The following is a 115343-nucleotide window of genomic DNA, read 5'->3' on the forward strand; positions in this document are numbered from 1 at the left end:
GGGATGACGCTGTTCACCGGCACGATCGTGGGCCTGCAAGGCTATTCTTCCCTCAACCAACTGGGAACCGGCGCGCTGACCGGGTTCCTGTCGGCGTACTTCAACACCCGTGAGGTGGCTCCGCTTTCCGCTGGGCTGGCGCTCTCGGCGACTGTCGGTTGTGGATTCACCGCGCAGCTTGGGGCGATGCGGATCTCCGAGGAGATCGACGCTTTGGAGACGATGGCCGTGCCGAGCATGCCCTATTTGGTCACAACCCGAGTCCTCGCCGGGATCGCGGCCGTGATCCCGTTGTACGCCGTGGGTCTGCTGTCCTCCTATTTGGCCTCACGGGCCGTCACTGTCTACTTTTACGGCCAGTCTGCGGGCACGTACGACCACTACTTCCACCTGTTCCTGCCGCCCGAGGACGTGCTCTGGTCGTTCCTCAAGGTGATCGTGTTCAGCGTGGTCGTGATCCTGACGCATTGCTACTACGGCTACACGGCTTCCGGCGGACCGGCAGGCGTTGGCGTGGCGGTCGGCCGCGCGGTGCGGGCGGCGATCGTGATGCTGTCCATCTTGGACTTCTTTCTCAGCCTGGCGATCTGGGGTTCGTCCACGACCGTACGGATAGCCGGATGATAGGCCGGATCAAGTACCACGTGCTGGGACTGGTGTTCCTGGTGATCATCGCGCTGTTCCTGGCGTTGACGATCGCCGGGTACCGCAAGGTGTTCACGCCGGTGGTGATGGTCAGCCTGCAGACCGACACCGTCGGCAACCAGATGCGCGCCGGTGCGGACGTGAAGGTCCGCGGGATGATCGTCGGCGAGGTGCGGTCGATCCGTGCGATGGGCGACCACGCGGTGCTGGATCTGGCGCTGCAGCCGGACAAGGTCGACGTGATCCCGGCGAACGTGTCCGCGCGGCTGTTGCCCAAGACCTTGTTCGGTGAACGGTACGTGGCGTTGCAGGTGCCGCAACGGCCCGAGAGCAAGCGTTTGCTCGAAGGCTCGGTGATCCCGCAGGACCGCAGCTCATCGGCGATCGAGCTGGAACGCGTGCTGAACAACGTGATGCCGGTCCTGCAAGCCGTCCAGCCGGAAAAACTGGCGATGACGCTGAACTCCATCGCCACCGCGCTGCAGGGCCGAGGCAAGCAACTGGGCGAGACGTTGGTACAGCTCAACGACTACCTCAAGCAGATAAACCCGGCGCTGCCCGACCTGACCGCGGACATCCAACTGCTTGCTTCGGTCGCGGAGACGACCAACGAAGCCGCGCCGGACCTGCTGCAGGCACTGTCCGATCTGACGACCACGACCAAGACCATTGTGGAGGAACAGGCGAACCTGCAGCACCTGTTCGGCTCGTTGACCAACGCCTCGATCGATCTTGGGAACTTCATTCAGGTCAACAAGAACAACCTGATCAACCTCGTGGTCACGTCGAAACCGACGCTGGACGTCCTTGCCAAGTACGCGCCCGAGTATCCGTGCATGCTCGAGCAGATCGCCGACCGTGTCCCCGCTGCGGAAGCGGCGTTCGGCAAGGGACAGGCACACCCGAACATGATGCGGGTGACGTTGGAGTTCACCGGAAACCGCGGCAAGTATCTGCCCGGTGTGGACATTCCGAGGTTCGACGACAAACGCGGACCTCGTTGCTACGAGCAGGTCAAGCTGCCCGCGGTGTTCCCGCAGTACCCGCCGGGTGGGCCGATCAAGGACGGTTCGGTGAAACCGCCGCCGCCCCGCAACACCGGCGCGACCTCGATCATCCCCGGCTCGACTTCACCGCAAGCCGCGGGCGTGGAGAACACCAAGTCGGAGCTGGAACTGGTGTCGCTGTTACTGGCGCCGAAGCTGGGTGTTCGGCCGGACGAAGTGCCGAGATGGACCAGTTTCCTGGTGGCGCCGGTGTATCGCGGGGCGGAGGTGACTGTCGAATGAGGAGTGTCACCGGCCCGATCATCAAGATGGTCGTATTCGCGGTTGTCACGGTCACGCTGACGGCGTTGCTCGGTGCGACCATCGCGAACAGCAACTTCGGCGAGACGTCCGCATACCGTGCGAGGTTTGTCGACGCGTCCGGCCTGAAGATCGGCGATGACGTGCGCATTCTCGGCGTGAAAGTGGGGACGGTCGAGTCGCTTTCGGTCGTCGAGGACAAGTACGCCGAGGTCCTGTTCGACATCGACGCGGGTCGTCGACTGCCCGCATCGGCAACCGCGACGGTGAAGTACCGCAACCTTGTCGGGCAGCGGTACCTGTCGTTGGGGACAGGCGCGGGCAGTTCCCAGTTGCTCGAACCCGGCGGAACGATCCCGATCGAGCGCACGAAACCGGCGCTGAACCTGACTGTGCTGTTCAATGGGTTCCGGCCGTTGTTCCAGGCGTTGAGCCCGGCGGATGTGAACAAGCTGGCGTTCGAGATCATCCAGGTGCTGCAGGGCGAGGGCGGCACGGTCGACGGCATTCTTCGGCACACCGCGACGTTGACGTCCACGATCGCGGGCCGTGACAAGATGATCGGCGAACTCGTCAACAACCTCAACACCGTCCTGACCACCGTGAACGATCGGACCGACCAGGTATCGGACCTGATTCTGAGTCTGCAGCAGTTGGTGTCCGGCCTGTCGGGTGACCGCCAGCCGATTGGTGAAGCCATCTCAGCGCTCGGATCGTTGACCGATACCACCTCGGGCCTGTTGCAGCAGGCCAGACCAGCTTTGAAGCAGGACATCGGGTTGCTTGGCACGCTGTCCGAGACCTTGAACAAGCAGGAACCGTTGTTGGACGGGATGCTCAAGGGTTTGGAGAATCGCGCCGATACGTTCACTCGTGCCGTCAGTTATGGCAGTTGGCTGAATTTCTACCTGTGCCGTATGTCCGGGACGGTCGGGATCTCGGCGTTGAACCTGCAGATGTCCTTGCTTCCGGTGCCGACGACCGAGATGCCGGAGAGGTGCGGCCCGTGAAGCCTCTCAAGGAACGCAATCAGGCCGTGGTTGGTGCGTCCACATTGGCCATTCTGGTGCTGTCCACCCTGGCCGTGTTCTTTTCGGACGATCTGCCGATCATTGGTACAGGCACACACTATTCGGCGTACTTCAGCGAGGCCGCGGGTTTGGCGGACGGCAACGAGGTCCAGATCGCGGGTGTGAAGGTCGGCGAAGTGTCCACAGTGGCGTTGGCCGGGAACCAGGTGCGGGTCAAGTTCAAGGTCCGCGATGTCCGTCTCGGCGACCAGACCAAGGCAGCCGTCGGTATCAAGACCTTGCTCGGCGAGAAATACCTCGCGTTGGAACCTGGCGGCACAGGCGCGCAGGACCCCAGCTCGCCGATTCCGCGTAGCCGTACGACCACGCCTTACGACGTGAACGCGGCGCTCGGCGACTTGAGCAGCACAGTGAACAACTTGGACACCGCTAAGCTGGCGGAGAGTTTCAAGGTTGTCGCGGACACGTTCAAGGACACGCCCGAGCACATGCGTGGCGCCCTCGAAGGCCTTTCTGCCCTGTCGAAGACGATCTCCAGCCGGGATAAGGCACTTGCCGAGTTGCTCGGCAACACCAGCCAGGTATCCAAGACCTTGGCCAGCCGTAACGACCAGATCATCAAGCTGATCAACGACGGTAACCTGCTGCTCGCCGAGATCCAGCGCCGCAAGGATGCGATCACCCAGCTGCTCAAGGGAACTCGGGACCTCGCAGCCGAGCTGCGTGGCCTGGTCAAAGACAATTGGGCGCAGCTCAAACCCACTTTGCAGCAACTGGAGAAGGTGACTTCGCTGCTGCAGCGAAACCAGGACAACCTCAGCCGCGGCCTGGCCGCGCTCGCGCCGTTCGTCCGGATCTCGACCAACACGACCGGCAACGGACGCTGGTTCGAGGGCTATCTCTGCGGGTTGCTGCCGCCGTACATCAATCTCGGACCAGGCAAGACGAACGGGTTGACGATCAACCCGGACGGCTGCCTGCCGCCGATCTCATCGTCCGGAGGCGGCCGATGACCTTCCGGACCCAACGCGAGCTCAGCGCGGCCAGGATGGTCGCGACGTTGTGCGTGCTCGGCCTGATTTTGGCGGGCGGCTTGTGGTGGCTACTCAGGACTCCAGCCGGAATGCGTGTGACGGCTTACTTCGACAAGACCGTGGGTGTCTACTCAGGATCCGCGGTCCGCATTCTCGGTGTTCCTGTCGGTGAGATCGTCGACGTCCAGCCCGTGGGCTCGGAGGTCAAGGTCGACATGGTCCTTGACTCTGGAATCCAGGTTCCTGCGCAGGCAAAGGCTTTTATTGTCGCGCCTTCGTTGGTCAGCGACCGGTACGTCCAGCTGACTCCCGCCTACACCGACGGGCCGGTCATGGCTTCCGGCGCCGTGATCTCGCGGGCAGACACGGCATCACCCGTCGAACTCGACGACCTGTACAACAGCGTGAACAAGCTAACCACAGACCTCGGCCCCAACGGCGCCAACAAGGATGGTTCCGTATCGGAGCTATTGGACACTCTGGCCGGAACCTTGAAAGGTAACGGCCAGAACCTCAACGACACGGTCAAGCAGCTCGCCGCGGCCGCGGACACGTTGTCAGGTTCCCGGGAAGACCTGTTCGCCACTGTGGACAGTCTCGGCAAGTTCACCGAGGCCCTTGCCAACAGTGACAAAGCTGTGCACGACTTCTACGGACGACTCGCCGATGTCAGCACGTTCCTCGCGGACGACCGTGAGGAAGTCGCCGAGGCCCTGAGCTCATTGGCCGTGGCTTTGGGCGATGTCAAGGACTTCGTGGCGGAGAACAAGGACCTCCTGGCGTCCAATGTGGAGAAGCTGACCGGCGTGACCAAGGCCTTGGTCGACCAGCGGGCGGCGATCGCCGAGATCCTCGACGTCGCACCGGTCGGCGCCTCGAACCTGATCAACTCCTACGACGCCGCATCCGGCACGATCGGAGTCCGCGCGGACCTCAACGAGTTCACCCACCCGCCAATCCTGATGGTCTGCCGCCTGATCGAACAAGGCGCGCCCAAAGCAGTCCCCGCGACATTGACCGACATCTGCAAAAAACTGGCGCCAGTCCTCGACGGCACCCTGAAGCTCCCCTCGGTAGCCGAAACCCTAACCGCCCTGCAAAACGGCACATTGCCCCCGCTGCCAGTACCCCTCCTGGAGGTGCTGCGCCGATGACCCACGCCGTGTCCACCGTTCCAGCACACTGTGTCCACCATTCCCGAAGGCCGTGTCCACCGTTCCGGCACACCGAAATGCACGTTGCCCAGCCCTGCCGGGAATTTCACTGTGCGGCAAAGTGCATCTCACTGTGTCGGAATGGTGGACACACTCGCAAGCAACGGTGGACACGACGTTCAGTCTTGTTCCGTCGCGGTGGTGTGGGGATGAAGGTGATGCCGCTGGTGGTGGCGGCGATGGTGGCGGCTGGATGCACCGAGGGTGGGTTCGGCGGGCTGTACAACACCCCATTGCCAGGTGGGGCGGATGTTGGCGAGCACCCGTACACGATCACCGCTCAGTTCGGCGATGTCCTCGACCTTGTGCCGCAGGCCAGCGTGAAGGTCAATGATGTCTCCGTCGGCAGGGTGGCGAAGATTGAACTGACGCCGGACAACAAGATGGCCGTGGTGACCCTGGTGGTCAACGGAGCCGTGACTTTGCCAGCCAATGCGGGCGCTGAGCTGCGGCAATCCAGCCTGCTGGGGGAGAAGTACGTCCAGCTGCGTGAACCTGTTGGCGAGCCGCCCCAAGGCCAGTTGACCAATGGCGCGGTGGTCCCGTTGAACCGAACCAACCGCAATCCCGAGGTCGAAGAGGTTCTAGGCGCGCTGTCGATGCTGCTCAACGGAGGGGGAGTCGAGCAACTGAGGACGATCGTCGGCGAGCTCAACCAAGCGATGTCCGGCAACGAGAAGCAGATCCGCGAGTTGCTGGCCAACGTGAAGAACCTGGTGTCGACATTGGACGATCAACGCGGCAACATCGTGCGCGCGATCGATGGGTTGACCAAACTGTCCGGAACCTTGAAAGGCCAGACGGGCAACCTGACCAACGCGCTGGACAACCTGTCGCCGGGCCTGAAAGTCCTTGAACAGCAACGGACTCAGCTGACGGGGATGTTGACCGCGCTCGACACCTTGTCCGATGTAGCCGTGGACACGATCAATCGCAGCAAAGCAGATCTGGTCGCGGACCTGAAGCTTCTCGAACCGACCTTGCGCAAGCTCGTGGAGACCGGGGACAAGCTTCCGATCGCACTGGAATACCTGGTCACCTATCCGTATCCGTCCTATGCGGTCAATGCGGTACGGGGTGACTACTTCAATGTGGACGCCCGGCTCAGCCTCGACTTCACCGAGATGATCAATAACTTGTCCAACTCCGGGCAGACGTTGATCGCGCCGCCAGGTCAGTCCTATGGCGACAACACTGGTCCGCTGCCCCTGCCGATTCCCGTGCCGATCCTGCCGGATCTGTTGCCTCAGAACGGTGTGCCGCCCGCCAACCAGGGCCCGCTCGCGGGGTTGCTTGGCACATTGCTGGGAGGTGGCTGATGTTGACCCGGGCCGTCAAATGGCGGTTTGTGGCGTTCATCGTGATCGCGGTGGTTGCCGTGACGTACGCGGGTGCCCGATACGCCGGGCTGGACCGGTTGTTCGGGGCCAGTGGGTACGTGGTGACCATGCAGTTACGTGACTCGGGCGGGATTTTCACCAACGCCGAGGTCACGTATCGCGGAGTGACCGTCGGCCGGGTCGGCGAGATGCACCTGACTGACCAAGGCGTGGACGTCGAACTCGTGATGGAGACCGGACATGAGGTCCCGGCCGACACCAAGGCCACGGTGGCCAACCGGTCCGCGATCGGCGAGCAGTACGTGGACTTGCAACCTACGAGCGAACGCGGTCCCTATCTAGGCGAAGGGTCCGTGATCCCGAGTGACCGCACGAGCATTCCACCGGCGACCGAGACCATGCTGTCCAACTTGGACGGCCTGGTTCGAAGCGTGCCAGTCGATTCGTTGCGCACGGTCGTGGACGAGTTGAACACGGCATTCGCCGGGACCGGCAACGACCTCCAACTGCTGCTGGACTCCGCGGGTCAGTTCACCGCCACCGCGAGCCAGCACCTGCCCCAAACCACCGGCTTGCTGAGCACCGGGCGGACAGTCCTGGAACGACAACAGGCGGAAGCCCAGAAGTTGCGAGCGTTCTCCGACGGGCTACAAAAGCTCTCCGCCCAGCTGAAGACGTCCGATCCCGACCTGCGCAAGCTGATCCAGGTCACGCCGGTGGTGGCCGACCAGGTTGTGGACATCCTGCGGATGTCCGGCCCGGACCTTGGTGTGGTGTTCGCGAACCTCCTGACCACCACGACCATCACCACCAGCCGGACGGCCGCGATCGAGCAGTTCATGGTCGCGTACCCGGTGATCTCCGCGTTCACGCCGAGCACATCGCCGGACGGCACCGGACACCTCGGGATCATGCTGAACTTCTTCGACCCGCCGCCGTGCGTGAAGGGCTACGAAGGGACGAAACAGCGGTCCGCCAGCCAGACTGACCCTATCCCGGTCAACCGCAACGCCTACTGTGCCGAACCGCCGAACAGCCCAATCGGTGTGCGGGGTTCGCAGAACGCGCCTTTCGCCGGTGTCCCGAAGCATGTGCCGTCGGGTGGCCAGGCCGCGCAACCGCAGCTTCCCGGCGTGCTTTCGCTGAATCGCGGCGGTTCCGGTTTGCAGAATATCGGGCAGTTGCTAGGTTTGCCCAGGTGATCGGTCGGATTCTGGTTGTGCTCGCGGTGCTGGCGGTGGCCGCGGCCGGTTTCACGGGCTGGCGCTGGTGGCACGCTTCGGACAGCGCAGGGGCCGACTTGGCCTCGCAACGTGATGCGGTGCTCGCCTTGGGCATGCGTCAGGTCGTCGAGTTGAACACAGTGGACTTCCACAACCTCGACGCCGATTTTGATCGCTGGCGGGAGGCGTCCACCGGGCCGTTGCTCGAACGCTTGAACCGCAACCGGGACACTGACCGGCAGGCCGCTTTGAATGCCAGGACTGTCGCCAACGCGAACCCGGTCGTCGCCGCGATAACCTCAATGAACACGTACGACGGGACCGCGAACATGATCGCCGCGGTCGAGGTCGCGGTGAGCCAGAACGGTGCTCAGCCGACCAAGAGCGTGAGCCGGTGGGACGTGGACCTCGCGCGGACCGACATGGGCTGGAAGGTCAGTGCGCTGGAGGTGGTCGGGACATGAAGCCGACCATCGCGGGCATCCTCGGCGCCGTGATCATCCTGTTCGGCTGCGCGGCGCTCTGGTTTTCGCTGTCGCAGTCGCCGGGGCCTTCGAATACGGCTCTTGTTGATGTCGCGGGTACTCAGGCTGTGTCTGATCAGGTTGGCCGGGCGTTGCGCACGGTGTTCTCCTATGACCCCGGGCAGATGGATCGAACTTCGGCCGCGGCTCAGGAAGTGTTGACTGGCGCGGCGATTCATCAGTACAACACGGACTTCGAGGCGGCCAAGAAGCATGCCGCCGACACCAAGCAGGTGCTGACGACAGCGGTACGGTCGATCGGGGTGACAGACCTAAGCCCGAATTCCGCGCGGCTATTGGTCTTCATCGACCGGCAGACCGTGCAAGGGGATAAGCATGAATCCGCGGCGGCACAGCTGTTGATCTTCGCGGACAAAGAAGGCGAGACCTGGAAGATCAGCGACATCCGGTTCTTGTAAGGCCGGACGCTGCTAATCCCTCGTGAGTGGTTATCCGTGTTCTAACCCTGATAACCACTCACGAGGGCAGGTCTCTGGATATAGCTTCGGCCGTGGTCAGGAGGGGCGGCACCAGTTCTGTGTGCACGCTGTCGATCGGCCTGCTGACGTGCGTCGAGATGTTCAGCGCCCCGATCACCTTGCCCTTGTTGCGGATCGGCGCGGCGATCGACCTCAGGCCGTGCTCCAGTTCCTCGTCGACCATGCTCCAACCCTGGGCACGCACCCGGACCAGTTCCGCCTTCAGCTCCACCGGATCAGTGATCGTACGATCGGTCAACGCGGGCAGCGGAGTGTCGAGGAAGTCCATGTTGTCCTGTGCCGCAAGCATTACGCGGCCCATTGAGGTCGCGTGCGCTGGGAACCGGGTGCCGATTTCGATCATCACCTTCATGATCCGCTTGGTGGGGACACGGGCCACATAGACGATGTCCGAACCGTCCAACACGGACACCGAGCAGGACTCGTGGACCTCCAAGGCCAGTTTTTCCAGGTGCGGTTGGGCGACGTCGGGCAGCCCGAGACTGGACAGGTACGAGTAACCGAGTTCAAGGACCTTGGGGCGCAACATGAACATTCGCCCGTCTGTCCGCATGTAGCCGAGGTCAACCAACGTGAGCAGGAACCGGCGTGCTGCTGCCCTTGTCAATCCGGTGACTCTGGCGACGTCGCTGAGTGTCATCTCAGGGTGGTCGGCGTCGAACGCTCTGATGACCGCGAGGCCGCGTTCCAGTGACTGCACGAAGTCGCTCATCGTTGTAACGCCCGATCTATGAATTCGTCGGCCGAACCCAGGTACTCGGCCGGATCCAATGCTTTGTCGATGTCTGCTTCGGACAGTCCGACCCGTGGGTCCTTGAGCAACGCCTCGCGGAACGGGCGCCCGGACGACGCGATGTCCTTCACCACGCCCGCAGCCGCGGCTCGTCCGATTGACGGCGCCAGCGCGGTAACCACAGCCTCGGCCATTACAAGGCCGCCGGTCATGTCCACATTGGTCCGCATACGCTGAGCATCCACCCGCAGTCCGGTCAGCAGGTCTCGGGTACGGCTGCACGCTGTGCTTAGAATGCTGAACATTGAATTCAGTGTTTCCCATTCAGCGTGCCAGGCACCCGCCGCCCGCTCATGCTCCTGTGGCATCGCGGCGAGAATGGTCGACACCAACCCGGGAATCTGCTTGACCCCGGCGGTGATCAGCACCGAGCGGACCGGGTTCTGCTTGTGCGGCATAGTGGACGAGCCACCGCCAGAAGCCTCAGCAACCTCACCGACCTCGGTCTGAGCCAGCAACGTCACGTCCAAAGCGATCTTGCCCAACACCCCGGCCAGAACCCCAAGCGCCCCAGCAAGCTCGCCAACCCTGGTCCGATTGGTGTGCCACGGAAGCAAAGGCTCGGACAGGCCCAGTTCAGCGGCGAACAACCGCGGCACCTCGGTATTGCCGAACACGGACAAAGTCCCGATAGCCCCGCCAAGCTGAGCGGAAAACCGAAGACGCCTGAGGCTCGAGGCAGCCTCATCCAAAGCCACGAGCCACCCAGCGCACTTGAGCCCGAAAGTCGTCGGCAAAGCGTGCTGCATAAGCGTTCGAGCAATCATGATCGTACGCCGGTGCGAGTCAGCCAACCGGGCGCAAGCAGCTGCCGTAGCGTCCACATCGGCCAGCATCGAGCCAACAGCATCGCGAGCCAGCAGCATCGCGGCGGTGTCCATAATGTCTTGGCTGGTTGCTCCGAAGTGGACATACAGGCCGGCCTCAGCCGAAACCCGGCTGCGCATCGCCTGAACCAAACCAACCACGGGATTCCCCGGCCCGACAGCCGCTCTGCCAAGCTCGGCCGAATCAAAAGAGGCGGGACACTGCGAGATCTCAGCGGCGGCCGATGCGGGAATCACGCCAGCCTTAGCCAGAGCTACGGCCAGCGCCTTCTCGGCGTCCACCATGGCCCGCAACCAAGCCTGGTCGTCCCGTGCACCGAACAGTTCGTCGAACACGACGTTCAGCCTGCCAGCTTCCGCAACGCGGTCAACTCGGAGTCGGTCGGCGGCGGCGTCTCGGTCAACGATGGCGACACCTTCAGCTCCCAGCCCGTCGCCTCGATTGCCTGGGACACCTCGACTCCCGGATGGATCTGAGTCAACGTGAACTCGCTGTCGACCGGCCGCAGCACCCCGAGATCGGTGATGATCATCTGCGGGCCGGAACCGGTGAACGTGGACCGGTCACCCAAACCGACGGACGTGACGAAGTCGAGCTTGTCGATGAACGTACGCTTGCTTTGCCGGACGATGATCACGACTTCCTTGCACGACGCGGCGATCTCCGGCGCCCCGCCCGCACCGGGCAGCCGCACCTTCGGATCGGCGTAATCACCGATCACGGTCGTGTTGATGTTGCCGTGCTTGTCCAGTTGGGCCGCGCCGAGGAAGCCGACGTCGATCCGGCCGGGCTGCAGCCAGTAGTTGAAGATCTCCGGCACGCTGACCAGCGAATCCGCTGTCTCGGCGAGGATACCGTCGCCAATGGACAGTGGCAGCCGGTCGGGTTTCGCGCCAATGCAGCCAGACTCGTAGATCAGCACCAGGTCCGGCGCGTGCGTCGCGCGAGCCAGATTCGCCGCGGTACTCGGCAATCCGATGCCGACAAAGCACGAAGCGCCGTCGCGCAGAACCCGTGCAGCGGCAACGGTCATCATCTCGTCAGTCGTGTACGTCATCGAACGACCTCCGCAAGCCAGCTCTGGAACTGTTCACGATCGCGCCCGATGGCGTCCCACGCCTTGTAGTACTCGTTGTCCCGCACGTAGTAGTCGTGGGCGTACGACGGATGTGCGCCATCAGGGACATGAGCGACCGCAGTGACCACCCAGCTTGGCAGCGTGACCGCGTTCGGCCGGGGCTCCAGCGTGTCGACGATCTCCTCGACCGTGACCAGGGATCGTTTGGCCGCGAGCACGGCTTCCTTCTGCACCCCGGTAATGCCCCAGAGCTGCACGTTTCCCTTACGGTCGGCGCGCTGGGCGTGAATGATCGCCACGTCCGGGTTCAGCGCGGGCACCGCGGTGAGCGTCTCGCCGGTGAACGGGCACGTGATCGGCTTGATCGTGTCGGTCTGTTTCGGCAGGTCAGTGCCGGTGTAGCCGCGTAGCACGGCGAAGGGCAGGCCGGACGCGCCCGCGACGTAACGGTTGGCCATGCCCGCGTGGCTGTGTTCCTCGATCTCCAACGGCACCGGCCACGAATGCTGCACGGCGTCGCGGAACCGGTGCAGCGAACCGACGCCAGGGTTCCCGCCCCACGAGAAGATCAGCTTGCGCGCGCAGCCCGCGCCGATCAGCTGGTCGTAAATCAGATCGGGGGTCATCCGGACGAGGGTCAGGTCCTTGCGGCCCTGCCGGATGATCTCGTGCCCGGCCGCGAACGGGATCAGGTGCGTGAAGCCTTCGAGCGCGACCTGGTCGCCGTCATGCACCAGGTCGGCGACTGCCTCTGCCAGTGACGTTATCGACGCCATCTCAACTCCGTGTGCCCAGCGTAAGCAAAATGTGCACTATACGAACGAGTGTTCGCAGCACGAACATTGTCTCAGGATGAACCGGAGATGCCAAATGAGACGTACCTCACGGCAGAGGGGCGGAATGAAATGCGTCCGCTTTACGTCATACGGGTGAGGAGAGTGCAACTCGTGGGGGATACGAGTGCACACTCTGTGTGAAGGGAGAGGGGACCATGATCAACGCAACTGTGGGGGAGACACCGATCTTCGACGAACTGCGTGAGCTGTTCGGCAAGTGGGAGATCGAGGAACTGATCGGGCACACCGAGGAGAACTCGGAAAGCTGACCGCTCGGCGTGTCGATGAGGGCTCGACGCGGCCGATGAGGTAGTACGAAGTGCATGATTTCCACCGAATGCGTGCTGTGCAGTCGGGGGATCGACCACTGTCACGGCAGCCTTGTCGTGCACAGCGACGGCACAGCCGAATGCACTGACATCACCTGTCTCGAACTGGGAATCGGCACGCACGAGCTCGTGCTCGAGTGCGCGCAGCTCACCGGGGGCTGCGAGTGCGCCGAGGTACGCGTTACCGCCTGATGGCTTTGGGCCGCCAACCCATGGCCCGGGAAATGCCGTGACCCGCGGCTCGGACCGCGGGTACGAGCATGTGCGAGTCCGTTTCGATCGGGACGACGATCGACAACGCTGCGATGACGGTGTTTGACGCGTCCCGGATCGGTGCCGCGATCGACTGGGTGATCATCTCGATCTGCCGGTCACTCACCACATAACCGTCGCGCCGGGCGGTGGCGAGCACCTCACGCAGGTGTTTCGTGGTCGAGATCGTCTTATCGGTGAAGCGCTCAAGCGGCGCCGCGAAAACGCGTTCCCGCACGTCATCGTCGGCGTGCGCGAGCAGGATCAGTCCGACGCCGGTCGCGTGCAGCGGCATCCTGCTGCCCACCCTGGTCAGGATGCTGACCGCGCCACGTGCGGAGATCCGTTCGAGGTAGACCGCCTCAAGGTCATCTCGCACGGCCAGTTGGACGTTCTGCCGGGTTGCCTCGTAGAGGTCCTCAAGGAACGGCATCGCGCGCTCACGCAGGCTCAAACTGCCTGGTGAGAGCGATCCGATGGCCAGCAGCCGCAGGCCGATCCGATACCGGCCGTCCGCGCCGCGGGTCAGCCCGCCCCAGTCCGTCAGCTCCGCCACCAACCGATGTGTCGTGCTCAACGGGAGGTCGGCCTGCGCGCTGAGCTCGGAGAGTGTCAGCGCGGGCTTGGTCTCGGAGAACGCGTCCAGTAACCGGAAAACCCGGCTGGCAACGGACTGGCCTGTCATACCTTCAGTGTGCCTTCCGGCCAGTGGAAACTAGAGTCGCTGACGTGGCGATTTTCAGCAACTCTGCTGTCATGCGAACTCAGGTGGCCATCGTCGGGGCCGGACCGGCCGGGCTGCTGCTGTCCCATCTGCTGTGGATGGAGGGCATCGACTCGATCGTTCTGGAGAACCGCAGCCGGGACTACGTGGAGAAACGTGTCCGGGCTGGCGTGTGCGAAGACCCGACGGTCAAGCTGTTGCGGGAAGTTGGATTGGCCGAGCGGCTCGACGTGGAAGGTATGCCGCATCGCGGAATCGTCTTGCGGTTCGACGGCGAGGACCACCGGATCGCACTGACGGATCTGACCGGCCGCACGATTACCGTGTACGGGCAACAGGAAATCGTCAAAGACCTGATCGCCGCCCGGCTCAAGGCGGACGCGCAGATCCACTTTGAAGTATCCGATGTGGAACTGCATGACGTAACTGGCGACAAACCGCGAGTGACCTATATGGACTCTGACGGTGTCGCGCACGAGATCCAGGCTGACGTGATCGCGGGCTGCGACGGGTTTCACGGCATCAGTCGACCGTCTGTTCCAGACAGTGATCTGACCGTCTACGACCACGTGTACCCCTTCGCTTGGCTCGGTGTCCTTGTCGAGGCGCCGCCCGCGAACGACGAGCTGATCTACGCCAACCATGAGAACGGCTTCGCACTGCACAGCATGCGTACGCCGGAAGTGACCCGGCTCTACCTGCAGGTCGACCCGGCGGATTCGCTCGACCGCTGGTCAGACGCCCGGATCTGGGACGAATTGCAGACGCGGTTCGCCATCGATGGCTTCGCTCTGCACGAAGGTCCGATCCTGGAACGCCTGCTCTCACCGATGCGCAGCTTTGTGGTTGAGCCAATGCGCTACGGCCGATTGTTCCTCGCGGGTGACTCGGCGCACATCGTGCCACCGACCGGCGCCAAGGGGATGAACCTCGCTGTGCACGACGTGCTGGTGCTGTCGCGGGCGCTCAAAGCTTTGCTGTCCGAGGGTAACAGCGACCTCGTCGACTCCTATTCGGACACTTGCCTGCGCAGGGTCTGGCGTGCGGAGCAGTTCTCGTACTTCATGACCACAATGCTGCACCGGGACAATCACGCCGACGCGTTCCAGCACCGGTTGCGGCTTGCCCAACTGCGGTACACCGCGTCATCGAGCGCCGCTGCCACCAGCCTCGCCGAGAACTACGTCGGCCTGCCGTTTCCGTAGGAGGAAACCGTGTATCTACGCGACGCGCCCGGCACTCATCCGCCGCTGGACAGCCCGGGGTACAAGTCGACCGGGCTGCGGCATCCACTGCAGCGCCCCGTTTTATTGCCGCAGAAGCTGACCGAGATCACCGGGCCATTGCTGGGTGAAGGCCGGCTTGGTCCCAACGACAACGACCTGACCGTGCAGCATGCCGGTGAGCCACAAGGGCAGCGGATCATCGTGCACGGCAAGTTGGTGGACGGCAACGGAAAACCAGTGCCGAACTCGTTGGTCGAGATCTGGCAGGCCAACGCGGGCGGACGGTACAAGCACGCGCAGGACCGGTGGCCGAGCCCGCTTGACCCGAATTTCGACGGTGTGGGAAGGACGTTGACCGACGCCGAGGGCCGGTACACGTTCACCACCATCAAACCTGGCGCTTATCCGTGGCAGAACCACGACAACGCCTGGCGTCCGGCGCACATCCACTTCTCGGTGTTCGGACGGTCGTTCACGCAACGGCTGGTCACCCAGATGTACTTCCCGGACGATCCGCTGTTCTCCCAGGACCCGATCTTCAACTCGGTCCCGGACCCGGCGGCCAGGGCCAGGATGGTCTCGGCCTTCGACATGTCACGGACCATTCCCAACTGGGCCTTGGCTTTCTCGTTCGACATCGTCCTGCGTGGCCAGGACGCCACGCCGTTCGAGGAAGAGGTGGACGACGAATGACCACGCCTTCCCAGACCGTCGGGCCGTTCTTGTCCATCGGGCTTCCTTGGCCTGACGGCCCGACTGTCGTTCCCCTCGATACCCCCGGCGCGATCCGGATCGTCGGTACGGTGTTCGATGGTGCCGGGAACACCGTTCCTGATGCGTTGATCGAGACCTGGCAGGCCGATCCGGACGGGCATTTCGACCACCCTGATGACCCGTCGGGCCCACTGCGTAAGGAGTTCCGTGCTTTCGGGCGCTGTCCGACCGATGTGGACGGCAACTACTGGATCTTGACGTTGCCGCCCGGCGCGATCCCCGGACAGGCGCCGCACATCGACGTCTCGGTGTTCGCCCGTGGGCTGCTGAACCGAGTGGTCACGCGGATCTACTTCGCCGACGACGCCAGCGACCCGGTGCTGTCCAGTGTGGATCCGGAACGCAGGCACACGTTGATCGCGCAGCCAACCGAGGACGGCTACCGCTTCGACATCCGCCTGCAAGGCGAAGGCGAAACCGTGTTCTTCGACGTCTAGCCTCGTGAGTGGTTATCAGGGTTAGAACACGGATAACCACTCACGACAGACCTTCGCGGCCTGTGGAAGATATAGGGGCCCGGCGAGGCGCTTGCGCAGCCGGTCCCAATCGGACGGCGCGGCCATGCCGAAACCGGTCATGGCCGCACACAGTCCAACGAGAAGGTCACGCCTGCTCACCGTCTTGATTCATGACGTTAACCACAGTCGGACTACTCCGCGAGCGAAGCGTCCAGCGTGATGGTCGTGCCGGCAAGCGCCTTCGAGATCGGGCAGGTCTTCTCCGCGGTGGCCGCCAGCTCGGCGAACTTGTCCTTGTCCAGGCCCTCGACCTTGGCGACGAGCGTCACCGCGATCTCGGTCAGCTTGAAGCCGCCATCGGGGTCCGGACCGAGGGTGACCTCGGCGCTGACGTCCACAGTGCCCGGTGTGAAACCAGCGCGCTTCACCGTGCCGGTGAAGTTCATCGCCAGGCAGGACGAGTGCGCCGCGGCGATCAGCTCTTCCGGGCTGGTCATGCCGTCCGGGTCGCCGGTGCGGGCCGGGAAGGTGACACGGAACTGTCCAGCGTTGGACGAGTCGAGGGTGACGTTGCCGCCACCAGTCTGCAGGTCGCCTTCCCAGCGGGTGGTCGCGTCGCGGCTTGGCATGGTCAGTGTTCTCCTTCGTGTGCTGTGGTTCGGGCGGACGTGGTGACTCGCCGCAACAGATCCATGAGTACACCGAGATCCTGGTTGTTCAGGCCCAGTGCGCATCCGATCGCGGGTGGGATCTCCTGCGCGCGCTCGCGCATGGCGATCCCGTCCGGCGTCAGGCTCACCACGACGCTTCGCTCGTCGTCCGCCTGTCGCCTGCGTTGCACCAGCCCACGCGTCTCCAACCGCTTGAGCAGTGGGGAGACGGTGCCGTAGTCGAGGTGAAGGGCGGCACCGATCTGCTTGATCGGCTGGTTGTCCCGCTCCCACAGCACCAGCAACACCAGGTACTGCGGGTATGTGAGGTCCAGCTCGGCAAGCAGTGGCCGGTACACGTCCGTGACCGCCCTGGACGCCGCGTACAGCGCGAAGCATGCCTGCTCGTCGAGCAGGAGGAGGTTCCTGGCGTCCTCGGTCATGCCAAAACCCTAGCGCGCGATTACATCGTGTGCAAGGTAACCGCTTGGAAATGCCAGATGACCATCTGGGGGCCGGTCGCGGCGTACGCCGCCTCGGGAACCAACGCGGCCAACGACCAGGGCCAAACATCCCACGGACCAGGCTCTTCTGCCTTGTCGAGCATCGTGGCGCGCTGCGGTTCCTCGCAGCCGAGCAGCGTGAAGCCCGCTTGCAGGGACGCGCGCAGGTAGTCGCCCATCGAATGGCGATACGTGACGAGCCTGTGGGGTTCGCCGCGCGGCCCGCGGACGGTCGGGATCGAGCCGCGCAGGACACCGTCCGGGTGGATGTCCGCGATGACCAGGTGTCCGCCTGGCTTCAGCACCCTGGCGAACTCCGCGAAGATCGGCCCGAGATCCGGGTTGTGCGTCAACGCGAGGCCGCAGACGATCAGGTCGACCTCGTCGACCGGCAGGTGATGCAGGGTGCCTTCCAGGAACTCGCTGTCTGGCAAGCGTTTGCGGGCCAGGTCGAGCATCTCGGGTGAACTGTCCACACCGATCACCCGGTGGCCGAGTCCGGAAAGGATCTCCGCGTACCGGCCGGTGCCGCATGCCGCGTCCAAAGCGACTCCGGCAGGAAGGTCTTCGACGATCTTGGCGATAATCGGTACATCGATGGCGAAGGCCGCGTTCGCCGGGTCGTCGTATGTGGCCGACCAGGTCCGGTAACCGTCCACTGTGCTCACCGGAGTGACCTCGACAGCCTTGCTCAGCTGGTCGTTGTCCAGCAGTTCACGGACTTCCGCGAGTCTCGCTTCGACGAAGTCCCGATCGTGCTCGCCGATGAATCCCTGCAGCAGCGCGATTCCTTGCAAGCCGATGACATACGCCAACGGGTGTTCGTAGATCACGGGAAAACGCAAAACTCATTGCCTTCCGGGTCGGTGAGGAGATCGTGGTCGTCGTACTTCGCGACGAGAGTCGCCCCCAGTGCGAGCACCGCGTCCACGTCGCCGTCGACGTCAAGGTGCACGCGGTTCTTCACGGTCTTCGGCTCAGGCACCCGGGTCAGGAAGATCCGAGGCGCTCCGCCGTCGAGACGCTGGAGCAGGACGCTGGGATCGTCTTCAGGGGAGTCGATGCCCAGCCGGGCCAGTTCCGCGTCGTCATAGGGGGCGATTTCGTAGTCGTCCAGCAGGGCTGCCCAGAACCGGGCAAGTGAGGCTGGGTGCTTGCAGTCGATGACGATGTCACGCAGGCGGGCCATTCACCGCATGGTGCCAGCTGGAAACCGGACTGTCGCGCGAATTCCACCGGCAGGCCTTGGCGTCAGGTCAAGAGAGGCATTGTGGGCACGGACAACAGCGCTGACTATCGCGAGGCCAAGGCCGGTTCCGTTCCCGTTCAACCGGTCCTGGCTGCCGCGCCGGAACGGCTCGGTCAACGTCGCCAGTCTCGCGGCCGACACCTCTTGGCCCGTGTTCTCCACTGTCAACGTGTCCGAGGTCGTGCTGATCCAGACTTCCTTCCCGTGGGTGAAGGCGTTACGTACCAGGTTGTCGACCATCAGGTCCAGCAATGTCGGATCGCCGGACACGGTCAACGGCGCCAGTGACAGCGACGCACCCGGCGCCCGGACGAGGGAATCCACCCGGACGGTCTCGATCGTGGTCATGCCGTGTTCGCTCCACGCGAGTTCCAACAGGCCGTTGACCAGGCGTTCCTGCCGTTCCAGCACGGGCGCCAACGAGCCAGCGAGTTCACGCAGCGATGGCGGGGCATCTGGTGCGCCGGCGGCCACTTCGACCAGAGTTCGTTGGGTGGTCATCGGTCCGCGTAGTTCGTGGGCCGCGTTGGCGGCGAAATGGCTTTGGGCGTCGAAGGAGCGCTGCAGCCGGGCCAGCATGTCGTTGAAAGTCTCGGCCAGTTCCCGCATTTCGTCCTGCGGGCCGCTGACTGGGATACGTTCGTGCAGGTTCTGCTGGGAAAGCCGCCGAGCGGTGCCGGAGACGACGTGCACCGGCCGCAGCACGCGCCCGGCCAGCAGCCAGCCAAGCCCAGCCGATGCCACGGTCAGCACGCCGATTCCGATTCCGGCGCCGAGCATCAACCGGTCGAGCAGCTCTTGCCGGGCCTGGGCCTTCATGTCCACGCCAAGCTGGACTATCTGTGTTTTCTCGACCGTCTTGGGTTCCACGCGTGTTTGGTTCGGGGTGAACGTGAGCACGATGACGATCACGGTCAACACGGCGCCTGACAGGGCAATCAGGGTGGAGAACAACAAGGTCAGCCGGGTTCGCGCGGTGAGTCTCATCGGATCTGGTACCCCGCACCGACAACCGTGCCGATCACCGGCGGTTCGCCGAGTTTCTTGCGCAGTGTCCCGACAGTGGTGCGCATGCTGTTGGTGAACGGGTCGGCGTGCTCGTCCCAGGCACGATCGAGCAGTTCTTCGGCGCTGACCACCGCGCCATCCGCCGAAAGCAGCACGTACAACACGGCAAACTCCTTGGGGGACAGGCGGATGAATTGGCCGTCGCGGAATACCACGCGCTGTGCGGGGTCGAGCGTGATCCCTGCGCGGGTGATCACAGGCGCACGGGCTGGCGCGGACCGGCGTAACAACGCATGAACGCGGGCGACCAGCTCGTCGAACGCGAATGGTTTCGGCAGGTAGTCGTCCGCGCCGAGGTTCAGTCCGGAAACCCGGTCACGCACGGTCGAGGCCGCGGTCAGCATCAGGATCCGGATGCTGTCTCCGGCCAGCTGCTGGCAGACCTCGTCGCCGTGCACTCCGGGCAGGTCACGGTCGAGCACGACCACGTCGTAACGCGTGACCGCCGCGCATTCCAACGCCCGCGCCCCATCCACGGCCACATCGACGCTCATCGCGTGCCGCCGCAGGCCGCGTGCGATCGCCTCGGCCAGCACGGCGTCATCCTCGACGACAAGCACACGCATGTGCCCAGTAGACACCTGGGCGCATCAAAACGAGTTCAAGACTTTCGTGCACGCGTTGTTGATGGTTGTCCGAGCAGGGTGCGGGCCTATGAGAACAGTCATGTTGATCATCACTGCCGTGGTGCTTGCCGGATGCCAGTCGGCACCGGCGCCGGCCGCGCCCGGCAAGTCCGAGGAGATCAGCCGGGCCGCGGTCGGCTTCAGCCAGTGCATGCGCGACCGTGGCCACCAGGTGCCGGACCCGACTTTCAACGACGAGGGCCTGCCGGTGTTCCAGGAGCCTTCCGGCGAGGGCTATCAAGCTGACCGGCAGGAGTGCCGCAAACCTTTGAACGACGCGTTGATCGCGGCCGGCGTGCCGAACCAGAAGGGCTCGCCCGAGCAATGGCTTGCTTTTGCCCGGTGCATGCGGGAGAACGGCGTCGACATGCCGGATCCGACGCCCGAGAACCGGTTCGTCATCAACAAGGCCGTGTACGACTCGCCCGCTTGGGAACCAGCTGCCCAGGCTTGCGGTTCCCTTTTGCCGCCCGGGATGCGTAGTCTCCTGCAACCTCCTGGTCCCAAGGGAGGGAATGGGAAGTGAGGCTGTGGTTAGCGGCCGTGGTTTTGGTTTCTGGTTGCGCGAGTCCTTCTTTGCCTGCGCAGAAGGCGTTGCCTACGGTTCCGGTCACGCGTGGCGATCTGGTGTCTTCGGTCCAGCAACCTGGGCAGCTCGGCTACCTCGGGTCGGTCCAGCTCGTTGCTCAACGGCAGGGCACTGTCACGGCTATGCCTACCGTTGGTCAGGTGATTTCCCTTGGGCAGCAGGTGTATGCGGTTGACCAGCGTCCGATTCCTTTGCTCTACGGGAGTTTGCCGTTCTATCGGACTTTGAATCGTGCTGTGGAGGGGGAAGACGTTCGGCAGCTCGAACGCAATCTCGTCGATCTTGGGCACGCTTCTTTTACGCCGGACCTTTCGTACACCACCTCGACCGTTCATGCTGTCAAGCGTTGGCAGAAATCCCTTGGTCTGATGGAGACAGGGATGGTTTCGCCGGGTGACGCGGTTGTTGGTTCCGGTCCGGTGCGTGTCGTGGCGACCAACGGCTTGGTTGGTGCCATGGCCCGGCCAGGAGACGCGGTCGTCACCGGCACCGGGACTTCGCATGGCGTGCACGTGGATCTGGACAGGCGGCATCGGTCGATGGCTGCGGTAGATCAGACCGTCCACGTGAGACTGTTCGGCGGCCGGACTGTTGCCGGAGTGGTCAAGACCATTGCGGCCGTTGCCTCCTCGGTCGACGATCGGGAGACGATCGGGGTGGACATCTTGATCACCAGCCCGTCGGCTGAGCTTGGCGGTGTGTTCGAGGGCCCGGTCACTGTGGTGTTCCCCGGCGAGTCTCGGCGCGGCGTTCTGACAGTGCCGGTTGAGGCACTGACCGTGATGCCGGGTGGGGCGTATGCCGTTGTAGTCGTGGGTCCTTCTGGCAGGCAGACCGTCGAGGTCACGCCGGGCCTTTTCACGTCCAGCCGGGTCGAGATCACCGGGGCCGGAGTGGTCGAGGGGACGCGGGTGGAGGTGCCGTCGATATGACCCTTGAGCTACATCAGGTCACGAAAAAGTACGGAGAGTTGACTGTGCTGAGGAAAATCGACCTGATCGTGCGACCCGGCGAGCTACTTGCCATCGTCGGCCCATCAGGGTCGGGCAAGACAACCCTGCTGCAGATCATGGGCACCCTGGACAAGCCGACCGGAGGCACGGTTTCGTTGGCCGGGCAAGAGGTCACAAGCATGCCGGATGAGCGGTTGGCCGAGATCAGGGCTCGGCACATCGGATTCGTGTTCCAGCAGTTCTTCCTGAATCCAATGCTGTCCGCAGTGGACAACGTAGCCACCGGGCTGTTGTACACCGGCATGCCTCGGCCCGAGCGCAGGGAGCGTGCGGCGAAGGCACTGGCCCAAGTTGGCATGTCCCACCGAACGAAACATCGGCCAGGGCAGCTTTCCGGTGGCGAGTGTCAGCGGGTGGCCATCGCTCGCGCGGTAGTCGGGCGACCGGATGTCGTGTTAGCCGATGAACCAACCGGAAATCTGGACTCTCAGTCTGGTGCCGCGGTGGCCGGACTGCTCAGAGAGCTGAACGAAAGCGGGACCACGGTTGTGGTGATCACGCATGACGACCGGCTGGCCGCGACCATGCCGCGGATGGTCAGGATCGAGGATGGCGAGATTATCCATGACAACCAAGCGCCAACAGGTGCGGTGCGGACCGGTCGGATCCAGGACGAGCCGATCGCTGCCCGGATCGAAGGCGGCGAGATTATCCATGACGGCCAGCCGCTTGCCGGTTCGCCGCGACCTCGTCCGAGCCAATCCGAGCCAATTGTCCGCGAGGACCGGCCTTTCGCGGGCATGTCGCACGCGGCCCAAACCCGTGAGGAACCAGCTTCCTGCGATCCGGCCGCCATCAACGCGATTGCACCTTCCCCCAGCCCCAAGGGCGTGATTCCATGAGATTGCGGCCATGTGATGCAATTTCCCTTGGCCTGCTGGGAATCCGTGGTCGTCCGGTGCGGACAACATTGAGCTGTCTCGGCATCGCGATCGGGATCGCCTGTGTCGTCGCTGTCCTCGGGGTTTCTGCCTCGAGTCAGGCCGGTCTGATGAAACAGATCGACCAGCTCGGTACCAATCTGTTGACCGTCCGGCCAGGCAACAACGCGTTTGGCGACACAGCCACCTTGCCACCTCAAGCGCCCGCGATGATCAGGAGGTTGCCTGGGGTGCAACAGGTTGCCTACGTCGGCCGCGTCGAAGGTGCCGTGTACCGCCACGATCAGATGCCGGAGACGAGCACCGGCGGCATCTCCATACTCGCCGCTAGCCAAGGATTGCCGGAAACGCTGCAGGTCTCCATCGCCGCTGGCACGTGGTTCAACCAAGCAGTTGATCGATATCCGACCACTGTGCTTGGTTCAGCGAGCGCCCGCAGGCTTGGGGTTTCCGTCGGACAACAGGTGTTCCTCAGTGGCCACTGGTTCGCTGTGATCGGCGTGCTCGGCACTGCTGTCCTTGACCAGAGCATTGATTCTGCCGCGCTTGTCGGTTATCCGGTCGCGCAGGCGTTACTTGGGTTCGATGGGGCTCCTACCACTATCTATGAACGCTCTACCAGCGAGTCTGTCGCAGCCCTTGTTCCTCAACTGGCCACTGTGGCCAATCCGGCTGATCCGGGCTCTGTCAAGGTCAGTCGGCCGTCGGATGTTCTTGTCGCACGTAGTGCTGTCGAGAGCGCGTACGACGGTCTGTTCCTTGGGCTTGGTGGGGTTGCTTTGCTTGTGGGCACGGTTGGGATTGCCAATGTGATGATCATTGGGGTGCTTGAACGGCGGGGTGAGATCGGGCTTCGCCGGGCGTTGGGCGCCAGCCGTCGCCACATCCGCGTGCAATTTCTTGTGGAATCGGTGGTTCTTTCCCACCTTGGGGGAATCGCTGGACTCGCGCTCGGCTCCGCTGTCACCGTCGGCTATGCCGCTGTGCGGGAATGGGCCGTGATTGTCCCACCTGCAGCATTGTTGGGTGGGCTGGGCGCGAGTGTTTTCGCCGGCACGCTGGCCGGGATATACCCGGCCGCGCGTGCCGCGAGACTTTCACCCACAGAAGCTCTGCGCGTTGCGGGCTGATGTCCTGACAAACGGGCTCGTCACCACGGGGGGCTTTGGTAACCAGCCCGTTCCTCAAATGGGGCATCGCACTGGATGATCGGAGCGTTACGCGCCGGAACCGCACGATGTGAAAAACGCACCGGTAGCTGGTGACAGGCGCGTCGTCGCCTGATGACGGAACTCACTATGCGTCTCGGCAGCAGGTAACAACGATTGCAGCCATGAACGAGGAGTACGAGGCCTACTGCATGGCGGATCCGTCGTTTTACGACGCGATGCACTCAGAGCAGACGGCCGGCGAGTCATTCGCGGCGGCGCACCGCGCATTGCCGGACGGATGGACTTGCTACGAGCAGGACGACTGGTTCGTACTCAACCCAGGCACTCAGAACACCCCGCTGCAGGGGTGGAAGATTCACGCTTCGGCCACCCCGGACAACGCCAGCGGCGTGATCGACAAGATCTTCGACTACTGCGTGCCACGGGGTATCCAGTTCAAGTTCCTCCGGTCACGCTCCGCATTGACGGCCCGGGTTTCCAAATACGCTCCGCGAGGATTCAGCGGCAAACTCGTCACCATCTATCCCGAGGACGACAGTCAGTGCGAACAGATATTGACCGAGCTCGGCAAGGTGCTAGAGGGAGAGCCAAGCCCGTACATCCTCAGCGATCTGCGGTGGGGAACGGGCCCGCTGTACGTCCGATATGGAGCATTCGCCAACCGGTACACAGTGGACGAGAGTGGCGAGGTCGTCGACGCGATCGCCGCGCCGGACGGGACGCTCGTAGCTGATCGGCGCGGCCCGGTGTTCTACACGCCGCCATGGGTCACGCTGCCGAGCTTCCTTGAGCCGCACCTCGCCGCGCGCAATGCCGTCACGGTCGCCGGCCTTCCGTACACATTCGACAGTGTCGTGCACTTCTCCAACGGCGGCGGCATTTACATCGGCAAGGACACGCGGACGGACAAACAGGTCGTGCTCAAGGAGGCGCGCCCGCACGCAGGGCTGGATGCCTGGGGTCACGATGCCGTGCGCAGGCTGGAGCGTGAACACAACACACTGCGCAGGCTTGCCGGAATTCCGGGTATTCCCGAGGTCTACGACCTGTTCTGGCTGGGGGAGCACCGGTTCATAGTGATGGAGTACGTCGAAGGAGACGTGCTGTCCAAGGCGATCACCATACAGTACCCGCTGATCGACCCGGCCGCGACCGACGAGGACTACGCTAGGTTCACCGACTGGGCCGTGAAGATCCACCGGCAGGTCGAACAGACCATGAACGGCGTGCACGAGCGCGGGATCGTCTACGGCGACCTGCACCTGTTCAACATCATCGTCCGCCCGGACGACACGATCGCGTTGCTGGACTACGAAGTCGCCGCACCCGTCGAAGAAGCAACGCGTCCGGGCCTGGGCAATCCAGGGTTCACCGCGCCGCGTTCAGTCACTGGGTTCGGCGTCGACGAGTACGCACTGGCCTGTCTGCGGCTGGCGATATTCCTGCCGATGACGAACCTCTTCGGCTTGCACCGGGTCAAGGCACGGCAGTTCGCTGAGATCATCACCGAGCATTTCCCGGTATCCAAGGAGTTCCTGGCCAAGGGCGTCGACGTGATCGTCCCGCCGGACACCCCGGCGACGCCGAGCCCAAGGCTCACAACCGATCGGTCCGGCTGGCCGAGGGTGCGCGACGACATGGTCCGCGCGATCGTCGCAAGCGCCACGCCGGAGCGTGACGACCGGCTGTTCCCCGGTGATCCACGGCAGTTCGGGGTCGGCGGGCTCGGCTTGGCGCATGGTGCCGCCGGTGTCCTTTATGCCCTGTCGGTCACCGGTGGTCACCGCTCCGAACAGTTCGAGGACTGGCTGGTGCGCCGGGCGACGAACCCGGAGAGCGGATCCCGGATCGGCTTGTTCGACGGGCTGCACGGCGCCGCGTTCACAATGGAGCATCTGGGCTACCGGCAGCAAGCACTGGACACACTGGACATATGCCTGCGTGAGAGATGGGAGTCGTTCGGTCCAGACCTGATGACCGGCCTGTCCGGGATCGGCCTGAACCTGTTGCATTTCGCCGACCGCACAAGCGAACCAGCGCTCAGGATGGCCGCGCTGCGAGCTGCCGAACTGGTCGCGGAACGCCCCGACGACGAAGACGATTCCGGAATCAGCGGCGGTACAAGCCCGCACGCCGGGCTGTTTCGCGGTCGTGCGGGCCAAGCACTGTTGTTGCTGCGTGCCTACGACGACACCGGTGACACCAACTTCCTTGACCGCGCCGCCAATGCGTTGAGGCAGGACCTGAAGCGTTGTTTCCTGAGGGACAACGGTGTTCTTGAGATCAACGAGGGCTGGCGGACCATGCCGTACCTTGACGGCGGCAGCGTCGGTCTTGGTATCGTTCTGGACGAGTACCTGGCTCGCAAACACGACGACCAGTTCGCCGAAGCCAACCGTGGCATCGAGTACGCCGCGAAGTCCACAATGTACATTTTGCCCGGACTGTTCACCGGGCGGGCCGGAATCCTCGCCTACCTGGCTGGCCGTCTTCCGGGCGCGGACCCGTTGGTTTCCAAGCAGATTCGCAACCTCGCGTGGCACGCGTTGCCGTACGCGGATGGCATCGCCTATCCGGGAACGGCTTTGCTTCGCCTCTCGATGGACCTGGCAACCGGCACCGCCGGTGTGCTGCTCGCGGTGGGAATGGCTCTGCACGACGAGCCGGTCCACCTGCCGTTGCTGGCGCCCACGCGCCGCACGGCCCCACAGACGCCCGCGCCGGCCGGTGCGGGTTCGTAAAATCCCCGACAAGGAGTAGACACCATGTCTGTTCTTGACCTGCAGGGTATGGAAGCCGCACCGCAGACCGGCGGCCACGGCGGTGGCAGCTCGAACAGCGGCCACAGCTGCCCGAGCAACCTGAGCCTCACCCTGTGCAACGGCGGCTCCGGCCTGTCGCTGCTGATCTGCCACTAGTACTCACGGTAGATCAACGCCAGAGCAGCGCGACTCCGGGACGACTGTCGCTCGCCCCGGGGTCGCGCCCCCAACTATAGGAGCTCATGGTGACGACGTTCGGCGTGATCGCGCGGCGCGGAGGCCGACTGCTTCCGGTGATCGGCGTATCCGCGCTGGTCGGTACTGCGAGCGCACTCGCTTTGCCGGTTGTCCTAGGCAAAGCAGTTGACGCAATTGTTACCGGCAGTCCCGGTTCCACCTGGCTTGTGGTGGCGGGGCTGCTGATCGCGGTGGGCATCGTGTCGGATCTGGTGGATTCCTTCGCTGGCGTAGCTTGTGTCGCAGGCACGACCGCGTGGTTGCGCGAGCGCTTGGTCAGGCACCTGCTGGCAACCGGGCCGGATCGTGGTTTCGACACTGGGGATCTGGTCACCCGCGTATCTGGGAACGCCGCAGACGCCGCACAAGCGGGTCCGGCCGTGGTCACTGTGTGGATGGCCGTGTTGCCACCTGTCGGCAGCCTTGTCCTCCTTGTGGTGATCGACCCATGGCTCGCGGCCGCGTTCCTTGGTGGTGTCGCGCTTGTCGCCTTGGTGCTGCGCGCTTTCACCCGTCGCACAGCCCAAGTGATCACTTCGTACCAGCAAGTGCAAGGCAGAATCGCGGCCCGGCTGGCGGAATCGCTGGCTGGTGTACGCACGATCGCCGCCGCGGGCACATTGTGTGAGGAAAAGCGCCGTGTTCTGCACGATCTTCCAGCGCTGCACAACCAAGGAATGGCGAGCTGGCGAGTCCTTTCGAGATCGACGGCGCAGGCGGCTGTGGTCGGTCCACTAGTGACAGTGGCCGTGCTTGCCGCAGGCGGCGTTTCACTCCTGAATGGACGGATCACGCCCGGTGATCTGTTCGCCGCGTTGCAGTACGCGGTGCTAGGTGCCGGGCTCGGCAGTATGACGAGTGTCTTCAGCAGACTGGCCAGAGCCAAAGCCGGTGCGAGCCGAGCGGCCGAGGTGCTCGACGTCGAACCGATTGGCTACGGACATCTCTGGCTCCCGGAAGGCAAGGGGCGTCTTGAGTTCAAGAACGTCACTGTCTACAAGGGAGAAACCAAGGTCCTCGACGACGTCACGGTGACATTGCCGGGTGGTAAGTCCATTGCGGTCGTTGGCCGGTCCGGCGCAGGAAAGTCGACTCTGGCGGCGGTAGCGGCCCGGCTCACCGATCCGGCAAGCGGACACGTGCTCCTGGACGATGCGCCCTTGAAGTACCTGACGCACGATGAACTCCGCATGGCGGTGGGTTGTGCGTTCGAACGTCCCGTGCTGGTTGGCGGAACTGTCGCGGACGCCATCGGTATGGGCCGCGAGGGCGATGTTCAAACCGCCGCTCGCGCGACGCACGCGCATGAGTTCGTGAGCAGATTGCCGCGCGGCTACGGCACTCCGTTGATCGAAGCGCCGATGTCCGGTGGTGAAGCTCAGCGTCTCGGGCTTGCCAGGGCGTGGAACGCCGAACGGGTACTCGTCCTGGACGACGCGACGTCCAGTTTGGACATGGTGACCGAGATGCAGATCGGCCGGACGCTGACCGAGGATCACGGCCACCGCACCCGGTTGATCATCACCCACCGGGTAGCCACTGCCGCGAACGCCGACCTTGTCGTCTGGCTGGATTCCGGTCGACTGCGAGGAGTAGGTCCCCACGTGGTCCTTTGGCGGGACCCGGCGTATCAAGACGTCTTCGGAGCGGCCGAGTGAAGCGCGAGATCCAGTTCGGTGTCGCCGCGCTGCGTGCCGGCCCGGCTTGGGCCCTGATCGGCTGGTCGATCCCGGAAGCCTTGCCCGCCGCGGTATCCGGGTTCGCGGTGGCCAACGCCGTGGACCACGGATTCCTGGCCGGACGGCCCGTTGCCGGCTTCGGCTGGCTCGCCGTGATGATGCTGGCCGCGGTGATCGGCTCGGCCGGATCACGCCGCGTGTTCCAGCGCCTGGGCGAGTTGGTCGAACCTTTCCGTGACGACCTGGTCCGTAGAGTTGTCGGCAGCGCGCTGTACAAAGGTGTGTCCGGGCAACCGGATGAAGGCGCCTTGGCTCGCCTGACGAGGCAGGTAGAGGTTGTCCGGGACACGTACGCGGGTTTGATCGTGGTGATCCGGGGCTTTCTGGTCACCGTTGTCGGCGTGGTCATCGGCCTGTTGTCGCTCGCGCCGGTCGTGGTGTTGCTGATCCTGCCGCCGTTCCTGCTGGGCTTCGGCGCCTTCCTTGCCACACTGGGCTTTGCCGCGGCGAAACAACGCGCGTCGGTACTGGCCGACGAGAAACTCGCGGCGACAGCGGGCACTGTGCTCGCCGGAACGCGCGACTTGGTCGCGTGCGGCGCCGAAGATTACGCAGCCGCAATGGTTTCCGGCCCGATCCAGGACCAGGCGTCAGCCGAACGCGCACTGGCCAAGGTCGCCGCGCTCCGCACGATGTGTTTCGCCATCGGCGGTTGGCTGCCGTTGGTTGTCCTCCTGGTCGCCGGGCCGTGGCTGGCCGGGCAAGGGCTGACTGCGGGCCTGATCATGGGCGGCCTGATGTACGTCGTCTCCGGTCTGCAACCGGCGTTGCAAGCCGTGATCGCCGGAATCGGCGGGAGCGGCCTGCGGTTCGTGGTGACGCTCGGCCGGATCCTCGACGAAACGACGATTCCGCCGGTCGAGGTGCCGGACGAGCACGAGCGGCAAGGCGAGAACTTGATCATGCGGGATGTCCGGTTCGCCTACGGGCCACACGCCGAGCCTGTCCTTCGTGACCTCGATCTGACCGTTCTGCCGGGCGAACACCTCGCGGTAGTCGGCCCGAGCGGGATCGGGAAGTCCACATTGGCCAGTCTGATCTGCGGTCTGCGTGAGCCGGACATGGGCTCGATCAGGTATGGAAGGGTGCCCGCGGCAGACCTCAACGCACGCGACCGCGTCCTGATCCCGCAGGAAGCCTACGTATTCGCCGGACCTCTGCGTGACAACCTGACGTACCTCCGGCCGGACGCGACCGACTCCCAGATTCGAGCAGCGATCGATGCCGTCGGTGCACGTGACCTGGTCGAGAAGATCGGCGACCAGCTCGACCCGGTTGGCCTGTCCGCGGGGCAGCGGCAGCTGATCGCGTTGGTCCGGGCATATCTGAGCCCGGCCCGGCTCGTGGTGCTCGACGAGGCCACGTGTCACCTTGACGCAGTGGCAGAACGGCGTGCCGAAGAAGCGTTCGTACAGCGAGAAGGAACGCTCATCGTAGTGGCGCATCGGATCAGCTCGGCGCGGCGAGCCGAGCGGATCCTCGTATTGGACGGGGTCACAGCCGAGGTCGGCGACCACGCTTCGCTTGTGCGGCGGTCACCGTTGTACCGAGACCTATGGGGGCATTGGTCACAACCAACCCGCTTCCCGCACGATCCGGATGGCATCGATGCGAGTGCGGGCGCAGGTCTTGCTCATCACCTTGGACAGGTAATTCCGCACGGTTCCCTTGGACAACGACAGCCGGGAGGCGATCTCCGGTCCGGAGGCACCGTCGGCGGCTAATCGAAGAACCTGCAGTTCCCGTGGTGTGAACGGATTCGGGCCAGCAGCCAGCGCGGCAACCGCGAGATTGACGTCAACTACCTGCGAACCCCGTGCGGCACCACGGATCGCGGCGATCAACCGGGCGGCCGAAGCGTTCTTGTCGACCAGCCCGAGCACTTCCGCGGTGAGCGCTCGTTGGACCAGACCAGGCGGTTTGGCCGCGGCCAGCGCCACGACCTGCGTGCGCGGCAGCCGCGCCCTGAGCTCCGGGACCATTGTCAGGCCACGGGTGCACGGCTGATCGACATCGATCACCGCGACATCGGGACGGATCCGCGTGGCTATCGGGACCACGTTGTCATCGCACTTCAGGTCGGCGACCACCTCCATGTCGTGCTGGTCGGATAACAGCGTCACGAGTGCGTCGCGCAACAGATCCATGTCCACGACGAGCAGCACTCGGATCGCCCCCGGCACGGTTGCCGGGTACCCGGTTGTCACTGGGCTGACTTGCGGCCCTGCCGACATTCGTCCTCCCTCTCGTTGAGCTCTGGCGAGCTCCCCACGCGATCCGTAGATACGGGTTGGGCAGATGGCCGTTACCAGCGCACCGTTGGGCCTGATCTTGGCTCATACGAATGGAGCAATCCGGCAAATAATCAACCGGTGAATTCCGGGATTTGGCGTGGTGACAGCGTTTCCGGATTGTGCCGTGAAGGTCACCCATGCGGCGTCTAACGCGTCAAGGGAGGCCCTCGCGCGTCTAACGCCGCGAGGGTGACCTTCACGGCAAATGTGTAGGGCGAGGCCGTGTCCAGTGTAAGTCAGAAATTTGCGTTATGCCGTTTAGACCTTGCTTTAGTAGAGGCGCTGAACTTATTATCCCCATCATCTGGCAATGGCGCCAGAGGATTGAGGGCAGACAGCAATGCGAACCCTGCGAAGCATTGTCGGCCTGCTGGTCTTCCTGCTCACTCTGGTCACGGTCACGCCGGTACCGGCGTCGGCCTCCTTAGCTGTGCAGGCGGTTGCAGCTGACGTTCACCTCTTCTACTACCCGTGGTACGGAAACCCGTCTGTGAACGGGAATTACCGGCATTGGCAGCAAGGCGGCCGTACTCCACCGGAGGACATCGGGGCGGATTTCTACCCGACGCTCGGTGCGTACGACTCCGGCGATACCGCGGTGATCGACCAGCACATGCGGTGGATCCAGCAGTCGGGTGCTGGCACGATCGTCACAACCTGGTGGGGTCAAGGGTCCTATGAGGACAGAATGGTTCCCGCCGTCCTCGCATCGGCCGCGCGGCACGGCATCAAGGTCGCCTGGCATCTCGAGCCGTACCTCAACAGGACAGCTGAGTCCACGGTCGCGGACATCAACTACATCAACTCCCGTTACGGCAGTAGTCCCGCGTTCTACCGCTACAACAACCGGGGCGCGTTCTACGTGTTCGAGAGCCTCCGGATCACCGACTGGAGTGCGTTGGAGCAGGTCAAGGCGACCAGCATCGTGCTGGCCCAGACCACTAACCCGGCGTTGGTCGAGCACTTCGGCGGCATGTACACCTACGACGGCATCGCCGGGGCGACCGCGCCAGGATGGAAGGGCGCGTCGGATTACTGCAAGGCCAACGGTTTGGTGTGGTCGCCGTCGGTCGCGCCCGGCTACATCGACGACCGCGCGGTGCCAGGCAATACAACCCCGACGGTCAACCGTGACAACGGCGCGATGTACGACAGGCAATGGAACAATGCGCTCAATCCGGCCACGGGCGGCGCGCCGACGTGGGTCTCGGTGACGTCGTTCAACGAGTGGCACGAGGGCTCGACCATTGAACCCGCCCGGTCGAATCCGCCTGCGGGACACGGATATCTGACGTACCAAGGCGCGTACAGCAAGTCTGGCGCCGCCGCGGAGACGGCATACCTGGACCGAACCAAGTACTGGGTCGGCCAGTTCACCGGCGGCACGGTTCCGCCGGCGAACCCGAATCTGGCATTGGGCAAGCCGATATCCGCGAGCAGTATCCAGAACGGCTATCCCGCACCCAATGCGAATGACGGGAATGCCAATACCTACTGGGAAAGCGCGAATAACGCCTTCCCGCAGTCGATCACGCTCGACTTCGGCACCGCCACCGAGGTGAGCAAGCTGGTGCTGTCGCTGCCGTCGTCTTGGGGTCCCCGAACCCAGACCCTGACGGTGTACGGCGATGGTTCGACGATCGTCCCGTCGAAGGGTTACGCCTTCGATCCCGCGTCTCGTAACACCGTGACGATCACTTTCCCTGCCACGACCCAACGGACCTTCCGGCTGCACTTCACCGGCAACACGGGCTGGCCCGCCGGTCAGATCGCCGAGTTGCAGGCATACCGGATCTCGTAAGTCTAGAAAGGACACCGATGGCCCCGTCCCCAGGGCGGCGTCGGTGTGGCCTCACGGTCGCACTAATGATCACCGCCGCCGTCAGTATCCCCACCGCAGTCGCACATGCCGGATCGGTCATCCCGCCAGGTGACTACCAGCAGGTGCAGTTGGCGCTCGGACCGAACGAGCTCGGCGAAGCCATGTCGCTCGCGATCCTGCCGAACAGATCCGTGGTGCACACCGCTCGCGACGGCACAGTCCGCGTGACCGACGCGGCAGGCAACACGAGCACCGCGGGCAAGCTCAGCGTGTACTCACACGATGAGGAAGGCCTGCAAGGCGTCGCGGCTGATCCCGGCTTCGCGACCAACAGATTCATCTATCTCTACTACTCACCCGCGTTGAACACGCCGGGCGGGGATGCGCCGACCGAGGGGACGCAGGCGGACTGGGACAGGTGGAAAGGCGAACTCTACCTGTCCCGGTTCGTCCTGACCACGGCGAAGACGCTCGACATGGCCAGCGAGAAGATCGTGCTCAGAGTGGCCAACGACCGCGGCCAGTGCTGTCACGTCGGCGGTGACATCGACTTCGACGCGGCCGGAAACCTATATCTGACAACGGGCGACGACACCAACCCGTTCCAATCGGACAGTTACACGCCGATCGACGAGCGGACCAACCGTAACCCGCAGTTCGACGCCCAACGCTCGTCCGGCAACACCAATGACTTGCGCGGCAAGGTGTTGCGGATCAAGCCTCAGCCGGACGGCACGTACACCGTCCCTTCAGGAAACTTGTTCGCTCCCGGTACACCGAACACGCGGGCCGAGATCTACGCGATGGGTTTCCGAAACCCGTTCCGGATGAACGTGGACAAGGCGACCGGGATCGTCTATCTCGGTGACTATGGCCCGGATGCAGGTGCCACGAACCCCAACCGTGGACCTAACGGTCAGGTCGAGTTCGACCGGATCACTGGTCCAGGCAACTACGGCTGGCCGTACTGCACGGGCACCAACACCACTGAGGAAACGTACAACGACTACCAGTTCCCAAGTGGACCGTCGGGCGCGAAGTTCAACTGTGCGGGCGGTCCGACGAACAACTCGTTCCGCAACACCGGTCAGCAAACCCTGCCCGCTGCCAAGCCTTCGTGGATCAAGTACGGCGGCGACAGCGGGACTCCACCTGAGTTCGGCGGCGGTTCGGAGTCGCCGATGGGCGGCCCGGTCTACCGGTACGACGCGAATCTCAGCTCCGCGATCAAGTTCCCGCAGTCGTTGAGCGGCCGGTACTTCGCGGGTGAGTACGGTCGCCGCTGGATCAAGGCGATCGAAGTGACGTCCAGTGGCGGCGTCGGTGACATCGGGGCGTTCCCGTGGACCGGCACGCAGGTGATGGACATGAACTTCGGCCCGGACGGCGCACTGTACGTCTTGGATTACGGCACCGGAGGTGGCAACCAGGCGCTTTGGCGCATCGAGTACATCGGTGGCCAGAACCGCAATCCGGTCGCGGTTGCGTCGGCCAACCGGACATCGGGCCCGGCTCCGCTTGCGGTCAACTTCTCGTCAGCGGGCAGCAATGATCCTGAAGGCGGAGCGCTGACGTACTCGTGGAACTTCGGCGACGGCACAACATCGACACAGGCCAACCCGGCCAAGACCTATACGGCCAATGGCAAGTACACGGCCACGTTGACGGTCAGGGATCCGCAAGGATTGACGGGTTCAGCCAACGTCCAGATCACAGTAGGTAACACCGCGCCTTCGGTGACGCTGCAGACTCCCGTGCACGGACAGCTGTTCTCCTTCGGTGACACAGTACCGTTCCAGGTGAACGTGTCGGATCCGGAGGACGGGACGATCGACTGTAGCCGGGTCAAGGTGACCTACAAGCTCGGCCACGACAGCCATCGGCACGACATCACCTCAAGGAATGGCTGTACCGGGTCGATCCCGGTGCCGATGGACGGTGAACACGATCCGGCCGCGAACATCTTCGGTGCGTTCGACGCGGAATACACCGACAACGGCGGCCTGACCACGCATGACGAGAACATCCTGCAACCACGGCACCGGCAAGGCGAGCACTTCTCCACCCAGTCCGGTGGCCTCCAACTCGCTCAGCACAGCGCCGCGGAAGGCGGGACGACCGTCGGGTTCACCGACAACAACGACTGGATTTCCTTTACGCCGTACTCATTGACCGGTGCCACCAGTGTCAGCGCCCGTGCTTCCTCCGGCGGGCCGGGCGGCACGATGGAGGTCCGTACCGGCTCGGCAACCGGACCTTTGCTTGGTTCAGTCCAGATCCCGAACACGGGTGGCTGGAACACGTTCACCACCGTGTCCGGCAACCTCAGTAACGTCCCATCCGGAACGACCACTTTGTACCTGGTGTTCAAGGGCGTTACCGGACAAGGGAACCTGTTCGACATCGACGCGTTCACGTTCAACACCGGGCCAACTGGCGGTCCGAACAAGACTGTCGAGGGCGAGAGTTATTCGTCAACGGCTGGTGTTCAACCGGCTCCGCATACCAATGCCAGTGGCGGATACACGGCTGGTTACATCGAGAATGGTGACTGGGCAGCGTATTCCACTGTGAACACAGCTGGAGCTACGGGATTCGAGGCTCGTATCTCCTCGGCCGGGCCGGGCGGCACGATCCAGATCCGGTCCGGCTCGCAGACCGGCACAGTGCTGGGTTCAGTCACGGTTCCGGTGACTGGTGGCTGGGAGAACTTCCAAACAGTCACGACGAGTTTGAGCGGGTCCGCGTCCGGCACGCTCTACCTCGTGTTCACCGGAGGCGGCGGCTTCCTGTTCGATGTGGACACACTGACCGTCAAGTACTAGCGATTTGATGGGACGGCACTCACTCCGGGTCGGGGTGGGTGCCGTTTCGTCGCCAGTGGTCTTCGGCACGATCGCGTAGCCGCTGGATCTCCGACTTGATTTCGTTGTGCTCGTCTGGACGGATCAGGACCTGCTCGGCGACACGGTCCGTGTGCTCCGCGATTTCGTTCCATGCCTTGGCTGTTTCGGCGACGTTGGCTCGTTCGCCCACCGAATGTTGTGCCATAAGCTGGGCCTTCGCGCGCATCTGACGCAGCTTGGGAACGTGCCGCTTGTCGTCCAGGGCTGCTTCGGCCGCGTGCAAGGTGTCGACGATCACGCGGAACCGTTGATTGTGGATCCACGCGCGCGACACGAACTGTCCCGCGACAATGCCCGCGATGCAGCCCAAGGCCGTATTGGCCAGCAAAGTGCCGAGCGTCGGCAGGATTGGGTTCGGCCTGGCGGCGGTGGCGAGCAATGTCGACAGTGGAACGATGTACACCATCCCCAGTGCGTGGTTACGCGGGGCGACGAGCTCGATCATGAACATCAACACGCCGAGGACCAATGCGGCGGCGTAACCGGTTGGGTGCAACCAGAGCACTGGAGCGGCCAGTGCACATCCAGCCACACAGCCGATGGCTCGCAGGAGGGCCCGTCGGTTGGCGATGCTCGCGTACGTTCCTTGCGCCAGAACAGCTATGGCCGCGATCATCGCCCAATAAGGACGGTCCATGCGTAGCGCCACTGCGGCGACACCTGCCAACCCCACGCCAAGAGCTGTCCGTAATGACGCCAGCCACACCGGCGACCTCGGCTGTCGCGGCGCCGCGGGCTCGCTGAGATGAGGGATGACTGTGAGTGCCGCGGCTAGAACGCCTGCGGCGAGCACTGCCAGGACGTAACCGATCTGGAAACCGCCTGGCAGGCTGCTGCCGACCGCGCTGGTCAGGACGAACATCAGCACGCCGGGCGGGGGTACGTCGAGCCGCTGGCACACCACGCTGAACCACGACGACGGGAACCTCACGACGGATCGGGCCGGGCCTGGCGTACAAACAGGCTAAAGCGCCCAAACCGCCCACGAGGCCGTCGATCGGCCTGCCGAGGGCGGTGCCCAGCGCGACCATCACGGCCGCGCACACTCCGGCCCGCCATGCGACCTGAAACCGCGACGGTGCGGGATTCAGTCGCATCAGGACATCGAGCGCTCTCCTCACCGTGCAAGGCTAAACAACTGCCGTGTCATGTTCGACGAGGAACTCCCGCCTCGCGTTCTTTCCCTTGATCGACTCCGCCTCGTCGAGCGCCGCGGTCAGGCCGGTGACGCTGCCGTCCAGCAACGCTTCCAAGGTCTCGATCTTGGTGCGGAAGTAGTAGTAGACATTGGCTTTGGTCACGCCCATCGCGTCGGCGATCTGCTGCAACGAGGTCGCGTCGAACCCGTGCTCGGTGAACAGCCGCCTTGCCGTCTCCAGCACCGATTTGCGGGTCTGCTCGGCTTGTTCGGCGCACGTCGGTGACATCGGCCCATGCTAAACGTTCCCCGGACAGCAGAAACGGCACTCACCGGGTGAGTGCCGTTTCTCCTGACAGATTTGGATCAGCAGTACAGGTTGCCGCCAGGGGACACACCGAGGATGCCGGTGAACCGGTTGTAGTTGTTCACGCGGCTCTGGACCTGCGCCGGGTTACGGCCGTTGCACTCGAGCGAACCGTTGATGCTGCGGATCGTCTCACCGAAGCCACGGTTGTTGACCATCGCGTCGTGCGGGGTCATGGTGCCGGGGCCGTTCTGGGTCATCCAGTACCAGATACCGGTCCGCCACGCGACGGACGCGTCGTTCTGGACCAGCCACGGGTTGGTCAGCAGCGGCAGGCCGAGCGCGTCGCCAGCGGCCTTGTAGTTGAAGTTCCAGCTCAGCTGGATCGGGCCACGGCCGTAGTACGCCGCCTGACCGGCCGGGCAGCCGTAGGGCTGGCCCCAGTCGCAGTAGTGCGGGTAGTTGGCCTGGTTCTGCTCGACGACGTGCACAAGACCGCCGGTCTCGTGGGACACGTTGGCGAGGAACGCCGCGGCTTCCTGCTTGCGGGTCACGTCACTGCCGGTCTTGGCGAAGGCTGGGTAGGCGTTCAGTGCCGCGATCAGACCGCTGTAGCTGTAGAAACCGTTGCGGCCGGGGAACATCTGGTTGAACTGCGCTTCGCTGACCACGAAGTTGCCGCTTGGCGGCGGGTTCGGCGGCGGGTTGCCGCCACCGGGAGGCGCGTTCCACTTCTGGTTCGGGCCGCCGGTGCACTCCCAGATCTGCAGGCGCGTGCCGTTGGCAGAGTTGTTGCCGGAGACGTCAAGGCACTTGTTGGCCTGGGTGTTGACGATGTCGTTGGCGCCGCTGACAACCCAGCTCTGCGCCCCGGTGCCGTTGCAGTCCCAGATCTGCACGACTGTGCCGTTGGCGGTGCCACCGCCCGCGACATCGAGGCACTTGCCGAGAGCCTGCAGCTGGCTGCCGGTGTTGTTCCACTGCTGGGCACCGGTTCCGTTGCAGTCATACAGCTGGACAGCGGTGCCGTTGGCGCTGTTGGCACCCGCGATGTCCACGCACTTGCCAGCGAGGCCCGAGATCTGGCCGACGTCCGCGTTGGCGACGCCCGCAGGCAGGGTGACCACGGCCAGCGCGGCAGCTGCGCTGGCAACCATGACGATTCTTCGTTTGAACATACTTTCTCTCCGGGTTGATGGCATTGCAGGGCAGGGGAAAGCGTGTCCACCACTCCGGCACACCGTGTCGACCGTTCCGGAACGGTGTGTCCACCGTTCGTGCATGGTGTGTCGACCATTCCGGCACAGTGAAATTCCCTTCGGCACCCCTGCTCCCGGGATTCACTGTGTCGCAACGTGTATTTCGGTGTGTTGGAAAGGTGGACACGACGTGTCGCAATGGTGGACACGACGGTTAGGGCGCTGGGACTGTCCACTTCTGATTGGCGGCTCCCGTGCATTCCCAGATCTGCAGGCGGGTTCCGTTGGCTGAGTTGTTGCCTGTCACGTCCAGGCACTTGTTGGCCTGCGCGTTGACTATGTCGTTGGACGCGGTCACGTTCCATTGCTGTGCACCGGATCCGTTGCAGTCCCAGATCTGCACGACCGTTCCATTGGCAGTACCGCCGCCGGAAACATCCAGGCACTTACCGAGGGACTGGAGCTGGCTGCCGGTCCGCGTCCACTGCTGTGCGCCGGTTCCGTTGCAGTCATACAGCTGGACAGCGGTGCCGTTGGCGCTGTTGGCACCGGCCACGTCCACGCACTTGCCTGCGAGACCCGTGATCTGACCGCCGCCTCCACCGCCGCCGCTTTGCGTGCCGGTCCAGGTGAAGGTCGCGGACGTGCGGGACGGCAGGTTGTACGTAAAGGACTGTCCGCCCCAGTTGACGCGGACACTCTGCGTGCTGCCAGTGGTGTTGTACGCCAGCAGGGCCTTGGATCCGTCGGCGTTGCGCCACGCCACGTTCTTGACCGAGGCGTTGTCGTTGGACTGGATCCGGCGCGCACCCGGCTTCACGAACTTGGTCAGGTGTCCCATCGTGTAGTACTCGATGGTGTAGTCCACCTGGCCGTGCCTGCTGTCACCATTGTGGACAGTGACCAACCCTGTGCACTGGTTGCAGCCGCCGTTGTGCGGGTTGTGGTTCTGGTCCATCGCCAGGCTCCACTTTGTCACCGTACGGGCGTAGTTGCGGGTGGTGTTGATGATGTAGTTCATGTCGTCGGTGTGCTGGTTACCGACCCAGAGACCGCCGGACATTTCCGTGCCGTACTGCGGAATTCCCGGGTACTGGTTCTGCACGGTGGTCTGCTGCGAGACGTTGCCGCCGTAACCGTGCCACGCCACACCGCCGAAGTTCGGGTGGTTGCGGATCGCGGCGTCGTTCACCGTTGGCGCGGCGTACTCGTTGTACTTGTCCCAGTTCCAGTCGAGCGCGAGTGCCTTTGTGGACAGTCCGGCGCCCTGCAATGCGGGCAGCAGGTTGTTCTTGGTGAAGACCTGCAGGCCGGAACCGTTCCACATGGTCGACGGGTAGCTCGCGCAACACGTCGGCTCGTTGTTCACGGTCACGTACTTGATCGGAATACCTTGTGCCGCATAGGCCTGCGCGTACTTCACGAAATACTGCGCCAGTGCGGGGTAGTACTGCGACTCGACCCAGCCGAGCTTGTAGTCGTCGTTGTCCTTCATCCACGGCGGAACTGACCACGGCGAGCCCATCACAGTGGCTGCCGGGTTTAGCTGCAACGCCTGGCGGGTCAGGGGAACGACGTCCGCGAGGTCGTGGTTGATGTTGAACCGCGTGAGGTTCGGGTCGGTCTGCCCGGCAGGCATGTCGTCGTACGTGTAGCTGAACCGGGCGAGGTCCGAACCACCCATCGGGTTACGGATGAAGCTGACGCCGATGCCAGTGTTCGGATCGAACAGCCTACGCATCACCTCGTCGCGGGTATTCGCCGAGAGGATATTGCTTGAGTTCATCAGCCACGCGGCTGAGTCTGTGAAGGAGGCTCCAGCGCCTTCGAACGGCTGGTACTGGGTGTTCTCGTTGACGGTGATGGTCACCGCGCCAGAACCATTGCCTGCCGCGAAGTTCACCGGAGTCTGCTGCTGCAGGCCGCGGGTGACGTTCACGCCATCGGCGTCATTCGTGGTGGTGAGCCAGATGTTCACGGTCTCGCCAGCGGCCTGTGCGGGCGTCGGAATGGCGAGCGCGGTCAGGGTGAACAGGGATAGGGCACCGAAAAGGAAAGGATTGCGGCGGTTTTTCGGCATGACTGGCTACCTCGTTCGTTCGTGGTCGTAACGAGCTAGTAGAGGAGAAAAGGTAGGCGCTGCGTCGGGTGCAGGGGATCCGACGCAGCGCCTGGCATGTCACACGGCAGCGTTCCACTTCTGGTTGGCAGCGCCGGTGCAGTCCCAGATCTGGAGCCTGGTGGCGTTGGCAGGATTGCCACCGGAGACGTCGAGGCACTTGTTGGCCGCGATGTTCACGATGTCATTGGCGCCACTGATCGCCCACTGTTGTGCTCCGGAACCGTTGCATTCCCACAACTGGACGAGCGTTCCGTTGGCCGTTCCGCCGCCAGCGGCGTCAAGGCACTTGCCGAGAGCCTGCAGCTGGTTGCCGTTGCGGGTCCACCGCTGGGCGTTGCTGCCGTTGCAGTCGTAGATCTGGACCGGGGTCCCGTTGGCGTTGCTGGCACCTGCGACATCGACGCACTTGCCTGCCAGGCCGGTGATCTGGCCGCCGCCACCTGGCGGTGGGTTGCCGCCACCGGGGGTGTCGGTGACGCGAACGTAGTCCACCGTCAGGGTGTTCGGGAACGGCGTGCTGGCGTTCGGGTCACCAGGCCAGTAACCACCGACGGCCAGGTTCAGGATGATCCCGAACGTCCGGTTGTTGAACACCCACTGCCGTCCGCCGAGGTCGGCGGGCGTGCGGCGCTGGTACTCGTTGCCGTCGACCGACCAGACCAACAGGTTCGGCGACCAGTCGAGGGTGAACGTGTGGAAGCCGTCGGCGAAGCGAGGACCGTTGTACGCGGCGCCAATGCCGCCGGAACCGGAGTAACCGGGGCCGTGAATGGTGCCGTGCACGGTGTTCGGCTCGAAACCGACGTTCTCCATGATGTCGATCTCACCGTTGTTCGGCCACTGGCCGCCGGTGGTGCCCATCATCCAGAACGCGGGCCACATTCCCTGGCCGTGCGACATCTTCAGCCGGGTCTCGAAACGGCCGTACGCCTGAGCGAACTTGCCGAACGTGTTGAGCCGGGCGGAGGTGTACTCGCAGCGGCCGTACCAGCAGTTGAAGTTGCCCGGGTTTTCCCGGCGCGCGGTGATGACGAGGTTGCCCTGTCCGTCCATCGAAGCGTTGCGCGTGCTGTTGGTCGAGTACTGCCGCTCGTGGTTGTTGACGTTGTCGCCGATTTCGTGGGTCCATTTGCTCCCGTCGACGGGGCTTCCGGCTGGACCGTTGAATTCGTCGGCGAAAGTGACGGCGGCGATCTTCACGTCAGGGGCGGGGGCGGCGGATGCCTGCGTGCTCAACGCAGTGCCGACCACCATTGAACCGAGCACGAGGGCCGCGGAAAGCACGGCCCCGGCCCGAGTCCGCCGAAGAGACAGGCGGCTGGACATCTTTGTCACCTCTCGTGCAGGGGATTGCGAGAGCGTTCTCACATCGGGGTGTGCGCTACCCCGACTAAGTTTTTTTATTGGATAAACTAATAAAAGCGGCGGGAACGTCAGCAGTATGCATGGTCTAGACCAGGGCGGCAACACCCGGCTTGATCGACTCAGTACCCGGCGTCATCGCCCACGATTATTTTAACCACGAATAAAGACGTGAACAAGGCGCTGACCTGCGACAGAGACCTGCCGGTTGACCTGTGGTCAGTGATCACACCCATGACGCGGCCGGCCGTCGCGGTGTTTCCTGCGTGTGGCCTGCACCACAAGCCAATTCACAGCTTTGGTGCGAATGGTCTACACGCTGCTGTCCACAATAGACAGTCGACCAGTGCTTAGTCCGGAGTTGGACCTCCGGCAGGGGAGGCCTGAGTGGACCGGCGCCGCGCCGGTCCACCGGGCAAGTTCTAGAAAGATCAACTTTATGCAGCGGCCGTATTTTCCCTGGGATCCGCGCCTTCGTCGAGCATCGCCGCGACCGGAAGAGTCGCGGCACCGACGGCGACAGCGTCCGGGCCGAGCTGACACAGCTCAATCGACGTCACGCCATAGGGATGCCGCAACGCATGCGCCCGCGCGACCTGCCGGACCATCGGCAGCAGCCGTCCGCCGATGGACAAGCCAGCCCACCCGCCGAGCACGATCCGTTCGGGATTGAACAGATTGATCAGATTGGCGATCCCCGCGCCCAGATACCCGGCGGTCTCCTCGAGCACCTTTGCCGCGGTCTTCGACCGGACGGCGGCCGCGACCACTGCGTCCAGCTGGGACTGTTCATCCGTGCCGGGAATGTCCCGTCCGCCGCGAGCTTTGCGATACCGGTCAAGGATTCCCTCGGCACCTATGTATGCCTCAAGGCAGCCGTGCGACCCGCACCTGCACGACCTGCCGTCGTAAACGATGGTGGTGTGACCCCATTCGCCCGCGCTGCTCGTCGATCCGCGATACGTGGTCCCGTTGGCGATCACCGCGGCCCCGACGCCAGATCCGATCAAGGCGATCACGGCATGCTTGGCGCCACGACCCGCGCCGAACCACATCTCCGCCTGACCAAGCGTCTTGGCGCCATTGTCAAAGAACAACGGCAGCGTGATTCCGCCAGCACGCAACAACTGCTCGAGCGCGACACCCTCCCACCCGATGGTCTGCGCGTGCACGACAACTGGCTCGCCATGCTCGACCGTGCCTGGCACGCCAACGCCGATGCCGAGAACGGTGTGCTCCTCAACGCGGGACGTACGCAGCACCTCGTTGACGCCGGAGACGATCTGCTCGACCACCTCGCCGGGATCCGGTCGCGGGGACGTCATCGAATGGTCGGCCGCGGCGAGCCGATTCATCGCCAGATCGAACAGTTCGACCTTGACCCCGGTCTCCCCGACGTCGATACCGATCACGTGGCCATAGTTCGGATCGACGCGCAGCAGCACTCTCGGCCTGCCGCCGTCCGACTCGACCAGTCCGGCTTCGATGATCAGCCGGTCGTCGACGAGCTCCCCGGTCACGTTGCTCACCGTCGCCGCACTCAATCCGGTGAGCTGGCTCAGCTCGTGCCTGCTCAGCGGGCCGTCGAAGAACAGCTTGGAGAGCACAGTGGATCGATTGCTGCGGCGCAGGTCCCTGACCGTGGTGCGCTTCGGAGCCATGACTACCCCTCTCTGGCTTCTGAGCCAGCAACAGCATGCCTCACCAGCCTAAATACCGGCCATAAATTAAATTTTCAAGTAAAGCCAACCAGTGGTGAGCTCTGGACATGGCACAATCCATACGTGCTCCGGTCGACCCAGCAGACAACGCGTGACCTGCGCCGACACAACAGGTCGGCGCTGCTGTCGCGGCTCTATCTAGACGGACCGGGCAGCCGGCTCGAACTGATGCAGGCATCGGGCCTGAGTTCGGCGACGGTCAGCAATGTCATCTCGGACCTGATCAGCGACGGAATGGTAGCCGAAGCGGGCTCCGTCGACTCGGACGGCGGCAGGCCGAGAACACTCCTGCAAGTCAGGGCGGACTACGGCAACGTAGTAGGCGTCGATATCGGGGAAACCCACGTCCAGGTCGGCCTCTTCGACTGCACCCTGAACACGCTGGATACGGCCACATACCCCATAGCGGACACGAAACTGGAGCCCGAGCAGGTCGCGCAGCTGGTGGTGCAGGGCATCGCGGAGGTTACGGCTTCGTCGGACTCCGCTTCCTTGTTGGGTGTGGGTGTCGGCGTCCCAGGAGCGGTGCTGTCGGATGGTCTGGTCCACGCGCCGACGTTGAAATGGTCCGGCGTGCCGTTGGTGTCGATGTTGCGCCCCTTGGTGAACGCGCCTCTGTACGTGGACAACTGTGCCCGAACCTTGGGGCAGGCCGAGATGTGGCGTGGAGCAGGCCGTGATGCGTCCCGGGCTGTCATTGCCTTGCTGGGCGTCGGGGTCGGCGCGGCGGTTGCGACTGGGTCGGACTCGTACCGTTCGGCGACATCCGTGACCGCTGAGTGGGGACATACGGTCGTGCAGGTTGGTGGCGCTGCTTGCCGGTGCGGGTCGTGTGGGTGTCTTGAGGCTTACGTTGGCGCTGAGGCGGTTCTTGCCCGTTACGGCAAGGCTCTGTCCGCTTCGGACACTGAGTCGCGGCTGGTCGAGCTTGCCGGGTTGCCGGATCCCGATGCCCAGCGGGTGATCGCGGAGACCGCGGAGTACCTGGGGATCGGCATTTCGAACCTGGTCAACATGCTCAACCCGGACAAGGTCGTGCTGTCCGGATGGGTCTCCGCGGTGCTCGGCCCTTCGGTGCTGGCAGCCGTCCGGGATACGGTCAAAAGGCACGCACTGCCTTATTTGTTCGCGCAGACGGAAATCGAGCTTGGCCAGCTGGGGAATGCCGAAGTCGCACTCGGCGCCGCCACTCTGCCCGTTCTGCAGCTCCTGGCCACCGGGGCGCGCCCCGCTTAGTCGCATATTCCCAGCGTGGGTCTCGTGAGTGGTTAAGCGTGTTCTAACCCTGCTAACCACTCACGAGGGGTGTAGGCCGTTGACGTTCGAGGCTTCGCGACTTACCTTAAGTCGTGTAGGAAGTCCTCGCGACCCGGAGGCGGCATGGAAGCCCAGCTCTACATCAACGGAGAGTTCAGCCACGCAGCCTCGGGACAAACCGGCCCGGTTGACGAGAAAGCCACAGGCAAGCAGCTCGGCACCTACGCCAAAGCCACCACAGAGGACATTGACAGGGCGGTCGAGGCCGCGCGCAAGGCGCAGCCTGCCTGGGCGGCCACCAGCGCCCCGGAACGCTCGAACCTCCTGCTCAAGTTCGCCGAAGTGCTGCAGGGGCGCTTCGACGAGCTGGTCGAGCAGAGCATGCGGGAAACCGGCGGAGTGCGGGCCAAGGCCGAGGACGAGGTCGGCACGTCGATCAAGCAGCTGCGCATTTCCGCTGTGCAGGTCGGCGAGAACGCGGGCGACATCCTTCCGCCGTACAAAGCGGGAAAGCTGTCGCTGTCCAGGGCAGTGCCCCTCGGCGTGATCGGCCTGATCACGCCATGGAATTACCCGATGAACCTCGCGATGCGCGCGGTGGCCCCGGGTTTGGCGTTCGGCAACACGGTCGTCCTCAAGCCTGCCGAATTGACCCCGATCATCGGCGGCCAGGTCCTCGCTGAGGCCGCGCACGAAGCCGGTTTCCCGCCCGGCACCTTCAATGTTGTCCCTGGCGATGGCGAGGAGGCCGGTTGGCCGCTTGCCACCCATCCCGGCCTTGACCTGATGGATTTCACCGGTTCACGGGAAATCGGCGTCCGGATCGCCGAGGCCAACGCCAGCAGCCTCCGCAACATCAGGCTCGAACTCGGCGGCAGCAATGCTTTCGTCATCCTCGACGACGCTGACATCGAACTGGCCGCGTCCTGCGCGATGATCGCGTCCCTGGAGTTCCAGGGGCAGACGTGCATCAGCGCGAGCAGGCACATCGTGCACCGCGATGTCGCCGACGCGTATCTGAACGCCGTGACCAAGCGGGTTGAGGCGTTGAAGGTCGGGGATCCGTTCGACGCCGTCGACCAAGGGCCGCTGATCAGCGAGAAACAGCGAGACCGTGTGCATCACGACATCGTCGAGAAGTCCATCGCGATGGGCGCCAAGTTGGTCAGTGGTGGGACGTATGAAGGGCTGTTCTACCGGCCGACCGTTCTCGCAGACGTCCGGCCCGGCATGCCCGCGTTCGATGAGGAGATCTTCGGGCCGGTGATCCCGGTGACCGTTGTGGACAGTGAGGACGAGGCCATCGACCTCGTCAACGGCTATCCCATGTTGATGAACTCGGTGTTCAGCGCTGACCTTTTCCGCGGGATGCGTGTCGCCGAGCAGTTGCAGGCAGGCGAAGTGCACGTCAACGACGCGCACGCGCGCCACGGCGCGGACAACCAGATGTCTGGTTTCACCAAGCGGCAATGGATCGGTGTTCAGCGCACGCCGCTGAACTTGCCGGGGTGGACTGCGGGCGTCGCCGGGTAGAGTCCCGGGTCGCGGCGGAGGAACCCCACTGACACATATGTGAGCGGAGTACACCATGAGGAGTCAACGAAGACTCGCCGCAGTGCTGCTGGCCGCCGGGCTCGCCGTCACGGCGTGCGGCGGTGACGACAGCGCCGCGCCCGCCCCCACCGGCCCGGCCGAGCTGAGCTTCTGGGGCTGGGACCCCAATATGGACAAGGTCGTCGCGATCTGGAACGCGCAGAACCCGGACATCCACGTCACGCTGACCAACCCGGCCGGTGGCGACCAGCTGGTCAACAAGATGGTCACGGCGCACCAGGCAGGCAACGGCCCGGACATCGCCAAGGTCGAGTACCAGTCGCTGCCCGCGTTGGTGTCCGGCGGTGTCGTACGGGACATCACCGAGTACACATCGGACACCGTCAAGGACTTCGACGAGCCGACCCTCAAAGCGACCAGGTTCGAGGGCAAGGTGTACGGCATCCCGCAGGATGTCGCCCCGCTCATGCTGTTCTACCGGACGGACCTGTTCCAGCAGTACGGCCTGACCGTGCCTAAGACGTGGGACGAATACGCCCAGACCGCGCGCACGCTCAAGCAGAAGGCGCCGAACGCGTTCATCACCAACTTCGACGCGGCCGACCCTGGCTGGTTCGCCGGATTGGCCCAGCAGAACGGCGCCGACTGGTGGTCGACGAGCGGGACCAACTGGAAGGTCGACATCAACGGCGACGCGTCCAAGAAGGTCGCCACATACTGGGAAGACCTGGTCAAAGCCGGTGTGGTCGACAAGGGCCCGTCGTTCTCTCCACAGTGGAACAAGCAAATGAACGACGGCACGCTGGCCACGTGGATCTCCGGTGCATGGGCGCCCGCGCAGTTCAACGGGATCGCACCGGACACCAAGGGCAAATGGGCCGTCGCGCCGCTGCCGGCCTGGCAGGCCGGCGACAACGCCACCGGGATCTGGGGTGGCTCGGCGATCACCGTGACCACGGACTCGAAACGCCCTGCCGAGGCGGCGAAGTTCGTGTCGTGGCTGAACACCAATGCCGAGGCCGTGACCGCGCAGATCAAGAACATCAACGTCTACCCGGCGTCAACGGCAGGCCGGTCGTTGCCGGTGCTGAAGGAGCCGCCGCCGTTCATGCCCAACCAGACCGACTACTACGACGTGGTCAAGCAGGCCGCGCCGGGCGCCCGCAGTTTCCCGATGTGGGGGCCGAACGTGACGGTGACGTTCGCCAGCTACACCGACTCGTTCGGCAAGGCGATGCAGGCCAACAGCCCGTTCAACGGCGCGCTCGACGCCATGCAGAACGCGACCGTCGCTGATATGAAGAAACTCGGGTTCACGCTGAACTAGAAAGACAGCAGCATGCGGAAAAGCAAGGGCTTGCCCTACTTCCTCGTGTTGCCCGCGGTGGTCTTGTTCCTGCTGTTCGTTGTCGCGCCTGGGATCTACGCACTCGTGCTGAGCTTCCAGGCGCGCAAGGTCAGTGGCGGGCTGCTGGCCGCGGGCAGCAACGTGGTGTTCGTCGGGCTGGACAACTACCAGGGCGTGCTCGCCGATCCCGAGCTGCTCGGCAGCGTCGTCCGGATGCTGCTCGTCGGCCTCATCACCGTCGGCTTCACGGTCGGGCTCGCCTTGCTTTTCGCGCTGCTGCTTGATGTTCCGAGGACCAGGCTGACCAGGTTCACCCGGCTGGCCATCTTCCTGCCGTACGCGGTCCCTGGCGTGATCGCCACCTTGTTGTGGGGCTTTCTCTACCTGCCTGCCACCAGCCCGGTCGGCGGCGACTTCTTCGGGCCCACGTCGGTCTTCTTCTCCGTGGCCAACGTGGTGGTGTGGGGCGCGGCCGGGTTCAACATGATCGTCATATTCACCGCGCTGCGGTCGATCCCTTCAGAGGTCTACGAAGCCGCGCGCCTTGACGGCTGTAGCGAACTGAAGATGGCGCTGCGGATCAAGGTCCCGCTAGTCCGCCCGGCCATCGCGATGTGCACGCTGTTCAGCGTGCTTGCCGCGCTGCAGCTGGTCAACGAGCCGTTCACGCTGCGGCCACTGTCCAATGCGATCTCGTCGGAGTGGACACCGATGATGAAGATCTACAAAGACGCCTTTGTGGACTCCGACATCTACAGTGCCGCGGCGACTTCGGTGCTGTTCACTGTGGTCGCATTGGTCGTTTCCTTTGTCGCGGCCAAGGTCGTGCAGCGGGGTGTCCGATGAGGAGGATCAACTTCGCCACGATCGGCCTGTTGCTCGGCGCCATCTACACACTCGCGCCGACACTGTGGATCGTCATCGCCGCTACGAAATCGCCAGCCGAGCTGTTCTCGACGTCGACGTATCTGCCGTCGTTCACTGGCGGACTGGTCACCAACGTCAAGGATCTGACCGCCTACCAGGACGGGATCTTCTGGCGCTGGATGCTCAACAGCTTCCTGTACGCACTGGTCGGCGGCGTGATCGCGTCGCTGGTCTCGGCCGCGGCGGGATATGCGCTGGCCAAATACGAGTTCTTCGGACGACGGGTCATCTTCAACACGATCCTGGCGGGCGTGCTGCTGCCGCAGATCGTGCTCGCCATCCCGCAGTACCTGCTGCTGTCCAAAGTGGGCCTGACGGACACGTTCATTGGCGTGTTGTTGCCACAGCTGTTCAACCCGTACGGCATCTACCTGTGCCGGATCTACGCCGCCGCGTCCGTCCCTGATTCCATGCTCGAAGCCGGGCGGCTGGACGGCGCGGGGGAGTTCCGGCTGTTCACGTCGATCGGCCTGCGGCTGATGGCGCCAGGACTGGTCACCGTCTTCCTGCTGCAGTTCATCGTCATCTGGAACAACTTCCTGTTGCCCTTCGTGATGCTGACCAGTGACAGTCAGTTCCCGGTGACGGTTGGGCTGTACAGCCTCTTGCGGCACGGGGCGGCAGAGGCTTCGCTTTACTCGTTGGTCATCACCGGTACATTGCTGTCCGTCCTACCGGTTATTGCCCTGTTCCTGGCGTTGCAGCGGTACTGGCGGATCGACTTGGTGAGCGGATCGGTGAAGCAATGATTACTTTACGCCTAAAATTAAGGGTGATTTCGTAACCTGCTCGTTATTGACGTGACCCTGGCCACGCGGTTGACTCCCACCCATTGGCCGGATCGCGACCGGCGAACGTGAGAGCGTGTCCATGCACGTCCCCGGCCCCGCCGCAGGCCGGGTTGAAAGCCCTCGAGTTGTCCCAAAGCTGTGCCCGAGTAGTTCAACGACCGAACCAAGACCACGAAGGAGGATCCATGCGAGCCAAGCGCACCGCCGCCTTAGCCCTCGCTGGCATCCTGTCGATGGCCAGTCTCGCCGCCTGCAGCAGCAGCAACAGCGGGACCAGCAACGCCGGCTCGACCACTGTGCTGAACGTTGGCATGCCCAACGGCCCGCAGACGGAGAACAACAACCCGTTCGTCAACACGTCGGCTGCCCGCCAGTCGGGATACATGCGGGCCATCTACGAGCCCCTCGTGATGTACAACGAGATCCGGGCGAACGACGTCACCAAGCCGTGGCTGGCCAGCTCATGGGAGTGGTCGGACAACTACAAGAAGATCGTTTTCACGATCCGGGACAACGTCACGTGGTCCGACGGCAAGCCGCTGACCGGTGAGGACGTCGCCTACACGTTCCAGCTGCTGCGCGACAACCCCGGCCTGAACATCGACAGCGTCAAGTACAAGGACATCAGCTTCGAGGGCAACAAGGTCACGCTTGGCTTCGAGGGCTCGCAGTTCGTCTACCAGAAGAAGATCTTCGAGCAGTTCATCGTGCCGAAGCACCAGTGGTCGACGTTCTCGTCGCCGGCCACCGAGACGGTGAAGAACCCGATCGGCAGCGGCCCGTACACGCTCAAGACCTTCACGCCGCAGACGGTCACGGTCGTCGCCCGCGAGGGATACTGGCAGCAGGCGCCGGCGGTCAAGGAGATCCGCTACACCTCCTACAACGACAACCAGGCGCAGACCACGGCTCTTGCCACCGGCCAGGCGGAGTGGAGCTATGTCTTCATCCCGAACCCGCAGGCGGTCTACACCAGCAAGGACCCGCAGCACTACAAGCTGTGGTTCCCGTCCGCGCTCGGCGTGCACGGCCTGGTGATCAACACCAAGGTCGAGCCGTGGAACAACAAGTTCCTGCGCCGCGCGGTCAGCATGGTCGTCAACCGCGACGACATCTTCACCCAGGGCGAGGCCGGCTACTTCTACCCGAAGATCGAGAACATCACGGGTATCCCGACCCCAGCGGGTGACCCGTTCATCGCGCCGGAGTTCAAGGGCAAGAACTACGCCATCGACGTCGCGGGTGCCAAGAAGCTGCTGACCGACAACGGCTTCAAATACCAGGGCGAGACGCTGCTCGACCCGAGCGGCAAGCCGGTCACCCTGCGCTCGATCGTGCCGTCCGGCTGGTCGGACTACGTGACCAACCTTGAGATCATCAAGGACAACCTCAAGGGCATCGGCATCGACAACACGGTCGACAAGATCAACCAGGATGCCTGGGGCAAGGCCATCGACACCGGTGACTTCGGTGCTTCGATGCGGTGGACGAACAACGGCAACACGCCGTACGACATCTACCAGACCATCATGGACGGTGCGCTCTACAAGCCGATCGGCACCGGTGGCATCAACGGCAACTACGGCCGGTTCCAGAACGACACCGCCACCGCGGCGCTCAACACCTACGCCAACGCCACCGATGAGGCAGCTCGCAGCGCGGCCATGAACGAGCTGCAGAAGATCTTCGTCGACGAGATGCCGATGATCATCACCTCCGAGGGCAACGTGGGTGGCCAGTACAGCACCAAGAACTGGGTCGGCTGGCCGGACGAGCAGAACAACTACGCTCCCGCGCAGCCGACGCAGGAGAACGCGCTGGACATCATCATGAGCCTCAAGCCTGCTACGGCCTCATGACAGCGAGCAGTATGAAGGCGTCGGCCTCCGAGACCACCGAGGTGGTTCTGGAGGCCGATGGCCTGACCAAGCACTTCCCGGTCCGCAAGCGCGGCCGGGAGGTGCTTTCCAAAGTGACCAAAGTGGTCAGGGCGGTCGACGACGTCACCCTGACTCTGCGGCGTGGCAAGGTGACCGCACTCGTCGGCGAGTCCGGTTCAGGGAAGTCCACTGTGGCCAGGCTCCTCGCCCAGCTCTACGGCCGGACCTCCGGTGACATCAAGCTGCACGGCGAGTCGGTCTCAGTGAAGTCCGGCAAGAAGTTCCGGGCGTACTCCAAGCGGGTCCAGATGATTTTCCAGGACCCGTTCGCGTCACTGAACCCCGTGCACACCGTGCGGTACCACCTGACCAGGGCGCTCAAGATCCATGGCAGAGCGGGCAAGACCAAAGAGGACTTGGAGAAGGCGCTCGCGGATCTGCTGTCGAGGGTGCAGCTGACGCCGCCCGAGCGCTACATCGACAAGTTCCCGCACGAGCTGTCCGGTGGCCAGCGCCAGCGCGTGGCGATCGCTCGTGCGCTCGGCGCGGACCCAGAGGCGCTGCTCGCCGACGAGCCAGTGTCCATGTTGGACGTCTCGATCCGGCTCGGTGTGCTGAACCTGTTGCGGGATCTGAAGGAACGCCTGAACCTGGCGATCCTGTACATCACGCACGACATCGCGTCGGCGCGGTACTTCGCCGACGAGACGATCGTGATGTACGCGGGGCGCATCGTCGAAGGCGGTGACAGCGAGACCGTCACCCAGCGGCCCGCGCATCCGTACACGCAGCTGTTGATCGACTCGGCGCCGGATCCCGACCAGATCGCCGCGCACGCGGTGAGCGAAAAGGACCGGGGCACGGGCGAACCGCCCAGCTTGATCAACCCGCCGTCCGGTTGCCGGTTCCACCCGCGCTGCCCGCACGCGATGGATCGCTGCAAGACCGAACTGCCGCCACGGTTCGAGATCGGTGACGGGCCAGGGCACTTCGCGGCTTGCTGGTTGTACTCGTCGGAGGAGAAGCCATGAGCGAGCCTGCGAGCGAATCATTCAACGCAGTGCCGGGCTCATGCGACGGGCTTGCTCACAGCGGGGAGCACGCATGAGCTATCTCTTCAAACGCGTTTTCTTCTATGTCTTCACGGCATGGGCCGCGATCACGCTGAACTTCTTCATTCCACGGGTCATGCCGGGTGACCCGGTCCAGTCGCTGATCACCAAGGCCCGCGGCCAGATGACCAGCGACTCGATCCAGTCGCTGTACATCCTTTTCGGACTGGACAAGAACGAAAGCCTGCTCTCGCAGTACTTCAAGTACTGGGGCCAGCTGTTCCGCGGCGACCTCGGGATGTCGTTCACGTTCTTCCCCAGCCAGGTCGGTGAGGTGATCGGCCAGGCGCTGCCGTGGACACTGCTGCTCGTCGGCATCACCACTGTGATCGGCTTCCTGATCGGCACCGGGCTCGGCACACTGGCCGGGTGGCGGCGCGGGTCGTGGATCGACGCGCTGATCCCGGTGACTACGTTCCTGTCGTCCATTCCGTACTTCTGGCTCGGCCTGATCGCCATCGCATTGCTGACCGGACCGGACAGCTTCTTCCCGGCAAGCAACGGTTACGACACCGGGTTGACGCCCGGCTGGGACATGGAGTTCATCGGCAGCGCGATCCAGCACAGCCTGCTGCCCGCGTTCACCATCCTGATCTCGTCCATGGCCGGCTGGATCCTCAGCATGCGCAACATGATGGTCACGGTGGCGTCCGAGGACTACGTCACGGTGGCGCACGCCAAGGGTCTGCCTGAGCGCCGAGTGATGGTCGGTTACGCGGCGCGCAACGCGTTGCTGCCGAACGTGTCCGGCTTCGCGCTGTCACTGGGCTTCATCGTCGGTGGCACGCTGCTGGTCGAGATCGTCTTTTCCTACCCCGGACTCGGCTTCCTGCTGTTCCAGGGTGTCGGTACCAAGGACTATCCGTTGCTGCAGGGCATCTTCCTGATCATCACGTTGTCCGTGCTGCTGGCCAACTTCGTCGCGGACCTGGCGTACATGCTGCTGGACCCGCGTACCCGAAGGGAGGGCTGAGGGATGGCCACACCGTCTGTTGTGGACGCGACACCGGTCGCCGCCGCACCCGTCAAGGCCAAGCGGCGCAGACTTCGGTTCGTCGCCAACCCGAAAGCCGCGATCGGCCTCGGGATGATGGGTTTCTTCGTCCTGCTCGCGATCATCGGGCCGCTCATCGCGCCGTACGATCCGTCCGCGCGGTCGAACGCGCTGGTCGAGGCGCCGTCCGCGGCGCACTGGCTTGGCACGACGCATCTCGGTCAGGACGTCTTCAGTCAGCTGGTTTCCGGTACCCGCAGCGTCATCCTCGTCGGGTTGCTCGCTGGGGCGATCGCGACGGTCTTGTCGTTGCTGATCGGTGTGACGTCCGGGTATCTCTCCGGGGCCGGGGCGGAGAGCCTGTCGGCACTGTCCAATGTGTTCCTGGTGATCCCGGCGCTGCCGCTGATCATCATCATCACGTCGATCCTGCCGGAGACCACAGACATCACGATCGCGTTCGTGATCGGGCTGACGTCGTGGGCGTGGGGCGCTCGTGTGCTCAGAGCCCAGACGCTTTCGTTGCGGGGCAGGGATTACATCGAAGCGTCGCGGGCGACCGGTGAGAAGACGTGGCGGATCATCATCTTCGAGATCATGCCGAACCTGACCGCGGTCATCGCGTCGAACTTCATCGGCACGGTCATCTTCGCGGTCACCTCCGAGATCACTCTGGCGTTCATCGGCGTGAACACCAGTGGTGACAACTGGAACTGGGGCACGATCCTGTTCTGGGCCCAGGGCCAGCAGGCGCTCGCTCAGGGCGCCTGGTGGTGGTTCGTCCCGGCCGGTCTCGCGATCGCGTTGCTGGGAACCGCGTTGTCGTTGCTGAACTTCGGGATCGACGAGTTCGTCAGCCCCCGGCTGCGCAGCAACGGCAAGTCGAAGGTCAAGACGGTCGACGGCAACACCGTCCGGATGCGGGTCGGCTTCACGCCCGTGCTCGGCTTTGGCCGGAAGGATTCGGCATGAGCGACGCAGTGCTCGAAATCAAGAACCTCGACGTCGACTATGGACTCGGTGACGAGGCCGTGCACGCCGTCCAGGACGTGAACATCACTCTGCACCGGGGCGAGGTGCTCGGCCTGGCAGGCGAGAGCGGCAGTGGCAAGTCGACACTCGCATATGGACTGACCAGGCTGTTGCCGCCGCCGGGTGTGATCGCCGGTGGCGAGGTCATCTACCACGCGGAAAACGGCGAGATGTCCGACATCATGCGGATGTCCGACGCGCAGCTGCGCAAGTTCCGCTGGGCCGAGACCGCGATCGTGTTCCAGGGCGCGATGAACTCGCTCAACCCGGTGCACAAGATCTCGACCCAGATGACCGACGTGATCAAGGCGCACGACCCTGGCTCGACGCCACGCTCCCGGCTCGACCGGGCCAAGGAGATGCTGTCGCTGGTTGGGATCTCGGCTGACCGGCTGGAGGCGTACCCGCACCAGCTGTCGGGCGGGATGCGCCAGCGCGTGATGATCGGGATGGCGCTCGCGCTCGATCCACGCATCGTGATCATGGACGAGCCGACCACGGCACTGGACGTGGTGATCCAGCGCCAGATCCTCGGCCAGATCATCGAACTGCGCGAACGGCTCGGCTTCTCGGTGCTGTTCATCACGCACGACCTTTCGCTGCTGGTCGAGTTCTCCGACCGGATCGCGATCATGTACGGCGGCCGGATCGTCGAAGAGGCACCGGCCGCGGAGATCTACCGCGACTCACTGCACCCTTACAGTGACGGTTTGCTGCACTCGTTCCCCGCGTTGCGTGGGCCACGCAGGGAACTGACCGGTATCCCCGGCTCTCCGCCGGATCTGCGCGCCATGCCGACCGGCTGCGCGTTCCATCCACGCTGCCCCAAGGCCTTCGACCCGTGCGCGACCGACCTGCCGGTACTGGGAATTCCCGAGACCCATCCAGCAGGAATCAGCACTGCTCAGCAGCGCACGGTGGCCTGCTGGCTGCATCCCACCCACTAGTTGGTTCTGACAAGGAGACCTATGGATACAACTGTGCCAACCGTCGGAACCCCCGAGATCAGGGACAGTACCGATCCGATCGACACGCTGCCGTCCTCATTCCGTTGGGGTGTCGCGACTTCGGCGTACCAGATCGAAGGCGCGTATGACGAGGACGGGCGCACACCCTCCATCTGGGACACGTACTGCCGTACTCCGGGAATGGTGCACGACGGCGACAACGGTGACGTCGCCTGCGATCACTACCACCGGATGCCGGAGGACGTCGAGCTGATCCGTTCACTCGGCGTCGACACGTATCGGTTCTCGGTGGCGTGGCCGCGCGTGCAGCCAGGTGGTCGTGGCCCGGTCAACCACGCCGGGCTCGCGTTCTACGACCGGCTGGTGGACGAACTGCTCGGCAAGGGCATCGATCCGTGGGTCACGCTGTACCACTGGGACCTGCCGCAGGAGCTTGAGGACGAAGGCGGCTGGCCGGTGCGGGACACCGCATACCGGTTCGCCGACTACGCCATGCTGGTGTTCGATCAGCTGAAGGACCGCGTGAACACGTGGACGACGCTGAACGAGCCGTGGTGTTCGGCCATGCTCGGGTACGGCAACGGCCGCCAGGCACCTGGCCGTCAGGACATGCCTGCGGCGATCTCGGCGGTGCACCACCTGCTGCTCGGTCACGGCCTTGCCACGCAACGGATGCGTGCCGCGGCCCCGAAGCCGATCGAGCTCGGCATCACGCTGAACATGGGTACCTCGGAGCCCGCGACGGATTCGGAACTGGACATCGCCGCGGCCCGCCGCGCCGACGGACTCGGTGTCCGGATCTACATGGATCCGTTGGTGCACGGTCGTTACCCGGCTGATGTGGTCGAGGACCTCGCGGCCCGCGGTATCCGGATCCCGGTCCGGCCAGGCGACCTCAGCGTGATCTCGGCACCGATCGACGTGCTCGGTGTGAACTTCTACAGTGGACACGTCTTCTCGGGCCTCGACGAGAACGGCAAGGATCGAGACTCGGACGGCAACCCCATCGAGCGTTCCATCCCACAAGGTCACCCGGTGACCGCGATGGGCTGGGAGATCGTGCCGCAGGAGTTCACCAAGCTGCTGGTCCGGCTGTCCAAGGACTACCCGGGCCTGCCGATGGTGATCACCGAGAACGGCGCGGCATTCGAAGACGAGCCGGACGCCGCCGGGTTCGTGCGGGACTTCGACCGGGTGGACTACTTCAACACCCACATCGGCGCGGTCGCGCGTGCACGTCAGGCGGGGGCCGACGTGCGCGGGTACTTCGCCTGGTCGTTGCTGGACAACTTCGAGTGGTCCTACGGCTACGAGAAGCGGTTCGGCATCGTCCGCGTGGACTACGACACCCAAGTCCGCACACCGAAACAGAGTGCACTGTGGTACCGCGACACAATCAAGCGAGTCCGCGGCCACTGAGTTGAAGCCTCGTGAGTGGTTATCCGGGTTAGAACACGGCTAACCACTCACGAGGTTTTTTAGCCCCTTGGCACGGTGAAGCCCAAGATCGCCGGGTTGTTCCAGTCGCTCGACGCGACCGTGGCGCCCTTGGCCGCAGCCTGGCGAACCTTGTCCTGTCCCTGTTGGACAGTCGGGTTGCGACCGTCGATCGTCGGGGCGACATTGTGGACACTCGCCATGGTCAGCAGATAGTTGTTGCCGGTGTAAAAGCTTGTGTCACCGCCGAACCAGCCGTTGGCGTCGCCGTCGAACGTCACATACCACTGCGCTCGCGTCCCGCCGTTGTCGCCGACCCGGGGATCCGTGGCAGAAGCGCCATTGATGGTCGGGAACATCATGGCCGAGCTGAGATTGCCACCGAGCCCGGTCAGGTAGTCCGCGTACTCGTGATGCGTGTCGTAGTTGTCAAAGGGGTTTCCGGCCTCGAACGCGCCGGTGATCAACGTGAACAGGAATTTGCCACGCAGGCTTTCCCGGCTCGGCCACGCCCCTGCCTTCACGGCTGCGTCTAGTGTTGCGTGACTTCCCTTGACATCAGCCGGTTTCAGCACATTTCCCGCGCCGAGGGAGGATGCGATCAACGCGTCAAGCTGAGCCGCGCCGAACCCGCCGCGGCCGTCGTAGCCGTTCTTCGCTTCCAGCTTGAAGATCAGCGGCGCGTGGTTCGGGTTCTGGTCGTGCCACAGCTTGATGTTCCGCAGGCAGGCTTCGAAGCTCTGGTTACGCGAACCTGACCGTAATCCACTGAACGTCGTCGCGGACGAGCAGTTGTTCGCGGCCGCCCATGGCTCGTGGCTCACCTGATAGCGCCTGTTGCCAAGGAAGTTCTGCCAGACATCCAGCTCCAGCATGGACGCGCCGGACTGCAGCGCGTCCACCAGCCACGGAAAGGTGCCTTGTTCGTAAGCATTGTGCACGCCGACGCCGGTAATGCCCGCGATCGAGGCATCGGCGGCTTGCGCGCTCAGGGGAGTGGTGATCATTACCGCGGCGGCCAACGTCAGCGCCAAGCGCTTCATCGAGTCTCCCAAGGCTAAGCCGATTTACAACCTTGAACCCGATATAGAACGGATACCGGTACACCCAGTCAAGATCAAAAGGATACTTGTCCGACATTCGGTCCGTTCGGCGTATACAATTGGTGGGAATGTTCCGATCTGTTCGTAAACCCTTGGTTGTGCCATGATGCGGGAAACGGACCGGGGGTCGGGCCATGGTGGAAACCGTTCTCAGTGTTGTCCTGCAGCATCACAACCGGTTGTTCCGCGAAATGCTCGCCGCGAACCTCGCGCGCGAGCCGGATATCGCCTTGCTCGGCACCGCGGCGTCGGGGCCGGAACTGATCCAGCTGTGCGATCTGCGGCGGCCGACGGTCGCGCTGTTCGAGGCGGACGCGCCCAGATGGAGCAACGATCGACTCGTTTCCCTGCTGCTGCCGCCCGGCAGGTTGATGCGAATGATTGGCATGCACCAATCTTTGACAACAGCGCACGTGATTCGGGCCTATGAAGCCGGAGTGAGCGCTTTGGTGCCGTACTCCGGTGGCCTCGAACCGTTGCTTGCGGCGATCAGGGCGCCATCGTCGGCAATTGAGACAGCACGGGCGAAGCGAGGCGGCGGCGACGCGCTGACCCAGCGCGAACTCGAAGTCCTCTACCTCGTCTGTGCCGGTTACCCGCCACGGCAAATCGGACTGGAACTAGGGATCAGCCCGCACACCGTGGAGAACCACAAGCAGCGCATCTTCACCAAACTGGGCGTCCACAGCCAGGCACACGCGGCGGCAAGCGCGGTCCGCCTCGGCCTGCTGTCGCAGGTGCAACCGGCGCGAACTGACGGTTTGCCGCAAGACCGAAGACCCGGCCTTCGGGTCGTGCTCGACCGCACCGACGACCCGATCGCCGACCGGGCAAGGGAAGTCCTCGAAAAACACCACATCACCGTGCTCGACAAACATGCCGTACCCAAGCAACGCACCGAAGGCGACGCGAAGGACGACACCGCAGTGACGGTGTTGATCGATCCACCGGCGTCGAGCTGGAATACGCCACCGGCAAGAGGCATCGTGGTCATCACGAGTCAGGAACCCAAGCAGCACTTGCTGACCCAAGCTGCCGCAAGTGGCGTCACGATCCTGGCCGCGTCCATAGTGGACGATCTACTCGCGCCAGCTGTGGAGGCAGCGAACGCGGGATACGTGTTGATCAGTTCCGCGTATTCGCGTGCGGTGCTTGGGCCGCCCGGCGGTGAATCGCGTCGATGGCAGCTCGCACTCACCCCTCGGGAACAGGAGATCCTGTCCGCGATCGCCCAGGGTCACACCACCAAACAGACCGCGCGACTGCTTGGGATTTCGGTGCGGACCGTCGAGAACCTGCAGGGAAACTTGTTCCGGAAGTTGCGGGTACACCGGAAGGCGGCCGCGTTGGTCGTCGCACACGAACTCGGATTGCTCGAGGAGTGAATTTCGGATATCGAATTCGGTGCTGACAAGAATGTCTTAGTACCCCGGATCCGGGCTGGTCGGCGGTGTGTGTTCAGGCGTGGCTGAAAGCGTGCCGCTGTTTCTGCCAAGAAGGGCCCCTGCCGATAAGGTGCGTCCTGATTAGGCCATTTGGCCTAACGGGCACTTGAGGAGAGGGATTCGCGACGCCCGCAGCGCAGGCGGACACATACCGGGCGGTCGTTGAGACGAAGGCCTACGGCCGGACGCTCATCCTGTGGCAGTGGTCAGGGGACGGCCGACTCTGTTATCACGCCGAGGGAAAGAACATGCTGAGCGACGAGACCATCGCGGTGGTCAAGAACCAGTCCGAGAAGGTGAAGGCGACTTCTCCGCGCGACGGATCGAACATCAGTACGGGTACGTTGTGCGGCATTGGTTCCACGTACCACGCAGCGGCTGACCTGCGTGCCCCCGATCTCTTCATCTACGCGGGTCCCTGGACGGAGTGACGTCACCGGACGGGGCTGGTCGACTGTGGCGTCATCCAGCCCCTTCTTGGTGGCAGGTCCATACGGCCACCTCCCTTGACACACGTTCGACCGAGTCCCAGAATGCCCGGTGAGAGCGCTCTCACCGGGCATTTCCCTGCGCCCGTTCATCCCAAGGGTCAACGACGTCTCGAGGGAAAGGTAAGTCCATGGCTGGACACGGTCGGAAGGTCAGGGCCATCGCACTGACCAGCGCACTGATCGGCTCCTTACTCATCCACTTCGACGCCGCGCAGGCCGCCCTGCCGCCGCCGCCCGCGGGGTGGACGCAGGTGTGGGCCGACGATTTCACCGGCGGCGCGAACACACTGCCGAACGAGAACAACTGGATCATCGACACCGGTCACTCCTATCCGGGCGGCCCCGCCAACTGGGGCACCGGCGAGATCCAGAACTACACCCGCAACACCTCCAACCTCGCGCACGACGGCGCGGGCAACCTGCGTATCACCCCGCTGCGGGACGGCGGTGGGGCGTGGACATCGGCACGCATCGAGACCCGCCGGGCTGATTTCAAGGCACCGGCGAGCGGCGTGCTGCGGATCGAAGGCCGCATCCAGATGCCGAACGTCACCGGCCAGGCCGCACTCGGCTACTGGCCCGCATTCTGGGCGCTCGGCGCGCCTTATCGTGGCAACTACTGGAACTGGCCGGGCATCGGCGAGTACGACATCATGGAGAACGTCAACGGTATCAACGCAGTCTGGGGTGTGCTCCACTGTGGAGTGAGCCCGGGTGGACCCTGCAACGAGACCACGGGCATCGGCGCGAATCGCGCGTGCCCAGGCTCGTCCTGCCAGTCCGCGTTCCACACGTACCGCTTCGAATGGGACCGGTCGATCAGCCCGAACCAGCTGCGGTGGTACGTCGACGGCCAGCAGTACCACCAGGTCAGCCAGAACCAGATGGACGCGGGCACGTGGAACAACATGACCAGCCACGCTGGCTACTTCATCCTGCTCAACGTGGCCATGGGTGGAGCGTTTCCGAACGCGCTGGCAGGCGGCGGAACTCCGGTCGCCGCAACGGTTCCCGGGCGACCCATGTTGGTTGACTACGTCGCGGTCTACACGCGCGGTGGCACTCCACCGCCGAATCCGCCACCTAGTTGTGGCCCGTTGATCTCACGCAACCGGTCGGTGGCGGCGTCCAGTATCGAGAGCCCGAACCAAGCGGCGGCCTTCGCGGTCGACGGCAATACGGGCACCAGATGGTCCTCGGCGCACAACGAGCCCAACTGGCTGCAGATCGACCTCGGCAGCAGCCAGCAGATCACCAGGGTCCGGTTGAACTGGGAGGTCGCGTACGGCAGGGCGTACACCATCCAACTGTCCACAAACGGTTCAACATGGACAAACGCCTTCACCCAAAACGCTGGAGCAGGCGGGATCGAGGATCTCAACGTCTCCGGCACGGCCCGGTACGTCCGGATGAACGGGATATCCCGCGCGACACCGTACGGGTTCTCGCTGTGGGAGATGGATGTGTTCGGGGCTTGCCCCTAGTGTGGTGCGGTGGATGATCTCCGGGAACTGCCGAAGGCGAACCTGCACCTGCATCTGACCGGTGGGATGCGGCAGGCCACGCTCGAAGAGCTGGCCGCGGTCCACGGACTGACTGTGCCTCCGCCATTGCCGATGGGGGAGGCACAGGTGTGGGAGGCGTTCCAGGAGCGGTACGACGCCCGGCGCGCCGTGGTCCGAACCGCCGAGATAATCCACCGGATCATCACCGAATCGATCGAGGACAACCTCGCCGACGGGTGTACGTGGCTGGAGATCCAGCTGGATCCCACCTCGTACGCGCCGCTGCTCGGCGGATACGAGCCCGTGGTCGAGGTCGCGCTGGACGCGATGACAGGCAAACCCTGCGGCCTGATCATCGCGTCAAGTTGGGCCCAACCAGGCGATCACGCGACCATGCTTGCCCGGCTGGCGGTCCGGTATACCAAAGTGGTCGGTTTTGGTCTGTCCAATGACGAACGCCGTGGCCGCGTCGACGATTTCGTCGAGGCTTGCCGGATCGCCACCGACGCTGGCCTGATGTCCGTGCCGCACGGCGGTTTCTACGAGGGCGCCTGGCACGTCCGGGCGTGTGTGGACAGACTTTCCGCGAAGCGGATCGGCCACGGCATCACCGCGATGCGCGACAAGGAGACGCTCGGCCATTTGGCCGAACATCAAGTGGCTCTTGAGGTTTGCCCGACGTCCTATCCGCCATTCGGGGTAGCGTCCTATGAATCGTTGCCGATCCGTGAGGTTCTGGCCGCGGGCGTTCCGGTCGCACTCGCGTCCGATGATCCGTTGTTGTTCGGTGCGAACGTGACGGCGCAGTACGCCATCGCCCGGACCGCGATTGGCTTGTCCGACAAGGAACTCGCCGCGATCGCCAGGCATTCCATCACGGCATCCGCCGCTGACGGCGACATCAAGGCGAAAACGCTCGCGGCGATCGAATCGTGGTGTGCCAGAATCCCCTGACAGTGGCCTTGGGGGGATTCATGAAGCGTTGGCTCGTGGTTTGTGCTGTCCTGCTCACGGGTTGCGCCGCCGAGGCGCCCGCTCCCGTTCCACCGCCGCCTACTCCGACCAGCACGATTACAGTGAAAGAGGTTCCGCCGCGCCAACTCTTGGTGTCCGGTGGCGTGTCCTTGAGCTATGTCCATCCGGAGACCGCGTCACGCATCCTGTGCTCCCCGCTGACGCCGCCGCACCAGGTGTTTGTCCGTTACGAGCCTGACATCAGCGGGAAGGCCAGGACCTGCCGGATTGCCGATCAGCAAGCCACGAAGGTGCTCGAACTGATACTGAAGCAGCCGACTTCGGAGGAGTTCACCGGCAATACGAAGATCGCTGGCCGGGATGTCGAGACCTATCAGGACGTCGGCGACACGGTCGTGTTCCGGTTGCCCATCGCGGACATCCGCAGCACCAGTGAGATCACCAACCAGTGGGCGATCCTGCTGGCCAAGGCGCCGCGAGACAGCGAGCAGCACGCACGGGACTACCTCGAGCGGATCTTGCCCGTACTGACCAAGGAATCGGATCTGATCAGGTTTGATCCAGGCCGGGGCCTGCTGATCGAGCCGACCGGACTGATGCCGGAACAGTTCCACGATCTGGCACAACCCGTGCAGGCGGAACAGTTGTGCACGTTTGTCAACCAGACCCTGCGGTACAAGACTTCGTACGCGGGCGACAGCGGATGCTTCTATGAGTTGCCCGATGGCAAGAGGGCCTATATCAGTGCCGACGAGACTGGGCGGACATTGGCGGAGTACCCGACGGCGTTTGCCGGTCGGCCAGCGGTTTTCGACGACAGGGACGTGCGGGTACGACTGCGCGACGACGTGCCTGTCGACCTCGTCTTCGACCTTGGCCAGGAACCCGTCGGTGAGAGGGTCCTCGCCGCGCTGAAGCCCAAGTAGTTCACCTGAACTCCGCTGATCGGCAAAGCATCGGTTGATCTGCGGAAACCGTTGTGGTGCCAGCGCTTGTGCTGATTCGTGCGCTTGATCAACTTCAGCCGCACCCCAGTGATCAACTGATTCCGGAGGGTGTACTGTCCGGAAATCATTGGCACTCGGCAGGCGGATTCCGCCTGATCGGCCGAGGTCATCCATCTCGTGCTGTCCTTGTCCAAGCGCTGGCCGGAAATAGGGGACCATGGTTCGCGTTCTGATTGTGTGCGCGTTGTTGGTTGCTGGATGCAGTACCGCGGTGGGCGGGCAAGCGCCACCGTCACCGGCGCCGGATCTCGCGCGTGCCGTGCCGATGTCGAGCGGGGAAGCGCTCAGCTACGTCCACTCGGACACCGCGTCTCAGGTGCTGTGCAACGCTTTGCCGGAAACGCGGCTGCGGACGCTGTTGAACTCCAACATGGTCGTGCGCGAACGGCTCAAGGGAACGTGCCGTATCTCCGACGAGCGCAAGACCACGATCGACCTGACGCTGCAGGCGGTCTGGGAGAAGTTCGCGCCGAACCAGCAGGTCGGTGGCAGGCCCGCGCAGGTCAACGTGAGCAACAAGGTCGTCATCGACGTCAGCATCGCCGAGACCGACGGCTACCGCTCGTCCAGCAAGCGGACGCCGATCCTGCGCGCGCTGGCGTCGGCGAATGTGGAGTCGACGGTCCGTGGTCTGCTCGACGAACTCGTTCCCGTGCTGGCAAGGCAGAGCACCATTCTGCCCGAAGTGGACGACGACGGCACCGTCGCGTTCGCGTCGACTCCGCTGACCGCGGGGGAGTTCATCGATCTGCCCAGGCCGGTCCAGGTTCTCCAGCTGTGCACGGTCGCCGAGCAGACGCTGAACTTCGAGGTGATCAAGACGATCGAGAACGGCACGTGCACGCTGCGCAAGCCGGACGACACGACCCTTGCCCTAGTCGTTGTGGACAGTGTCGGATCCGCTGGCCTTACCGACCGGATCGCCGGGCGGCCCGCGAAGATCAGCGAGTCCTCTGTGACCGTTCGCCTCCGGGACGACGCGCTGCTCGACCTGATGATCGGCGACACCGATCCGGCCATCGCCGAGAAGCTCGTCCAAGCGCTTGCTCAGGGGTAACGAAAGGGCGGGCGGCCGCTGCCGGTGATCCGGATGTTGCCCCACGGATCCAGCTCGGTGAGCCGTCCCTCGCGGTCCAGACCACCAGGAAGCCGGACTGTGACGTCGTTTCGGCCGCTCTTGTGCGCCGAGGTGACGTCAAGGTCCGCCATGATCCGGCCGTACCAGCGATAGCTGCCGTCGATCGGCTGCACGTGTCCCATCAGGTGCACCTGGACGTCGATCTGTTTGCCGTCGACGGTCAGTACGGCCGGGCCTCGATGCGTTTCGTCCACATCGCTCTCGTAGGGCGTGAAGATGTAGTTGTGCGGGTCGGGTTTTCGCCGGTACGAGATTCGCGCTTCGGGCCGGGCTTCGATTCGCCTGGCATCCTGCCTGCCCATCATTCGCAGGCAGCGTTTGATGTACCGGTAGTTGTTGCGCTCGAACAGAAACGTGTTCGGCCCGCGGACCGGGTAGCTCGCCACGATGACACGTGCCGTTGTGGCCCGGCCGCTTGGCGCGGTGACTGTCCACATGTCACATCGTGGGTCGAACTCATGCTTGACGGCTTCGTCGAGCAACACCACCGCGAACCCGGGAAGCATGCGGATCATCCGGTCGGGGACGTCGATCAGCGCGACCTTCATGCGATGAATCCCGCCTGGCGCCAGCGTTCTCTCGACTTGCCGCGGAAGATTCCCTGCTCGTCGAAGAACCGGCGGAGCTTGTCGAAGCCTTCCTGCTTGACCTGCCGGTAGTGCGGGTTGCCCGCCGCCTGCCGGTATGCCTCGTCGGCGTTGAGCCCGGCGCGGGCGTAGATCCTGCGGTGTACCAACTGATCGCTGAAGAACTGGCCGCCGAACCCGATCATCCGGCCGATGCTCTCCTTCTCCCACCAGGACGCGTACCGCATCCGGCGTGCGACGCCCTCGCGCGCCCACTGGATGTGCCGCGCCTCCTCGACGACGTGGATCCGCATCATCCGCCGCACGACCGGCTGCATGCCCGGGTCGTCCATGATCTTGCGTTGCCACGTATCGAAGATCTCTTCGCCGATCAGCGCTCCGACCCAGAGGTTCAGGCCACGCAGCCTGCGCGGCAGCGAGCTGGTCAGCGCGAGCTGGGCCCGCGACTGGCGGTAGTAGCGCGCGCCGATCTTCTCGATCAGCCTGCCGAACATCAGCATGTGCCTGCACTCGTCACCGATCTCGGTCAGCGCGTAGTGCGTGTGCCGCGCGGCCGGGTCGGCGTCGAAGATCATCCGCAGCAGCGCCTGGTTGAGCACGTTCTCGAACCAGTGCCCGACCGACAGAAGGTTCGCCAGCTCCTGGCGGGACAGCTCGATCCGCTGCCGCGGCGTCAGCCGATGCCACAGTGGAGTGTCGTAGAGCGCGGACAGGTGCGGCGGCAGGAAGTACTTGCCGTCGACTAATGGGGCGTCCCAGTCGATGTCCACGGCGGAGTCGTACGAGCGCCGGACCGACCCGTTGAGCAACCGCTGAGCATCTTGCTCGGTGTCCCTCATCGCGCACCCCTTTTACGTCTGCATATCAAACGTAAACCCGATGGGTGCATATGGTCAACAGGCTCGATAAGCTGAGGTTGTGGCGGAGTCGCTGAAGGATCAGATCCTCGATGCCGCTGTGGCCTGCTTTCTGGAGTGTCCGCCGGGCGCCCGGATCCACGCCGCGATCGCCGAACGAGCCGGTGTCTCACGGCCGACTGTCTACAAATACGTCGGCGACCAGGACGCCATCGTGATGGCCTTGATCGAGCGGGACATCGCCCGCATGCACGCCAGCGCCGAGCCGCTCGTCACCCGGCCGGGGACGCTGCGGCAGCGGTTCGTGGACACGATCATCATCGTGGTCGAGTACGCCAGGGACCATGCCCTGCTGCAGAAGGTCCTGCGGGAGACCCCGCTCGCGGTCCTGCCGTGGTTCACCGTGCACTCCGAGCAGGTGATTCAGACCGGACTTGCCCTGTTCACGCCGCACGTCAAACAGGCCATCGCGGATGGCGACTTCCCCGCGGTCGACCCGACGGTGATCGTCGAGTGGTGCTGCCGGTTGATCCTGTCGTTGATCACAACCCCCGGCACGATCCGGATCGACGACTCGGCTGCGCTACGTCGTTATTTGGAGGACCTGCTCGACGTCGGCCTGCCACGATGACGGGTATGAGTGAGACCAACGCCGAACAGCGGGCAGCCTGGAACGGCGCCGACGGCGATTTCTGGGTGGAGCGGGCCGACCGGTTCGACGAAGGCATGGCGAACTACATGGAGCCGTTCTTCGCCGCGGCCGCGATCCAGTCGACCGAGAACGTGCTCGACATCGGGTGTGGCAACGGATTGACCAGCCGGGTGGCGGCGGCGAGCGCCAACCGGGTACTTGGCGTCGATCTTTCCGTGCAGATGCTCGAGTTGGCCCGGCAGCGGTCTGCCGGCATCCCGAATGTCCAATTCGAACAGGCGGATGCTCAGGTGTACGCCTTTGCGCAAGCCGAGTTCGACGTCGCGATCAGCCGGAACGGCTCGATGTTCTTCGACGACCCGATCGCGGTGTTCACGAACATCCGGCGCGCGCTCAAGCGAGGCGGCAGGCTGGTGCTGCTCGTCTGGCAGTCGATCGACGAGCACGAAGCGATCAGTACATTTCGGACGATCCTGGCGGCTGGCCGTGACCTGCCCAAGCCGCCGCCGAACGCGCCGCACCCGTTCTCGCTGAGCGATCCTGAGCGGGTCCACACCGTGCTGGGCAGGGCGGGTTTCGACGACATCCGGCTGGCCGGGCTGCGTGAGCCGATGTACGTCGGCCGCGACCCGCAGGACGCGGCCGAGTACGTCACCAGCATGTTCGGTCGCCTGATCGAAGAGGGTGAGCAGGACACCGTCACGGCTGCCCTGCTTGCCGACATGGCGGAGCACCAGACCTCCCGTGGAGTCGAATACGGCTCCGCCGCCTGGCTCATTTCCGCAGCTAATCCCTCGTGAGTGGTTATCAGGGTTAGAACACGGATAACCACTCACGAGGTCAGTTCTGCTTGACGGTGAACCGCAACTGGCCTTGCGCGGCCATCCGTGACCAGTAGGTCGTGCCATAGATCGACTCGCCGTTGGTTTTCAGCCACGCACCGGTTTCCCGCAACCGCGTCTGCATGATCTCCGGGATCGAGCCATCCGCGCGTGGACCGATGTCAAGGAGGAAGTTGCCGTTCTTGCTTGTCACGTCGACAAGCGTGTCCACGACCTCGTTCGCGGTCATGTACATACTGTCCGGTGTGGCCTTGTTGTAGCCGTAGGAACGCGGGTCGAGGCTGCGGCTGGCTTCCCACTTCTTGACCACAGTGTCCGGATACGTGGTGTACTCCGGCGTTGTGTAGTCGTGGGTTGGGATTCCGCAGCGGTCGTCGACCGTGACATCCTTGGGGTTCGGCCGGTTCTTGGCTCGGTTGAAGTAATCCGCGAGTACCGGGCGGCTGTCGTTCGCGCCGCCGATGTCACACCAGATCACGTCCGGGTCGTACTGGTGGACGATCTCGCGCATCTGGGGCGCTTGGTAATCACGGACGAAGTCCTTTCCGGACTGATAGCCGGTGTACGGCTCGTCTGCTCCGGTGTAAGGGTTCCTGGGGCCGTGGCCCATCCATGGTCCGTCCGGGTTGTACCACTCGGGCATGGAGAAGTAGAGGCCGTTGCGCATCTCCGGGGTGTACTTGCGGGCGGCGTCGAACAATTCCTTGACCAGGTCCCGCTTCGGTCCAAGGTCGACTGAGTCCCTTTGCGACACCTTGGAGTCGTAGAGCGCGAAGCCTTCGTGATGCTTGGAAGTCAGCACGTAGTACTTGGCACCGGCCTCTTGGAACAGTTGGGCCCATGCCTTCGGGTCGTATTTGTCGGCGGTGAACTGCGGGATGAAGTCGTCGTACTTGAAGTCCTTGCCATAGGTCTGTTCGTGGTAGGCGTGGACGGCGTTGTTCTTGTCCTCCATCCACCGCCAGTACCACTCGGCGTACTGCTCGCCGGGCGGAGACCACGCGGGCACGGAGTAGATTCCCCAGTGGATGAAGATGCCGAACTTGGCGTCGTCGAACCAGTATGGTGACTCGTGAGTGGACAGTGAGGCGTCGGTGGCCTGGTAGTCCTTGACACCAAGGGTGAACCGGACGGGTTGCTCGGCCTTGATACGCCTTCCTTGTGCGACAACCTTTCCGTTCACGATGGTGTCCACGGGTGCGCCGGTGCGCACGATGCCGATCCGCACGCGGGCTTCGTCACCCGGTGCGAGCCTGCGGATCTGCGCGGGCCTGACGGTCCTGGCTCCGAAGACGTCAACGCTGACCTGGACTGCGTCGCGCTCGGTGATCCATTCGTCGCCTAGGTTCGTGACCGTGGTTTCGACGGCTTGCTCGCCGTTGATCAGCTTGGTGGTTGACCGGCTTTGCCGTAGCGCCAATGCTTTGCCTTTGGCTGCTGGTTGCGTGGTCATCGCGAAGATGTGCAGGCTGGCTTGGTTGGGCTGCGGCGGTTTGGTGGTCGGAAGCGTGAGGCCGACGGCTTCGCGGCTGGCGTCCAACCAGATCTGGGCCGTGGAGATGGAGACTTGGTGCTGGTCAGTGCCGTTGTTGGGGCTGTAGCGGAAGGGCGCGGAGATGGGGCCGTTGGTGCTGTACCAGTCGGGCCCGCCGAATGACGCCGTTGTCGTGGTTCCATCGGTGTAGTGGACGGTCGCCGTACCCGAGGCCATGCCGTAGCTGCCCGCGACGAGGAAGTGCGCCGCGTGGTAGCGGCCGCGGGGGACGTCGATGCGTTGCCCCAGCGCGATGACGTTGTTCTTTGTGTTGGGCGCTGTGCTTGGAAACGCGTAGGGCACGCCATCGACTTGGATTTGGCCGCTGGGGAGACCCTCGGCCGGGAAGGTGTAGCCGGAGCCGTCGAAGTTGCCGTCCCGGGCGCTCGCGGAGTCGATCCCGTCGTTGTCGAAGTACTGGGTCAGCGGGACGATGACCGGGTTGGGAATGTCGGCCTCTTGGGCGACAGCGCTGGTCGCGCTGGCGAGGAGGGCGGCTAGGGTCAGCAGGGCCACCGCCGGTCTGGGTCGTGTTCTCATGCACACTCCAGTGGGTGCAGCCGCGACATCCGATGTATGCCCCGATTGGACGGGTTTCAGCGGCGGACCTCGCGGTAGTCATCCGATGACTACCGATGCTGCTCGGCTGACCGGTGATCAGTCAAGACCCAGCAGTTCGTTGAAATGATGAACGAACGATGAGTTTCACCCGCGGGCCTAGTCTGCACACCCATGGCGAAGATGCTCTATTCGGTGTCCATGTCAGCGGACGGCTTCATCGCAGGGCCCGGCGGCGACATGCGATGGCTGACAGACTACCTGGGCCCCAACCCGCTAGTAGACGAGCTGATCAGCAACGTAGGCGCGCTCCTTGCGGGCAACAAGTCCTTCGGCGGAGACGACCCATACAAGGACACGGAACAAGAAGGCGAGGCCTTCGGCGGCGGCTGGTCCGGCCCAGAGTTCGTACTGGCGCACAAAGCGCCAGAGCGGCCCATACCCGGGGTGACGTTCGTGCATGATGTCGACACGGCGATCAAGGAATCGAAGGCCGCGGCTGGCGACAAGTACGTCAACGTCATGGGTGCCACTGTGGCGCGTGAGCTTTTGGCGGCTGGGGCCTTGGATGAGGTGCTGACCGTCATCACGCCCGTGATGCTTGGTGATGGGGTCCGGTTGTTCGATCATCCCGGCGGGACTCAGGTGAAGCTGGAGCGGCTGCGATTCTCGACCACCGAGGACGCCGTCAATGTCTGGTACCGCATAAAAACCTCGTGAGTGGTTATCCGCGTTCTAACGCGGATAACCACTCACGAGGCGAACTGGGCTGGTCAAACAAAAACGTGCCCAGCGCTGGAAGGCAAGGAGCACGCACCGTGGGGGGTCTGGGGGGCTCGGCCCCCCAACATGGTCCCGGGTGACCCCGGCGAAGGTTGCGAAGCAACCGAGCAGGGGTCACCCGTCACGCGGGTGCTCGGATGGCCGGAGCGCCGCCAGTTGTCCCGGCCATCCGAGCGGTCTATGTGGACGGTCAGCTTCCCGAGTACACGATGTCCACGTGCAGCACTCGGTCGTTGTTAGCTTGTCCGTCCTTGTCTGTGGATGTGGTCAGCCAGATGTCGCCTTGCTGGTCGACTTCCACTGTCCTCAACCGGTTGTACGTGCCTTGGAAGTACTGCTGCTGGTCGACCAGGTTGCTGGCTGCGTCGATTCGCATGCGGTACACGCGTTGGCCGACCGTTGTCGCTACGAACACGTAGTCGTTGATGATGGTCAGACCGCTCGGCGAAGCCTGGTTTGTCGGCCAGGTCTTCTTCGGTGCGATGAAACCGCCACAACTTCCTGACGTGCCTTCACAGTTGGGCCAGCCGTAGTTGCCGCCACGGGAGATCAGGTTGACCTCGTCCATGATCGTATTACCGAACTCAGCTGCCCACAAACGTCCTTGTGAGTCGAAGTCCAGTCCTTGCGGGTTACGGTGTCCCTTGCTCCACACCGCATTGCCGAACGGGTTGTCCGCGGGGATCGTACCGTCCGCGTTGATGCGGAGGATCTTTCCGTTGAGAGAGCTGTTGTTCTGAGCCTGGCTTGCGTTCTGTGCGTCGCCGGAGCTGATGTACAGCTTACCGTCCGGGCCGAAGCGCAGCCTGCCGCCGTTGTGGAACTGGCTCTTTCCGATGCCCTGCACCAATGTCTGGTACGTGTTCTGCACCAGTTGGTTGTTCTCGTACTTGATCCGGATGACGCGGTTGCCTTCAGCCGCCGTGTGGTACACGTACAGCCAGTGGTCCGTTGCGAATGTTGGGGCCACTTCCAGGCCGAGCAGGCCGCCTTCGCCGCCGGTACCGACGGCTTGGTTGATCTTGCCTGCCAGGGTTCGTTCGCCGGACTCCGTCAGCCGGTAGATGTTGAAGGAGTTACGTTCGGCGAACAGAGCCGAGCCGTCCGGCAGGAATGCCACACCCCACGCAACGTCAACGCCACTGGCCAAAGTGGTCACGGCACCGGGGTTCGGCGCGCCGGATGGGCCGCTGTTGGACGGTGTCACGGTGATTTCGTTGCTGAATCCCGAAACGTTGCCCGCCGCGTCCTTCGCGCGAATCTTGAAGCGATAGGCGGTTCCTGCGGTCAGACCGGCGACGGTTGCGGTGTTGGCGGAACCGTCCGCTGATCCACTTTGGACGTCATCGCGGAAGATGTCGTAGCTCGTGACACCGACGTTGTCCGTCGACCGGGTCCATTCCAGGTCCACAGTGGTCGCTGTCTTACGCGGTGAGTTCAAGCCGCCGGGAACCGTTGGTGCTTGGTTGTCCGGTGGGGCTTGGCTTGTACGCACGAAGATGATGTTGCTGCCAGGCGAGACATTGCCAGCCGCGTCCTTCGCGAACACTGCCCACTGGTACTCGGTGTTCGGCGTCAAGCCTTCGACCGTGGTGGCGAGGACGTTGCCAGCGACGCTCTTCATCAGCTGACCGTGCTGGTAGACGTCATAGCCGGTGACGGCGATGTTGTCGGTCGCCGCGTTCCATGCGAGCGAAGTCGTGTTGTGCGTCGTTCCGGTGGAGCGCAGGTTGGACGGCGCGCTCGGCGCCTGTCCGTCCACGAGAGACACAGTGAGTTTGTCGACGTTCGGTCCGCCGTTGACGGTCGTCGATGTCGCGCGGATGGTCAGGTTGCCCGCGGGGACGTTCGCCCGGACTGTGGCGGTCTGCCAGGTCGTCCAAGCGCCAGTGCCGTTGAAGGCCTGGTTGTTGGCGACCGTGACGCCGTTGACCGTGATGTTCATCGGCCGGTTCACGATGGTGCCGTTGGCGAATCGCAACGTCAGGTCGGCCGGACCGGCCGCGGTGTTGGGAACAGTCCATTCGACATAGCTGCCGACGACGTTGTCGTAGTTCACGAAGCCACGCCCGGTGAAACCGGCATGGTTCGATTCGACCAGTCCTTGGGAGATGGTCGCGTCTTCAGCTTCGTGCTCGGTCGCGGCGTTCGCGACGGGTGCGCCGGCAAGCGCGGTCACTAGTACAGTGACGCACGGTAAGACCGCACGCCACATCGGGCGAGGTGCCACGGAGGCCTCCTGTGCAGGGGATACGGGGAGGTACAGCGGCGGCTATATGTTAAGACTTTGTTTAAGACCTGAATTCAGACACGAGGATCGTAGCCTGTCAATGGCCTGTCCCAACCGCCGGGGCACGACTTTTTCAGATGGGTGAACCAGACATCCTGTATCCGCCGGTCAACCGCTGTTTTTGCTGGTTGAACCCGATTCGGCGAGCGACCCATACTTGTCTAGACCAACTAATGAGTTTGCTTCGGTCCGCAGTGAGTTTGTTCAGTAAGTAGCCATTCGAGCGCTGTCTTACGAGACATATCGCGCCCGATTGCATACGCGGTGGAAAAAGCGCTGTCGCCGATCGCGGCCGTGGCATCAGCCGTAACTCGGGCGACATCGACGGCCGCGACTGCGCCCAGCGCCGACCCCATTCCGAGGAGCCGAGCTGCCCTAGTTGGGTCGCTGGACAGCAATGCGACGTCCGCGAGTGCTTCGGCGACCGCGCCGGCCATGGGCATGTGCTCCCAACGGGCCACTTCCGTCAACGCCTCGTGGAGCTGCATCGCGGCTTCGGCCGCTTTTCCTTCGGCACAGGCGATCCAGCCCGCTTCCACCAGGATCTGGGTTCTGGTCCAATCAGGACTGAACCATCCAGCGCCCACCTCGCTGTACGCCAAGTCGATCAGCCGCCGCGCCTCGCCGATGTCGCCGGACAGCCGGGCGAGGGTCGCGAGGCCGAGGCGCGCTCCCGCCAGAATCACCGGAGACGCGAGTCTTGCGCCCAGCGTCAGGACTCGCTCGTAATCCCGTGCCGCACTGGCGAAGTCGTCCGCGGCCAGGTAAGCGTCGCCGCGCCGAGCCACCATGTCGCAGAGCTCCTCGGTCGCGCCGAGCGTGCCAGCCAACTCGATCGCCTCGCCAAGCATTCCGGTCGCCCGCTCATGCTCGCCGCGCCAACTGGTGATCGTGCCGAGTTCGCCAAGCGCCTGCATGATTCCCCAGCGTTCGCCGACAGCGCGGAATTTCTCTAGTGCCGTGCGCCAATTCTGTTCTGCCTCGTCGACATCGCCGTTGAACACGTCCAGGTAGCCCTGGCCAAGCGATTCCAGAGCGCGGCTCCACGGGTCCTCGCCGAGCAGCATGTGCTGGACGGTGCTTGGCGGCGGGCCGACCACGGGTGCCAGCACGACCAACGTGAAGGGGTGTTTCGGCGGAGCGCCTCGCCGCGTCGCCCAATGCCGCACGGCTTCCAAGTGGCCGTCCCGCAAATCCGTATTGGCCACGCACAAAAGGAATTCCTCTGTCAGCCCGTCCGGTGGCTGCGGGCCGATGCGGATTGCCAAGTCACGGCACAGCTTCGCGGCCTCGAACCGTCGGCCGCGCATCCACCAATACGTCGACAACGCGCCGACCAGCCTGAGTGCGAGGAACGGATCCGCTTGCGCGGCCCAACGCAGCGCCGCGTGCAGGTTGTCGTGCTCGGTATCCAGTCGCGCCAGCCACGCGAGTTGATCCTTGGTCAGCAACCGGTCGTTTGCTTCCTCAGCGAATGCCAGGAAGTGTTCGGCGTGCCTGCGTGTCGTTTCCTCAGTCGCGTCGCCGAGTTGTTCAGCGCAGAACGCACGGATCGTCTCGAGCATCCGATAGCGGTCGCCAACGAGCTCGACCAGCGATTTGTCCACCAAGCCGGGCAACAAGGTCATGGTGTCCGGCGAGCCGCAGACAGCTTCGGCATCGTTGAGCGTGGCGCCGCCGGAGAACACGGTCAGCCGGGCGGCGACGGCTCGTTCCTGGTCGTCGAGCAGATCCCAGCTCCAGCTGACGACCGTGCGCAGCGTTCGATGCCGCGCGTCGGCGGTCCTGTTGGACAGCAACGTGAAACGGTCGTCGAGACGCGCTGCGAGCTGCGCTATCGGTAGAGTCCGGACCCTGGCGGCGGCCAATTCGATCGCCAACGGAAGGCCGTCAAGGGCAGCGCAGATCCGGGGGACTTCCTCTTCCGCGGGAGTGCCGGCTCGATCGGCAAAGAGGCGTACGGCTTCCGCTATGTCCAATGTGGGCACCGAGACGATGGCTTCTCCTGTGATGCCAAGTGGTTCTCGGCTGGTGGTCAGTAGCCGGAGGTCAGGGTGCTCGGACAACAGCTGTTTGGCTAGGTTGGCGGCCGCCTCGATGACGTGCTCGCAGTTGTCGAACACGAGCAGCATTGGCCGGTCACGCAACGCTGCGTGCAGTCTCTGCTCGGGCGTCGCGGGCGGTCGGTTGGCACGCATACCTAGCGCGGCAAGGACGACTTGGGGCAGGTCATCGAGAACGTCGGCCAGTTCGACGAAACAGACGTCGTTACGGTGTTTGACCGCTTCGATCGCCAGCCTCGTTTTGCCGGTGCCGCCAGGACCGGTCAGCGTGACCAAACGCTTGCTCGTGAGCAGGTCGGCGAGGCGGGTCAGCTCGTCCGCGCGTCCGACAAAGCTGCTGAGCTGGGCAGGAACCCGGCGGATCGCTGGCTGGTCGCCGGTGAGGATCTCCATATGAGCGTCCGCGAGCTCCTTGGACGGGTCCGTCCCCAGCTCCTCGACCAGCGTTCGCCTGGCCTCCTCGTACGCGGTCAGCGCTTCGGCCGGTCGTCCGGAACTGGCGAGCGCGCGCATCAGCAGCACTCTCAGCCGCTCCCGCAACGGCTGCTGAGCCACCAGTTCGCGCAACCGGGGAACCAGGTCTTGCCTGCCCTGCGCGAGTTGGGCGGCGATCTGGTCTTCGCTGGCGGCCAGCCTGGCCTCGGTGAGCTTGTGCCCGTACGCGCCGAGTTCCTCAGGGGCTGGCCCACGCCACAACGCCAGCGCTTCACCGAGCAAGCGCTCGGCCCGTTCGGGACGTGCACGCGTGGCTTCGGCGACCAGTTCTGCGAACTTCGCAGCGTCTACATCGGACGGATCGACCACCAGGCGATATCCGCCTGTGTGCAGCTCGACTCGGTCGGCGCCGATACTCCGCCGTAGCCTGGACACGTGTGACTGCAACGCGTTCGCGGCATTGTCCGGCAGGTGCTGGCCGTACAACCCGTCAAGCAATCGCTCGGTTGGTACAACCGTGCCGGGCTCGGTCAACAGCACCGCCAGCAGCGCGCGGACCTTCGGCCCGCCGAGCTCAATCACCCGCCCCTCGGCATCCCGGGCTGACACCGGGCCCAGAATCCCGAACCACACGAGATCATGCTCGCATATCTCAGCGGATCACCAGGCCAGCGGATATCAGCGACTGCTCAACCCGCAGCCGCTCGACCTCCAGCGGCGTGCCCATCGGCAACTGGTCGAGCCGATGCGGTACGTCGATCGCGCGGCATGCCTGCATGAGAAGAGCGTCGTACGCCTGCAGTGCACCAGTGCGCCGGACCATCGGCGTTCCTGGGCCGTAGCCGACAAGGACGCGATGGACACGACGTAGATCCGCGGCGACACGTTCGATCGGTGGATTGGTCGAGACCGAGGTGGCGCGCCGCAACCGGCGAGCGAGCCGTGGCAGGCGCAGCAATGCCCAGCATGCTGCCGTCGGTGCTATCGCGATCATCAAGTACAGCAGCATGTTCGAGACTGGCACTGCGCCCTGCCCGGGCATGGTCTTATCGTACGTCGGCAGGCAACCCGTACTCAGGCAGCGCGATACCACTCGCGATGCTGGTGCTGAGTTTGTTGAAGTACTTCATCACCACCGGCGTGGTCAACAGCCGATACATCTGGTTACGCCGCCAAATCTGGCCGCTGGTGCGTGGGCTGAAGAAAGACCCGGCGCGTTCGGCGGCTTTCCTGCACCGCGTGACATATGGCCGTACCAATGATTCGTATCTCGCGAATGCCGTCCGATAGTCAGCCCGCGCCAGTTCACCGGCAAGGATGTACGCGCAGACAATTGCCGCCCCTGTGCCCATTCCGCCGCACGTTCCGCCGTAGCCCGCATCGCCAAGAAGGGCCACTCGTCCTTTGGTGAAGGTGTCCATTTCGATGGTGCTGATCGAGTCGAAGTAGAGGTCCTCGGTCTGCCACATGGCGTCGAGCAGCTTGGGCGTCTCCCAGCCCACTCCCGCGTACGTGTCCGCGACCAGCTGTTTCGGGTCGGGCACGTGGCCGAGTTCCGGCGACGAGAAGACGAACATCCCGCCGGTCTTCCTGGCGTTGGATGACACCATCACGCACTTTCCCGGCTCGTTGTATATCAGGCCCGTATTGGCAAGACCGGGAAATTCGGTCATCGGGAACCCGGCGAGGTAGTAGCCGTGGAATCGGCGAAACCTCGATTCCGGGCCGAATGCGAGCGACCGTACGCCGGAATGCAGCCCATCGGCGCCGATGACCAGGTCGTATGATTCGGACGATCCGCTGGCGAAATCCACCGTCACACCGGTCGGAGTTTCCGTCAGTCCAGCGATGTGGTCGCCGAAAACGTAACGGGTTTGGTCTTTGGTGTTTCGGTACAGCAGTTCGCTCAGTTCACCACGGGCCACCTCGATCTCGCCGCTCATGAACTCGGACGGCAAGGACACGAGCTCGTCGCCGGACGCCGACACGATGGTCTGGCCGCCCATATGGGTCTGGATTTCCTTGATCTCGTCGAGGATGCCCATCCGGGACAGGACCGTCATATGCGCCAGGCCTCGGAAATCGACCTCGAAACCGTCGGTGCGCAGGTGCGGCGCTCGTTCGACGACCGTCGTCTCGAAGCCGTGGCGCTGGAGCCAGAAGGCGGCAGCGGGACCGGCGATGCCCGCGCCGGAGATCAGAATGTGCATGCCGCACAGCGTCAGCCTGGCCGCTGACCAGATCCGCACCAACGGCTGACAGCCGCACACAACTTTCTGACAGGTTCCTGATCTTTGTTCGGCACAGTGCGGCTATGCGAATCAGTCTCTTGATTGTCACTGCGTCGCTCGGATTTCTCGCGGCGTGTTCGGGTAGTCCCGAGGCGCCACCCAGCCCACAGGTCGCGTCGGTCGACACTGGCAGCGCCACTCCGAAAACGAGTCAACCGCCTGCCACCAGTGAACGCCTCCGGTACCGGATCGACATGACTGACGAAGAACGCAGCCGGATGCAGGACCCCTTACATGAAATGTGTTGCTGACCATGGTGTCGCGGCCCGCGGTCGACCCGCGACACCCAACGTCGACCCGAGTCTCAAGGACAAGGTCAAACAGGACTGCGACCCCCTGTTGCCGTTGCCGCCGTGGGAGAACGACTCCAGCAATCCGGAAGCGATCGATTTCCAGCGCAAGGTCGTGGAATGCCTGCGTGGCAAGGGCGTCAAGGCCGAGGTCAAAACGAGCGAGGACGGCACCGTCGGCTTGTCGCTCGGCGGCGGTAAGGCCGACCCCAACTCGATCGACAAAGCGGACAAGTCCATCGACCAGGCGATGACGCTTGCGGACACGTGTGAAAAGGAAGTTTTCGCAGGCGGCCGCAAGTAACGCCGCTGGAAGTGAGCCATAGCATTCACAAAGTTGTGAAAAGTGTGTAGCTTGTGAAGCATGTCTGCTGAGCTGAGGGGGACCTGGCGGCTGGTAGGGCACACCCTGCGCCAGGATCGGGTGACGGCAAGCGTGTGGGCGATCTTCGTACCCGCGCTCGTCCTGGGCACGGCCAAGCAATACGAACAGGCGTTTCCGACGGCGGGGGTGAGGGCGGAGTTCGCGGCGGAAGTGCGGACGAACTCCGCCCTCAGCGCGTTCACCGGCCAGTTGCACGGCGACGGCTTGGGCAACCTCGCCTTATGGAAGATCGGTGACATCGCTCTGATGCTCGTCGGCCTGATGGCCGTACTCACGGTCATCAGGCACACGCGGGCAGAAGAGGAATCGGGCCGCGTTGAGCTCCTGCGCATAGGTAGGTTCGCGCTGCTGACTGCGAGCCTCATAGAGACCGTCGGCCTGAGTGTCGTGATCGGATTGCTGTCAGCCGCGACATCGGCCGGATTCGGCACCCCAGGCGCGCTGGCGTTCGGCGCGTCAATCGCCGCAGTGGGTTGTGCTTACGCAGCCGTGGCAGCCGTAGCGGCACAACTCACGGAGCGTGCGAGAACAGCCAACGCCATCGCGAGCACGGTTCTCGGCGTCGGTTACGTGCTCAGGTTCGTGGCCGACGGTAGCGGCGCCTTGTGGCTGAGGTGGTTGTCCCCGACGGGCTGGGCGCACCTTGTCCAGCCGTACGCTGGTAACCGGTGGTGGGTTTTGCTTGTCCCCATTGGGTTCGCGATCATGACGGCCGCGACGGCGTACTGGCTGACGGCCCACAGGGACTTCGGGGCAGGCGTCATCCCAGCGAAGCCGGGTCGCGTGAGCGGCGATACGAACCTCGCGTGGCGGATCCACCGCGGTCAGCTCATAGGGTGGACAGCGGCCTTCGTCGTCGTTGGCCTCGCCGCGGCGAGCGTTGCCGGTGGCATGCGGGACATGGGCAACCGGTCAGGCACCGTCGCGCAGGAGTTTTTCAAGCGCTACGCCATGACGCCCCATGCCGACATCGCGGACACGTTCGTCTGGATGATCATTCTGAGCTTCGGCTACATCGCCGCGTTGTACCCGATGCTGGCCGTTTTGCGAATGCGGACCGAGGAGACCACAGGCCGTGCCGAGTTCACGCTTGCCACCGGGTTGAGCCGGATGCGTTGGGCCGCAGGGCATTTGGCGTTCGCCGCACTGGGTGTCGCGGTCATGATGCTGGCCGGTGGGCTTGCCGTCGGCCTGGTTCACGGCCAGCTTCCACTGGTTCTCGGGGCCACCGCGATGCTGATTCCGGCGGTCTGGATCGTCGGTGCGATCGCGATGTTCGCCTTCGGGGCCGCGCCCAAAGCGGCTGTGGCCTGTGTCTGGACTGTTTTCGTGATGCTGAACGTCTTCGGCGACGTGCTCGGGCCGGTCCTTGGCATCGACTACTGGCTGGCCAACCAGATCGTCCCGTTCCACCACTTGCCGAAGATCTTGACCGGAGCCGCGTTCGACGCCACGCCACTGATCGTGTTGACGGCCGCGACCGCGCTGATCGCCGCGGCCGGTCTGGTCAGCCTGAAACGACGTGACCTGCCCGTGTGATCAATCCTTGCGGCGCGCGGCGATCACGCAGCCCGCGATGATGGCCGCGATCATCGCGCTGAAGATGAGCACGAAAACGCCGGTGATGATCCCGAGCAGGCCCAGCGACCCGGCCACGGCCAGAATGATCGACTGAGGCACGGCCGACGGGCGCTTCACCGGCCCCGAGCGCAGCGTGCGCGCGAGTTGCGGATCGTCCTGCTCGAACCACTCCTCGATCAGACGGAGTTGTCTGCGCTCATAGGGTGTGAACATGCTGTGGCTCCCGGAGTCGTCATGTGACGCCCGGGTACCCCGAATCCAGCGGATTTCACGCACTGAGCGTGTCGAGCACCTGCTGACCGTACTTGGCCAACTTGTTCTCGCCGACTCCGTTGATCCGGCCGAGTTCTTCGAGCGTCTGTGGTGATGACGTCGCGATCTCGCGAAGTGTTGCGTCGTGGAAGATCACGTACGCCGGAACGCCCTGCTCCTTGGCGCTAGCCGCACGCCACGCCCGAAGCCGCTCGAACACCGGCTCGGCTTCGGCAGGCAGCTCGACCGCAGCCTTCTTCGACGAAGAATCAGGCTTGGACGTTGCCTTGGTGACCTTCTCGCGCCGCAGATTCACGGTGCGTTCCTTACGCAGCACGGCGGCGCTGGCGTCGGTCATCACCAGCGTCCCGTAATCGCCTTCGACAGCCAGCAGTCCTTGAGCAAGCAGTTGCCGGACGACTCCGCGCCAGCCGCTTTCGGAAAGTTCCTCGCCGATCCCGAACACCGTCAGGGTGTCGTGGTCATGCTGGATGACCTTCGCAGTCTTGCGCCCAAGCAGGATGTCGATCACTTGCCCGGCGCCGAACTTCTGGCGCCGCTCCCGCTGCAACCGGTAGATCGTCGACAGCAACTTCTGCGCCGCGATCGTGCCGTCCCACGACTCAGGCGGCGTCAGGCACGTGTCGCAGTTGCCGCACGCCGTTGACTCTTGTCCGAAGTACGCCAGAAGCTGCACCCGGCGGCATTCGACGGTCTCGCACAACGCGAGCATCGCGTCCAGGTGCTGACTTTGCCGACGGCGGTGCGCGTCGTCGCCCTCGGACTGGTCGATCATCTTGCGCTGCTGCACAACGTCTTGCAGGCCGTACGCCAGCCACGCGGTCGACGGCAGGCCATCACGCCCCGCGCGGCCCGTCTCCTGGTAATACCCCTCGACGGACTTGGGCAGATCCATGTGCGCGACAAACCGGACATCGGGCTTGTCGATGCCCATGCCGAACGCGATGGTCGCGACGACGATCAGACCGTCCTCACGCAGGAACCGCGACTGGTTCTCAGCACGCGTCCGTGAGTCAAGCCCTGCGTGATATGGAACCGCGGCGATGCCGTTGGCGACCAGGAACTCGGCCGTTTTCTCCACTGACGAGCGGGACAGGCAGTAGACGATCCCCGCGTCGCCGGAATGCTCGTTCCGCAGCAGGTCCAACAGTTGCTTCTTCGGCTCGGCCTTGGGCACGATCCGGTATTGGATGTTCGGCCGGTCGAAGCTCGCCACGAAATGCCGGGCTTCGTCCAGCTTGAGCCGGGACGCGATCTCCGCGTGAGTCGCCTGGGTCGCCGTCGCGGTCAGGGCGATGCGGGGGACCGACGGCCAGCGTTCGTGCAGCTCAGACAGGCCGAGGTAGTCAGGGCGGAAGTCGTGGCCCCATTGCGCCACGCAGTGGGCCTCGTCGATCGCGAACAGCGCGATCCGGCCGCGGTCGAGCAGGTCGAGGGTCGCGGGCACCCGCAGCCGCTCGGGCGCCAGGTAGAGCAGGTCCAGCTCGCCTGCCTGGTACATCGCCTCGGTCATCCTGCGTTCCTCGAAGTCCTGCGAGGAGTTCAGGAAGCCCGCGCGCACGCCGAGGGCGTTCAGCGCGTCCACTTGGTCCTGCATCAACGCGATCAACGGCGAGATGACGATCCCGACACCCGGCCGCACCAGCGCCGGGATCTGGTAGCAGAGAGATTTTCCGCCACCGGTCGGCATCAGGACGAGCGCGTCGCCGCCAGCGGCCACGTGCCCGACGATCGCCTCTTGCTCACCGCGGAAGGAGTCGTAGCCGAACACCCGGCGCAGGACCTCCAACGCCGGGCTCGCGGTCTCGAGCGAAGCCACCCGGCGATCCTAGTCGGCTGTTGCGCCGGGCTTGCGGGTGATGCGTAGAACTGCCGGTAGAGCGATGTCCAGTGGTTGAGGAGACGCACGTGAACGCATCGGAAGCCTGGCGGCATCTCGAGCCAAAGATCGAAGCGGTCGGCCAGCGGATCAAGCAACTCGAGTGGGACTCCAGTCGCCGCAACAACTTCGTGCCGTACACAGCGGACGGCAACACACCGTACGTCCTGCTCGAGGGCGAGCGTCTCCTCATGATGTCCGGCTACGGCTACATCGGGTTGAACGGCGATCCACGAGTCATCGCGGCCGCGAAGGCGGCGATCGACGAGTACGGAACAGGTACTCCGGGTGTGCGGGCGCTGGCCGGAACGATCCCGTTGCACGAGGAGTTGGAGGAGGAAGTCGCGCACTTCCTCGGCAGGGAGAGCGCGGTCGTATTCAGCTCAGGGTACGCGGGCAACGTCGGCACCATCGGCGCCCTGTGCGGTCCCGGTGACACGATCTTCCTCGACAAGCTGGACCATGCGTCCATTGTGGATGGTGCACAGTTGACCGGTGCCACGCTGACCCGGTTCCGGCACAACGACCCTGCGCACCTTGACCGCAGGCTGGAAGCGACCGAGCCGGGCGGCACGCGTCTGGTCATCGTGGACAGTGTGTACTCGATGGATGGCGATATCGCGCCATTGCCGGAATTGCGCGAAGTGTGCGACAAGCACAACGCGCTGCTGATGGTCGACGAAGCACACGCACTCGGCGTGATCGGCGCGACCGGACGTGGTATCGAGGAGCACTTCGAGTACAAGGTCAAGGCCGATATCAAGGTCGGCACGCTGTCCAAGGCCGTCCCGGCCAATGGTGGCTGGATTGTCGGCTCGAAGCCGTTCATGGACTACGTGAAGCGCTTCGCCCGGCCGTTCCTGTTCTCCGCGGCACTCGCCCCCGCCCAGGTCGGCGCGGCGCTGGAATCACTGCGGATCCTGGATCGCGAGCCCGAGCGTGTCACGTACGCGCAGCGCGAGTCGACGCGTTTCCGCAACATCGTCAAGCAGGCAGGCTTCAACACCGGTGACAGCGAGACGGCAGTCGTGCCTCTGATTGTCGGGTCGGACCAGAATGCCTGGGATTACGCCACTGCGCTGCGCAAAGGCGGCGTGATCGGCCTTCCGGTGATCAGCCCGGCCGTGCAGCCCGGGTTGGCGCGCCTGCGAATCGCAATCACTGCCGCGCACAGCCGTGCGGACGTCGACTACGCGATCGACACCTTCATCAGTGCGGCGCGGCAGATCGGACTGCTGTCATGATCGCGATCACCGGACTCGGTGTGGTCAGCCCGGCGGGCTCCACAGTGGACGATTTCTGGTCCACACTGCTCGCCGGGAGGTCGGTCGCGGCACCGTTCGATGTCGAAGACAAGGCGGACAACGACTTGCCGCGCTTCGGCTGTACGGTGCGTGGAGTCGACGAGCTCAACTTGGTCACGGCCAAGGAATCCCGCCGGATGGACCCGTTCGCCTATTACGGCGTTTCCGCGGGCCTGACCGCTTACGCTGACGCCGGTTCACCGACGCCGGACCCGGGGCGAACAGCCATTGTGGTCGGTAACGCGGTCGGTGGCAGGCGTACGACTGACAAGGATGCGCGTAACTACTATCTGTTCGGTCCGCAGCGGGTGAACCCGTTGCTGCCGTTGGTGAGTATGCCCAACGCGGCCGCGGCGACGTTGGCTATGAAGCTGGGCTGGCGCGGGCCAGCGATGACCATCGCCACGACCTGCGCGGCAGGCGTGGACGCCATTGGTCAGGCAGTGTTGATGCTGCGCGCGAACCGTGCGGACGTTGTTCTGGCTGGTGGCGCGGAATCGACGGTCAGCCCGTTGACTTTGGCCGCCTTCGGCAAGCTGAACGCTGTTTCCGGCAGGCATGACGCCCCGGACAAGGCTTCGCGACCGTTCGACAAGGACCGTGACGGCTTTGTGATGGGTGAAGGCGCCGGATTCGTTGTCCTGGAACGCCTTGAAGACGCTCAAGCCCGAGGTGCCCGTATCCATGGCATTGTCGCGGGCTACGGCTGCACGTCGGATGCGTACCACCTGTCGATGCCCTTGCCGGACGGCGCTTCGGCGATTGGCGCGATGACACAGGCGATCACGGACGCCGGTCTACAGCCTGCGGACATCGTGCACGTGAACGCCCACGGGACTTCGACGCCGTTGAACGATCGTGCCGAAGCCACTGCGCTGCAGAAGGTGTTCGGCCCTGGCGGGCCTCCGGTGACGTCGACCAAGGGCGTGATCGGGCATTTGATCGGCGCCGCTGGCGCGGTCGAGGCGGTCGCGACGGTGTTGACGCTGCGGAACGCCGTGGTCCCGCCGACCGCGAATCACGAGGAACTGGAGCCAGGCATGGAAATCGACGTGGTGCACGGCAGCCCACGGCCGATCACGCCGGGCCCGGCGCTGTCGAACTCGTTCGGTTTCGGCGGCCACAACGCCTGCCTGGTAGTAACTCCACCCTGACCCCTCGTGAGTGGTTAGTCGTGTTCTAACCCTGATAACCACTCACGAGGGGTGACCAGGCCGGATTCGTAGGCGAAGACCACAAGTTGAGCACGGTCGCGCGCGCCGAGTTTGGTCATCGCGCGGCTGACATGGGTTTTGGCGGTGGTAGGGCTGATCACCATCTGGGCGGCGATCTCATCGTTGGTCAGCCCTTTCGCCACCAACGCCATCACTTCCTTCTCCCGGTTGGTCAGCTCGTCCAACCCAACCACCGGACCGGGCTGCGGTGTCCGAGCCACGAACTCGCTGATCAGCCTGCGCGTAATGCCGGGCGACAACAGCGCGTCCCCACGTGCGGCGACCCGAACCGCGGTCACCAGATCCTCGGGTTCGGTGTCCTTCACCAGAAACCCGCATGCCCCGGCCCGTAACGCGTTGAAGACGTATTCATCAAAGCCGTAGTTGGTCAGGATCACCACGTGCACCCCGGCGAGCGAAGGATCAGAAGCGATCTGCCGGGTAGCCTCGATTCCGTCCATCACGGGCATCTGCACATCCAGCAGCACCACATCAGGCCGGTGCTCACGAGCCATCGAAACACCACTGGCGCCGTCAGGAGCGTCACCGATCACCGTGATGTCGTCCTCGGCGGCGAGCAGAGCCCGGAAACCCGCGCGAATCAACGCCTGGTCGTCAACGAGAAGCACAGTGATCATCAGAACGGCAACTCCGCGAGAACCCTGAACCCGCCGGATTTCCTTGGGGCAGCGGACAATGATCCGCCCAATGACGTGACACGTTCCCGCATGCCGATCAACCCGACCCCGGGAACGGGTGGCGTGTCACAAGTGCCGTCGTCATCGATCTGCACAGTCAATGACCGCTTCCCGAATCCCACGTGGACGGTCGCGGCATCGGCCTGAGCATGCCGGGTCACGTTGGTCAACGCCTCCTGGACGATCCGGTAAGCCGCACGGTTGATCTCGTCCGGCAAAGGCCGCTGCTGGCCCGTGACAGTCAGTCGCACAGGCAGTCCGGTGCTTCGAGCCCGGTCCACCAAGTCGTCGAGCCGATCAAGGCCGCTGGCGTCTGGTTCGCCGCGAAGAACACTCAACGTCTCCCTGAGCTCACGCACCGCATCGGTACTGGCCTCCTGAATCGCCAGCAACGCCTCGGGCACCTCCTCACCGCGCTTACGGGCGAGATGAACAGCCACACCAGCATGGACCTTGATCACCGAAATGCTGTGCGTCAACGAATCGTGTAATTCCCGCGCGATGCGCAGGCGCTCTTCGCCAGCACGGCGACGCAGCGTTTCCTCGTGATTACGCGCCTGATCCGCGGCGCGCTTCTCCCGTAGCCGCGCGGTTTCGCCAAGAACGATGGCCGCCACGAACCATCCGAGCAGCAGGATCCGGTCCTGGATCTCCTCGCGCGCCGGATGTCCCGGCAGGATGAAAACGTTGTAAACCACCATGGTCAGCAGGTATGTCACAGCAGTGCCAATACCGATCGCGCGATGCCCGAACCGCAGCGCGGAGAACAAGGCGCACAGCAACGGCACTTCGATGGGAATGTCCGGCCCGTCGATGAAGTACACGTTGACCGTGCAGATCGCGCACAGCAACACAACCGCTACCGGAAACCGGCGGCGCAGGGCGATCGACAGCGAACTCGTGAGCATCAGCGTGTAGCCGGTCACACTCAGCTGTGTCGGTGACGCCTCGACCAACGCGACCAACAACGCCGTGACCAAGACCGCCACGCCGATGTCCACGGCCCACTGTCGCTTCACCTGGGCAGATTATCGGGACCGGCAATACCGCGGCGGATGTATGAGCGGATGTGCGTACTCCCGGGGGAGTATGCGGCATTGTCTTCCTGCGTCGGACGCCACGACGGCTCGCCCAAGCCAGGATTTCGTGTTGTGAAGAAGAAACCGATGGTGTGGGTGTTACGCACGACCGCCGTGCTGTTCCTGCTTGCCGTCCTCGGCCAGGCAGTGCTGGCAGGTCAGTTCGTCACGGGGGACACCGGCTTCCTGGAGATGCACGCGGTCAACGGCACTGTCGTCGGGGCCGCGGCGATCGTCTGGGTCATCGCGTCGCTGGTCCTTCGCGTGCCACTTCGGATGGGGTTGGTCGGAGTCGCCGCGTTGCTCGCCACAGGTGCGCAGATCGGCCTAGGTCACGGGCGTGACCTAGGCCTGCACATCCCGCTGGGCGTGGCCCTGCTTGGCGCGGGCATCACGTTGACCTCACTGTCCTTCGCCTATCGGGAGTCGAAGTGACATCGCGGCGACGGTTCCTCGGCCTGCTCGCGGGCGCGGCGGTCATCGGGACGACCGGTTTCGTGGTCGCCGGTCAGGCAGGCAACAACGGTTTGCTACGCAGTAAAAGGCCGCTCCCGAAGCCGTTCACGACCCCGCTGCCGATCCCGCAGATCAAGCGACCGACCCGGGTGGACAGCGGGGTCGAGTACTACACCTTGACGCAGCGGGCGCGGGACACAGAGATCCTGCCTGGCGTCCGGACGCGAATCTGGGGGTATGACGGGACTTTCCCAGGCCCGACATTCCATTTGCGACAAGGGCGCCAGGCAGTCGTCGAAGTGCGCAACGAGCTTGACGTCCCGACCTCGCTGCACCTGCACGGTGGCGTGACACCACCGGAGTCGGACGGTTACCCGACGGATCTGGTGAATCCGTTGGGAAAGAAGGAATACATGTATCCGGTGCGGCAGCGCGCCGCCACATTGTGGTACCACGATCATCGAATGGACTACACGGCTCCGCAGGTGTGGCGCGGCCTGGCCGGGATGTGCTTGGTCGGTGATGCCGAGGAGGAGAATCTTGGGCTGCCCGCGGACAATTACGACGTGCCGTTGCTGTTGACCGATCGCGCGTTCGACGAAGATGGGTCCTTTTTGTACCCGTCGTTGCATCACGGTCCAGGGGTGGAAAAGGAGTACGCCAACGGCGTGCTTGGGGATGTGATCCTGGTCAATGGCGCGCCATGGCCGATGCTCGAAGTCGATGCGACCCGATACCGGTTCCGGATCGTGAACGGCTCCAACGCCCGCCGATACGAGCTGGCGCTGGAGCAAGGCGGGGACCTGGTCCAAGTCGGCAGCGACGCTGGATTGCTGGACATGCCAAGGAAACACCCGAGCCTGATCGTTACACCCGGCGAACGGTTCGACGTGCTCGTGGACTTCCAGGACTATCCAATCGGTACAGAGATCACCCTGACGAACCGCCTTGACGGCCCAGTCATGCGGTTCAAAGTGATCCGGCAAGGGCCGAAGAGTGCTCCCGTACCGACCAAACTCGTGGACATCGAGAAGCTCGAAAACCCGATTGTGACGAGGACGTTCGACTTCCGAACCACAAAGGAGCATCACGGTGCGCGGATGTGGACGATCAACGGCGAGTTGTTCGACGCGACGAAAAGCCTTGCCGACCCGAAGCTCGGGACCGTGGAGAAGTGGCGGATCTCCAGTGATTTCCACCATCCGGTGCACTTGCACCTCGCGCACTTCCAGGTGCTGTCCCGTGGCGCTGGCGGGCCGCAGGCGCGGGACGCGGGCTGGAAGGACACTGTGGACGTTCGGCCGTACGAGGTGGTCGAGGTGCTCGCCAGGTTCGACGGGTACCGGGGCCGGTACATGATGCATTGCCACAACCTCGAGCACGAGGACATGGCGATGATGGCGAACTTCTTCGTCGGTTGACAGTCCGGCGGCGAGTCTGCCAACCTGGAAACAGGCCGAGAGGCGCTGCAACGGACGGTTCGACTCCGTCCGCCACGCTCGGCCTGATCCACGAACTTGCAAGGGCGCCTCCTATTAACTAGGAGGTTTGTCCTGTGTTGCGATGCGTGAACGGTCTCGAATTCGCCGTCAAAGACCTGTCCCTTGCCGATTTCGGGCGCAAGGAGATCGAGCTCGCTGAGCACGAAATGCCTGGTCTGATGGCGATTCGGCGGGAGTACGCCGACCGCAAGCCGCTCAAGGGCGCGCGGGTCGCGGGCTCGCTGCACATGACGATCCAGACCGCTGTTCTGATTGAAACCCTTGTCGACCTCGGCGCCGAAGTTCGCTGGGTGTCGTGCAACATCTTCTCCACCCAGGACCACGCCGCTGCCGCGGTGGTCGTCGGCCGCGACGGCACGCCGGAAGCGCCCGCAGGTACCTCTGTGTTCGCCTGGAAGGGTGAAACTCTCGAGGAATATTGGTGGTGCACCGACCAGCTGTTCCAGTTCCCGAACGGTGAACTGCCGAACATGATCGTTGACGACGGCGGCGACGCCACGCTGCTGGTCCACAAGGGTGCGGAGTTCGAAGCGGCTGGCGCGGTTCCGCAGCCGACCGCCGAGGACAACGAGGAATACGCCCTCATCCTCAAGACGCTTGCTGACAGCTTCGCCAAGGACCCGAAGCGGTTCACCAAGGTCGCCGGCGAGGTCAAGGGTGTCACCGAGGAGACGACGAACGGCGTCAAGCGCCTGTACAAGCTGGCGCAGGACGGCGAGCTGCTGTTCCCCGCGATCAACGTGAACGACTCGGTCACGAAGTCCAAGTTCGACAACAAGTACGGCATCCGGCACTCGCTCGGCGACGGCATCAACCGGGCGACCGACGTGATGATCGGCGGCAAGCTCGCCGTCATCTGCGGCTACGGCGATGTCGGCAAGGGCGCCGCGGAAGCGCTGCGCGGCCAGGGTGCTCGCGTTGTCGTCACGGAGATCGACCCGATCTGCGCGCTGCAGGCCGCGATGGAAGGTCTCGAGGTCGTCGACCTGAACGACGTCGTGCACAAGGGCGACATCTTCATCACCACGACCGGCAACTTCGGCATCATCTCGGCAGAGCAGATGCAGAAGATGAAGCACAACGCGATCGTCGGCAACGTCGGCCACTTCGACAACGAGATCGACATGGCCGGACTCGCCAAGATTCCGGGTATCAAGAAGATCGAGATCAAGCCGCAGGTGCACGAGTGGAAGTTCCCGGATGGACACTCGATCATCGTGCTGTCCGAGGGTCGTCTGCTGAACCTCGGCAACGCGACCGGGCACCCGTCGTTCGTGATGTCGAACTCGTTCACCAACCAGGCGATCGCCCAGATCGAGCTGTTCACCAAGCAGGGCGAGTACGAGAAGGACGTCTACCGGCTGCCGAAGCACCTCGACGAGAAGGTCGCCCGGCTGCACCTCGACGCGTTGGGCGTCAAGCTGACCAAGCTGACGAAGGCACAGGCGGAGTACATCGGCGTTGACGTCGAAGGCCCGTTCAAGGCCGACCACTACCGCTACTGAAAACCACAGCTTCCTCGTAGGTGCTCGGTCTAAAACCGAGCTGCGGCTGGGTACCTGCGAGGGATCCAGTAAGAAACCCTCGTGAGTGGTTAAGCGTGTTCTAACACGTCTAACCACTCACGAGGTTTTTCAGCGGGAAGTCAGTTCCAGGATCGCCCGCACCACTCGATCGGGTGCTTCCAATGGAAGCATGTGCCCGGCTCGGGGGATTTCCTCGAAGTCCGCCTTGGGCAAGGTTTCCGCGACGACCCGGCCGAGCTCGGGTTTGATGACCGTGTCGGCTTCGCCATGCAGGAGCACAGCGGGCACGGAAACCGAGGCAAGCCCTGGCCGAAGGTCCATCCCGGACGTACACCCGAAGCAGGCGGCCCGGACCTTGCGTGAAGTCCCGGCGAACAGTGAACGGTGTGCCTCCAGGGCATCCCGTGAGATGTCCGACCCGACCGTGCTGCTGATCATCTTGCGACCCAAGGCCCCGCGCCGGATGGCGAACGAGAACATCGGGTTGCCCATCAGCCGGACTTCACCCTTTGGGGTGTTTTGTTCATGGGCCGCGGTGGCCAGCAGAACCAGGCCAGCGATCCGGGAGGAATCGGTAATCGCGTGACACAAGGCTGCGAACCCGCCACCTGAGTGTCCAACCACGACAGCGTCCGAAGCGTTCACGGCCGCGAGGACGTCACCGAGGTCCATGGCGAACCGGGCGATCCCGATCGGTGAGATGCCCTCAGTGGACTCACCGTGCCCGCGCTGGTCGTATGTCACGACCCGAAGCCCGGCATCAACAAGCTGAGGGACAACGGAATCCCAGACGCCGCGGCCAGCAGCCCAGCCGTGAGACAGCACAACAAGAGACCCGTCAGCAGGACCGTGAACCGAAATGGCGATCGAGGCGCCATCACTGGTCTTCGCCTTCATCGCGGGACTCCGTTCGCTGTGTGCCTGCCGCCAAGCAGCGTCCGCAGGTTCGTGAACGCCAGCTGAGCCGCCTGCGAGTGCTTGCCGCCCACATCGGCCACTTTGGACAGAACCTTCGCGATCCCTTGTGGCGTTGCCTTGAAGTGGATCGACAGCCGGGTGGCCAGTCCGCCGTTCACCGGTGCGACGGTGAACGTGACCGTGCCGCGGAACACACCCTCGAAGTATTCCGCGTCCAACCGCCTGCCCGGATCCACATACGTTGTGCGGGAAGTGAAGCGCAGCTTCGGGCCGCCCTTGTCGTGCCCCTTCGGGTGCACTGTCCACTTCACCTCGGTGCCGACCTGGTCGGCAGGGCCGGTCGCGGCGAAGGTGTTGAAGGGCACCCAGAATCCCGCTGCCCCGCCAAGTTCCGCCACCAGTGCCTGCCAGACGAGGTCGGGCGATGTGTCGATGAACGCCTCGTCGATGATGTCGTAGCCGCTCACGGTTACGCCTCCTAGAACTACATTGGCTGGAGCGAGGACAGGAGCTTTCCAATAGCTCCTGCCCCCGCCCTTTGTCCCACGGCGAGTAGGACCAGACAGATCAGGAGAAGAACCCCTGACCGGGTGTGAGCACGCCATCCGGGTCGTAGCGGCGCTTTGACGCCACAAGGAACGGCCAGGCCGTCCCGAAGTGACGCTGCCACTGCGGCGGTGTCATGCCAGGTATCGCGCCGATGATGTAACGCTTGCCGCCCAACGACACCAACTTCTCGTAGAACTTGCGGTTCTGTGCGAGATACGCCTGGATGTTCGGGTCGCCTGGCGGCGGCATCCTCAGCAGGTCACAGAGATACGCGATCGGCTCGTTCGGCTTGGCGAACAACGGCCGCGTCACCTTCGCGGTCTGGAACGGCGACAGGATCGTGAAACCGGCACCGAGCTGTTCGACCTGAAGTTCGTTCAGTACATAAGGGACGAACGTCTGAATCTTCGACGCCGGGACGAGCAGGTGCAGCCACGGGTGCGGGCCGTCCCAGAAACCGCCGTCCTTCCACGCCTGCTCGCCCGGGTCGACCCGGAACGTCCAGTCACGGAACAAGTGGTCGTGCACCTGCAACGCTGACCGTTCGTCACTGAGACCAGCGAGCAAAGCGGCCTCATCGGGAACCGTCGGCGCGGAGTAGTAGTACCCGGCCTCGATCTGGTACCACCAACCGGAGTTGTCCGGCTTACGCGAGAAACCGCCGCCCTGGTGGGTGAACCGGCCGTCACGCATCAGGAATTCCTGATCCCGCTGCCACTTGGCCAGATCCGTGTAGGACAAGGTGAACATCCGTACCCGCTGCGGCGCCTTCATCAACCGCACCTTGGCCTTGGTGATGACGGCGACCTGACCGGCACCGTTGATCACGGCGTTGAACAGGTCCGGCCGCACGGAAGGCGAGGCCGTCAGCACCTGACCGGCACCGGTGACGACCTCGACCTCCTCGATCATGTCCGAGAACAGGCCGTACTTCGGGACCGTGCCACCGAATCCGCCGACGGAAGCGACTCCGCCGACCGAGAGCCGCAAGTAATCCGTTTGGGAGGGGACGATCAAGCCACGGTCCAAAGTGGCCGCGGACAGCTGGTGCAGCGACACACCGGCGCCGACGATCGCGTGGGTCGCGGTAATACTGTGGATCGTCGAGAATCCCTTGGCGTCGATCGAGATCCCGCCTGCAACCGAGGCGTTGCCCCAGAAAGAGTGCGATTCCTGGTCGTCAGCGGTGCCGCTCTGGCCGTTCACCGAGACTTTCAGGCAGTTCGCCCGAGCGTAGTTCACGATCTTCACGACATCCTGCACCGAACCGGGCCGCAGCACGGCCTTCGGCGTCGCGGTGATGAAACCGCCCCAGTCCTTCGAGAACTCACCAAGCACGGCTGGTGATGTCTCCAGCGTGCCGTCCAACGTCGGCACCGGGATCACGCCTTCGGCCGAAGCCGAAGCCGTTGCCCAGGTGCCGGTCACCGCGTTCCAGCCGACCACAACCGCACCGGCACCGATCCCTCTCAGGATGTTGCGCCGGGAGTGTGCGCTGCTGCCCATCGAACCCCTCCAGTTAAGCTAGCTATGCCTTGATCTCGGTGTGGGTCTCGGCACCGGCGAGGGTCGCGACCTGGTAGGCGTCCAGGTCGAACTTCTTGGTGCCTCGGGTGAACTTGCGTGTGTTGGCCGGCCAGATGGACGGGTTACGGCCGGTCGAGTCGGTGTACCAGCTGGTGCAGGTCTTGGCGTCCCACACCGAACCGTCCAACAAGGACTCGATCTCCTTGTTGTACGCCTCAACCGCCGACGGGTTGACCTCGACGCTGGACAGGCCACGCTTGTTGAGCGTCTTGACCGCGTCGACAACGTAGGCGATCTGAGCCTCGATCATCACCGTCTGCGAGGAGTGGCCGAGTGAGGTGTTCGGTCCAAGCATCAGGAAAAGGTTGGGGAACCCGGCCACGGTCGTACCCCGGTAGGCCTTCATCCCGCCGGCCTCCCAGGCGTCTGCGAGCTTAACGCCGCCACGGCCGGAGAGCTTCTCGGCGATTGGACGCTTGGTCGCGAGAAAGCCGGTGCCGAGGATGATCGCGTCGACCGTGCGCTCACGGCCGTCCGAACCGACGATGCCGTTCTCGGTGACCTTGTCGATCGACCCGTTGATGATCTCGACGTTGTCCTGCTGGATCGCCGGGTACCACTTGTTGGAGAACAGCAACCGCTTGCACGCCACCGCGAAGTTCGGCGTCAGCTTGGCGCGCAGCTCCGGGGCCGGCACGCTCTTGGCCAGGTGCCGCGCGGCCATGCCCTGGATCGTCTTCTCAGCCAACGGCGGCCGCTTGAACAGGAAAGCCAGGATCTCGCGGCCGTTCTTGTTCCAGCCACGGCGGAACGCGCGGTAACCGGGAACACGCTTGAGCGCCCAGCCGTGCACGCCCTTGATCGGGTTGTCCGCCTTGGGGCCGACCCATGGCGCGCTGCGCTGGTACAGGTCGAGGTGCCCGACAGTCGGCTGGATCGCTGGCACGAACTGGATCGCCGACGCGCCGGTGCCGATGACCGCGACGTTGCGGCCAGCGAGCTCGTACGAGTGGTCCCACTGGGACGAGTGCATGATCTTGCCCTGGAAGTCTTCGATACCAGGGATGTCCGGGATGACCGCGTCGGAAAGGTAACCGGTGCCCGCGACCAGGACCTGCGCGGTGTACTCACCCTGCGAGGTCTTGATGTTCCAGCGGCGCAGGTTCTCGTCCCACTTGGCGTCAAGCACTTCGTGGTTGAACTTGACGTACGGCCGCACGCCGTAGCGGTCGGCGACGTCCTTCAGGTAGTCGAACAGTTCCTGGCGTGAGCCGTAAGTGCTGTTCCAGTCGGACTTCTGGGCGAAGGAGTACGAGTACAACACCGAGGCCACGTCGCAAGCGCAACCGGGGTACGTGTTGTCACGCCACGTGCCGCCGACCTCATCGGCGCGCTCGAGCAGGACGAAGTCCTTGATCTTGTTCTCCAGCAGGCGGATCGCCACGCCAAGGCCGGAGAACCCGGTGCCGATGATGGCGACCTGCACGTGTGGCGTCGGCCGACCGCCCTTGCCTGTGCTGACGCTCTGATTGATGGTGCTCGTCACGGTTCTGCCTCCTCAGGCATCTGGCGCGCGAGGGCTTCCTTCACAAACTTTTGGGTGCCAGCACACCCGGCGGGCGCAAGAGCGGCGCAAGACACACCTGGATTGCGGGTTCGTTGCGCGCCACGGGGTTTAGTTCGGAGCCAGAACGGCAGCCCTGACGCCGCGCACACGTGGCAGGCAGGGTGATCGAGAGGAGCGAAAGCTATGGAACTGCCCACCGTGGAAGAGCTGGCCGGCCAGCTGGCAGCCGTCTCTGGCGCTGCCGAATTGGGTGCGGACGACGCGATTCAGCGCAACTCGGACATCGACTCGCTCGACCTGATGGAGTGGCTGTACGGCTTCCAGAACAAGTACCCGCACGTCGGCGCGGACGAGTCGCTGTTCAGCGACATCGACGACACGACCACCATGCGCGACGTGCACGCGAAGCTCGTCGCCCTGGCACAGCAAGCAGCGTAAGCCATCGTGGACGGCTTCGATATCGCCGGATGGGGCATCGCTGTTCCGCAGCAGCGGGTCACCACGACCGAGCTCGCGGCCCGTTTCGACGTCGACGAGGACTGGATCATCAGCCGGTGCGGTATCCAGGAGCGCCGGAAGATCGAACCCGGCCAGACGACCGCTTCACTGGCGATCGACGCGGGCCGTGCGGCGCTCGAGCGGGCGGGGCTGACCGGCAAGGACATCGCCCACCTCATCGTGGCGAGTGCGACGCCGGAACAGCTCTCCCCAGCCACTTCCGCGTTCGTGCAGCACGGTCTCGGGGTCGCCGGGTCCGCGCATGACGTGAACGCGGAGTGCTCTGGCTTCATCTACGGCCTCATCTTCGGCGCGGCCATGATGAAGATGGACCCTCGGCCGATCCTGCTGATCGGCTCGGACACCCACTCGACGCAGATCAACCCGGTCGACCGCGATCTGTCCATTTTGGTCGGTGACGGGGCCGGTGCGATCGTGCTCACCCCGACCGAGCAGGACTGGATGCTGGCGTGGAACCTCGGCGCGGACGGGTCGCGCCAGGACAGTCTGCGCGTGCAGGCAGGCGGCAGCCGGATGCCGACGTCGGCGACCACGTTCGCTGACGGCCTGCACTACTCCGAGATCAAGGGAAACGAGATCTACCTCAACGCCGTGCGTTTCACGGTCCGTTCGGTGCGTGCCACGCTCGAACAGGCCGGGCTGACGGTCGACGACGTCGATCACTTCGTTCCCCATCAGGCGAACATCAGGATCATCAACTCGATCCTCGACCACACCGGGCTCAAGCCGTGCAAGCTGGTCACCAACCTGTGGAAGTACGGCAACACCGCGTCGGCGTCGATGCCCATCGCCATGTTCGACGCGTTGGAGGAAGGCCGTTTCAAGAAAGGTGACCTGGTTCTGCTTGCCGGCTTCGGCGCGGGCATGACGTGGGGGTCGGCACTTCTGAAGTGGGGCGGTGTTTCGGCATGAGCAGCCGGAAATCTTTTGTGGATGTGGCCCGCCCGGACTCGCCGGTCGCTCTGGTGACCGGTGCGTCCGGCGGGCTCGGCCAAGCGTTGGCCATCGAACTCGACGCGCTGGGGTGCCGGGTCGCCGTGCACTACAACTCGTCGAAGGACAGGGCGCAGGCCGTCGCGGACAAGCTGGAGAACGACTCTTGCGTGGTGACGGGCGACGTCGCCTCGTGGGAGGAGGTCAACCAGATGTACAAGGAGATCTCCGACCAGCTCGGGCCGATCGACATCCTGGTGAACAACGGCGGGATCCGCAAGGACGCGCTGATGGCCATGCAGTCGCCGGACGACTGGCGCCAGGTGATCGAGACCAACCTGATCGGGACGTTCCACACCTCCCGAGTCGCGGTTGGACACATGCTGCGCAAGCGGTGGGGCCGGATCGTCAACGTGGTCTCGCCGTCCGGCCTGATCGCGTCGGCGGGGCAGACGGCGTACTCCGCGTCCAAGGCCGGTGTCATCGGTTTCACCCGCACGCTGGCCGCGGAATGCGGTCGCCGAGGCGTCACGGTGAACGCGCTGTCCCCGGGTTTCATGGTCACCACGATGACCAAGGACCTGTCGGACAACGTGATGGACTCGATCCGGTCGAAATCACCGATTCCGCGATTCGGTACTCCGGAAGAGGTCGCCCGCAGTATGGCCCTGTTCCTGGAGTGTGACTTCACGACCGGACAGGTCATCAGCGTCGACGGCGGTGTCTCAATCACCTGATGCCCCTCGTGAGTGGTTATCCGGGTTCTAACCCTGATAACCACTCACGAGACCCTAGGAGGGATTTTCCATGTATGAGCTTCGGGTATCGAACCCCAGAGCAGTGCCCGCCCGTGTACGGGTCGTGCGGCCGATCCTCCAGCTGTCACCGGTTTCGTGTTCATGGTCGGTCACGTCCCGCAGATGCTCGTCCCGGAACCGGACGCTGTACCGATAACCGCGCTTTCCGCGGAGAACAGCCCCCTCGTGAGGTAGTTGTGTGACCGAACCACTCACGAGGGGGCCGTTGGTTACGCTGACCGCGGATGCAGGTCGAGGCTGGCGAGGGTCCAGTTCGCCTCAGTACGCAGGGTTTCCGCTCGCCTTCGGTCTCCTGCGCGTCCTCTTTCCTCCATCGCTCGCGCCAGCGCCAGTTGTGCAAGGGCCGTCCACGGCCGGGCTTGGCGTTCGCCGAACCCGGTGAGCGCCGTGGTGAGATGCTGCTCCGCGTCGTCCCAGTCACCAACGATAACCGCCAACCGGCCAAGATGGAATGACGCCGATCCAGCGAAAGTTCGATAGCCGACGCCGCAGTTGAGCCCCGCGTGCGGTTCGAGCAGTTTACGCAGTGCTTCCGCCGTCGCCGGATCGCCCAACTCGTAGCCGCCAAGTGCAAGCAGGCCAACGATGTGCGGCCATTCGTCACCCGACGGCAATGCCTCGACTCCGGTAGCGAGTGCGCGCACTGTCAAGTGAGGAAGGCCACGATCCCCGCCGATCAGGGCAATCAATGAATGTTCGGCGGCTTCCCTGCTACTGGAAATCCACTGGTCATTGGTGCTGCGGCGCAACCAACTGACGACGAGCATCTGCCGTGCTGCCAAAGTCCCTGGCACGGGATGGATCCGGTGGTCGGCGTCGTCCGGAACCCGGTGCAGCCGTTGGGTCATCGCCGTGGCCTGCGTGAACTGTCCCTGTGTCACGGCGATCGCCACCGAGCGATCCAGTAATAACGACTGCCCGAGCTGGTTTCCAGCATCATCGATTGCCTCAACAAGATCCGTCAGCGCAGCGGTGCCGTCGCCGGACAGTTCGGCAGCCATGGCACGGTGGTGAGCTGCGATGACCGCTTCATATGTGTCCTCAACAGCTTTCGCGACATCCAGCATCTCGCTGGCCAGTTGCATTCTGCGTCGCACGTGTGCAGGTCCTTCGAGCAATTGCAGCTCACGGGACATCGCAGTCAAAGCGGGCCGGGCAGCGATGGTGATCGGACGCTCGAGCCTGGCCAAACGAGCAAGCAGCCGCCCGACGGTGACGTCGTCGATCGCGCTGACGGCACGCGGAGGCTTTGTTCCCACGAGCATTTCGATCAACGCGGTAGCTTCGCTGCGCATTCTTGGCCGGTCTTGAACGACGTCCGCGAGGCCAAGCGCGGCCTGCGCGGCCATATTCAGCCGACCGTTGTGCAACGCCTGGATGGCGCCGTCCAACAGGGTCTGCTCGCATTCCTCGTGTCCGGCCGCGAGTTGTGCGAGCCCGAGGTTCGTCAGTGCCTCGGCGCGCAGCTCGTGGTCCGCAGACGGGACGTGCCGCAATGCCTGGCGGTGCAAGTGAACGGCCTCGTCCTGGCTGGCCCACGCGGCCGCACGCCACCCCCACCGTACGGCACGCTGGTCCCCGTGTGGGACCGCTCCCGCAGCCCGGTGGTGCGCCATTGTGCGGCTGTAGCGGCGGAGTTCACCCGCTCGGCGGTGTTCGATCGCATCCGCGATTCGGGTGTGCAGCCAACGACGTCGTGCGGCACTGGTTTGCTCGTAAACCGCGCGGCGGACGATGTCGTGCACGAACCGGTACTCGTGCGTTGCCGGGATTTCCTCCACCAGGCCGTCGTTCGCCGCGGTGTCCAGAGCTTCGAAGGCGTCGACCTCACGCAGTTCCGCGGCCTCGGCGATCAGGTCGAGCTCGAAACTCGGCCCGGCCGCGGCCGCGGTACGCAGCAATTGCCTTGTGTCGTGGTCGGTCGCGGCCAGCCGGGCGCTCGCGTACTCGATCGCACCGGACGGCATTGTCGGCTTGGTGCTGTCCGGGTCGCTGTGCCAGCGCAGGAGTTCCAGTAAGAGGAACGTGTTCCCGGCTGTGTCGTCGACCAGGTGCGACGGCGGCGGGATGTCCCTGGCGTCCGGCGTGATCCGCCGGATCAACGCGGCCACGTCGGACTCGTCAAGCTCCGGAAGGGGGATCCGGCGCAGCCAGTCGTCCCGGTCGAGATCGTGGATTGCTGACGCATAGTGATCTGCGGCGGTTGGACGGCGTCCAGGTGCGGCCGCGGTCGCGGCGATGAGTAACGACGTTCCGATGCGGTACCGGGAAATCCTGCGCAGCAGGGCGAACGTGTCGTCATCGGCCAGGTCCAGGTCGTCGAGGACGACGAACACCGGTTCCTCGGCCGAGGTCTTGAGGAACAGGTCCGTCAAGGCCGTCAACAGATCGGTGCGTGTGGACGATGCCGGATCGGTCAAGGTGCGGACGGTGCTACGACTCAGCGGTGGCAGCGAGTCTTCCGGTGTGGCGGCGATGAACCCGTTTGCCGCTTCAACGAAAGCGTGACAGGGCACAGTGGACTTCTCGGCACACCGGCCGTACATGACGATCCCGCCCGCGACACTGATTCTTTTCGCGAGTTCGGTGACCAGCCTGGTCTTGCCGATTCCAGGTTCGCCCGTGACCAGAGCCATATGGCACGCGCCGTCTTCGACCTGCGCCCACGTGGCCGACAGGCGCGCGAGCTCTTGTCGTCGGCCCACGAAAGGAGCCGAGCTCGGTGCCTGCGGCTTACGTGTTCGCGTTGACGTGACTACCGGGCTGCCGAGCAATTCCGCATACGCCACTTGGGTTTCCGGCGCCGGGTCGATGCCGAGTTCTTCAGCCAGCATCCTGCGCAGCTCGTGGTAGGACTTCAGCGCCTCGGCCCGATTCCCCGCGGCAACGTGTGCGGTCATCCGGCACCTGTGCGCGCTTTCCCGTAGCGGCGCACGCCTGACGGCCTCATCCGCGAACCTGAGCGCGTTGCGGTCGTCGTGTCGTGCCGAAGCTGCAAGGCTTGCGGTTTCCAAGGCGGACACAAGAAGTTCTACGGTCCGCTCGCGTACACCCGTGACCCATTCACCTTCGTGGTCAGGTAAGAAAGGTCGCTCAAGTGTGGTCACCGCAGCGGCGGCGAGCCGTTCGGCATCGTCGTATTCGCCTCTGCCAAAGGCTTCGGAGGCCTGCGTTGCTTCGGTCTCGGCCTCCTCAAGGTCCACTCTGGCCTCGGCAGGCAGTTTGAGCAGGTAACGGCCGCCTTGCGCGATGATCGGCGGGCTTGCCTCGATGTCGCCGCCCACAACGAATCCCCGCACGCGACTGACCACACTGCGCAGCGCGGACGCCCACGTGTCGGGCAATCCCTCTGGCCACACCGTGTCCGCCAGTTGATCCCTGCTCGTCCCGCCTGAGCGCTCCAGCGTCAGCCGCGCGAACGCGACCTGCGCCTGTGCGCTCGACAAATGCCTAGGCGGGGCGTCATCACGTTCGATGGTGATGAGACCCGTCAGCCTGATGAGCATTCCGACCACCCCAGTCGGCTCGGACAATCTCCGCAGAAAGGATTGCCTGGCGTTCGCGCGGCCGTCTACCCCTACACCATGAGCTTTTCACGGGCGGCCACGTGAGGTAGTCACCCTGCGTTTGTGTTGCGCCCCGCTTGCGGCGAGCCACGTACAACTTGGCCGTGAGCAGAGGGGAGCCGAGATGACGGCCAGCGTGGTGATCACCGGTATGGGCGTGGTCACGCCGGCGGGATGCCGGCTCGACGAATTCTGGGCGGTACTGCGGGCGGGCCGTTCGACGGCCGCCGAACTGACCGGTCTTGACGTAGCGCAGCACAAGGTACGGATCGGGTGCCGGGTCAGCGGGTTCGAGCAGCTCGACGTGCTGAACCCGAAAGAAGCACGGCGTCTTGATCCCTTCGCGCGTTACGGCGTCGCGGCCGCACTGGAGGCATACGCCGACGCGGGCTCCCCGAAACCGGACACTGACCGGGCGGCCATCGTGATCGGAAACGCCGTCGGTGGCCGGAGAACCAGCGACGACGAGACCCGAAACTACTACACCGGCGGTCCGGCCAAGGTGAACCCCTTGATGCCGTTGATAAACATGCCGAACGCCGCGGCGGCCGCGCTCACCATGAAGCTCGGCTGGCACGGACCCGCGTTGACCATCGCGTCCACATGCGCCAGCGGCGCCGACTCGATCGGCTACGCCCGAATGCTTCTGCAGACCGGCCAGGCCGATGTGGTTCTCGCCGGTGGCTGCGAGTCGATCATGACCGAGGTGACGCTGGCCGCCTTCGGAAACCTCAATGCCGTCACGACGAGCCGTAACGACACTCCGCAGATCGCGTCAAGGCCGTTCGACAAGGACCGCGACGGGTTCGTGATGGGCGAGGGCGCTGGTTTCGTCGTGCTGGAACGTGCTGAGGACGCACGGGCCAGGGGAGCGCGGATGTACGCGGAAATCGCAGGTTACGCGGCCACCAGCGACGCGTTCCACCTGTCGATGCCCGCATCGGACGGTGCCGGAGCGGTCGCCGCGATGACCAGGGCGATCAATAACGCGGGCCTGGAGACACGGGACATCGTGCACGTCAACGCGCACGGAACGTCCACACCGCACAACGACCGCGCCGAAGCGGTCGCACTGCACAAGGTTTTCGGGCCGGAGGGTCCGCCGGTGACCTCGTCGAAGGGCGTCATCGGGCATCTGATCGGAGCCGCTGGCTCGGTCGAACTGATCGCCACGGTGATGGCCATGCGCGAGGCCGTGGTTCCGCCAACCGCAAACCATGAGCACCTCGAACCGGGAATGCAGATCGACGTCGTGCACGGCAAGCCACGCAAGGTAGCAGCCGGGCCCGCGCTGTCGAACTCGTTCGGTTTCGGGGGCCACAACGCCTGTCTGGTGGTGACGCCGGTATGACACCGACCCTGTCCACGAAAACCGTCCGCAAGGTCACGGCTGAGGAGATCGCGACCTATCGCGATGTGGTCCGAAGTGGACTGTCGCAGAGCGACGGCAACGCTTCCCCGTTGCACGCGTTCGTGCTGGCCTCGCCGGTGATCGACGAGTCGGTCGGACTGATCGGCGCGGCCACCGCGGACGGCTCACCGCTCGGCCGGGTGCACCTGTCGCAGGAGATCCACGTCCAGCGGGCGATCAGGGCGGACGAGCCGGTCACGGTCGCGTTGGACGTCGTCGGCACCCGTAAGAGCCTCAAAGGCGTCCAGGTGGCGATGAAGGTCGCGCTGCTGGGCGAGGACGGTTCGCAATTCGCCGAGCTGATCACCGGCGCGATGCTCGTCGGCGCGGTCACCCCGGACACCTTCGGCCAGCTCCCACCGCACCCCGGCAAGGGCAGCACGGCCGAGCCGACCATTGTGGCGCAATCGATCGCGCGCGACACCGTGACCAAGTACGCCCATGCCTCTGGTGATTTGAACCCGATTCACTTGGACGACAACGCTGCAAGGGACGCGGGCTTCGGAAACGGCGTGATCGCACACGGAATGAGCGTGCTGGCGGTCGTGACCGAGGAGGTCATCGACCGGTACGCGGGCGGCGACGCGAGCCGTATCAAGAGCGTCGGAGCCAGGTTCTCGTCCGCGGTCCTGCCGGACACGCCACTGGAAATCGTGCTGCAGGAGGACACCGAAGACTTGCTTGCAGAGTCGAGCATCGGGACAGCCTTCGTGCGGTTCTCGTGCAAGACGCAGACCGGTCCCGCTCTCAAGAGCGGCTGGGTCGAGCTGGGGGAATGATGGCGCACACGTTCAGGGAGAGGTTCCTTTCGCAAGTCAGCCGCAGGCCGGGCGCGCCCGCGTTGGTCTGGCACGGCGAGGTCACCACGTACGGCGACCTCTACGAACTCGCTGACAAGGCAAGGGCCCGGCTCGAATGGTCCAACCTGGAGCCGGGTGAGCCGATCGGCCTGCTGGCCAAGAAGTCCCCGCAGGCGGTCGCGCTCGTGCTCGGCGCCATCCTGAGTGGCCGCCGGTTCCTGCTTCCGTCGCCCGCGCTGGCCAACTCGGCGCTGACGAGCCTGTTCGCCCAGGCAGGCTGCAAGGCCGTGTTCGCGCCAGAGGGCGAGCCGGAGTTCACACCGGATCCCTCTGCATCCGTGGCCGCGCTTGAAGTGTCCGATCTGGACGGCGTGCAGTTCATGCTCACGACATCGGGGTCGACCGGCCTGCCGAAGATCGTGCCGCTGCCACAGCAAGGGATTGACCGGTTCATCGAGTGGGCGGGCGCGGAGTTCGACATCCGGCCGGGCCGGACCGTGCTGAACTACGCGCCGCTGAACTTCGACCTGTGCCTGCTGGACGTCTGGACGACGCTCGCCCTGGGCGGCCAGGTCGTGCTCGTCGACCCGGACTACGCCGCCAACGGCAGGCATCTGCTGGACATGCTGGTCCGGCACGAGGTCAACATCATCCAGGCTGTGCCGATGTTCTTCGGCTTGCTGCTGGACATCGTGCAGCCCGCGGTGGACCGGCTGGAGTCGGTCGACCGGGTGATGTTCACCGGTGACGCGATCCCGGACCGTACGCTCGCCGAGCTGCCCAGGCTGTTCCCGAAGGCCTCGCTGCACAACATCTACGGCTGCACCGAGACCAACGACAGCTTCATCCACCACCTCGGCACGGATGCCACGCCGCCGGTCTCGATCGGAACACCGTTGCCTGGCGTGCAAACGCTCCTCCTGACCGACGCTGGCACTGTCCTAGATGGACCCGGAACCGGCGAACTCTACGTCTCGACACCGTTCCAGGCCGCCGGATATCTCGACCGAACTCGGCACACGGACAAGTTCGTGCCGCATCCGACAGGCGCCGACGACCGGCCGTGGTTCCGCTCCGGCGACCTTGTGCGGCGCGCGGAAGACGGCCGTGTCTACCTGATCGGGCGCAGTGACTTCCAGGTCAAGGTCCGTGGTGTCGCGATCAATACGGCCGAGGTCGAGCACGTCCTGCTTGAGCACCCGGCAGTGCTGGAGGCGGCGGTCGTCGCCGTGCCGGACCCGATCGCGGGCCGAAAGCTGGTCTGCGCGGTGCAACGAGCCGCGGACAGCACGCTGAACAGTCTCACGCTGCGCCAGCACTGCGCACGACGTCTTCCCCAGGCAGCCATTCCCTCGGTGATGCGCATCGTGGACAAGCCGCTGCCGAAGACATCGACCGGCAAGGTCGACCGGAACGCTTTCGGAACAAGCAAATAAGGGAAGGACGCCATGAGCAACGTAGACGCCATCAAGAAGTTCGTCATCGACGAGTTCCTGCCCGACGTGGCACCCGAGGACCTCGCCGTCGACTACGACCTGCTGGCCGACGGCGTGATCGACAGCCTCGGCCTGCTCAAGCTGATCGCGTGGGTGGAAGACCACTTCGCGCTGTCGGTGCACGACACCGACCTCGACCCGAACAACTTCCGCAGCGTGCAAGCGATCGACGAGTTCATCGAGGCCGCGCGCAGCCAGGTGGCAGGGAGCTGAGCCGTCGTGCATCCCGCGATCATTTCCTTGCTGGATCACCGCTCGGGTATCGAGCGGGAGACCTGGCGGTCGTTATGGGACCAGCTGGGTGGCGGTGACCTCGACCGAGGTGAAGCCGTTGCCCTGCTGGCCTCGCTGGCCACCCGGCTGCCCGACCACGACTCGCTGCGCAACCTGCTGGCGTCGTTGAACGAACGGCGTGAACCGGTGACCACCAGCTGGCCGGGCACCGTGAACATCGTCGGAACCGGTGGCGGGCCAAGGACATTCAACGTTTCGACGGCTTCGGCATTCGTGGCCGCGGCATTGGGTGTCAAGGTCGTCAAGACCGGTTCACGTGCCTACACGAGCAGTGTCGGCTCGATCGATTTGCTTGAGCGCCTCGGGGTCGGCCTGACACGGTCGTACCGGCACACCGAGGACACTTTGGACAAGTACGGGATCGCGTTCGCGGGACCGTTCGTCTATCCGTCCGAATTGCTCCGGATGGCCAGGGTGATCATGCCGTTGGGGCTCAAGCCGTTCGGCCGGTTCGTCAACGCGCTCGGCCCGTTCCTGGCAGCTCTTCCGGTCACGGCACAGGTTACGGGTGTGTCCGTGCACGCGCCTCAGCCGGAGTTGCGCAGGCTGGCCGCGGGCATCAAGGACCGCAAGGTCTGGCTGTGCATGAACGACTCCGGCGCGGACGAGCTGCTTGGGTTTGCTGACAACGTGATCTACACCAACGACGACACCAGCATGATCCGGCTCTGGGCCGGTCGGTTCACCTCCGACAAGGGCACTTTCGAGGACCTGGCACCGGCGCGTGATCTCGACGGCGTCGCCGACCACTTCCTTGAGGTGATCTCCGGTGAGGCCGGACCGGTCGTGACCGAGACGATCAGCCTCAACGCGGCGGCGCTTGCGGTCGCGACCGGCCAGATCGAGGACTGGGCGGACGCGTTCGACGCCGCGCAGCAAGCAGTCACCAGCGGTGCCGCACGCTCCCTTGTGGACAAAATGCGATCGCCGCAAGAGCGCAAGCTCACCCTCGTACGCAAGGCGGTATCCAATGGCTGAGTTCTTCGACCAGATCGCCGACGGCGAGCCGGGATTGGCGTTGTTCCTCAACGCGGGCGACCCGTCGCTGGACATATTGGCAGATCTCGTGTTCATGCTCGACGACGCCGGAGTGGACTGTCTTGAGCTGGCCGTGCCGTTCCCCGGCTCGGTCACCGACGGCCCGGTCATCCGGCGTTCGCACGAGCGGGCACTGGCGCTCGGCGTCGGCCTGGACGAAGTTCTCACCTTCATCTCGAACGTCCGGCCGAAGCTGCACCGGCTGCGGATCGCGTTGCTCGCCGACTGGAGCTACTCGATCAAAAGCAGGCCGATGGCCGAGGTCGTCGGCGACATCGCCGAAGCAGGCGCGGACGGCCTGCTGCTGCACGCCGTCCCACCGCGGGTGCGACCGGGTTACTACCAGGCAACCAAAGACGCGGGCCTGCCGGTCGTCACCACGTGCTACCACAAGGTCTCCACCCAGCAGGTGATGGCCGAGGCAGCCGAACACGCCTCGGCCTACCTGTACCTGGTCGCCCAGTACGGCCGCAGCGGCACCGCGCCGGCCGACGGGTTCTCCGAGCTGGCGGGCACGATCGCCGAGTTGCGGTTGGACACACACGTGCCGATCGCCGTCGGATTCGGAGTCAAGTCGCGGGCAGACGTCACGACAGTGCACGCCCTCGGGGCGGACGCGGTGATCGTCGGCTCCGCTGGAGTGGCGCGGGTCGAAGAAGCCCTCGCGTACAACCGTGACGTGGTCAGCGAATTCGCCGACTTCGTCCGGTCGGTCCACCCCGCACACACTCTCGGCACACTAAGGAGTTGACCATGATCATTCGCAGCATCGACGAAGTGAAGACCGTCGAATGGGGCAACGGGCTGTCCCGGCGCTTCCTGCTCGAAGCCGACGGTATGGGCTACACGCTGACCGACACCCTTGTCCGCGCTGGCACCAAGTCACACCTGGAATACCGTAACCACCTCGAAGCCTGCTACTGCATCGAGGGATCGGGCGAAGTGATCGACACCGAGGGCAACTCGTATCCGATCACTCCTGGCGTGATGTACGCACTTGACAAGCACGACCCGCACTGGCTGGTCGCCAGCCCGCACGAGGACCTGCGCCTGGTCTGCATGTTCACCCCGGCCCTGACGGGCAACGAGGCGCACAACCTCGACACCGACGAGTTCTCCGAATACTAAAAAGACCTCGTGAGTGGTTATCCGCGTTCTAACCCTGATAACCACTCACGAGAGGAGGCCTGCGATGATCGATTGGACTTCCGATCAGGTGGAGCTACGAGAGGGCCTTTCGGCATGGCATGAGGCCTTCTCAGCCGATCACGTCGAGAACGACGACGCCAGCGTGTTCTCGTTTGAGAAATGGAAACTGGTCGCCGAGTCGGGGATTCTCAGCCTCCCGTTCGACGAACGGTGGGGCGGGCTCGGCCAGGACCTGCTCACCACGATGTACGTCCTGGAGGGTCTCGGCGAGGGGTGCCGCGACGGCGGGCTGAACTTCTCGATCACTACGACCATCTGCAGCGTCGGGGTCCCGGTTGAGCGCTTCGGATCGCCAGCTCTCAAAGACAAATACCTGCCGAGGATCATTTCCGGCGAGGCCATCGGCGCGCACGCGATCACCGAACCCGCTGGCGGATCGGCCGCGTTGCAGATGCGTACCAAGGCCGACCGTGATGGGGATTCCTTCGTCCTCAACGGCAGCAAGACGTTCGTGAGCAACGGGCCGATTGCCGATGTGTTCATGGTCTACGCCAAGACACATCCGGACGGCGGTCCACTGGGGATCACCGCGTTCGTGGTCGAAAAGGACACTCCAGGCTTCGAGATCGGCAATCCCATCAAGAAGATGGGCCTGCGCACCTCGCCACTGTCCGAACTGTACTTCGACGACTGCCGGATCCCGGCTGCCCAGGTCTGTGGCCGGGTCGGCGGCGGGTTCCTTGTGCTCGACCATGTGATGAAGCGCGAGATCCTGTACTCGTTCATCGTCAACGTCGGCGAGATGCAGCACCGCCTGGACAAGGTCATCACGTATGCCAAGGAACGCCTGCAGTTCGGCAAGCCGATCGCGAGCTATCAGGCCGTCGCCAACAAGATCGTCGACATGAAGATCAAGCTGGAGACGTCACGCAAGTGGTTGTACGACACCGCTGAGAAACTCGTTCGCGGTGACAACGTGACCACTGACATGGCCATCGCGAAGCTGCTGACCAGTCAGGCCAATCTGGACACCAGTCTGGCCGCCGTGCAGATCTTCGGCGGCAACGGATACATGGCCGAGTACGGCCTTGAGAAGGAAGTCCGCAACGCGGTGGCTGGCACGATCTACTCGGGGACAAACGAAATCCAGTACAACCGGATCGCATCCATGCTGGGGCTGTCATGAAGAACGGATTCAAGCGGCACAAGGCCGACCGGAAGTTGTTGAAAGTGTGCGGCGCCACGACAAAGGCGGACGTCGAGCTGCTCGCTGGCGCTGGCGCGGACCTCGTCGGCCTGTGGCACGGAGTGGCCGACGGTCCGGCGGAGGTGTCCGTCGAGGAAGTCACGACGTTAGCCGAGGCGGCCAGGGCAACTGGTCGCCTCGAGCCGACCCTGGTCACGTTCCTGTCCGATGTGGAGGTTCTGCGGCAGATCATCGACCGCACCGGAATCTCCTGGGTCCAGCTGCACGCCTACCAGATGCCCGGCATGATCAGGGCGCTGAAGCAGTCCGTGTCCAGCGACCTGACCATCGTGAAGGTCCTGCACCTGAAGAACGGCAAGTGCCTGGAACGCCCGCTGATCAAGTCGTACGAGAACGCGGGCGTCGACGTGTTCCTGCTCGACGTGGTGACCGCGTCCGGCCAGATCGGCAGCACGGGCCAGCGCTTGCAGGCCAACGACGTCGCGGATCTCGTGCCCTCGTTCTCGAAGCCTTTCCTTCTGGCTGGCGGGATCTCCGCGCACAACAGCGGCGACTACGAGACGGTCGTGCAACATCCGCAGTTTCGTGGAATCGACGTGGACACGGGCGCTCGCAACAACTCTGGCAGCTTCGAGCGCAAGAACATCACCGACATCAGCCGCGGTTGGCGTACCGCACGACACGTGGAGGTCGCATGACCTTCGTGGATGCCCTCACCGGGGCGAACCGTCCGGTGATCATGGAGTTGAAGCGGCGTGATCCCAATGGCTCGGACCTATTCGGCGAGCGTTCGATCGCCGACATCTTGGCCGAGTATGTAGCCGCGGGCGCGCCGTGCATCTCCGTGGTCACCGGGCGGTGGTTCGGCGGCACGGACTCGATGCTCAGCGAGGTCGCGTCGCTCACCGACCGCCCGGTGCTGCAGAAGGACTTCATCACCCGGCGCGACCAACTGGTGAAGGCTCGTGACCTCGGTGCGTCCGCGGTCTTGTTGACAGTGGGCCTGTTACCGCGCTCAAGCGTGCCGCGACTGATAGACGGCAGTCTGGAGCTGGGATTGACGCCGTTCGTGGAAGTGACCGACGAGGCCGAGATCGACGGATTGCCAACTGCGGAGCACTGCGTTGTTGCCGTGAACAACAAGGACATCAAGAATCGGGAGCGTGGCCTAGGGGATCTCGATCGCAGTGTCCGGTTGCTGCCAGCGCTGGCGGCGAGCGGGACCCGCTGCCCGGTCAGCGCGAGCGGGATCACCAAGCCCCAGGACGCCGACCGGTTGCTCGCCGAAGGCTACCGCGGACTGCTGATCGGGACGGGCCTGTTGCGTACCACCAGCCTGACCGGCTGGCTGGCCGAATTAGACACCCTACGGACTCTACGCGCGCCGTGATTCTCCTCCTGACTACAACTAGCGGCCCGGGACGACACCTGTCTCCCGGGCCTTTGGAGTGTTTTATGAGCGACAAGACGACCTTGGTGCTTGGCGGGACCGGCAAGACGGGCACCCGGGTGACAGCAAGGCTGGAAGCGCTCGGTGTCCAAGTGCGGATCGGATCCCGGACCGCCGCGCAGCCACGGTTCGACTGGGACGACCGTGACACATGGGGGCCTGTGCTCGACGGGGTCGACAAGGCGTATGTCGTCTACGCCCCAGAGATCGCGTTCCCCGGAGCGGCCGAGACGATCGCGGACTTCTCCGCCGCCGCGGTCGACGCGGGCGTGCAGCGCCTGGTGTTGTTGTCCGGCCGTGGCGACGAAGTGCACGCGGGCGGCAGTGAACGGGCCGTGCGGGAATGCGGTGCGGAGTGGACGATCCTGCAGGCCGCGTGGTTCAACCAGAACTTCAGCGAGAGCTTCATGCTCGAACCGGTCATCCACGGCGTGATCGAACTGCCTGCCAGTGACGTGGCCGAGCCGTTCATCGACGCCGACGACATCGCGGACGTCGCCGTCGCCGCGTTGACCACCGATCACCACCTTGGCGAGACGTACGAGTTATCCGGCCCGCGGCTGCTGACGTTCGGGGATGCGGCCGCGGAGATCGGCGCGGCGGTGGGCAAAGAGGTCCGCTACGTGCCGATGACGTTCGTCGAGTACGCGCAGATGCTCAGGCAGCACGGCCTGCCACTGGCCTATGTGGAGATGTTCCGCAAGGTCCTGGATGGACGCAACTCGTACCTCAGCGACGGCGTCCAGCGGGCGCTCGGCCGCGAGCCAAGGGATTTCGGTGACTACGCGCGGAAAACCGCGGAAACGGGGATCTGGTCAGGATGACTATGTCAACAGAGAACGGCGTCGGCGGCCTGCCGGTGCACATCCACGGCTTCGCTTTGATGCACGTGGCTATGCGCAGAGACGCGCGCAGAATCGCTCAGGCAGCGCCGCATGTGACTCGTGGCAACGCTGGGCCTGTCGCTTCGTGGTTCGACCAGTTGCGCGAGGTGATCGAGTGGCACCATCGGACAGAGGATGATGTGCTCTTTCCCGCGCTGCGTAAGCGAGTGCCGGATTTCGCCGAGAAGGAGAAGGGGCTCGCACACGATCACACCGAGCTCGACCAGTCGATGCTCGAAGTGTCCAAAGCCCTGCGCGGAGATCCTCATGGGGCGTCTGCGGCGGCGTCGAGGTTCGAGAACATCCTGCTCGATCACCTCAAGGTGGAAGAACCAATCGTTTTCCCTGTGTTCGTCGACGACCTGACGCGCCAGCAGTATCTGGACATCGAGAATCAGGTGATGCGCAGCGCGGGCCCGAGTATGCGGGCTTTCCTGTTCCCGTGGCTTTTCGACGGCGTGGACAAGCGAACCGCTGCCGCGGCCGCCGCGGTGTCCATCCCGCCGCCCGTGCGGCTGATCGGTAACACCGTGCTGACTTGGCGCTACGAGCGCGTGATCGCGCCCGTAGTCGATCTCGGCCGACGTTGATCGGCTGTTCCGGTGAACTGTGCACCCGATCGAGGGAAGCCCGGTTAGCCGTCGCCGTTCGCCTGCTACCCATGAGTCCACACCAGAGAGAAGGACGAGTCCGATGCTCGCTCAACCAGGCGCCGGCCCGCAGGCCGGGCCACGCAGCAAGGCCGCCGCTCCACTGTTGTACCTGGCCACCCTCACAGTTGGACTGATGGCCGGTTTCTTCTTCGCCTTCGCCATCTTGGTGATGCCGTCGCTGGCGAAAGTCGACGACCGCGCGTTCGTCGTGGCCATGCAGAAGATCAACGAGGGCGTGCAGACCGGCGCGTTCGCGTTCGCTTTCTTCGGTGCTTTCATCTTCACCGGCGCAGCCGCGATCGTGCACCACAAGGCGGGCTACCGCACCGCCGCACGCTGGATCTTCGCCGCCACGCTGCTCTACGTGGTCGCGCTGGCGCTGACGTTCGGCGGAAACATTCCCCTGAACGACAAACTGGCCGCAGCAGGCGACCCGGCGGTTATCGCCGACTTGGCCGTCGCACGGGCCGCGTTCAACGAAGGCACCTGGAACGCGCTCAACGCCGCGCGAACGATTGCCTGCATGTTGTCGTTACTGGCACTGGTACCCGCGATCGCGCTACATGGACGCGCGACGAAGGCTCTCAAAACGGGCATTTCCTGATACGGTCGTCCGGACTGGGATCACGCGGGGCAGGGAGGAACAACAATGGAAGTGGTCAGGGCCGCGTCACTGATCGTGACAACGCTCCTGCTTGGACTGGTCTCCGGCTTTTTCTACACCTACTCCATTTCGGTGATGGTCAGTCTGCGCGGCACGGATGACCGCACGTTCGTCGACGTGATGCAGAAAATCAACCGGGATGTGCAGAATCCCCGGTTCTTCATGACCTTCATCGGCTCGGCGCTGTTCGGCATCCTCACGGTGATCCTGTTCATCGGGCAGCCGATCCAGGTTTTCGCGCCGGTGCTGGCGAGCCTGGTGCTGTACCTGATCTGTTTCGGCATCACGGTCCGTGGGAATGTGCCGATGAACGTCCGGCTCGACCGCTACGGCCCGCCGGACAAGATCGCCAATCTCGCCGGTGTCCGCAAGGAGTTCGAGGACAAGTGGGTCAGGCTCAACGGCCTCCGCGCGTGGTTCGCCACCCTCGGTTTCGGTGCCGCGATCTGGGCCCTGATCGCCAACGCCGCAGCTTGACCCTCGTGAGTGGTTAGTCGTGTTCTAACACGACTAACCACTCACGAGCGTTTTCCAGGCATATTGCGGGGTTCTTGCGGGTGGCTCGGTACAACTGAGCCATGGATCAGCGGTATTGGCTAACCCGCGCGGCTGACTTCGCCGCCTCCTGGGCCGAGCAGTTCGGCCCGGTGCAGCCACACGCGTCCCATCAAGTGTCCGACGACCAGTTCGGCGTGGTGTTCGAACAGTTCACCAAACGCCTGGAGAACAACTACCCGTTCTTCCACCCGCGATACGCCGGACAGATGGTGAAACCACCACACCCGGCCGCGATCGTCGGCTACCTCACGGCCATGCAGTTCAACCCGAACAACCATGCCCAAGAAGGTGGGCCGGCCACCACGGAAATGGAGCGCGAATGCGTCGCCGCGCTCGCCGAAATGGTTGGCTTCGACCCACACGTAGGCCATCTGACGACCAGCGGAACGATGGCAAACCTAGAAGCGCTGTACGTGGCTCGGCAATTGCACCCTGGCAAGGGAATCGCGTTCAGCTCGGAATGTCATTACACGCATGAGCGTATGTGCCATGTGCTCGGAATTCAAGGACACCGCCTCCCTGTGGACGCAGTTGGACGTGTCGATCTGGACGCCGTAGAGCATGTCCTGCACACCGGCCGCGTCGGAACCATTGTGGCCACAACAGGAACAACCGGCCTCGGCGCCGTCGACCAAGTCCACGAAATCGTTGCCCTGGCCCGAAATTACGGCGCCCGGGTACACGTGGACGCGGCCTACGGCGGCTTCTACAGCATCCTGGGCCGTGCGGCACTGGAAATCGACCCACGCCCATGGCGTGCAATCGCGTCCTGTGACTCGGTTGCGGTTGACCCGCACAAGCACGGTCTGCAGCCATACGGTTGCGGCGCAGTGCTTTTCGCTGACCCACGGGCAGGAAAGCACTTGTCGCACGACTCGCCGTACACGTACTTCACTGACTCGCAGCTGCATTTGGGCGAGATCAGCCTGGAATGCTCACGTGCGGGCGCGTCCGCGGCGGCGCTCTGGCTGACCTTGCAACTGCTGCCGCTGACTCCATCAGGTTTCGGCGCCATCCTGGCAGCCAACCGTCGCGCGGCAGTCACCTGGGCATCTGCGATCTCGGCATCTTCGGAGCTTTCGCTGTACCAGCAGCCGGAACTGGACATCGTGACCTACTTCCCATCGGACACCCACATGTCCACAGTGGATGCTCGCTCGGACGCCTTGCTGCGCGCGGGAATGGCGGCCGAAGACGACCCGGTCTACCTGAGCTTGCTGCGCACGGACGGTTCAGCTTTCCGACGGCGTCACCCGCAAGTCGTGCAAGACACGGATTCTGCCCGTGTGCTGAGAAGTGTCCTGATGAAGCCGGAATCAGAGGCCTATGTGGACACATTGCACGCCCGTGTCGAAGAACTCGCCGCTCGAGTCTGAAGGGAAAGGTCGTGTCCGAAGCTCAGTTGGCAACCGCAGCCGACACCGAGGTGCTGGCCAAAATGCTCGCCGACGCGTTCCATGAGGACGCGATGACCCGCTGGATAACACCGGAAGAAGACCGTAGAGCAACAGTCCTGCCAGCGTTCTTCCGCGAGTTCCTGGACATTTCGTTGCCATACAACGGTGTCTACACAAACTCCACATTGGACGCGGCACTGTTGTTCCTGCCGCCAGGTGCATGGGAAGAAACCGAAACCCGACACTTGGAACTGGCCGGGCGCTTCACGGAGATCCTGGGCCAGGACGCGGAGCGAATGGCAACAATCTCAGGCCTGCAAACAATCCACCACCCAACCGGCCGTCAGCACTACTACCTGTCCTTCGCGGGAGTCAGCCCATCCGCTCAGCGAACCGGCACAATGTCGGCACTGTTCGACACCCTGATCGCACGGATCGACGCCGACCGAGTGGCGGCGTACACAGAGGCAAGCTCGCAAGGCGGCCTCGCACTGTCGCGCCGTTATGGCTTCCTCCCAGTAGGAACGACGATCTCCATCCCAGGTGGACCAAGCCTGCAACCGATGTGGCGGGAACCCCAATGAGCGCGGTGCTGATCTGGACAGCGGCCGAAGTCGACGACGGCAAGGTGCCTGCGGAGTACCTGCCCCACGTGCGGCAAGTGCTGGAGTGGTCGCGGGAATACCTCGTGAACTCAAACCCCGACCTCGGCCGCAGCGGTCCAGTGTGTCCATACACGCAGCCGTCCTTACGCAAAGGCCTGTACTACTTAGCGGCTCCGACCACTTCGGACGTTGATGAAGCGATCCGTGCTCTGCGAGAGCAGTACACGGCCCTGTCGGCAGGTTTGTCCCCAGACGACCAGGAACTGCTGACAATCCTGTTGGCATTGCCACACTTGGACTACACAGACTCGACCGAGTTGGACGATCTGCAACGGGCAGCGAAGGATTCGTTCGTCGCAGGTGGACTGATGATAGGTCAATTCCACCCGGTCTGCGACGAACCCGGGCTATGGAACGCGCAGTTCAAGGCCTTGCGGGCCCCGTTGCCGTTGCTCGCGATCCGCAAGCTTGTGGTGTTCGACCTGCCCTTCGTGATCGACACAGACGCGCACGCCGAGAGCTACCTTTCCCGTTTCGCGCCGGATATTCCAACCCGAATCCGTGACCAACTGGTCAAACGGGTAGCCAGCCCAGTGGTGGGGTGAATCATGGCAAGGATAAGAGCCCGCGTAACCCAAGCCCTGTGGATGACCCGCCGTTCGCCCAGGCCGATCGAACCTCGGCCCGTGCCGATCCGCGACTCAGTAGCCGCAGACCTAGCCGCAAGCGGCCGGTGGTGAGAACAATGGCCTTGGACATCAGATGGCTCACGGTTTCGGGCATTCCGGTAGCGATGGCAACGGCAGGGAAGACAATCCCGCTCCGCCCTGTTCACCCGACGCCACGGACATCAGCATCTGGTGGCCTCACGTCACCGGCAAGACCCGTCACCCCGGGGACCCCCCAATTTCCATTCAACACCAGGGGTACGACAGTTTCGGGCGGACCGAGAGTCGCGCCAGCACTCGGGTTCGCTGCCCTGACCGCGGCCATCATCGCCTGGGCCCTCCGAGACCACGCACGTTTCCTCCCCACCGGAGCCTTCGTCCCACGGCACGCCTTACTCACCAACGGCCATCACGCCACCGACTACGTGCCCCCGGCCCCGGTCACCGGTGAAGCCGTCATCAACTATCCCGGCCTGATCATGCTCGCCATCCACCTGACCGCGGCCGGGATTCTCGCGGCCGCGTGGCTGGTCCGGCGGCACGTCCGCGATCAGGTCAAAGCGAGACTTTCCTTTGCTGTCCTCGGGTCCTTGACCGCGGGCCTGGTGACGATACCGGTCGCCGCGATCACGCTGGGGAACGCGATCTTGTTCACCGGCACGCTGGCGGCCGCGATGACGGTGCTGCAGTACACCTTCGTGCTCGTCGTCGCCGGAACAACGCTGTTCGGCGTTCCGTAGAAGAAAAGAGGTATACGGATGCTCAACCGTAGAGGCACCTTGAAACTGGGCGCTGCTGGTGGCGTGGCGCTGGCCCTGCCGGCGGAGCGTCTCATGGCCGCGGTGGTCGGCAGCCCGCCGCAGACCAAGCCGTTCACCCGCGAACTCCCCATTCCGCCGGTACTGTCCCCTGTGTACTCGGACCGGTCGACGGACTACTACGAACTCTCGGTCAAACCCGGCGTCGCGGAGATCCTGCCGGGCATGCCGACCGAGGTGATCACGTACAACGGCAGCTTCCCCGGACCAACCATCAAAGCCAAGCGCGGTCGTTCGGTGAAAGTCGCCGTGACCAACCGCCTGCAAACCCCGAGCGCGGTGCACCTGCACGGCGGGATCGTGCCGCAGGACAGCGACGGCCATCCGCTGGACGT

At 64.1% G+C, this 115343-nt stretch carries 106 protein-coding genes, 1 pseudogene and 1 riboswitch (2 of these 108 only partly in view); of the genes and pseudogenes, 72 read left to right on the forward strand and 35 right to left on the reverse strand.

Features of this window, described 5'->3' with window-relative positions; all coding sequences use genetic code 11:
• The 9 genes from LWC34_RS00835 to LWC34_RS00875 form a co-directional block, all read left to right on the forward strand.
• Positions 1–624 carry the 3' portion of an MlaE family ABC transporter permease gene (locus LWC34_RS00835; protein WP_233722460.1) on the forward strand. 237 nt of this gene lie to the left of the window's left edge, so 624 of the gene's 861 nt are visible here — the last part of the coding sequence; its start codon lies beyond the left edge, outside the window; the stop codon is at positions 622–624.
• Positions 621–1934: an MCE family protein gene (locus LWC34_RS00840; RefSeq protein ID WP_233722461.1), complete on the forward strand. Its 1314-nt coding sequence runs from the start codon at positions 621–623 to the stop codon at positions 1932–1934. Before LWC34_RS00835 ends, LWC34_RS00840 begins: the two co-directional genes overlap by 4 nt.
• Complete coding sequence (locus tag LWC34_RS00845) at positions 1931–2962, forward strand: MCE family protein (RefSeq protein WP_233722462.1); 1032 nt, start codon at positions 1931–1933, stop codon at positions 2960–2962. Before LWC34_RS00840 ends, LWC34_RS00845 begins: the two co-directional genes overlap by 4 nt.
• Positions 2959–3996 (forward strand): MCE family protein, encoded by a 1038-nt coding sequence (locus LWC34_RS00850; RefSeq protein WP_233722463.1) that lies wholly within the window; start codon positions 2959–2961, stop codon positions 3994–3996. The genes LWC34_RS00845 and LWC34_RS00850 overlap by 4 nt, the downstream gene beginning before the upstream one ends.
• Positions 3993–5171, forward strand: a complete 1179-nt coding sequence (locus LWC34_RS00855; protein ID WP_233722464.1) for an MCE family protein — start codon at positions 3993–3995, stop codon at positions 5169–5171. The genes LWC34_RS00850 and LWC34_RS00855 overlap by 4 nt, the downstream gene beginning before the upstream one ends.
• 209 nt (positions 5172–5380) lie before the next feature.
• On the forward strand, positions 5381–6550 hold the full coding sequence (locus LWC34_RS00860) for an MCE family protein (protein ID WP_233722465.1): 1170 nt from the start codon (positions 5381–5383) through the stop codon (positions 6548–6550).
• Complete coding sequence (locus LWC34_RS00865; protein ID WP_233722466.1) at positions 6550–7773, forward strand: MCE family protein; 1224 nt, start codon at positions 6550–6552, stop codon at positions 7771–7773. The genes LWC34_RS00860 and LWC34_RS00865 overlap by 1 nt, the downstream gene beginning before the upstream one ends.
• Positions 7770–8258 carry an Rv1363c family protein gene (locus LWC34_RS00870; RefSeq protein WP_233722467.1) on the forward strand — a complete coding sequence of 163 codons (489 nt, stop codon included), beginning with the start codon at positions 7770–7772 and terminating at the stop codon, positions 8256–8258. The genes LWC34_RS00865 and LWC34_RS00870 overlap by 4 nt, the downstream gene beginning before the upstream one ends.
• Positions 8255–8737: a hypothetical protein gene (locus LWC34_RS00875; protein ID WP_233722468.1), complete on the forward strand. Its 483-nt coding sequence runs from the start codon at positions 8255–8257 to the stop codon at positions 8735–8737. Before LWC34_RS00870 ends, LWC34_RS00875 begins: the two co-directional genes overlap by 4 nt.
• Before the next feature lie 58 nt (positions 8738–8795).
• Here the strand turns inward: LWC34_RS00875 and LWC34_RS00880 are convergent, their stop codons facing one another.
• From LWC34_RS00880 to LWC34_RS00895, 4 genes are read right to left on the reverse strand one after another with little or no spacing between them, the layout of a single operon-like run.
• Positions 8796–9530 carry an IclR family transcriptional regulator domain-containing protein gene (locus tag LWC34_RS00880; protein ID WP_233722469.1) on the reverse strand — a complete coding sequence of 245 codons (735 nt, stop codon included), beginning with the start codon at positions 9528–9530 and terminating at the stop codon, positions 8796–8798.
• Positions 9527–10774, reverse strand: a complete 1248-nt coding sequence (gene pcaB / locus LWC34_RS00885; RefSeq protein ID WP_233722470.1) for a 3-carboxy-cis,cis-muconate cycloisomerase — start codon at positions 10772–10774, stop codon at positions 9527–9529. The genes LWC34_RS00880 and pcaB overlap by 4 nt, the downstream gene beginning before the upstream one ends.
• Before the next feature lie 5 nt (positions 10775–10779).
• Positions 10780–11496, reverse strand: coding sequence for a CoA-transferase subunit beta (locus LWC34_RS00890; protein WP_233722471.1), 717 nt, complete (start codon positions 11494–11496; stop codon positions 10780–10782).
• Entirely contained in the window at positions 11493–12293 is an 801-nt protein-coding gene (locus LWC34_RS00895) for a CoA transferase subunit A (protein ID WP_233722472.1), read from the reverse strand. Before LWC34_RS00895 ends, LWC34_RS00890 begins: the two co-directional genes overlap by 4 nt.
• Before the next feature lie 383 nt (positions 12294–12676).
• On the opposite strand from LWC34_RS00895, the gene LWC34_RS00900 reads away from it, so the two are divergent.
• Positions 12677–12874, forward strand: coding sequence for a hypothetical protein (locus tag LWC34_RS00900; protein WP_233722473.1), 198 nt, complete (start codon positions 12677–12679; stop codon positions 12872–12874).
• Here the strand turns inward: LWC34_RS00900 and LWC34_RS00905 are convergent.
• On the reverse strand, positions 12864–13619 hold the full coding sequence (locus tag LWC34_RS00905; RefSeq protein ID WP_233722474.1) for an IclR family transcriptional regulator: 756 nt from the start codon (positions 13617–13619) through the stop codon (positions 12864–12866). The genes LWC34_RS00900 and LWC34_RS00905 overlap by 11 nt on opposite strands.
• 71 nt (positions 13620–13690) lie before the next feature.
• Between LWC34_RS00905 and LWC34_RS00910 the strand changes: the two genes are divergently transcribed.
• The 3 genes from LWC34_RS00910 to pcaG are packed head-to-tail and all read left to right on the forward strand — an operon-like array spanning position 13691 to position 16095.
• The gene (locus LWC34_RS00910) at positions 13691–14863 is read left to right on the forward strand and encodes a 4-hydroxybenzoate 3-monooxygenase (RefSeq protein ID WP_233722475.1); all 1173 of its coding nucleotides are present in this window, start codon (positions 13691–13693) and stop codon (positions 14861–14863) included.
• Between the two features lie 9 nt (positions 14864–14872).
• Complete coding sequence (gene pcaH / locus LWC34_RS00915) at positions 14873–15577, forward strand: protocatechuate 3,4-dioxygenase subunit beta (protein ID WP_233722476.1); 705 nt, start codon at positions 14873–14875, stop codon at positions 15575–15577.
• Positions 15574–16095 carry a protocatechuate 3,4-dioxygenase subunit alpha gene (gene pcaG / locus LWC34_RS00920; protein ID WP_233722477.1) on the forward strand — a complete coding sequence of 174 codons (522 nt, stop codon included), beginning with the start codon at positions 15574–15576 and terminating at the stop codon, positions 16093–16095. Before pcaH ends, pcaG begins: the two co-directional genes overlap by 4 nt.
• Positions 16096–16307: 212 nt before the next feature.
• On the opposite strand, the gene LWC34_RS00925 is transcribed toward pcaG, so the two are convergent.
• Genes LWC34_RS00925 through LWC34_RS00950 form a run of 6 tightly spaced genes read right to left on the reverse strand, consistent with a single transcriptional unit; the run spans position 16308 to position 20152 of the window.
• Positions 16308–16745, reverse strand: coding sequence for an OsmC family peroxiredoxin (locus tag LWC34_RS00925; protein ID WP_233722478.1), 438 nt, complete (start codon positions 16743–16745; stop codon positions 16308–16310).
• A 2-nt stretch (positions 16746–16747) separates the two neighbouring features.
• Positions 16748–17209 carry a MarR family winged helix-turn-helix transcriptional regulator gene (locus LWC34_RS00930; RefSeq protein WP_233722479.1) on the reverse strand — a complete coding sequence of 154 codons (462 nt, stop codon included), beginning with the start codon at positions 17207–17209 and terminating at the stop codon, positions 16748–16750.
• Positions 17210–17229: 20 nt separating this feature from the next.
• A complete protein-coding gene (locus LWC34_RS00935; RefSeq protein WP_233722480.1) occupies positions 17230–18102 on the reverse strand; it encodes a class I SAM-dependent methyltransferase in 873 nt (290 codons plus the stop codon).
• On the reverse strand, positions 18099–18458 hold the full coding sequence (locus tag LWC34_RS00940; RefSeq protein WP_233722481.1) for a VOC family protein: 360 nt from the start codon (positions 18456–18458) through the stop codon (positions 18099–18101). The genes LWC34_RS00935 and LWC34_RS00940 overlap by 4 nt, the downstream gene beginning before the upstream one ends.
• Entirely contained in the window at positions 18459–19505 is a 1047-nt protein-coding gene (locus tag LWC34_RS00945) for a sensor histidine kinase (RefSeq protein ID WP_233722482.1), read from the reverse strand. It abuts the gene before it with no gap.
• Positions 19502–20152 carry a response regulator transcription factor gene (locus LWC34_RS00950; RefSeq protein WP_233722483.1) on the reverse strand — a complete coding sequence of 217 codons (651 nt, stop codon included), beginning with the start codon at positions 20150–20152 and terminating at the stop codon, positions 19502–19504. Before LWC34_RS00950 ends, LWC34_RS00945 begins: the two co-directional genes overlap by 4 nt.
• Before the next feature lie 88 nt (positions 20153–20240).
• On the opposite strand from LWC34_RS00950, the gene LWC34_RS00955 reads away from it, so the two are divergent.
• The 8 genes and pseudogenes from LWC34_RS00955 to LWC34_RS59285 all read left to right on the forward strand — a co-directional run.
• Positions 20241–20738 (forward strand): hypothetical protein, encoded by a 498-nt coding sequence (locus tag LWC34_RS00955; RefSeq protein ID WP_233722484.1) that lies wholly within the window; start codon positions 20241–20243, stop codon positions 20736–20738.
• Positions 20735–21733 (forward strand): peptidoglycan-binding protein, encoded by a 999-nt coding sequence (locus tag LWC34_RS00960; protein WP_233722485.1) that lies wholly within the window; start codon positions 20735–20737, stop codon positions 21731–21733. Before LWC34_RS00955 ends, LWC34_RS00960 begins: the two co-directional genes overlap by 4 nt.
• Positions 21730–22656, forward strand: a complete 927-nt coding sequence (locus LWC34_RS00965) for an ABC transporter ATP-binding protein (protein ID WP_308199946.1) — start codon at positions 21730–21732, stop codon at positions 22654–22656. The genes LWC34_RS00960 and LWC34_RS00965 overlap by 4 nt, the downstream gene beginning before the upstream one ends.
• A gap of 56 nt (positions 22657–22712) precedes the next feature.
• A complete protein-coding gene (locus tag LWC34_RS00970; protein ID WP_233722486.1) occupies positions 22713–23825 on the forward strand; it encodes an ABC transporter permease in 1113 nt (370 codons plus the stop codon).
• Positions 23826–24028: 203 nt separating this feature from the next.
• A complete protein-coding gene (gene lanKC, locus LWC34_RS00975) occupies positions 24029–26608 on the forward strand; it encodes a class III lanthionine synthetase LanKC (protein ID WP_233722487.1) in 2580 nt (859 codons plus the stop codon).
• Positions 26609–26632: 24 nt separating this feature from the next.
• Positions 26633–26785: a SapB/AmfS family lanthipeptide gene (locus LWC34_RS00980; protein ID WP_143231394.1), complete on the forward strand. Its 153-nt coding sequence runs from the start codon at positions 26633–26635 to the stop codon at positions 26783–26785.
• 89 nt (positions 26786–26874) lie between these two features.
• Complete coding sequence (locus tag LWC34_RS00985) at positions 26875–28524, forward strand: ABC transporter ATP-binding protein (RefSeq protein ID WP_233722488.1); 1650 nt, start codon at positions 26875–26877, stop codon at positions 28522–28524.
• A gap of 983 nt (positions 28525–29507) precedes the next feature.
• Positions 29508–29957: pseudogene (locus tag LWC34_RS59285) on the forward strand (ATP-binding cassette domain-containing protein); the annotation flags it as partial.
• A gap of 216 nt (positions 29958–30173) precedes the next feature.
• Here the strand turns inward: LWC34_RS59285 and LWC34_RS00995 are convergent.
• A complete protein-coding gene (locus LWC34_RS00995) occupies positions 30174–30839 on the reverse strand; it encodes a LuxR C-terminal-related transcriptional regulator (RefSeq protein WP_443667745.1) in 666 nt (221 codons plus the stop codon).
• 400 nt (positions 30840–31239) lie between these two features.
• Between LWC34_RS00995 and LWC34_RS01000 the strand changes: the two genes are divergently transcribed.
• Together LWC34_RS01000 and LWC34_RS01005 are read left to right on the forward strand one after the other, a co-directional pair.
• Positions 31240–32700 (forward strand): discoidin domain-containing protein, encoded by a 1461-nt coding sequence (locus LWC34_RS01000; RefSeq protein ID WP_233722490.1) that lies wholly within the window; start codon positions 31240–31242, stop codon positions 32698–32700.
• Positions 32701–32765: 65 nt separating this feature from the next.
• Positions 32766–35546, forward strand: a complete 2781-nt coding sequence (locus LWC34_RS01005) for a carbohydrate-binding protein (RefSeq protein ID WP_233722491.1) — start codon at positions 32766–32768, stop codon at positions 35544–35546.
• Positions 35547–35565: 19 nt separating this feature from the next.
• Here the strand turns inward: LWC34_RS01005 and LWC34_RS01010 are convergent, their stop codons facing one another.
• From LWC34_RS01010 to LWC34_RS01035, 6 genes are all read right to left on the reverse strand, one after another.
• Positions 35566–36558, reverse strand: a complete 993-nt coding sequence (locus tag LWC34_RS01010) for an FUSC family protein (RefSeq protein WP_233722492.1) — start codon at positions 36556–36558, stop codon at positions 35566–35568.
• A 199-nt stretch (positions 36559–36757) separates the two neighbouring features.
• Positions 36758–37054: a TetR/AcrR family transcriptional regulator gene (locus tag LWC34_RS01015; protein WP_233722493.1), complete on the reverse strand. Its 297-nt coding sequence runs from the start codon at positions 37052–37054 to the stop codon at positions 36758–36760.
• A 77-nt stretch (positions 37055–37131) separates the two neighbouring features.
• Positions 37132–38250 (reverse strand): glycoside hydrolase family 19 protein, encoded by a 1119-nt coding sequence (locus tag LWC34_RS01020; RefSeq protein ID WP_233722494.1) that lies wholly within the window; start codon positions 38248–38250, stop codon positions 37132–37134.
• Between the two features lie 235 nt (positions 38251–38485).
• Positions 38486–40351, reverse strand: coding sequence for an RICIN domain-containing protein (locus tag LWC34_RS01025; RefSeq protein ID WP_233722495.1), 1866 nt, complete (start codon positions 40349–40351; stop codon positions 38486–38488).
• A 99-nt stretch (positions 40352–40450) separates the two neighbouring features.
• Positions 40451–41719 carry a ricin-type beta-trefoil lectin domain protein gene (locus LWC34_RS01030; protein ID WP_233722496.1) on the reverse strand — a complete coding sequence of 423 codons (1269 nt, stop codon included), beginning with the start codon at positions 41717–41719 and terminating at the stop codon, positions 40451–40453.
• Between the two features lie 473 nt (positions 41720–42192).
• Positions 42193–43416 (reverse strand): ROK family transcriptional regulator, encoded by a 1224-nt coding sequence (locus tag LWC34_RS01035; RefSeq protein ID WP_233722497.1) that lies wholly within the window; start codon positions 43414–43416, stop codon positions 42193–42195.
• 123 nt (positions 43417–43539) lie between these two features.
• Between LWC34_RS01035 and LWC34_RS01040 the strand changes: the two genes are divergently transcribed.
• The 11 genes from LWC34_RS01040 (at position 43540) to LWC34_RS01090 (ending at position 56758) form a co-directional block, all read left to right on the forward strand.
• Complete coding sequence (locus LWC34_RS01040) at positions 43540–44712, forward strand: ROK family transcriptional regulator (RefSeq protein ID WP_233722498.1); 1173 nt, start codon at positions 43540–43542, stop codon at positions 44710–44712.
• A gap of 144 nt (positions 44713–44856) precedes the next feature.
• Positions 44857–46266 carry an aldehyde dehydrogenase family protein gene (locus LWC34_RS01045; protein WP_233722499.1) on the forward strand — a complete coding sequence of 470 codons (1410 nt, stop codon included), beginning with the start codon at positions 44857–44859 and terminating at the stop codon, positions 46264–46266.
• Positions 46267–46321: 55 nt separating this feature from the next.
• Positions 46322–47614 carry an ABC transporter substrate-binding protein gene (locus LWC34_RS01050; protein ID WP_233722500.1) on the forward strand — a complete coding sequence of 431 codons (1293 nt, stop codon included), beginning with the start codon at positions 46322–46324 and terminating at the stop codon, positions 47612–47614.
• 12 nt (positions 47615–47626) lie between these two features.
• Positions 47627–48481, forward strand: coding sequence for a carbohydrate ABC transporter permease (locus LWC34_RS01055; protein WP_233722501.1), 855 nt, complete (start codon positions 47627–47629; stop codon positions 48479–48481).
• Positions 48478–49311, forward strand: a complete 834-nt coding sequence (locus tag LWC34_RS01060; protein ID WP_233722502.1) for a carbohydrate ABC transporter permease — start codon at positions 48478–48480, stop codon at positions 49309–49311. Before LWC34_RS01055 ends, LWC34_RS01060 begins: the two co-directional genes overlap by 4 nt.
• A gap of 227 nt (positions 49312–49538) precedes the next feature.
• Positions 49539–51212 (forward strand): ABC transporter substrate-binding protein, encoded by a 1674-nt coding sequence (locus tag LWC34_RS01065; protein ID WP_233722503.1) that lies wholly within the window; start codon positions 49539–49541, stop codon positions 51210–51212.
• A gap of 11 nt (positions 51213–51223) precedes the next feature.
• Positions 51224–52264, forward strand: coding sequence for an ABC transporter ATP-binding protein (locus LWC34_RS01070; protein WP_233722504.1), 1041 nt, complete (start codon positions 51224–51226; stop codon positions 52262–52264).
• A 73-nt stretch (positions 52265–52337) separates the two neighbouring features.
• Positions 52338–53318 (forward strand): ABC transporter permease, encoded by a 981-nt coding sequence (locus tag LWC34_RS01075; RefSeq protein WP_084428652.1) that lies wholly within the window; start codon positions 52338–52340, stop codon positions 53316–53318.
• A gap of 3 nt (positions 53319–53321) precedes the next feature.
• A complete protein-coding gene (locus LWC34_RS01080; protein ID WP_233722505.1) occupies positions 53322–54311 on the forward strand; it encodes an ABC transporter permease in 990 nt (329 codons plus the stop codon).
• Positions 54308–55318: an ABC transporter ATP-binding protein gene (locus LWC34_RS01085; protein WP_233722506.1), complete on the forward strand. Its 1011-nt coding sequence runs from the start codon at positions 54308–54310 to the stop codon at positions 55316–55318. Before LWC34_RS01080 ends, LWC34_RS01085 begins: the two co-directional genes overlap by 4 nt.
• A gap of 21 nt (positions 55319–55339) precedes the next feature.
• Positions 55340–56758, forward strand: coding sequence for a GH1 family beta-glucosidase (locus LWC34_RS01090; RefSeq protein ID WP_233722507.1), 1419 nt, complete (start codon positions 55340–55342; stop codon positions 56756–56758).
• A 59-nt stretch (positions 56759–56817) separates the two neighbouring features.
• On the opposite strand, the gene LWC34_RS01095 is transcribed toward LWC34_RS01090, so the two are convergent.
• Positions 56818–57819 carry a phosphatidylinositol-specific phospholipase C domain-containing protein gene (locus tag LWC34_RS01095; RefSeq protein WP_233722508.1) on the reverse strand — a complete coding sequence of 334 codons (1002 nt, stop codon included), beginning with the start codon at positions 57817–57819 and terminating at the stop codon, positions 56818–56820.
• A 194-nt stretch (positions 57820–58013) separates the two neighbouring features.
• Here LWC34_RS01095 and LWC34_RS01100 point away from each other — a divergent pair, with 194 nt between their 5' ends.
• The 6 genes from LWC34_RS01100 to LWC34_RS01125 all read left to right on the forward strand — a co-directional run bounded on the left by LWC34_RS01100 (position 58014) and on the right by LWC34_RS01125 (position 64359).
• On the forward strand, positions 58014–59264 hold the full coding sequence (locus LWC34_RS01100) for a LuxR C-terminal-related transcriptional regulator (protein WP_233722509.1): 1251 nt from the start codon (positions 58014–58016) through the stop codon (positions 59262–59264).
• Between the two features lie 308 nt (positions 59265–59572).
• The gene (locus LWC34_RS01105) at positions 59573–59755 is read left to right on the forward strand and encodes a hypothetical protein (RefSeq protein WP_233722510.1); all 183 of its coding nucleotides are present in this window, start codon (positions 59573–59575) and stop codon (positions 59753–59755) included.
• A 188-nt stretch (positions 59756–59943) separates the two neighbouring features.
• On the forward strand, positions 59944–61299 hold the full coding sequence (locus LWC34_RS01110) for a galactose-binding domain-containing protein (protein WP_233722511.1): 1356 nt from the start codon (positions 59944–59946) through the stop codon (positions 61297–61299).
• A 9-nt stretch (positions 61300–61308) separates the two neighbouring features.
• On the forward strand, positions 61309–62274 hold the full coding sequence (gene add, locus LWC34_RS01115; RefSeq protein ID WP_233722512.1) for an adenosine deaminase: 966 nt from the start codon (positions 61309–61311) through the stop codon (positions 62272–62274).
• Between the two features lie 20 nt (positions 62275–62294).
• A complete protein-coding gene (locus LWC34_RS01120; RefSeq protein ID WP_233722513.1) occupies positions 62295–63221 on the forward strand; it encodes a hypothetical protein in 927 nt (308 codons plus the stop codon).
• Between the two features lie 292 nt (positions 63222–63513).
• Positions 63514–64359 carry a hypothetical protein gene (locus LWC34_RS01125; RefSeq protein WP_233722514.1) on the forward strand — a complete coding sequence of 282 codons (846 nt, stop codon included), beginning with the start codon at positions 63514–63516 and terminating at the stop codon, positions 64357–64359.
• On the opposite strand, the gene LWC34_RS01130 is transcribed toward LWC34_RS01125, so the two are convergent.
• Positions 64350–64988 carry a DUF4873 domain-containing protein gene (locus tag LWC34_RS01130; RefSeq protein ID WP_233722515.1) on the reverse strand — a complete coding sequence of 213 codons (639 nt, stop codon included), beginning with the start codon at positions 64986–64988 and terminating at the stop codon, positions 64350–64352. The genes LWC34_RS01125 and LWC34_RS01130 overlap by 10 nt on opposite strands.
• Complete coding sequence (locus LWC34_RS01135) at positions 64985–65866, reverse strand: AurF N-oxygenase family protein (protein WP_233722516.1); 882 nt, start codon at positions 65864–65866, stop codon at positions 64985–64987. The genes LWC34_RS01130 and LWC34_RS01135 overlap by 4 nt, the downstream gene beginning before the upstream one ends.
• A 79-nt stretch (positions 65867–65945) precedes the next feature.
• Between LWC34_RS01135 and LWC34_RS01140 the strand changes: the two genes are divergently transcribed.
• Positions 65946–66515, forward strand: a complete 570-nt coding sequence (locus LWC34_RS01140) for a TetR/AcrR family transcriptional regulator (RefSeq protein ID WP_233722517.1) — start codon at positions 65946–65948, stop codon at positions 66513–66515.
• A 5-nt stretch (positions 66516–66520) separates the two neighbouring features.
• Positions 66521–67336 (forward strand): class I SAM-dependent methyltransferase, encoded by an 816-nt coding sequence (locus tag LWC34_RS01145; protein ID WP_233722518.1) that lies wholly within the window; start codon positions 66521–66523, stop codon positions 67334–67336.
• A 40-nt stretch (positions 67337–67376) separates the two neighbouring features.
• On the opposite strand, the gene LWC34_RS01150 is transcribed toward LWC34_RS01145, so the two are convergent.
• Positions 67377–69452, reverse strand: coding sequence for an alpha-L-fucosidase (locus LWC34_RS01150; RefSeq protein WP_233722519.1), 2076 nt, complete (start codon positions 69450–69452; stop codon positions 67377–67379).
• A 192-nt stretch (positions 69453–69644) separates the two neighbouring features.
• On the opposite strand from LWC34_RS01150, the gene LWC34_RS01155 reads away from it, so the two are divergent.
• Positions 69645–70190 (forward strand): dihydrofolate reductase family protein, encoded by a 546-nt coding sequence (locus LWC34_RS01155; RefSeq protein WP_233722520.1) that lies wholly within the window; start codon positions 69645–69647, stop codon positions 70188–70190.
• Between the two features lie 253 nt (positions 70191–70443).
• Here the strand turns inward: LWC34_RS01155 and LWC34_RS01160 are convergent, their stop codons facing one another.
• From LWC34_RS01160 to LWC34_RS01175, 4 genes are all read right to left on the reverse strand, one after another.
• Positions 70444–72432 (reverse strand): PQQ-dependent sugar dehydrogenase, encoded by a 1989-nt coding sequence (locus LWC34_RS01160; RefSeq protein ID WP_233722521.1) that lies wholly within the window; start codon positions 72430–72432, stop codon positions 70444–70446.
• Positions 72433–72713: 281 nt separating this feature from the next.
• Positions 72714–75650, reverse strand: coding sequence for an AfsR/SARP family transcriptional regulator (locus LWC34_RS01165; RefSeq protein WP_233722522.1), 2937 nt, complete (start codon positions 75648–75650; stop codon positions 72714–72716).
• A 43-nt stretch (positions 75651–75693) separates the two neighbouring features.
• Positions 75694–76083, reverse strand: coding sequence for a hypothetical protein (locus LWC34_RS01170; RefSeq protein WP_233722523.1), 390 nt, complete (start codon positions 76081–76083; stop codon positions 75694–75696).
• Between the two features lie 4 nt (positions 76084–76087).
• A complete protein-coding gene (locus LWC34_RS01175; protein ID WP_233722524.1) occupies positions 76088–77251 on the reverse strand; it encodes an FAD-dependent monooxygenase in 1164 nt (387 codons plus the stop codon).
• Positions 77252–77566: 315 nt separating this feature from the next.
• On the opposite strand from LWC34_RS01175, the gene LWC34_RS01180 reads away from it, so the two are divergent.
• Positions 77567–77926, forward strand: a complete 360-nt coding sequence (locus LWC34_RS01180) for a hypothetical protein (protein WP_233722525.1) — start codon at positions 77567–77569, stop codon at positions 77924–77926.
• Between the two features lie 60 nt (positions 77927–77986).
• Positions 77987–79546, forward strand: a complete 1560-nt coding sequence (locus tag LWC34_RS01185; RefSeq protein WP_233722526.1) for an ABC transporter permease — start codon at positions 77987–77989, stop codon at positions 79544–79546.
• Here the strand turns inward: LWC34_RS01185 and LWC34_RS01190 are convergent, their stop codons facing one another.
• Positions 79547–79801 (reverse strand): DUF3040 domain-containing protein, encoded by a 255-nt coding sequence (locus LWC34_RS01190; RefSeq protein ID WP_233722527.1) that lies wholly within the window; start codon positions 79799–79801, stop codon positions 79547–79549. It abuts the gene before it with no gap.
• Positions 79802–79856: 55 nt separating this feature from the next.
• Positions 79857–81680, reverse strand: a complete 1824-nt coding sequence (gene recQ, locus LWC34_RS01195; protein WP_233722528.1) for a DNA helicase RecQ — start codon at positions 81678–81680, stop codon at positions 79857–79859.
• 89 nt (positions 81681–81769) lie between these two features.
• Here recQ and LWC34_RS01200 point away from each other — a divergent pair, with 89 nt between their 5' ends.
• Both LWC34_RS01200 and LWC34_RS01205 read left to right on the forward strand, forming a co-directional pair.
• Positions 81770–82984 carry an aminotransferase class I/II-fold pyridoxal phosphate-dependent enzyme gene (locus LWC34_RS01200; protein WP_233722529.1) on the forward strand — a complete coding sequence of 405 codons (1215 nt, stop codon included), beginning with the start codon at positions 81770–81772 and terminating at the stop codon, positions 82982–82984.
• Positions 82981–84198, forward strand: a complete 1218-nt coding sequence (locus LWC34_RS01205; protein WP_233722530.1) for a beta-ketoacyl-[acyl-carrier-protein] synthase family protein — start codon at positions 82981–82983, stop codon at positions 84196–84198. Before LWC34_RS01200 ends, LWC34_RS01205 begins: the two co-directional genes overlap by 4 nt.
• A 14-nt stretch (positions 84199–84212) precedes the next feature.
• Here LWC34_RS01205 and LWC34_RS01210 read toward each other — a convergent pair whose 3' ends face one another.
• Entirely contained in the window at positions 84213–84896 is a 684-nt protein-coding gene (locus LWC34_RS01210) for a response regulator (RefSeq protein ID WP_233722531.1), read from the reverse strand.
• Positions 84896–85975, reverse strand: a complete 1080-nt coding sequence (locus tag LWC34_RS01215) for a sensor histidine kinase (RefSeq protein ID WP_233722532.1) — start codon at positions 85973–85975, stop codon at positions 84896–84898. The genes LWC34_RS01210 and LWC34_RS01215 overlap by 1 nt, the downstream gene beginning before the upstream one ends.
• Positions 85976–86107: 132 nt before the next feature.
• Here LWC34_RS01215 and LWC34_RS01220 point away from each other — a divergent pair, with 132 nt between their 5' ends.
• From LWC34_RS01220 to ahcY, 3 genes are all read left to right on the forward strand, one after another.
• Positions 86108–86470, forward strand: coding sequence for a hypothetical protein (locus tag LWC34_RS01220; protein ID WP_233722533.1), 363 nt, complete (start codon positions 86108–86110; stop codon positions 86468–86470).
• On the forward strand, positions 86467–87912 hold the full coding sequence (locus LWC34_RS01225) for a multicopper oxidase family protein (RefSeq protein ID WP_233722534.1): 1446 nt from the start codon (positions 86467–86469) through the stop codon (positions 87910–87912). Before LWC34_RS01220 ends, LWC34_RS01225 begins: the two co-directional genes overlap by 4 nt.
• A 31-nt stretch (positions 87913–87943) precedes the next feature.
• Positions 87944–88029: riboswitch (S-adenosyl-L-homocysteine riboswitch) on the forward strand.
• Positions 88030–88049: 20 nt separating this feature from the next.
• Positions 88050–89498, forward strand: a complete 1449-nt coding sequence (gene ahcY / locus LWC34_RS01230) for an adenosylhomocysteinase (RefSeq protein WP_233726343.1) — start codon at positions 88050–88052, stop codon at positions 89496–89498.
• A gap of 129 nt (positions 89499–89627) precedes the next feature.
• Here ahcY and LWC34_RS01235 read toward each other — a convergent pair whose 3' ends face one another.
• From LWC34_RS01235 to LWC34_RS01250, 4 genes are all read right to left on the reverse strand, one after another.
• Positions 89628–90416, reverse strand: a complete 789-nt coding sequence (locus LWC34_RS01235; protein WP_233722535.1) for an alpha/beta fold hydrolase — start codon at positions 90414–90416, stop codon at positions 89628–89630.
• Positions 90413–90904 (reverse strand): SRPBCC family protein, encoded by a 492-nt coding sequence (locus LWC34_RS01240; protein WP_233722536.1) that lies wholly within the window; start codon positions 90902–90904, stop codon positions 90413–90415. The genes LWC34_RS01235 and LWC34_RS01240 overlap by 4 nt, the downstream gene beginning before the upstream one ends.
• A gap of 100 nt (positions 90905–91004) precedes the next feature.
• Positions 91005–92492, reverse strand: a complete 1488-nt coding sequence (locus tag LWC34_RS01245) for an FAD-binding protein (protein WP_233722537.1) — start codon at positions 92490–92492, stop codon at positions 91005–91007.
• 22 nt (positions 92493–92514) lie between these two features.
• Positions 92515–94059 (reverse strand): flavin-containing monooxygenase, encoded by a 1545-nt coding sequence (locus tag LWC34_RS01250; RefSeq protein WP_233722538.1) that lies wholly within the window; start codon positions 94057–94059, stop codon positions 92515–92517.
• 204 nt (positions 94060–94263) lie between these two features.
• Between LWC34_RS01250 and LWC34_RS01255 the strand changes: the two genes are divergently transcribed.
• From LWC34_RS01255 to LWC34_RS01265, 3 genes are read left to right on the forward strand one after another with little or no spacing between them, the layout of a single operon-like run.
• Positions 94264–94518 (forward strand): hypothetical protein, encoded by a 255-nt coding sequence (locus LWC34_RS01255; RefSeq protein ID WP_233722539.1) that lies wholly within the window; start codon positions 94264–94266, stop codon positions 94516–94518.
• Between the two features lie 6 nt (positions 94519–94524).
• Positions 94525–95511, forward strand: coding sequence for a 3-oxoacyl-ACP synthase III family protein (locus LWC34_RS01260; protein WP_233722540.1), 987 nt, complete (start codon positions 94525–94527; stop codon positions 95509–95511).
• Positions 95508–96269 carry a 3-oxoacyl-ACP reductase family protein gene (locus tag LWC34_RS01265; RefSeq protein ID WP_233722541.1) on the forward strand — a complete coding sequence of 254 codons (762 nt, stop codon included), beginning with the start codon at positions 95508–95510 and terminating at the stop codon, positions 96267–96269. The genes LWC34_RS01260 and LWC34_RS01265 overlap by 4 nt, the downstream gene beginning before the upstream one ends.
• Positions 96270–96559: 290 nt before the next feature.
• On the opposite strand, the gene LWC34_RS01270 is transcribed toward LWC34_RS01265, so the two are convergent.
• Positions 96560–99856: an ATP-binding protein gene (locus LWC34_RS01270; protein ID WP_233722542.1), complete on the reverse strand. Its 3297-nt coding sequence runs from the start codon at positions 99854–99856 to the stop codon at positions 96560–96562.
• Positions 99857–100040: 184 nt separating this feature from the next.
• Here LWC34_RS01270 and LWC34_RS01275 point away from each other — a divergent pair, with 184 nt between their 5' ends.
• The 19 genes from LWC34_RS01275 to LWC34_RS01365 form a co-directional block, all read left to right on the forward strand.
• Complete coding sequence (locus LWC34_RS01275) at positions 100041–101267, forward strand: beta-ketoacyl-[acyl-carrier-protein] synthase family protein (protein ID WP_233722543.1); 1227 nt, start codon at positions 100041–100043, stop codon at positions 101265–101267.
• The gene (locus tag LWC34_RS01280; protein WP_233722544.1) at positions 101264–102106 is read left to right on the forward strand and encodes a MaoC/PaaZ C-terminal domain-containing protein; all 843 of its coding nucleotides are present in this window, start codon (positions 101264–101266) and stop codon (positions 102104–102106) included. Before LWC34_RS01275 ends, LWC34_RS01280 begins: the two co-directional genes overlap by 4 nt.
• Entirely contained in the window at positions 102106–103563 is a 1458-nt protein-coding gene (locus LWC34_RS01285) for an AMP-binding protein (RefSeq protein ID WP_233722545.1), read from the forward strand. Before LWC34_RS01280 ends, LWC34_RS01285 begins: the two co-directional genes overlap by 1 nt.
• Before the next feature lie 12 nt (positions 103564–103575).
• Positions 103576–103836 (forward strand): acyl carrier protein, encoded by a 261-nt coding sequence (locus LWC34_RS01290; RefSeq protein WP_233722546.1) that lies wholly within the window; start codon positions 103576–103578, stop codon positions 103834–103836.
• A gap of 6 nt (positions 103837–103842) precedes the next feature.
• The gene (locus LWC34_RS01295) at positions 103843–104895 is read left to right on the forward strand and encodes an anthranilate phosphoribosyltransferase (RefSeq protein ID WP_233722547.1); all 1053 of its coding nucleotides are present in this window, start codon (positions 103843–103845) and stop codon (positions 104893–104895) included.
• A complete protein-coding gene (gene trpA, locus LWC34_RS01300; RefSeq protein ID WP_233722548.1) occupies positions 104888–105706 on the forward strand; it encodes a tryptophan synthase subunit alpha in 819 nt (272 codons plus the stop codon). Before LWC34_RS01295 ends, trpA begins: the two co-directional genes overlap by 8 nt.
• Positions 105707–105708: 2 nt before the next feature.
• On the forward strand, positions 105709–106083 hold the full coding sequence (locus tag LWC34_RS01305) for an ectoine synthase (RefSeq protein WP_233722549.1): 375 nt from the start codon (positions 105709–105711) through the stop codon (positions 106081–106083).
• A 64-nt stretch (positions 106084–106147) separates the two neighbouring features.
• A complete protein-coding gene (locus LWC34_RS01310; RefSeq protein ID WP_233722550.1) occupies positions 106148–107290 on the forward strand; it encodes an acyl-CoA dehydrogenase family protein in 1143 nt (380 codons plus the stop codon).
• Positions 107287–108009, forward strand: a complete 723-nt coding sequence (locus LWC34_RS01315) for a phosphoribosylanthranilate isomerase (protein WP_233722551.1) — start codon at positions 107287–107289, stop codon at positions 108007–108009. Before LWC34_RS01310 ends, LWC34_RS01315 begins: the two co-directional genes overlap by 4 nt.
• Positions 108006–108701, forward strand: coding sequence for a beta/alpha barrel domain-containing protein (locus LWC34_RS01320; RefSeq protein WP_233722552.1), 696 nt, complete (start codon positions 108006–108008; stop codon positions 108699–108701). Before LWC34_RS01315 ends, LWC34_RS01320 begins: the two co-directional genes overlap by 4 nt.
• A 65-nt stretch (positions 108702–108766) precedes the next feature.
• Positions 108767–109585 (forward strand): NmrA family NAD(P)-binding protein, encoded by an 819-nt coding sequence (locus LWC34_RS01325; RefSeq protein WP_233722553.1) that lies wholly within the window; start codon positions 108767–108769, stop codon positions 109583–109585.
• Positions 109586–109587: 2 nt separating this feature from the next.
• Positions 109588–110235 (forward strand): hemerythrin domain-containing protein, encoded by a 648-nt coding sequence (locus LWC34_RS01330; protein ID WP_233722554.1) that lies wholly within the window; start codon positions 109588–109590, stop codon positions 110233–110235.
• A 103-nt stretch (positions 110236–110338) separates the two neighbouring features.
• Positions 110339–110902: an anthrone oxygenase family protein gene (locus LWC34_RS01335; RefSeq protein ID WP_233722555.1), complete on the forward strand. Its 564-nt coding sequence runs from the start codon at positions 110339–110341 to the stop codon at positions 110900–110902.
• A gap of 45 nt (positions 110903–110947) precedes the next feature.
• Positions 110948–111439 (forward strand): anthrone oxygenase family protein, encoded by a 492-nt coding sequence (locus LWC34_RS01340; protein WP_233722556.1) that lies wholly within the window; start codon positions 110948–110950, stop codon positions 111437–111439.
• 101 nt (positions 111440–111540) lie between these two features.
• A complete protein-coding gene (locus LWC34_RS01345; protein ID WP_233722557.1) occupies positions 111541–112896 on the forward strand; it encodes a pyridoxal phosphate-dependent decarboxylase family protein in 1356 nt (451 codons plus the stop codon).
• Between the two features lie 11 nt (positions 112897–112907).
• Entirely contained in the window at positions 112908–113501 is a 594-nt protein-coding gene (locus LWC34_RS01350) for an N-acetyltransferase (protein WP_233722558.1), read from the forward strand.
• On the forward strand, positions 113498–114127 hold the full coding sequence (locus LWC34_RS01355; RefSeq protein WP_233722559.1) for a DUF6875 domain-containing protein: 630 nt from the start codon (positions 113498–113500) through the stop codon (positions 114125–114127). Before LWC34_RS01350 ends, LWC34_RS01355 begins: the two co-directional genes overlap by 4 nt.
• A 488-nt stretch (positions 114128–114615) precedes the next feature.
• Positions 114616–114930 (forward strand): hypothetical protein, encoded by a 315-nt coding sequence (locus LWC34_RS01360; RefSeq protein ID WP_233722560.1) that lies wholly within the window; start codon positions 114616–114618, stop codon positions 114928–114930.
• 18 nt (positions 114931–114948) lie between these two features.
• A protein-coding gene (locus LWC34_RS01365; RefSeq protein ID WP_233722561.1) for a multicopper oxidase family protein crosses the window boundary here: on the forward strand, positions 114949–115343 show its 5' end (the start). Its footprint extends 1045 nt past the window's final position; the window shows 395 of its 1440 coding nt (coding positions 1–395); the start codon lies at positions 114949–114951; its stop codon lies beyond the right edge, outside the window.

This window comes from Kibdelosporangium philippinense (assembly GCF_021390435.2).
In the GTDB taxonomy this organism is placed as follows: Bacteria; Actinomycetota; Actinomycetes; order Mycobacteriales; family Pseudonocardiaceae; genus Kibdelosporangium; species Kibdelosporangium philippinense.

Coding starts and splice junctions, on each gene's coding strand:
- LWC34_RS00840 (WP_233722461.1), top strand. CDS start 621: ATGATAGGCCGGATCAAGTACCACGTGCTGGGACTGGTGTTCCTGGTG.
- LWC34_RS00845 (WP_233722462.1), top strand. CDS start 1,931: ATGAGGAGTGTCACCGGCCCGATCATCAAGATGGTCGTATTCGCGGTT.
- LWC34_RS00855 (WP_233722464.1), top strand. CDS start 3,993: ATGACCTTCCGGACCCAACGCGAGCTCAGCGCGGCCAGGATGGTCGCG.
- LWC34_RS00860 (WP_233722465.1), top strand. CDS start 5,381: ATGAAGGTGATGCCGCTGGTGGTGGCGGCGATGGTGGCGGCTGGATGC.
- LWC34_RS00865 (WP_233722466.1), top strand. CDS start 6,550: ATGTTGACCCGGGCCGTCAAATGGCGGTTTGTGGCGTTCATCGTGATC.
- LWC34_RS00875 (WP_233722468.1), top strand. CDS start 8,255: ATGAAGCCGACCATCGCGGGCATCCTCGGCGCCGTGATCATCCTGTTC.
- LWC34_RS00880 (WP_233722469.1), bottom strand. CDS start 9,530: ATGAGCGACTTCGTGCAGTCACTGGAACGCGGCCTCGCGGTCATCAGA.
- LWC34_RS00890 (WP_233722471.1), bottom strand. CDS start 11,496: ATGACGTACACGACTGACGAGATGATGACCGTTGCCGCTGCACGGGTT.
- LWC34_RS00895 (WP_233722472.1), bottom strand. CDS start 12,293: ATGGCGTCGATAACGTCACTGGCAGAGGCAGTCGCCGACCTGGTGCAT.
- LWC34_RS00900 (WP_233722473.1), top strand. CDS start 12,677: ATGATTTCCACCGAATGCGTGCTGTGCAGTCGGGGGATCGACCACTGT.
- LWC34_RS00905 (WP_233722474.1), bottom strand. CDS start 13,619: ATGACAGGCCAGTCCGTTGCCAGCCGGGTTTTCCGGTTACTGGACGCG.
- LWC34_RS00910 (WP_233722475.1), top strand. CDS start 13,691: ATGCGAACTCAGGTGGCCATCGTCGGGGCCGGACCGGCCGGGCTGCTG.
- pcaG (WP_233722477.1), top strand. CDS start 15,574: ATGACCACGCCTTCCCAGACCGTCGGGCCGTTCTTGTCCATCGGGCTT.
- LWC34_RS00925 (WP_233722478.1), bottom strand. CDS start 16,745: ATGCCAAGCCGCGACGCGACCACCCGCTGGGAAGGCGACCTGCAGACT.
- LWC34_RS00930 (WP_233722479.1), bottom strand. CDS start 17,209: ATGACCGAGGACGCCAGGAACCTCCTCCTGCTCGACGAGCAGGCATGC.
- LWC34_RS00940 (WP_233722481.1), bottom strand. CDS start 18,458: ATGGCCCGCCTGCGTGACATCGTCATCGACTGCAAGCACCCAGCCTCA.
- LWC34_RS00945 (WP_233722482.1), bottom strand. CDS start 19,505: ATGAGACTCACCGCGCGAACCCGGCTGACCTTGTTGTTCTCCACCCTG.
- LWC34_RS00950 (WP_233722483.1), bottom strand. CDS start 20,152: ATGCGTGTGCTTGTCGTCGAGGATGACGCCGTGCTGGCCGAGGCGATC.
- LWC34_RS00955 (WP_233722484.1), top strand. CDS start 20,241: ATGAGAACAGTCATGTTGATCATCACTGCCGTGGTGCTTGCCGGATGC.
- LWC34_RS00965 (WP_308199946.1), top strand. CDS start 21,730: ATGACCCTTGAGCTACATCAGGTCACGAAAAAGTACGGAGAGTTGACT.
- lanKC (WP_233722487.1), top strand. CDS start 24,029: ATGAACGAGGAGTACGAGGCCTACTGCATGGCGGATCCGTCGTTTTAC.
- LWC34_RS00980 (WP_143231394.1), top strand. CDS start 26,633: ATGTCTGTTCTTGACCTGCAGGGTATGGAAGCCGCACCGCAGACCGGC.
- LWC34_RS00995 (WP_443667745.1), bottom strand. CDS start 30,839: ATGTCGGCAGGGCCGCAAGTCAGCCCAGTGACAACCGGGTACCCGGCA.
- LWC34_RS01000 (WP_233722490.1), top strand. CDS start 31,240: ATGCGAACCCTGCGAAGCATTGTCGGCCTGCTGGTCTTCCTGCTCACT.
- LWC34_RS01005 (WP_233722491.1), top strand. CDS start 32,766: ATGATCACCGCCGCCGTCAGTATCCCCACCGCAGTCGCACATGCCGGA.
- LWC34_RS01015 (WP_233722493.1), bottom strand. CDS start 37,054: ATGTCACCGACGTGCGCCGAACAAGCCGAGCAGACCCGCAAATCGGTG.
- LWC34_RS01020 (WP_233722494.1), bottom strand. CDS start 38,250: ATGTTCAAACGAAGAATCGTCATGGTTGCCAGCGCAGCTGCCGCGCTG.
- LWC34_RS01025 (WP_233722495.1), bottom strand. CDS start 40,351: ATGCCGAAAAACCGCCGCAATCCTTTCCTTTTCGGTGCCCTATCCCTG.
- LWC34_RS01030 (WP_233722496.1), bottom strand. CDS start 41,719: ATGTCCAGCCGCCTGTCTCTTCGGCGGACTCGGGCCGGGGCCGTGCTT.
- LWC34_RS01035 (WP_233722497.1), bottom strand. CDS start 43,416: ATGGCTCCGAAGCGCACCACGGTCAGGGACCTGCGCCGCAGCAATCGA.
- LWC34_RS01045 (WP_233722499.1), top strand. CDS start 44,857: ATGGAAGCCCAGCTCTACATCAACGGAGAGTTCAGCCACGCAGCCTCG.
- LWC34_RS01050 (WP_233722500.1), top strand. CDS start 46,322: ATGAGGAGTCAACGAAGACTCGCCGCAGTGCTGCTGGCCGCCGGGCTC.
- LWC34_RS01055 (WP_233722501.1), top strand. CDS start 47,627: ATGCGGAAAAGCAAGGGCTTGCCCTACTTCCTCGTGTTGCCCGCGGTG.
- LWC34_RS01060 (WP_233722502.1), top strand. CDS start 48,478: ATGAGGAGGATCAACTTCGCCACGATCGGCCTGTTGCTCGGCGCCATC.
- LWC34_RS01065 (WP_233722503.1), top strand. CDS start 49,539: ATGCGAGCCAAGCGCACCGCCGCCTTAGCCCTCGCTGGCATCCTGTCG.
- LWC34_RS01070 (WP_233722504.1), top strand. CDS start 51,224: ATGAAGGCGTCGGCCTCCGAGACCACCGAGGTGGTTCTGGAGGCCGAT.
- LWC34_RS01075 (WP_084428652.1), top strand. CDS start 52,338: ATGAGCTATCTCTTCAAACGCGTTTTCTTCTATGTCTTCACGGCATGG.
- LWC34_RS01080 (WP_233722505.1), top strand. CDS start 53,322: ATGGCCACACCGTCTGTTGTGGACGCGACACCGGTCGCCGCCGCACCC.
- LWC34_RS01085 (WP_233722506.1), top strand. CDS start 54,308: ATGAGCGACGCAGTGCTCGAAATCAAGAACCTCGACGTCGACTATGGA.
- LWC34_RS01090 (WP_233722507.1), top strand. CDS start 55,340: ATGGATACAACTGTGCCAACCGTCGGAACCCCCGAGATCAGGGACAGT.
- LWC34_RS01095 (WP_233722508.1), bottom strand. CDS start 57,819: ATGAAGCGCTTGGCGCTGACGTTGGCCGCCGCGGTAATGATCACCACT.
- LWC34_RS01100 (WP_233722509.1), top strand. CDS start 58,014: ATGGTGGAAACCGTTCTCAGTGTTGTCCTGCAGCATCACAACCGGTTG.
- LWC34_RS01105 (WP_233722510.1), top strand. CDS start 59,573: ATGCTGAGCGACGAGACCATCGCGGTGGTCAAGAACCAGTCCGAGAAG.
- LWC34_RS01110 (WP_233722511.1), top strand. CDS start 59,944: ATGGCTGGACACGGTCGGAAGGTCAGGGCCATCGCACTGACCAGCGCA.
- LWC34_RS01120 (WP_233722513.1), top strand. CDS start 62,295: ATGAAGCGTTGGCTCGTGGTTTGTGCTGTCCTGCTCACGGGTTGCGCC.
- LWC34_RS01130 (WP_233722515.1), bottom strand. CDS start 64,988: ATGAAGGTCGCGCTGATCGACGTCCCCGACCGGATGATCCGCATGCTT.
- LWC34_RS01135 (WP_233722516.1), bottom strand. CDS start 65,866: ATGAGGGACACCGAGCAAGATGCTCAGCGGTTGCTCAACGGGTCGGTC.
- LWC34_RS01145 (WP_233722518.1), top strand. CDS start 66,521: ATGAGTGAGACCAACGCCGAACAGCGGGCAGCCTGGAACGGCGCCGAC.
- LWC34_RS01150 (WP_233722519.1), bottom strand. CDS start 69,452: ATGAGAACACGACCCAGACCGGCGGTGGCCCTGCTGACCCTAGCCGCC.
- LWC34_RS01155 (WP_233722520.1), top strand. CDS start 69,645: ATGGCGAAGATGCTCTATTCGGTGTCCATGTCAGCGGACGGCTTCATC.
- LWC34_RS01170 (WP_233722523.1), bottom strand. CDS start 76,083: ATGCCCGGGCAGGGCGCAGTGCCAGTCTCGAACATGCTGCTGTACTTG.
- LWC34_RS01175 (WP_233722524.1), bottom strand. CDS start 77,251: ATGCACATTCTGATCTCCGGCGCGGGCATCGCCGGTCCCGCTGCCGCC.
- LWC34_RS01180 (WP_233722525.1), top strand. CDS start 77,567: ATGAAATGTGTTGCTGACCATGGTGTCGCGGCCCGCGGTCGACCCGCG.
- LWC34_RS01185 (WP_233722526.1), top strand. CDS start 77,987: ATGTCTGCTGAGCTGAGGGGGACCTGGCGGCTGGTAGGGCACACCCTG.
- LWC34_RS01190 (WP_233722527.1), bottom strand. CDS start 79,801: ATGTTCACACCCTATGAGCGCAGACAACTCCGTCTGATCGAGGAGTGG.
- LWC34_RS01205 (WP_233722530.1), top strand. CDS start 82,981: ATGATCGCGATCACCGGACTCGGTGTGGTCAGCCCGGCGGGCTCCACA.
- LWC34_RS01210 (WP_233722531.1), bottom strand. CDS start 84,896: ATGATCACTGTGCTTCTCGTTGACGACCAGGCGTTGATTCGCGCGGGT.
- LWC34_RS01235 (WP_233722535.1), bottom strand. CDS start 90,416: ATGAAGGCGAAGACCAGTGATGGCGCCTCGATCGCCATTTCGGTTCAC.
- LWC34_RS01245 (WP_233722537.1), bottom strand. CDS start 92,492: ATGGGCAGCAGCGCACACTCCCGGCGCAACATCCTGAGAGGGATCGGT.
- LWC34_RS01255 (WP_233722539.1), top strand. CDS start 94,264: ATGGAACTGCCCACCGTGGAAGAGCTGGCCGGCCAGCTGGCAGCCGTC.
- LWC34_RS01265 (WP_233722541.1), top strand. CDS start 95,508: ATGAGCAGCCGGAAATCTTTTGTGGATGTGGCCCGCCCGGACTCGCCG.
- LWC34_RS01270 (WP_233722542.1), bottom strand. CDS start 99,856: ATGCTCATCAGGCTGACGGGTCTCATCACCATCGAACGTGATGACGCC.
- LWC34_RS01275 (WP_233722543.1), top strand. CDS start 100,041: ATGACGGCCAGCGTGGTGATCACCGGTATGGGCGTGGTCACGCCGGCG.
- LWC34_RS01280 (WP_233722544.1), top strand. CDS start 101,264: ATGACACCGACCCTGTCCACGAAAACCGTCCGCAAGGTCACGGCTGAG.
- LWC34_RS01285 (WP_233722545.1), top strand. CDS start 102,106: ATGGCGCACACGTTCAGGGAGAGGTTCCTTTCGCAAGTCAGCCGCAGG.
- LWC34_RS01290 (WP_233722546.1), top strand. CDS start 103,576: ATGAGCAACGTAGACGCCATCAAGAAGTTCGTCATCGACGAGTTCCTG.
- trpA (WP_233722548.1), top strand. CDS start 104,888: ATGGCTGAGTTCTTCGACCAGATCGCCGACGGCGAGCCGGGATTGGCG.
- LWC34_RS01305 (WP_233722549.1), top strand. CDS start 105,709: ATGATCATTCGCAGCATCGACGAAGTGAAGACCGTCGAATGGGGCAAC.
- LWC34_RS01310 (WP_233722550.1), top strand. CDS start 106,148: ATGATCGATTGGACTTCCGATCAGGTGGAGCTACGAGAGGGCCTTTCG.
- LWC34_RS01315 (WP_233722551.1), top strand. CDS start 107,287: ATGAAGAACGGATTCAAGCGGCACAAGGCCGACCGGAAGTTGTTGAAA.
- LWC34_RS01320 (WP_233722552.1), top strand. CDS start 108,006: ATGACCTTCGTGGATGCCCTCACCGGGGCGAACCGTCCGGTGATCATG.
- LWC34_RS01325 (WP_233722553.1), top strand. CDS start 108,767: ATGAGCGACAAGACGACCTTGGTGCTTGGCGGGACCGGCAAGACGGGC.
- LWC34_RS01330 (WP_233722554.1), top strand. CDS start 109,588: ATGTCAACAGAGAACGGCGTCGGCGGCCTGCCGGTGCACATCCACGGC.
- LWC34_RS01335 (WP_233722555.1), top strand. CDS start 110,339: ATGCTCGCTCAACCAGGCGCCGGCCCGCAGGCCGGGCCACGCAGCAAG.
- LWC34_RS01340 (WP_233722556.1), top strand. CDS start 110,948: ATGGAAGTGGTCAGGGCCGCGTCACTGATCGTGACAACGCTCCTGCTT.
- LWC34_RS01345 (WP_233722557.1), top strand. CDS start 111,541: ATGGATCAGCGGTATTGGCTAACCCGCGCGGCTGACTTCGCCGCCTCC.
- LWC34_RS01355 (WP_233722559.1), top strand. CDS start 113,498: ATGAGCGCGGTGCTGATCTGGACAGCGGCCGAAGTCGACGACGGCAAG.